83 protein-coding genes, 1 tRNA gene, 3 pseudogenes and 1 CRISPR repeat array (1 of these 88 running past the window's edge) are annotated in these 99,086 nt (G+C 42.8%); of the genes and pseudogenes, 47 read left to right on the plus strand and 40 right to left on the minus strand.

Annotated features, from left to right (window positions below; genetic code table 11):
- From CDG76_RS10320 to CDG76_RS10360, 9 genes are all read left to right on the plus strand, one after another.
- Positions 1-1,818: the 3' portion of an anthranilate synthase gene (locus tag CDG76_RS10320; RefSeq protein WP_094348948.1), read on the plus strand. It extends 393 nt beyond the left edge of the window; only the last 1,818 of its 2,211 coding nucleotides appear in the window; its start codon lies off the left edge, out of view; its stop codon occupies positions 1,816-1,818.
- A 337-nt stretch (positions 1,819-2,155) separates the two neighbouring features.
- Positions 2,156-2,983 (plus strand): indole-3-glycerol phosphate synthase TrpC, encoded by an 828-nt coding sequence (gene trpC / locus CDG76_RS10325; RefSeq protein ID WP_094348949.1) that lies wholly within the window; start codon positions 2,156-2,158, stop codon positions 2,981-2,983.
- A gap of 38 nt (positions 2,984-3,021) precedes the next feature.
- On the plus strand, positions 3,022-3,261 hold the full coding sequence (locus CDG76_RS10330) for a hypothetical protein (protein WP_094348950.1): 240 nt from the start codon (positions 3,022-3,024) through the stop codon (positions 3,259-3,261).
- Positions 3,262-3,293: 32 nt separating this feature from the next.
- On the plus strand, positions 3,294-4,127 hold the full coding sequence (gene trpA / locus CDG76_RS10335; RefSeq protein WP_094348951.1) for a tryptophan synthase subunit alpha: 834 nt from the start codon (positions 3,294-3,296) through the stop codon (positions 4,125-4,127).
- 203 nt (positions 4,128-4,330) lie between these two features.
- Positions 4,331-5,560 (plus strand): tyrosinase family protein, encoded by a 1,230-nt coding sequence (locus tag CDG76_RS10340; RefSeq protein ID WP_094348952.1) that lies wholly within the window; start codon positions 4,331-4,333, stop codon positions 5,558-5,560.
- 50 nt (positions 5,561-5,610) lie between these two features.
- Positions 5,611-6,840 carry a tryptophan synthase subunit beta gene (gene trpB / locus CDG76_RS10345; RefSeq protein WP_094348953.1) on the plus strand — a complete coding sequence of 410 codons (1,230 nt, stop codon included), beginning with the start codon at positions 5,611-5,613 and terminating at the stop codon, positions 6,838-6,840.
- A 57-nt stretch (positions 6,841-6,897) separates the two neighbouring features.
- Complete coding sequence (gene trpD, locus CDG76_RS10350) at positions 6,898-8,046, plus strand: anthranilate phosphoribosyltransferase (protein ID WP_094348954.1); 1,149 nt, start codon at positions 6,898-6,900, stop codon at positions 8,044-8,046.
- Positions 8,047-8,325: 279 nt separating this feature from the next.
- A complete protein-coding gene (gene aroF / locus CDG76_RS10355) occupies positions 8,326-9,402 on the plus strand; it encodes a 3-deoxy-7-phosphoheptulonate synthase (protein WP_094348955.1) in 1,077 nt (358 codons plus the stop codon).
- 553 nt (positions 9,403-9,955) lie between these two features.
- Positions 9,956-11,281: an alkaline phosphatase PhoX gene (locus CDG76_RS10360; protein WP_094348956.1), complete on the plus strand. Its 1,326-nt coding sequence runs from the start codon at positions 9,956-9,958 to the stop codon at positions 11,279-11,281.
- Between the two features lie 255 nt (positions 11,282-11,536).
- Here the strand turns inward: CDG76_RS10360 and CDG76_RS10365 are convergent, their stop codons facing one another.
- Positions 11,537-12,349 carry an SDR family NAD(P)-dependent oxidoreductase gene (locus CDG76_RS10365; protein ID WP_094348957.1) on the minus strand — a complete coding sequence of 271 codons (813 nt, stop codon included), beginning with the start codon at positions 12,347-12,349 and terminating at the stop codon, positions 11,537-11,539.
- A 452-nt stretch (positions 12,350-12,801) separates the two neighbouring features.
- On the opposite strand from CDG76_RS10365, the gene CDG76_RS10370 reads away from it, so the two are divergent.
- From CDG76_RS10370 to CDG76_RS10380, 3 genes and pseudogenes are all read left to right on the plus strand, one after another.
- The gene (locus tag CDG76_RS10370) at positions 12,802-13,779 is read left to right on the plus strand and encodes a threo-3-hydroxy-L-aspartate ammonia-lyase (protein WP_094348958.1); all 978 of its coding nucleotides are present in this window, start codon (positions 12,802-12,804) and stop codon (positions 13,777-13,779) included.
- 149 nt (positions 13,780-13,928) lie between these two features.
- Positions 13,929-14,153, plus strand: coding sequence for a hypothetical protein (locus CDG76_RS10375; protein ID WP_094348959.1), 225 nt, complete (start codon positions 13,929-13,931; stop codon positions 14,151-14,153).
- Positions 14,154-14,172: 19 nt separating this feature from the next.
- Positions 14,173-14,406 (plus strand): annotated as a pseudogene (locus CDG76_RS10380) (type II toxin-antitoxin system RelE family toxin); the annotation flags it as partial.
- 121 nt (positions 14,407-14,527) lie between these two features.
- Here CDG76_RS10380 and CDG76_RS10385 read toward each other — a convergent pair.
- Positions 14,528-14,746, minus strand: coding sequence for a toxin-antitoxin system HicB family antitoxin (locus CDG76_RS10385; RefSeq protein WP_094348960.1), 219 nt, complete (start codon positions 14,744-14,746; stop codon positions 14,528-14,530).
- A gap of 336 nt (positions 14,747-15,082) precedes the next feature.
- Between CDG76_RS10385 and CDG76_RS10390 the strand changes: the two genes are divergently transcribed.
- The 4 genes from CDG76_RS10390 to CDG76_RS10405 all read left to right on the plus strand — a co-directional run bounded on the left by CDG76_RS10390 (position 15,083) and on the right by CDG76_RS10405 (position 20,565).
- Complete coding sequence (locus tag CDG76_RS10390; protein ID WP_094348961.1) at positions 15,083-16,399, plus strand: amino acid permease; 1,317 nt, start codon at positions 15,083-15,085, stop codon at positions 16,397-16,399.
- A gap of 194 nt (positions 16,400-16,593) precedes the next feature.
- Complete coding sequence (locus tag CDG76_RS10395; RefSeq protein WP_094348962.1) at positions 16,594-17,139, plus strand: RNA 2'-phosphotransferase; 546 nt, start codon at positions 16,594-16,596, stop codon at positions 17,137-17,139.
- A gap of 334 nt (positions 17,140-17,473) precedes the next feature.
- Positions 17,474-18,691 (plus strand): lipid-A-disaccharide synthase-related protein, encoded by a 1,218-nt coding sequence (locus CDG76_RS10400; RefSeq protein WP_094348963.1) that lies wholly within the window; start codon positions 17,474-17,476, stop codon positions 18,689-18,691.
- Between the two features lie 137 nt (positions 18,692-18,828).
- Positions 18,829-20,565 (plus strand): ABC transporter ATP-binding protein, encoded by a 1,737-nt coding sequence (locus CDG76_RS10405; RefSeq protein WP_094348964.1) that lies wholly within the window; start codon positions 18,829-18,831, stop codon positions 20,563-20,565.
- A 131-nt stretch (positions 20,566-20,696) separates the two neighbouring features.
- Here the strand turns inward: CDG76_RS10405 and CDG76_RS10410 are convergent, their stop codons facing one another.
- The gene (locus CDG76_RS10410) at positions 20,697-21,905 is read right to left on the minus strand and encodes a NupC/NupG family nucleoside CNT transporter (RefSeq protein WP_094348965.1); all 1,209 of its coding nucleotides are present in this window, start codon (positions 21,903-21,905) and stop codon (positions 20,697-20,699) included.
- Positions 21,906-22,159: 254 nt separating this feature from the next.
- On the opposite strand from CDG76_RS10410, the gene CDG76_RS10415 reads away from it, so the two are divergent.
- Positions 22,160-25,783 carry a protein kinase domain-containing protein gene (locus tag CDG76_RS10415; protein ID WP_094348966.1) on the plus strand — a complete coding sequence of 1,208 codons (3,624 nt, stop codon included), beginning with the start codon at positions 22,160-22,162 and terminating at the stop codon, positions 25,781-25,783.
- Positions 25,784-25,785: 2 nt separating this feature from the next.
- Here CDG76_RS10415 and CDG76_RS10420 read toward each other — a convergent pair whose 3' ends face one another.
- The 5 genes from CDG76_RS10420 to CDG76_RS10440 all read right to left on the minus strand — a co-directional run bounded on the left by CDG76_RS10420 (position 25,786) and on the right by CDG76_RS10440 (position 29,527).
- Complete coding sequence (locus CDG76_RS10420; RefSeq protein WP_143854068.1) at positions 25,786-26,640, minus strand: hypothetical protein; 855 nt, start codon at positions 26,638-26,640, stop codon at positions 25,786-25,788.
- A 100-nt stretch (positions 26,641-26,740) separates the two neighbouring features.
- A complete protein-coding gene (locus tag CDG76_RS10425; protein ID WP_094348968.1) occupies positions 26,741-27,088 on the minus strand; it encodes a type II toxin-antitoxin system RelE/ParE family toxin in 348 nt (115 codons plus the stop codon).
- Positions 27,085-27,339, minus strand: a complete 255-nt coding sequence (locus CDG76_RS10430) for a hypothetical protein (protein WP_094348969.1) — start codon at positions 27,337-27,339, stop codon at positions 27,085-27,087. The genes CDG76_RS10425 and CDG76_RS10430 overlap by 4 nt, the downstream gene beginning before the upstream one ends.
- A gap of 39 nt (positions 27,340-27,378) precedes the next feature.
- A complete protein-coding gene (locus CDG76_RS10435) occupies positions 27,379-27,987 on the minus strand; it encodes a hypothetical protein (RefSeq protein ID WP_094348970.1) in 609 nt (202 codons plus the stop codon).
- Between the two features lie 142 nt (positions 27,988-28,129).
- Complete coding sequence (locus CDG76_RS10440; protein ID WP_094349390.1) at positions 28,130-29,527, minus strand: amidohydrolase; 1,398 nt, start codon at positions 29,525-29,527, stop codon at positions 28,130-28,132.
- An 84-nt stretch (positions 29,528-29,611) separates the two neighbouring features.
- On the opposite strand from CDG76_RS10440, the gene CDG76_RS10445 reads away from it, so the two are divergent.
- The gene (locus tag CDG76_RS10445) at positions 29,612-30,391 is read left to right on the plus strand and encodes a cysteine hydrolase family protein (RefSeq protein ID WP_094348971.1); all 780 of its coding nucleotides are present in this window, start codon (positions 29,612-29,614) and stop codon (positions 30,389-30,391) included.
- 316 nt (positions 30,392-30,707) lie between these two features.
- Positions 30,708-31,163: a cupin domain-containing protein gene (locus CDG76_RS10450; RefSeq protein WP_094348972.1), complete on the plus strand. Its 456-nt coding sequence runs from the start codon at positions 30,708-30,710 to the stop codon at positions 31,161-31,163.
- Positions 31,164-31,254: 91 nt separating this feature from the next.
- On the opposite strand, the gene CDG76_RS10455 is transcribed toward CDG76_RS10450, so the two are convergent.
- From CDG76_RS10455 to CDG76_RS10475, 4 genes are all read right to left on the minus strand, one after another.
- Positions 31,255-32,349, minus strand: coding sequence for a 2-aminoethylphosphonate aminotransferase (locus CDG76_RS10455; protein ID WP_223265200.1), 1,095 nt, complete (start codon positions 32,347-32,349; stop codon positions 31,255-31,257).
- A 155-nt stretch (positions 32,350-32,504) separates the two neighbouring features.
- Entirely contained in the window at positions 32,505-33,716 is a 1,212-nt protein-coding gene (gene aepY / locus CDG76_RS10460; RefSeq protein ID WP_223265201.1) for a phosphonopyruvate decarboxylase, read from the minus strand.
- Positions 33,717-34,049: 333 nt separating this feature from the next.
- Positions 34,050-35,705: a phosphoenolpyruvate mutase gene (gene aepX, locus CDG76_RS10470; RefSeq protein ID WP_094348974.1), complete on the minus strand. Its 1,656-nt coding sequence runs from the start codon at positions 35,703-35,705 to the stop codon at positions 34,050-34,052.
- A gap of 304 nt (positions 35,706-36,009) precedes the next feature.
- Entirely contained in the window at positions 36,010-36,765 is a 756-nt protein-coding gene (locus tag CDG76_RS10475) for a phosphocholine cytidylyltransferase family protein (protein WP_094348975.1), read from the minus strand.
- A gap of 108 nt (positions 36,766-36,873) precedes the next feature.
- Here CDG76_RS10475 and CDG76_RS10480 point away from each other — a divergent pair, with 108 nt between their 5' ends.
- Entirely contained in the window at positions 36,874-37,218 is a 345-nt protein-coding gene (locus CDG76_RS10480) for a hypothetical protein (protein ID WP_094348976.1), read from the plus strand.
- A 20-nt stretch (positions 37,219-37,238) separates the two neighbouring features.
- On the opposite strand, the gene CDG76_RS10485 is transcribed toward CDG76_RS10480, so the two are convergent.
- The 5 genes from CDG76_RS10485 to CDG76_RS10505 form a co-directional block, all read right to left on the minus strand.
- On the minus strand, positions 37,239-37,952 hold the full coding sequence (locus CDG76_RS10485) for a 2OG-Fe(II) oxygenase (protein ID WP_094348977.1): 714 nt from the start codon (positions 37,950-37,952) through the stop codon (positions 37,239-37,241).
- Between the two features lie 103 nt (positions 37,953-38,055).
- Entirely contained in the window at positions 38,056-38,661 is a 606-nt protein-coding gene (locus tag CDG76_RS10490; RefSeq protein ID WP_094348978.1) for a CDP-alcohol phosphatidyltransferase family protein, read from the minus strand.
- Between the two features lie 79 nt (positions 38,662-38,740).
- Positions 38,741-39,595, minus strand: a complete 855-nt coding sequence (locus tag CDG76_RS10495) for an MBL fold metallo-hydrolase (protein WP_094348979.1) — start codon at positions 39,593-39,595, stop codon at positions 38,741-38,743.
- Positions 39,596-39,964: 369 nt separating this feature from the next.
- The gene (locus CDG76_RS10500; protein WP_094349392.1) at positions 39,965-40,768 is read right to left on the minus strand and encodes an SDR family NAD(P)-dependent oxidoreductase; all 804 of its coding nucleotides are present in this window, start codon (positions 40,766-40,768) and stop codon (positions 39,965-39,967) included.
- A 232-nt stretch (positions 40,769-41,000) separates the two neighbouring features.
- The gene (locus CDG76_RS10505; RefSeq protein WP_190240816.1) at positions 41,001-42,656 is read right to left on the minus strand and encodes a B12-binding domain-containing radical SAM protein; all 1,656 of its coding nucleotides are present in this window, start codon (positions 42,654-42,656) and stop codon (positions 41,001-41,003) included.
- A gap of 337 nt (positions 42,657-42,993) precedes the next feature.
- Here CDG76_RS10505 and CDG76_RS10510 point away from each other — a divergent pair, with 337 nt between their 5' ends.
- From CDG76_RS10510 to CDG76_RS10520, 3 genes are all read left to right on the plus strand, one after another.
- Positions 42,994-44,613, plus strand: coding sequence for a cyclic peptide export ABC transporter (locus tag CDG76_RS10510; RefSeq protein ID WP_094348980.1), 1,620 nt, complete (start codon positions 42,994-42,996; stop codon positions 44,611-44,613).
- A 59-nt stretch (positions 44,614-44,672) separates the two neighbouring features.
- On the plus strand, positions 44,673-44,903 hold the full coding sequence (locus tag CDG76_RS10515; protein WP_094348981.1) for a DUF6737 family protein: 231 nt from the start codon (positions 44,673-44,675) through the stop codon (positions 44,901-44,903).
- Between the two features lie 982 nt (positions 44,904-45,885).
- Positions 45,886-47,028: a sensor domain-containing diguanylate cyclase gene (locus tag CDG76_RS10520; protein ID WP_223265202.1), complete on the plus strand. Its 1,143-nt coding sequence runs from the start codon at positions 45,886-45,888 to the stop codon at positions 47,026-47,028.
- A 53-nt stretch (positions 47,029-47,081) separates the two neighbouring features.
- On the opposite strand, the gene CDG76_RS10525 is transcribed toward CDG76_RS10520, so the two are convergent.
- Positions 47,082-47,672, minus strand: a complete 591-nt coding sequence (locus CDG76_RS10525) for a thioredoxin family protein (protein ID WP_094348983.1) — start codon at positions 47,670-47,672, stop codon at positions 47,082-47,084.
- Between the two features lie 222 nt (positions 47,673-47,894).
- Complete coding sequence (locus CDG76_RS10530; RefSeq protein WP_094348984.1) at positions 47,895-49,814, minus strand: ATP-binding protein; 1,920 nt, start codon at positions 49,812-49,814, stop codon at positions 47,895-47,897.
- 329 nt (positions 49,815-50,143) lie between these two features.
- On the opposite strand from CDG76_RS10530, the gene CDG76_RS10535 reads away from it, so the two are divergent.
- On the plus strand, positions 50,144-50,347 hold the full coding sequence (locus tag CDG76_RS10535; RefSeq protein WP_094348985.1) for a hypothetical protein: 204 nt from the start codon (positions 50,144-50,146) through the stop codon (positions 50,345-50,347).
- A 423-nt stretch (positions 50,348-50,770) separates the two neighbouring features.
- On the plus strand, positions 50,771-51,625 hold the full coding sequence (locus tag CDG76_RS10540; RefSeq protein ID WP_094348986.1) for a cyanophycinase: 855 nt from the start codon (positions 50,771-50,773) through the stop codon (positions 51,623-51,625).
- Between the two features lie 443 nt (positions 51,626-52,068).
- On the opposite strand, the gene CDG76_RS10545 is transcribed toward CDG76_RS10540, so the two are convergent.
- Both CDG76_RS10545 and CDG76_RS10550 read right to left on the minus strand, forming a co-directional pair.
- Complete coding sequence (locus CDG76_RS10545; RefSeq protein WP_094348987.1) at positions 52,069-52,986, minus strand: M23 family metallopeptidase; 918 nt, start codon at positions 52,984-52,986, stop codon at positions 52,069-52,071.
- Positions 52,987-53,132: 146 nt separating this feature from the next.
- Entirely contained in the window at positions 53,133-53,423 is a 291-nt protein-coding gene (locus CDG76_RS10550; RefSeq protein ID WP_223265203.1) for a hypothetical protein, read from the minus strand.
- 400 nt (positions 53,424-53,823) lie between these two features.
- Here CDG76_RS10550 and CDG76_RS10555 point away from each other — a divergent pair, with 400 nt between their 5' ends.
- Positions 53,824-54,489 (plus strand): glutathione S-transferase family protein, encoded by a 666-nt coding sequence (locus CDG76_RS10555; RefSeq protein WP_223265204.1) that lies wholly within the window; start codon positions 53,824-53,826, stop codon positions 54,487-54,489.
- 229 nt (positions 54,490-54,718) lie between these two features.
- On the opposite strand, the gene CDG76_RS39040 is transcribed toward CDG76_RS10555, so the two are convergent.
- The 5 genes from CDG76_RS39040 to CDG76_RS10575 form a co-directional block, all read right to left on the minus strand.
- Entirely contained in the window at positions 54,719-54,850 is a 132-nt protein-coding gene (locus tag CDG76_RS39040) for a hypothetical protein (RefSeq protein WP_262984318.1), read from the minus strand.
- Between the two features lie 479 nt (positions 54,851-55,329).
- Positions 55,330-55,635: a CpeR family transcriptional regulator gene (locus CDG76_RS10560; RefSeq protein WP_442946372.1), complete on the minus strand. Its 306-nt coding sequence runs from the start codon at positions 55,633-55,635 to the stop codon at positions 55,330-55,332.
- 26 nt (positions 55,636-55,661) lie between these two features.
- Positions 55,662-56,291 (minus strand): chromophore lyase CpcT/CpeT, encoded by a 630-nt coding sequence (locus CDG76_RS10565; RefSeq protein ID WP_094348989.1) that lies wholly within the window; start codon positions 56,289-56,291, stop codon positions 55,662-55,664.
- A 121-nt stretch (positions 56,292-56,412) separates the two neighbouring features.
- Positions 56,413-56,949, minus strand: coding sequence for a phycobiliprotein lyase (locus CDG76_RS10570; RefSeq protein WP_094348990.1), 537 nt, complete (start codon positions 56,947-56,949; stop codon positions 56,413-56,415).
- A gap of 540 nt (positions 56,950-57,489) precedes the next feature.
- Complete coding sequence (locus CDG76_RS10575; protein ID WP_094349395.1) at positions 57,490-58,095, minus strand: phycobilisome protein; 606 nt, start codon at positions 58,093-58,095, stop codon at positions 57,490-57,492.
- A 155-nt stretch (positions 58,096-58,250) separates the two neighbouring features.
- On the opposite strand from CDG76_RS10575, the gene CDG76_RS10580 reads away from it, so the two are divergent.
- On the plus strand, positions 58,251-58,754 hold the full coding sequence (locus CDG76_RS10580; RefSeq protein WP_094348991.1) for a HEAT repeat domain-containing protein: 504 nt from the start codon (positions 58,251-58,253) through the stop codon (positions 58,752-58,754).
- On the opposite strand, the gene CDG76_RS10585 is transcribed toward CDG76_RS10580, so the two are convergent.
- Positions 58,707-59,021, minus strand: a complete 315-nt coding sequence (locus CDG76_RS10585; protein WP_223265205.1) for a pentapeptide repeat-containing protein — start codon at positions 59,019-59,021, stop codon at positions 58,707-58,709. The genes CDG76_RS10580 and CDG76_RS10585 overlap by 48 nt on opposite strands.
- A gap of 86 nt (positions 59,022-59,107) precedes the next feature.
- Between CDG76_RS10585 and CDG76_RS10590 the strand changes: the two genes are divergently transcribed.
- Both CDG76_RS10590 and CDG76_RS10595 read left to right on the plus strand, forming a co-directional pair.
- Complete coding sequence (locus CDG76_RS10590; RefSeq protein ID WP_094348992.1) at positions 59,108-59,842, plus strand: 15,16-dihydrobiliverdin:ferredoxin oxidoreductase; 735 nt, start codon at positions 59,108-59,110, stop codon at positions 59,840-59,842.
- 432 nt (positions 59,843-60,274) lie between these two features.
- Entirely contained in the window at positions 60,275-61,516 is a 1,242-nt protein-coding gene (locus CDG76_RS10595; RefSeq protein ID WP_094348993.1) for a M20 family metallopeptidase, read from the plus strand.
- A 116-nt stretch (positions 61,517-61,632) separates the two neighbouring features.
- Here the strand turns inward: CDG76_RS10595 and CDG76_RS10600 are convergent, their stop codons facing one another.
- The 5 genes from CDG76_RS10600 to CDG76_RS10615 form a co-directional block, all read right to left on the minus strand.
- The gene (locus CDG76_RS10600; protein WP_094348994.1) at positions 61,633-63,135 is read right to left on the minus strand and encodes a sensor histidine kinase; all 1,503 of its coding nucleotides are present in this window, start codon (positions 63,133-63,135) and stop codon (positions 61,633-61,635) included.
- Between the two features lie 198 nt (positions 63,136-63,333).
- Complete coding sequence (locus CDG76_RS10605) at positions 63,334-65,049, minus strand: HAMP domain-containing sensor histidine kinase (RefSeq protein ID WP_094348995.1); 1,716 nt, start codon at positions 65,047-65,049, stop codon at positions 63,334-63,336.
- A gap of 160 nt (positions 65,050-65,209) precedes the next feature.
- On the minus strand, positions 65,210-66,199 hold the full coding sequence (locus CDG76_RS10610; RefSeq protein WP_223265206.1) for a calcium-binding protein: 990 nt from the start codon (positions 66,197-66,199) through the stop codon (positions 65,210-65,212).
- Positions 66,186-66,467 carry an integrin alpha gene (locus CDG76_RS38245; RefSeq protein WP_223265207.1) on the minus strand — a complete coding sequence of 94 codons (282 nt, stop codon included), beginning with the start codon at positions 66,465-66,467 and terminating at the stop codon, positions 66,186-66,188. Before CDG76_RS38245 ends, CDG76_RS10610 begins: the two co-directional genes overlap by 14 nt.
- Positions 66,464-66,754, minus strand: a complete 291-nt coding sequence (locus CDG76_RS10615) for a DUF4915 domain-containing protein (RefSeq protein WP_223265208.1) — start codon at positions 66,752-66,754, stop codon at positions 66,464-66,466. Before CDG76_RS10615 ends, CDG76_RS38245 begins: the two co-directional genes overlap by 4 nt.
- Positions 66,755-67,064: 310 nt before the next feature.
- On the opposite strand from CDG76_RS10615, the gene CDG76_RS10620 reads away from it, so the two are divergent.
- From CDG76_RS10620 to CDG76_RS37235, 4 genes are all read left to right on the plus strand, one after another.
- Entirely contained in the window at positions 67,065-67,880 is an 816-nt protein-coding gene (locus CDG76_RS10620) for an SDR family oxidoreductase (protein WP_094348996.1), read from the plus strand.
- Between the two features lie 485 nt (positions 67,881-68,365).
- Positions 68,366-70,294: a molecular chaperone DnaK gene (dnaK, locus tag CDG76_RS10625; RefSeq protein WP_094348997.1), complete on the plus strand. Its 1,929-nt coding sequence runs from the start codon at positions 68,366-68,368 to the stop codon at positions 70,292-70,294.
- A gap of 199 nt (positions 70,295-70,493) precedes the next feature.
- On the plus strand, positions 70,494-71,195 hold the full coding sequence (locus CDG76_RS10630) for an acetoacetate decarboxylase family protein (RefSeq protein WP_094348998.1): 702 nt from the start codon (positions 70,494-70,496) through the stop codon (positions 71,193-71,195).
- Positions 71,196-71,315: 120 nt separating this feature from the next.
- A complete protein-coding gene (locus CDG76_RS37235; RefSeq protein ID WP_190240818.1) occupies positions 71,316-71,489 on the plus strand; it encodes a hypothetical protein in 174 nt (57 codons plus the stop codon).
- On the opposite strand, the gene CDG76_RS10635 is transcribed toward CDG76_RS37235, so the two are convergent.
- The gene (locus tag CDG76_RS10635) at positions 71,486-73,366 is read right to left on the minus strand and encodes an ABC transporter ATP-binding protein (protein ID WP_094348999.1); all 1,881 of its coding nucleotides are present in this window, start codon (positions 73,364-73,366) and stop codon (positions 71,486-71,488) included. The two genes, CDG76_RS37235 and CDG76_RS10635, sit on opposite strands and share 4 nt — an antisense overlap.
- 623 nt (positions 73,367-73,989) lie before the next feature.
- Here CDG76_RS10635 and CDG76_RS10640 point away from each other — a divergent pair.
- Both CDG76_RS10640 and CDG76_RS10645 read left to right on the plus strand, forming a co-directional pair.
- A complete protein-coding gene (locus CDG76_RS10640) occupies positions 73,990-75,012 on the plus strand; it encodes a tetratricopeptide repeat protein (protein ID WP_094349000.1) in 1,023 nt (340 codons plus the stop codon).
- A gap of 176 nt (positions 75,013-75,188) precedes the next feature.
- A complete protein-coding gene (locus CDG76_RS10645) occupies positions 75,189-76,202 on the plus strand; it encodes a zinc-dependent alcohol dehydrogenase family protein (RefSeq protein WP_094349001.1) in 1,014 nt (337 codons plus the stop codon).
- A gap of 175 nt (positions 76,203-76,377) precedes the next feature.
- Here the strand turns inward: CDG76_RS10645 and CDG76_RS10650 are convergent, their stop codons facing one another.
- Positions 76,378-77,049, minus strand: a complete 672-nt coding sequence (locus CDG76_RS10650; protein ID WP_094349002.1) for a glutathione S-transferase family protein — start codon at positions 77,047-77,049, stop codon at positions 76,378-76,380.
- A gap of 295 nt (positions 77,050-77,344) precedes the next feature.
- On the opposite strand from CDG76_RS10650, the gene CDG76_RS37240 reads away from it, so the two are divergent.
- Complete coding sequence (locus CDG76_RS37240) at positions 77,345-77,488, plus strand: hypothetical protein (RefSeq protein ID WP_190240819.1); 144 nt, start codon at positions 77,345-77,347, stop codon at positions 77,486-77,488.
- A gap of 3 nt (positions 77,489-77,491) precedes the next feature.
- Here the strand turns inward: CDG76_RS37240 and CDG76_RS10655 are convergent.
- A pseudogene (locus CDG76_RS10655) lies at positions 77,492-78,301 on the minus strand (aldo/keto reductase); the annotation flags it as partial.
- Here CDG76_RS10655 and CDG76_RS39595 point away from each other — a divergent pair.
- The 5 genes and pseudogenes from CDG76_RS39595 to CDG76_RS10685 form a co-directional block, all read left to right on the plus strand.
- Positions 78,288-78,697 (plus strand): annotated as a pseudogene (locus CDG76_RS39595) (Crp/Fnr family transcriptional regulator); the annotation flags it as partial. The pseudogenes CDG76_RS10655 and CDG76_RS39595 overlap by 14 nt on opposite strands.
- Positions 78,698-78,885: 188 nt before the next feature.
- Complete coding sequence (locus CDG76_RS10670) at positions 78,886-79,632, plus strand: Crp/Fnr family transcriptional regulator (RefSeq protein ID WP_094349003.1); 747 nt, start codon at positions 78,886-78,888, stop codon at positions 79,630-79,632.
- A gap of 75 nt (positions 79,633-79,707) precedes the next feature.
- Complete coding sequence (locus CDG76_RS10675; protein ID WP_094349004.1) at positions 79,708-80,424, plus strand: Crp/Fnr family transcriptional regulator; 717 nt, start codon at positions 79,708-79,710, stop codon at positions 80,422-80,424.
- A gap of 194 nt (positions 80,425-80,618) precedes the next feature.
- The gene (locus tag CDG76_RS10680; RefSeq protein WP_094349005.1) at positions 80,619-81,029 is read left to right on the plus strand and encodes a response regulator; all 411 of its coding nucleotides are present in this window, start codon (positions 80,619-80,621) and stop codon (positions 81,027-81,029) included.
- Between the two features lie 269 nt (positions 81,030-81,298).
- Positions 81,299-81,889 carry a peptidoglycan-binding protein gene (locus tag CDG76_RS10685; RefSeq protein ID WP_094349006.1) on the plus strand — a complete coding sequence of 197 codons (591 nt, stop codon included), beginning with the start codon at positions 81,299-81,301 and terminating at the stop codon, positions 81,887-81,889.
- Positions 81,890-82,010: 121 nt separating this feature from the next.
- On the opposite strand, the gene wecB is transcribed toward CDG76_RS10685, so the two are convergent.
- Both wecB and CDG76_RS10695 read right to left on the minus strand, forming a co-directional pair.
- Positions 82,011-83,123, minus strand: a complete 1,113-nt coding sequence (wecB, locus tag CDG76_RS10690) for a non-hydrolyzing UDP-N-acetylglucosamine 2-epimerase (RefSeq protein WP_094349007.1) — start codon at positions 83,121-83,123, stop codon at positions 82,011-82,013.
- Positions 83,124-83,376: 253 nt separating this feature from the next.
- Positions 83,377-83,748 (minus strand): hypothetical protein, encoded by a 372-nt coding sequence (locus tag CDG76_RS10695; RefSeq protein ID WP_094349008.1) that lies wholly within the window; start codon positions 83,746-83,748, stop codon positions 83,377-83,379.
- A 733-nt stretch (positions 83,749-84,481) separates the two neighbouring features.
- Here CDG76_RS10695 and CDG76_RS10700 point away from each other — a divergent pair.
- On the plus strand, positions 84,482-85,765 hold the full coding sequence (locus CDG76_RS10700) for a type IV pilus twitching motility protein PilT (protein WP_094349009.1): 1,284 nt from the start codon (positions 84,482-84,484) through the stop codon (positions 85,763-85,765).
- A 177-nt stretch (positions 85,766-85,942) separates the two neighbouring features.
- Positions 85,943-86,710: a circadian clock KaiB family protein gene (locus tag CDG76_RS10705; protein ID WP_094349010.1), complete on the plus strand. Its 768-nt coding sequence runs from the start codon at positions 85,943-85,945 to the stop codon at positions 86,708-86,710.
- 252 nt (positions 86,711-86,962) lie between these two features.
- Positions 86,963-89,430: a CRISPR direct-repeat array (repeat unit 37 nt; unit sequence ATCGCAATCAACTAAAATCCCTATTAGGGATTGAAAC).
- Between the two features lie 106 nt (positions 89,431-89,536).
- Here CDG76_RS10705 and CDG76_RS10710 read toward each other — a convergent pair.
- Positions 89,537-89,610, minus strand: a tRNA-Pro gene (locus CDG76_RS10710).
- A gap of 136 nt (positions 89,611-89,746) precedes the next feature.
- Between CDG76_RS10710 and lipA the strand changes: the two genes are divergently transcribed.
- From lipA to CDG76_RS10730, 4 genes are all read left to right on the plus strand, one after another.
- Entirely contained in the window at positions 89,747-90,631 is an 885-nt protein-coding gene (gene lipA, locus CDG76_RS10715) for a lipoyl synthase (protein WP_094349011.1), read from the plus strand.
- A gap of 24 nt (positions 90,632-90,655) precedes the next feature.
- Positions 90,656-91,591 (plus strand): NAD(P)H-dependent glycerol-3-phosphate dehydrogenase, encoded by a 936-nt coding sequence (locus CDG76_RS10720; protein WP_094349396.1) that lies wholly within the window; start codon positions 90,656-90,658, stop codon positions 91,589-91,591.
- A gap of 704 nt (positions 91,592-92,295) precedes the next feature.
- Complete coding sequence (sigC, locus tag CDG76_RS10725; protein WP_094349012.1) at positions 92,296-93,546, plus strand: RNA polymerase sigma factor SigC; 1,251 nt, start codon at positions 92,296-92,298, stop codon at positions 93,544-93,546.
- Between the two features lie 443 nt (positions 93,547-93,989).
- Positions 93,990-94,445 carry a Fur family transcriptional regulator gene (locus CDG76_RS10730; RefSeq protein WP_012407750.1) on the plus strand — a complete coding sequence of 152 codons (456 nt, stop codon included), beginning with the start codon at positions 93,990-93,992 and terminating at the stop codon, positions 94,443-94,445.
- A gap of 131 nt (positions 94,446-94,576) precedes the next feature.
- Here CDG76_RS10730 and CDG76_RS10735 read toward each other — a convergent pair whose 3' ends face one another.
- Both CDG76_RS10735 and cobN read right to left on the minus strand, forming a co-directional pair.
- A complete protein-coding gene (locus CDG76_RS10735) occupies positions 94,577-95,707 on the minus strand; it encodes a peptidoglycan-binding domain-containing protein (RefSeq protein ID WP_094349013.1) in 1,131 nt (376 codons plus the stop codon).
- Positions 95,708-95,716: 9 nt separating this feature from the next.
- A partial coding sequence (gene cobN / locus CDG76_RS10740) for a cobaltochelatase subunit CobN (RefSeq protein WP_094349014.1) occupies positions 95,717-99,086 on the minus strand: 3,370 nt, incomplete at its 5' end.

Raw genomic sequence — 99,086 nt, forward strand, 5'->3', positions numbered from 1 at the left:
TCATCATTTACAGTTGTCCGCGAAATTTTATATACTTTCTCTAGTCAAGAAGACGAGCATTTAGGCTTGTATGGTGCGTTTGGTTATGACTTAGTTTTTCAGTTTGAACCAATTAGCCAACATTTGGAGCGTCCTACAGATCAGCGCGATTTGGTGTTGTATCTACCAGATGAATTGATTGTTGTTGACTATTATCAGCAACGTGCATTTCGTCTACAATATGATTTTAAAACAGCGCACGGCAACACCAAGAATCTTCCTAGAACAGGTGAGTCTGTAGATTATCGTGGCAAACATCTTTTACCGAATCAAACTGCTGACCATAAAGTAGGCGAATATGCGAAAAAAGTTGAGGTTGCACTCGATTATTTCCGCAGAGGTGATTTATTTGAAGTTGTTCCTAGTCAAAACTTTTTTGAAGGCTATGAAGACGAACCGAGTAAGCTATTTGAAACTTTAAAAGATATAAATCCTAGTCCTTATGGGTTTATTTTTAATTTAGGTGACGAATATCTGATTGGTGCATCTCCAGAAATGTTTGTGCGGGTTGAAGGTAGGCGGGTAGAAACTTGTCCCATTAGTGGCACTATTAGCCGGGGACAAGATGCTCTTGACGATGCGGTGCAAATTCGTCAGTTACTCAACTCTCACAAAGATGAAGCTGAGTTGACCATGTGTACTGATGTCGATCGCAATGACAAATCCCGAATCTGCGAACCTGGTTCAGTACGAGTCATTGGTCGTCGCCAAATAGAATTATACAGCCACCTGATACATACAGTAGATCATGTTGAAGGGACACTGCGATCGCAATTTGATGCTTTAGATGCCTTTCTTTCGCATACATGGGCAGTTACAGTCACCGGCGCACCGAAAAGGGCAGCAATAAATTTTATTGAACAGCACGAAAAGAGCGCCCGACGTTGGTATGGTGGAGCAGTTGGCTATTTAAATTTCAACGGGAATTTAAATACTGGCTTAATTCTGCGGACAATTCGATTAAAAGATTGCATCGCTGAAGTGCGAGTCGGGGCTACTGTCCTTTATGACTCCATACCCCAAGCAGAAGAACAAGAAACAATTACCAAGGCCGCCGCGTTATTTGAAACGATTCGGCGTGTAAAGCAAACGAGTCAGAAAATTGATGAGTCCAGTTCTCTAAAATTAACGAAACTCCTGCCAAGTGCGGCAGCTGGCAAACGTATCTTATTAATAGACTACGAAGACTCATTTGTTCATACCCTAGCCAATTACATTCGCCAAACTGGTGCAAGCGTTACTACACTGCGTCATGGTTTCTCAGAATCGCTATTCGATACAGAACGCCCTGACTTAGTTGTATTATCTCCTGGCCCTGGTAGACCAAGTGATTTTGGGGTTTCTGAGACTGTCGGCGCCCTTCTACATCGCCAAATTCCGATTTTCGGAGTTTGTCTGGGATTGCAAGGCATCGTTGAAGCTTTTGATGGCGAATTGGGAGTTCTCAACTATCCTCAACATGGTAAATCTTCACGGATTTTCGTCACCGATTCCAATTCTGTCACCTTCAAAAACTTACCGGAATCTTTTGCAGTCGGTAGATATCACTCATTGTTTGCCCTACCGCAACGTTTGCCAAAAGAACTCAAAGTAACAGCGATTTCTGATGACGACGTAATTATGGCCATTGAACATCAAACACTTCCCATCGCCGCCGTTCAGTTTCATCCAGAATCAATCATGACTTTAGGCGGAGAAGTCGGTTTGGAAATTATTAAAAACGTGGTGCGTACATATACACAAACTGTAGAATCATTGGTTATTGGGCATAAGGCATGATATCATTCCGCCAAATTAAGAACCCCAAAATCACTTGGTCTACCAGGGCCAGGAGATAATACAACTAAGTCAGGGCGTTCTGTATCGAATAGCGATTCTGAGAAACCATGACGCAGTGTAGTAACGCTTGCACCNTGTAGAATCATTGGTTATTGGGCATAAGGCATGATATCATTCCGCCAAATTAAGAACCCCACCCCCAACCCCTCCCCGCAGGCGGGGAGGGGAGCTAAAGCGCAGCTTTGGCGGGGTGGGGTTCCGGGCCGGGTATTATGCTTAATTGCCCGGACATCGTATGAGTTATTTTCCTTGTCTCCCCATTTCCCCCTAACAGTTTATGACTAATCAAGTTGCCACTTCCCGCCATATTCTTGAAGAAATTGTGTCGCATAAAAGGCAAGAAGTTGCACAAATGCAGCAAAAACTGCCTTTAGGCTCCTTGCGACAACAGTTAAATTCAGCCCCAACTGTGCGAAATTTCTTGACTGCTTTACAAGAAAATCCCAACCAACCGAGTTTGATTGCTGAAGTAAAAAAGGCATCACCTAGCTGTGGGATTATCCGCGCAGATTTTGACCCAGTAGCTGTTGCTCAAGCTTATGAACGAGGTGGTGCAGCTTGTTTATCAGTCCTCACCGATTGTAAGTTCTTTCAGGGCAGTTTTGATAATCTGCGGAATGTGCGATCGCAAGTTGCATTACCTTTACTGTGCAAGGAGTTCATCATTGACCGCTATCAAATTTATTTAGCACGGACAGCAGGCGCAGATGCAGTATTGTTGATTGCGGCTATTTTATCAGATCGAGAACTCCAAGATTTTTTGCGAGTAATTCATGATTTGAGGATGATTGCACTGGTAGAAGTCCATACCTTGGCTGAACTGGATCGAGTGCTAAAACTTGATAACCTAAGTTTAGTAGGAATCAACAATCGCAATTTAGAAGATTTTACCCTTGATTTAGGAACAACACAGCAACTTTTAGCAGAGCGTCAACAACAATTACAAAGCTTAGATATCACCGTCGTCAGCGAATCTGGACTGTATACACCTGCTGATTTATCTCTTGTCGCTGAGGCTGGCGCGCGTGCAGTTTTGATTGGCGAGTCTTTAGTTAAACAAAGCGATGTAGAACAAGCTGCGCGTGAGATTTTGAGCCTTTGTTAAATCTGTTACCTAATTACTAAAATCTGCAATCTAAAAAAATGAAGCTTCGATACTCATTAAAGGAGTTCAAAGACTCATTAAAGGAGTTCAAAGACTCATTAAAGGAGTTCAAAGACTCATTAAAGGAGCTAAAAGACTCATTAAAGGAGTTCAAAGACTCATTAATGGAGTTCAAAGACTCATTAATGGAGTTCAAAGACTCATTAATGGAGTTCAAAGACTCATTAACAAAAAATTTAGCATGGGCATCGCTAATTGCTAAGTGTAAATTATTCTAAAACTATTAAACAATCATTAAGTATTTTTCAGCATGACCTCTATCTCCGATTCCTTTCAAACTTTACGCGATCGCCAACAGTGTGCTTTAATCCCTTTTATCACAGCAGGCGATCCTAACTTAGAAACCACTGCCGAAGCCTTACGCATCTTAGATCGCAACGGTGCTGACTTCATCGAGTTAGGCATTCCCTACTCCGATCCTCTCGCAGATGGGCCTGTGATTCAAGCAGCAGCAACCCGCGCTTTGCAAAAAGGCACGAAATTAGAGCAAGTGCTAGAGATGTTACACGTAGTGATTCCTAGCCTGAAAGCGCCGATAATTTTATTTACTTACTACAATCCCATTTTGCACCGGGGTATTAAGTCGTTTTTGGCGCAAATTGCCGTTGCTGGAGTACAAGGGTTGGTAGTACCAGACTTACCCTTAGAAGAAGCAGAAGAATTAATCCAAACTGCTGCCTCTTTCGGAATTGAGGTAATTCTACTCGTAGCTCCTACCAGTTCTCAAGATAGAATTGTTGCGATCGCTCGTCAATCTCAGGGTTTTATCTATCTAGTTAGTGTTACAGGCGTTACAGGTATCCGCACTCAAATCCAAAACCGCGTAGAGCATTTAATTACCGAGTTGCGAAGCGTCACTGATAAACCCATCGGCGTTGGTTTTGGCATCTCCGCACCAGAACAGGCACATCAAGTCATGGAATGGGGTGCAGATGCAGTGATTGTTGGCAGCGCCTTTGTCAAACGTTTAGCTGAAGGTAGCCCAACAGAAGGATTGCAAGCCGTGGAAGAATTTTGTCGAGAACTTAAAACAGCCATTACAGAAAGTCAGCGCGAAAGTCCATCTCTTCAAGAGGTGCGATAAATTCATCCGCAGACTTAGGGTGTATACAAGTCAAATTACCCCCCTTAATCCCCCCTTATAAAGGGGGGAAATAAAAAATCTAGTTCCCTCCCCAATACATACGGGGAGGGTTAGGGTGGGGTAAAACCAGGTGAGTAAACTATTTCAGACTTGTGTCACTGTAGCCCCCCTCTGCCCCCTGCCCCCCTGCTTCCATTAAGATAATGAAATCCCTGCTGAAATCTTTCAAAATATTAATTTATAGCGTACTTTTAGTTATCACCTCTGCGCTTACAGTCTTTGCCCACGATCGCATTGACCACAGACAATACAAATACCATTGGAATCACAATCTTCCAGGACAATACGCTCACCTAGCTGTAAGAAAGAACGTAACTGACCTGACACCAGCAGAGAAAACAGCCTTCGTTAAGGCTATCAAAACCTTAAAAACTGTCATACCCCCAGCTAGCAAGGTCAGTATTTACGACCAATTCGTTGCCATACACATAGGGGCAACACGCTTGATTCATAACCATAAAGGACATTCCGATGGTTCCATCCAAGAACTTGCTCATGAAAATGCCGCATTTTTCCCTTGGCATCGAGAATATATCCGCAGATTTGAACAAGCTTTGCAAGCAGTAGACCCAACTGTTACTCTGCCATACTGGGATTGGACAGATGCCAAAGCACTTGATGTAATTTTTAATGATGACTTTCTTGGTTCTAACGGTCAAGGAGTAACAATCAAAATTCCAAATCAGGGAAACTTTACAGGCGGCGCTGTGCCTGGGGCTTTTTCAGCTGCAAATGGCTGGGTTATGAATCCAGCATTAAATATTGACCCAGACACTCAAATCTCATTAGGTACATCACTTGTCCGTTTTCTCAGACTACCTCCGGCCAGTGATTATCCAGTGCCCAAAAAAGATGTTGAGCGTGCCCTCCGTCTGAATAACTATTCTCTATTTCGCCCAGCTTTGGAAGGATTTATCTCTGTAGATGAGCAGGGTAAAGTCACCCCCGGAGGATTTATACACAATTACATTCATGGCTTAGTCGGTGGGGTAAAAATAGACGCAAGCGCAAAACCCATAAAGTTTAAAGGTCTGGGTACTATGGGCAATATCCCAAGTTCACCTTATGACCCAGTGTTTTGGTTGCATCATGCCAACGTAGATCGCCTCTGGGCTGAATGGCAAGAAAACGGTCATCAAGGTAGCGATTTTTATCCTGCCAATGGTCAACCTTACGGGCACAATCTTAAAGACCTAATGTGGCCTTGGGATGGCGCTATGTCTACCCCCAAAGCTACGGCGTTAGGAGATTTATTATCCCTATTACCAAATTTTGACTCTAGCGATTTGGTGCGCCCCATAGACGTTTTGAATCACAGGGAACTGGGCTATACCTACAAAACCTCTGAAAAGAAACTGTGGCATAAGTTCTAAAAAATTAGAACGCGAGTAAAAAATACTTAAACATAAAAGGATTTTAACCAATGGTAAGTCTACAAGACATCAAGACTGCAACTCAACAACCAGATTCATTGGGCAGGTTTGGCAAGTTCGGCGGTAAATACGTCCCAGAAACCTTAATGCCTGCATTAAGTGAATTAGAAGCAGCATTTCACCAATATCGCAATGAGCCGAGTTTCCAAGCAGAATTGCAAAACTTACTGCGTGACTATGTAGGACGACCCAGCCCATTATATTTTGCGGAACGCCTGACAACAAACTACGCTAGACCAGATGGCACAGGGCCGCAAATATATTTAAAGCGCGAAGATTTAAATCATACAGGCGCTCACAAAATTAATAATGCTTTAGCTCAAGTGTTACTCGCTAAACGCATGGGTAAGCAAAGGGTGATTGCAGAGACAGGTGCAGGACAACACGGCGTAGCAACTGCAACCGTGTGTGCGCGGTTTGGTTTGAAATGTGTGATTTACATGGGCGTTCAGGATATGGAACGCCAATCCCTGAACGTGTTTCGGATGAAATTAATGGGGGCAGAAGTTAGTCCAGTAGAGGCAGGTACAGGAACTCTCAAGGATGCAACTTCTGAAGCAATTCGAGATTGGGTGACGAATGTAGAAACAACCCATTACATCCTGGGTTCCGTTGCCGGGCCTCATCCCTACCCGATGATTGTCCGTGACTTTCACGCGGTTATTGGTGTAGAAACTCGCGCTCAATCCCAAGAAAAATGGGGAGGATTACCAGATATTCTACTGGCTTGCGTGGGTGGAGGTTCCAACGCGATCGGTTTATTCAATGAGTTTATGCATGAATCTTCGGTGCGTTTAATTGGAGTGGAAGCTGCGGGTGAAGGTGTAGATACAGAAAAACACGCCGCTACCTTGACAAAAGGAAAAATAGGTGTATTGCACGGTGCAATGAGCTATTTACTGCAAGATGATGATGGTCAAGTCATCGAAGCTCATTCAATTAGTGCCGGATTAGATTATCCCGGCGTTGGCCCTGAGCATAGTTATTTAAAGGATCTTGGTCGCGCTGAATATTACAGTGTCACCGATAAACAGGCATTAGACGCATTTCAAAGGCTTTCGCAACTAGAAGGAATTATTCCAGCCTTAGAAACTGCTCATGCGATCGCATATTTAGAAACCCTTTGTCCTCAATTAGAAGGCAACCCCCGCATCGTCATCAATTGTTCTGGCAGAGGTGACAAAGATGTACAAACCGTCGCCAAAGTCCTAATTCCTTAATTTTCTCTTCTTGTCGTCCTTTGTCATTTGTCCTTCGTGCCTGAATGACCAATAAATATGATCGCTGTAACCCAAACTCCACCCGATAAAATCTCCATCCCTCCTGAGTTCTACAACTGGCCAGCTTTATTGCAACAGTTGTTAAATCGGCAATCATTGACAGTTTCCCAAGCTGCGGATTTGATGCAAGGTTGGCTCACAGATGCCATTCCCGATGTCCTCTCAGGAGCAATTTTAGCCGCAATTCAAGCCAAAGGCGTATCCGCCCAAGAATTAGTCGGCATGGCCACCGTCTTACAATCCCAATCCCCAGTACCCAGCGATGCACTGAGCTTGTCGTTGGCGCAGCCTCTCGTAGAGAAGTGTACCCAGTACCCAGTCCCTCTAATTGACACTTGTGGAACTGGTGGAGATGGTGCTTCAACCTTTAATATTTCCACTGCTGTGGCCTTTGTCGCCGCTGCTGCTGGGGTAAAGGTTGCCAAACATGGCAATCGTTCAGCATCTAGTAAGACTGGTTCGGCTGATGTGCTGGAAGCTTTGGGTATAAATCTCAACGCTACTCCTGAAAAAGTACAAGCCGCAGTGGGTGAAATCGGAATCACCTTTTTGTTTGCTCCCGGTTGGCATCCTGCACTAAAGGCGATCGCAACTTTGCGAAAAACTTTGAAGGTGCGGACTGTTTTTAATTTGCTCGGCCCGCTAGTAAATCCCATGCGACCGACAGGGCAAATTATTGGTGTGAACGACCCGCTTTTACTGGAAGAGATTGTTCAAGCTTTATCCCAACTGGGATGTCAGCAAGCGATCGCCCTACACGGACGGGAACGTTTAGATGAAGCTGGTTTAGCAGATGTCACTGATTTGGCTGTACTCCAAGATAAAAAAGTCCGTTCTCTAACGCTCAATCCTCAAGAACTTGGTTTAAGTTTTGCACCCACTGCGGCGTTGCACGGTGGAGATGTCCAAGAAAATGCCGAAATCTTGAAGGCAGTTTTGCAAGGTAAAGGCACTCAAGCGCAACAAGATGTAGTCGCTTTAAATACAGCCTTAGCTCTCCAAGTTGGTGAAGCCATTCATGGGGAAACTGATGTTTTAGCAGGTTGTGTTAAAGGTATTGCCCTTGCCAAAGGAATTCTGCAAAGCGGCGCGGCTTGGACAAAACTAGAACAACTTGCGGAATTTTTGCACGATTCGCCAAGGTAAGGGCACAGCATTGCTCATTGGTGTCAACTTAAGCTGAAAGCTATATCGGGTATAGTATTTTACACATCACCTCACGCCCTCATCCCCTAACCCCTTCTCCCAAGGGAGAAGGGGAATTAAATCTCAGGCTCCCCTCTCCCTGGGGAGAGGGGCTGGGGGTGAGGGTAAAACGTTATCACCAAGCGGGTTTCACGTTAAATTTACACCAATGAGCATTGCTGTGCCCGTAAGAACAGACTGTATTACACCCAAAAACTAACTATACGGAAGGAAAAACAGATGATTATCATACTTAAGAGCGGTACGCCTGTTGAGGAAATTACTCGCATTAGCCAAGAACTGAGCGACACTTGGGGAGTCACGGTAGAAAAAAGTGTTGGCACTCATAAAGTTGTGCTGGGGCTAATTGGTGATACCACTAGCATTGATAAATTACAGGTTCAGGAGTTCAGCCCTTGGATTGAGCAAGTATTACGAGTGCAACAACCTTTCAAGCGCGTAAGTCGAGAATTCCGACATGGAGAAGCTAGCGAGGTTGTTGTACCTACACCTAACGGTGATGTCTATTTTGGCGAACATCACCCGATTGTAGTGGTAGCTGGGCCTTGTTCTGTTGAAAATGAAGCGATGATTGTCGAAACGGCAAAACGGGTGAAGGCCGCTGGGGCGCAGTTTCTGCGTGGTGGAGCCTACAAACCCCGTACTTCACCCTATGCGTTTCAAGGTTATGGTGAAAGCGCTTTAGATTTGTTAGCAGCAGCGCGGGAAGCTACTGGTTTGGGTATTGTCACAGAACTCATGGATGCTGCCGATTTATCAGCAGTGGCGAAAATAGCTGACATAATCCAAATCGGAGCGCGAAATATGCATAACTTTTCGTTGCTGAAAAAGGTAGGCGCTCAAGATAAACCAGTGTTACTCAAGCGGGGGATGTCTGCCACAATTGACGAGTGGTTGATGGCGGCAGAATATATTTTGGCATCTGGAAATCCCAATGTGATTCTTTGTGAACGGGGAATTAGAACCTTTGATGGTAAATATGCCCGCAATACTTTAGATTTATCAGTGCTGCCGGTGTTGCGATCGCTGACCCATTTACCGATTATGATCGATCCCAGTCATGGTACTGGTAGGTCTGAATATGTGCCATCGATGGCAATGGCTGCGATCGCAGCTGGTACAGATTCCTTAATGATTGAAGTTCACCCCAATCCCGCAAAAGCTTTATCCGATGGCCCCCAATCTCTCACCCCTGAGAAATTTGACCGTTTAGTTCAAGAAATGTCAGTCCTGGGCAAACTGGTCGATCGCTGGTCTACACCTGCACCTGCATTTGATCGTATTGGTGGACGTTGAATTCAGAATCAAGATGCTCTGGTGCGATCGCTTAACCCGGATTTCTCACGCATAGTGTAGGCTTCAGGGGAAGAGGNAGTGTGGGGAGTGTGGGGAGTGTGGGGAGTGTGGGGGGTAAGACTTCTTCCCCATCCTCCCACATCTCCCACACCTCCCACACCTCCCACACCCCTTGGATTTCTCACTTGTGAGAAATCCAGGTTAAGGGTACGCGGACTCGCAATCAGTGAAGGATACCCTGCGGAGTCTTGCTACAAACCCGCCAATTAACCCCCCATCCAATCATGATTGGGTGGGGGTTTTAAACCTTGTTGTTCATTCGCTTTTTCGTACAAAATTCATTCTGTTAGCGGATAGCTAAGGTTTAGCCCATTCTGACTCCTGAATTCTGTTTGGACAAAACTTACATTCATAAATTTGGCTGATTTTGGAAAGCTTTTATATAAATTTATTTTTTATTAACTAACCTAAATTAAATAAAGCATTACCGAAACTTAATCACAATCAAATATATTTTTTCTTCAGCATTATCTTAAGTAACCAAATCATCCCCATGACACTCTCAAGACGTAAATTCTTTGCAGTAGCAGGTACTACTGCTGTCGGCACTTTGATGGTGTCTCCTTTGGAAGGTCTTCTTGCCAGAAAAGCCTTTGGTAAAAAACTTGGTAAAGGATATGGGCCACTTTTACCAGATCCCAATCGCTTGTTAGATTTACCAAGCGGATTTGAGTATCAAGTTATCTCTCGCACAGGAACCCTGATGAGCGATGGCAATCTAGAGCCTAGTAATCATGATGGAATGGCAGCCTTCCCTGGTCCCCAAAACACAACCATTCTGGTTCGCAATCACGAACTTAGCATCAATTCTGGTACACGAGTACAAGTACCAAATCCCTACGATCCCATTTGCAGAGGTGGCACTACGACTCTGGTTGTTGGACGCGATCGCCAGTTGATAAAACAGTTTAGCTCTCTCGGCGGAACCATTCGTAACTGTGCTGGTGGTTTAACTCCTTGGGGTTCATGGATTAGCTGTGAAGAAGATACAACTATACCAAGTGCAACTAATGGAGTCACAAAGTTACACGGTTACAACTTTGAGGTTCCAGCTAGCGCCACTTCTCCTGTAGCTCCAGTGCCTCTAGTTGCGATGGGACGCTTTAATCATGAGGCTATAGCTGTAGATCCCAAAACTGGATATGTCTATCAAACTGAAGATAAAGGAGATAGCCTCTTCTACCGTTTTATCCCGAAAGTTCGTGGCCAGTTAAAAGAAGGAGGCATTCTTCAAGCTCTGAGGATTATAGGTAGACCAGGAGTCAACACCAAGACCGGTTTCGTAGTGGGACAGAAGTTGTCTGTAGATTGGGTGAATATTCCTGACCCCAACCCAACAACTACAGATAATGTCAGAGTGCAAGGTCGCAACTTAGGTGCAGCCCAGTTTAGCCGTGGGGAAGGCATCTATTATGAAGACAACAAGGATAAGAAGGATAAAAAAGGCAACAATGGCAAAGGAGAATTTTACTTCACTGCTACAGATGGTGGCCCTGTAGGCGGTGGTCAGGTCTGGCGCTACATTCCAGGTGAAGAGACAATTGAATTGTTTGTCGAGTCTCAATCTAAAGATGAACTCGATATGCCCGATAACTTAGTTGTGGCACCTTTTGGCGATCTTATCCTCTGTGAGGACGGAGACGGTGACAATTTCTTAATCGGTATTACTCCTAGTGGTGAAATCTACAAATTTGCACGTAATGCCCTCCAAACAGGTGAGTTTGCTGGAGCTTGCTTCTCACCTGATGGTCGTACTTTGTTCGTCAACATTCAAAGCCCTGGTATTACTTTAGCTATCTGGGGCCCTTGGAACAAGTAATAGAGGCTAACACGAAATCTCTTCCGTAATAGAAAACAGGTTTCTTATACACCGTGAAAAGTCAGTAAAACAGTTAGAGACTTCCAAATAAAAAGTCTCTAACTGTGCTTTTGCGGCGTCGATAATTTATTAGTTGGAAGTTCCCAAAGCGAAACATTAGCTGATTCTTTGCAAATGGTTAAACCCGATCAATAAGTTCTTTCGTCTAAAAAACCCATTGATCGAGTCTTCTTGAAAAAAGTATAAAATCTCGAACTACCTCTTTTTTTGAAGTTCGTGCATACTTCTAACAACCTTTGTGACTAAATTTCTGGGCGTAAATCTGACACTTTCAGTTAATATCTTATTTCTCATCCCAGGAACAACAACAGTTTTGTTTTTCATTAAGCCCCGATAACCAATCCTAGCGACGGTTTCGGTATCCATCATTCTGTTAACGTTAGCAATTTTTGAATCTTCCATTGCAGCATTTTGTTGGAATTCCGATGCTGTTGGCCCTGGACAAAGAACAGTCACGTTGACACCTGTGCCCTCTAATTCATTCGCGATCGCTTCTGAAAATGATAATACATAGGCTTTAGTAGCAAAATAAACTGCCATTAAAGGCCCCGGTTGAAAAGCAGCGGCTGAGGCCACATTTAATATTTTTCCATAGTTTTGCTCGACCATATCTTTGAGGAACAACTTCGTTAAATGAGTCAGGCTAACCATATTTACCTGAAGCATTTTCAATTCAGTGCTGAGGTCTGTTTCGCTAAATGCTCCATAAGTACCAAAGCCAGCATTGTTAACTAGCACATCAATCTTGACGGATGCTTGCTGTAATTCTGTGAAAATTTCTTCTGGGGATGTGGGGATAGATAAATCCTTAACAAAAATTTTGACAAAAATGCCAAACTTTTGTGGGAATTCATCTACAATTTCAGTAAGTTTTTGTTCATTCTTATCTACTAACACAAGATTATAATTATGACGAGCAAAAATCTGGGTTAATTGATAACCTATACCACTAGCCGCTCCTGTAATTAGAGCAGTTCTTTTTTGCCGATTTTCGGATGCTTGATTCATGTTAAAAAAATGGCGAATTTGAGTTAATTAATTTAACAAAAACAATTCAGAAGTCAGCAACCAGAATTTAATTAAAATTGGTTTAAATCCCCCACTAATTTATCCTGAATTCTGTTAGCGTCGCGGAGCGTAGCCCATTCTGACTTCTGGATTCTTATTTGACTTTTATAAATTTAGCTACAGCAATATATAATGTTTGCCGTAGCTATTTTTATAATGAAAAAATGATGCTATCCACCTGAAATGAGTATGCTTCAATCCAGGATATTAAACGCAAATATAAAAATCTGTATCTATATAAACAAGAGCAAGAATATTTAATCTCATCGTCAGAATTCAGCACCCAAGAGTCAGAATTTAGAAAGAATCTAGTATATTTAGTATATTTGTTGTCAAATATTCTGCTGATTTTTGAACTACTCTTATTCCTGAATTCTTACATATCGTCATCAATGACACAACCTAATTCCGTTGCTATAAGTGACGTGCAAGCAGCACAAAAGCGAATTTTAGGGATTGCCCACCGCACGCCTGTACTAACATCTAGAATCGTTAACGATCGCACCAATAGCCAAGTGTTTTTTAAGTGCGAAAACTTTCAACGCACGGGGGCATTTAAATTTAGAGGCGCATACAACGCCCTAGCCCAACTATCGGTAGCAGAAAAACAAACAGGCGTTCTCACCTATTCGTCGGGAAATCATGCCCAAGCGATCGCTTTGGCTGGACAATTACTCAATATTCCCACCACCATTGTCATGCCTGATGATGCTCCCGCTGTCAAACAAACTGCTACTCGTAGTTATGGTGCAGAGATAATTTTGTACAATCGCCAAGAAACAAACCGAGAAGAATTAGCCCAAAATTTAGCAGATGAGCGCTCTTTAACACTCATTCCTCCTTACGATCATCCCCATGTAGTCGCCGGTCAGGGGACAACTGCTTTAGAATTAATCCAAGAAGTTGGTGAATTGGACTTACTATTAGTTTGTTGTGGCGGTGGCGGATTACTTTCAGGGTGTGCGATCGCAGCCAAGTCACTTTTATCCAATTGTAAAGTAATCGGGGTAGAACCAGCCCTTGCCGATGATGCTACCCGCTCCTATCACACCAAAACCTTACAAACAGTCAAAAATCCTAATACCATCGCTGATGGCGCGCGGACTCCTAGCCTTGGTAAAATTACTTTCCCCTTGGTGCTGCATTACGTCGATGATATGGTGACGGTATCGGAAGAAGCGATTCTTCGCACCATGTTTTTCTTGTGGGAACGTCTGAAAATTGTAGTTGAACCAACTGGGGTATTAGCTGCTGCTGCTTTACTCGAAGGTGTGGTGACAGCACCAGAGGCGAGAATTGGTGTCATCATCAGCGGTGGAAATGTAGATTTGGCGCAAGTTGGTAAATTATTTTCTGTGGGATTGAATTGAAAAGTTAAATTCCCAGCAAAGTTTCTACACAAATTGGGCATTTATTCAGTTAAACGGCTATCGGATCGGCTGATACAGTAAAATTATAGTGATAGGCTATAGTAACTTTATTGAAGCTAAACTCACTATATGTTGGAATTGAGGTAAAAATGGAAACTACAACGAGAAAACAAGCTTTAATCAAAGCTATTTATGAGCGATTAGAACAAGCTTATGAAGATACTTTAGAGGATGTCATAGAACTTTTAGACATTCGTAAAGCAGAAGACCAAGAGGATATTAAAGCTTTACATGAAGGGCGGGAAGATATTAAGAAAAATGGCACTATTCCTTGGGAGCAAGTTAAACGAGAATTAGCCAGTGAATCAATATAAAATTTAATTTTCTAATGCTGCATTTAAACAACTTAAAAAATTACCTATAAAAGTACGGATAAGGATACAAACAAAAATTGACGATCTAGCTGATAATCCTCGCCCTAACGGGGTTGTTAAGCTAGAAGATTCGGACAATGCTTATCGAATCCGAGTCGGCAGTTACCGAGTTATATACGATATTTTTGATGATGTATTAATAGTTAGTGTTGTGAAAGTAGGGCATCGTAAAGAGGTTTACCGCGACGAGTAAGACAGCAACACCAATAGCAGGATAAAAGCTTTATATTCATACTCTCATATCGCACTTTTGCTAATGGGGCTGATGTGAGCGATCGCCTCCGGTTAGTGTTTTCATAATCGCCCTAAAAGCTCTATTCTGTCAGAGCATCAAGTTTAGCCAGTATTCTTAAGCCTGCTTCTGGGTTGCCAGTTGCAGCCATTGCTTTAAATCTTGTATGGGCATCAAATTCTGCTAGAGCTATGGTAGAAAGTTCTTCAATCAATTTATTGACACTGATGCCTTTGGCTTGAGCAAGTTCTTTCAATCTATTATGCTTGTCGTCTGGTAAACGAATAGTTAAAGTTGCCATTTTTGTTCAACTCCTAATAAGTTCTTCAGGTTTTAATATTGATAAGTTAGGAAATAATAATAAGGATACCGCCGCATCATCTCCCCAATCTCCACTGCTTCACCTTCGAGTGTGTACACATCTTCTTCTGTTGTAAGGACAATGTTCACTACTACGTGGTCTATTTAATTAATAAAGTGCTATAAGTGACATTTATACTTTAAAAATTGTGTTGATAATGAAGTAGCGATCGCTTATTAACCAGAAAAATCTGCTTGAAAAACCAAGAAAATCAGGGCTTTTACGAACAGAATTTACATATGTTAATATTGTTTGGTTTAGGTACGGATATTCAGTATGGTTCTCATAAAGACCGTTCTAAAAAATTCAGAGCAAGTCACTCAGTTGTTTTCCCATCTCGAATTTGATGGCAAAAAACTCAATCATCAACCGGGTAGTGTATTGGGGAGTACTGCATTGATTGCAGGAACCACTGTTGGGGCTGGGATTCTCGCTCTACCAGCCGTTACCCTGCCATCGGGTATTGTGCCATCCACGTCTGGGCTAATTGCTGTTTGGCTCTACGCTTTAGTGTCAGGGTTATTGGTTGCAGAAGTTACCTTAAACACGATGCGAACAGAAGGGCTTTCAAGTATAGGTTTTTTAGGAGTTGTTGAGAAAATCCTTGGTAAGGTGGGAGCGCGAATTGCTGGCGGTGCATATTTATTCATGCATTATGCTCTGTTGGTGGCATACATCACCGAAGGCGGAGAGATTTTAGGAGTGGCGGCAGCAAAAATCTGGGGTATGCAGATATTGCCTACGTGGGTGGGCACAATGGCTTTCACGCTCTTATTTGGTGGCATTATGTATCTTGGGCGAGAAAAGTTTATTGAGAAATTAAACAGCGCCTTTGTCGGAATTGTCATCGTTTCCTTCTTAGGACTATTATTTCTGGGAGGAAGGCATATTCAGAGTGCCCAACTATTATTTCAAAACTGGAGCGCCCTTGGTAGTGCCATTTCAGTCATGTCTGTGGCGCTGTTTTTCCAAAACGTTGTGCCATTGGTTGTGACACAACTCGAAGGGGATGCCCGCAAAATTCGTCAGTCTATCTTTATTGGTTCTGTGATTCCTCTAATTATGTTCTTGGCGTGGAATGCCGTAATTTTAGGAAGCGTCAGTCCCGATATGCTACATAGTACATCTGATGGTACAAGTGTTTTTGATCCACTACAAATTCTCCGAGGTGGTGGTGCGGGGCAATGGTTAGGAGTGCTAGTATCCATTTTTTCAGAGTTTGCGATCGCCACATCATTTATTGGATTTGTGTACGGATTACTGGATTTGTTCAAAGATATTTTCCTCTCTTCACAGGGGAAACTTTCTAGCCGCCTACCCCTCTATTCACTGGTTCTTTTCCCGCCGATGACTCTCGGAACGCTTAACCCCAGCATCTTTTTTACTGCCCTAGATTACACTGGAACATTTAGTATTTCAGTTCTCGGTGGAATTATTCCGGCGTTAATGAGTTGGAAGCAACGTCAAGAACAAGAAAACTCAGATAGCACAAATCAACCACTCGTTCCTGGTGGAAAGGTGACACTCATTGCGATCTTTGGAGTGGCATTAGCCATGATGGGAAGACAAATTCTGTCAATTTACACAAAATAAAACCCATCAATAAAAATTATGTGATACAAAAAACTATAATTGTAGTATTAAGATGCTAACCACAATCAAACTGCAACACGAGAGTCAAATAACCAATACTTCTCTACGAGAGGCTGCACTTCGACTACGCTCAGTGACTACGCCAACGACTACGCTCAGTACAAGTGACTAATGACAAATGACTACTTAATCAAATGAGTGATTCTCGACTCGTCAAAATCAGCAAATATCTCAGCAAATATCTGCGACATACACCGGATGCTATTGGCATTAAACTTGCTCCTGGTGGTTGGGTTGCTGTTGATGACTTACTTGCCGCTTGTGCTGAAAATAAGTTTCCGATTACCCGCGAGGAATTACAGGTGGTAGTTGAATTGAACGAGAAGCAACGCTTTTCTTTTGATTCTACAGGTAATCTTATTCGTGCAAACCAAGGACATAGTGTAAAAGTCGATTTACAATTAGAAGCTGTTGTTCCTCCAGATCGGCTTTATCACGGCACGGGACGCAAATCTATAGAGTTAATTCTGCAAACAGGACTTTGCAAAATGTCGCGACATCATGTCCATTTATCAAAGGATATAGAAACAGCACAAACTGTTGGTGCAAGGCATGGAAAACCAGTGGTTTTTGCTGTAAATACTGCGGCAATGCATCAGGAAGGTTACATCTTCTATTGTTCTGCTAATGGTGTTTGGTTAGTCGATTGTGTGCCACCTGAGTATCTACAAAGAATTTGAATTTTAATAAAATAGAATATTGAACCGATATTTGCAAATAAGTTACATAATGCAGAAGTTGCAACAATTACTGCATATTTGAATTGAACTCAGTATCGATGTACCCATAGCGCTTGTACTCCTAATACTGTATTCTCTGATAGATTAGCGTTTGCAAAACCAGGGATTAGCAGTAATTCCATTCCGGTTTACAGCAAAAAAAGTAACTTTGTAGATTTGTCTATAAAATTACAAACTCTCAATAGTAAAAATACTATCAATCTCTTAGCCTACTCACCCAATGTAGGTTAAAAATCTCACCAAACAAGCATTTTAGATTTATCCAAACCCCAAGATGCCTTCTAAGCGAATCTTGTTTATCAGTAACGGTCATGGAGAGGACAACCACACCTCTCATGTTATTCAGACTCTGCGCCAATTGTGTCCTTCGATTGAGATGGCGGCAATGCCGATTGTGGGGGAAGGAAAAGCTTACCGCAGCTTGGACATTCCCATTATTGGGCCCACACAAACAATGCCCTCTGGGGGATTCTTTTACATGAAGCGTCTCTATTTGCTCAAAGATTTTCAATCGGGATTGATTGGGTTAACGTGGCGACAATTACAAGCGGTGTTGCAGTATGCTCCTAACTGCGATTTGATTATGGCTACTGGGGATTTTGTCTCCCAGACATTTGCTTACTTAACAAAGCGTCCCTTCGTCTCGTTTATCTCCTGTCTTTCTGCTCTGTATGAAGGGCGATTGCGTCTCAATCCAGTGCTGTGGCACGACCTTAATTCTTCCAGATGTCTAGCAGTTTTCACCAAGGATTCCCATACGGCTTATGACCTCCAACGGCAAGGTTTAACTAAAACTCAGTTAGCTGGCATTCCGGCTTTAGATTGGCTCGTCCCTACTGGCAAAGACTTGCACCTGAAACCGGACGATAGAGCGATCGCAATCTTACCAGGATCGCGGATGCCGGAAGCCGCGCGAAATTTTTGTTTGCTGTTGCAACTAGTAGTAGAAATCGCCAAGGTGATGCCTGAGTCAGGATTACAGTTTCGTGCAGCCTTGATACCGAGTTTAATGCAGCAACTAGACGACATTGCCAAAAGTCAAGGTTGGCAGCTGACTCAAGGCATACTCACTTATTCTCCTCCAGGAAATTCTGCTGACGAATCACCGATTGTGGAAGTGAGATGTTATTCAGATGCCTTCAGTGACATCCTATGTTACTCTACTCTCGTGATTGGTATGGCAGGGTTGGCAGTGGAGCAAGCTGTAGCAATCGGGAAACCTATTATCCAGATTCCCGGAGAGGGCCCTCAATTTACCTATCAATTTGCAGAAGCGCAAACGCGGCTGTTGGGCATTTCTGCCCAAACCATCGGCACTAAGCCAGCAACCCCTGAGATTCTCAAGCAAGCAGCTAAACGAGTAGTTGAAACTTTACAAGATTCAGACTACCTCGCTAAGTGCAAAGAAAATGGCCCTGAGCGATTTGGCCCACCCGGCGCATCTGAGAGAATTGCCCGCTTTCTACTAAACTCTCTAGGAGAAACTGAGTAGAAATTGCGTCAGAATTCAGGAGTCGGCACGGTTGGGTAACATGGTGTGGTAGGCTAACGCCTTAATACACCTCAATTCTGAATTCTGAATTCTGAATTCTGACTCCTGACTCCTGACTCCTGAATTCTTACTTACCTATGAAAGTCCGCTCTAGTTACTGGCAACTGTTGCCTTATCTCTGGCCCCAATGGCCGCTGTTAATCCGGGGATTGGCTTGTATCTTAGGATTTGTGTTATTCACCCTAGCAGTGCCCTATTTAGCAGGTCAGGTCGCTTTTTATCTTGGCCAGGGAAATGTAAACCGGATTGCCTACTGGCTCGGACTAGCCACTTTGGTATTTTTTGTTCGAGGGCTTTGTCAATACGGGCAGAATGTCTTTATGATCGCTGCTACTCTGAACATGGTTTTAAACTTGCGTAAGCGGGTTTATGCTCACCTGCACAAACTTGGATTAGATTACTTTGAAACCACACAGACAGGAGACTTGACTTATCGCCTAACTGAAGATATCGATCGCGTCGGCGAAATTGTGGACAAGTTATCGCATCAGTTTCTTTCCAATTTGTTGCAGTTAATTGCAATTCCCATTTACATGCTCTACCTGAATTGGCCGCTCACTCTTGCGGGTTTGATTTTGGCTCCTTTAATGGCTTGGTTAATCGGGGAATTTGGTCAGCGATTACTGGTGCTATCTCGCCAGAGCCAAAATCAAGTTTCCAATTTGTCGGCGATGCTAACTGAAGTATTTAGCGGGATTCGTGTTGTTCAGGCTTTTGCAGCCCAAGAATATGAAGTGAAGCGATTCAATAAAGAAGCAGAAATCAATCGCCAAGCTAAGTATCGCACTCTACAACTCAAATCTATTCAGTTTCCCGTTGTCGGTTTTTTAGAAGCAGTTAGTATTATACTGCTGTTTTTATTGGGAGGATGGCAAATTTCTCAGGGACAACTGACCACTCAAGGGTTTATCAGTTTCTTAGCTGCTGTGGCTTTACTGATTCAGCCAATCGATATGCTGATTAGCAATTACAACGAGTACAAACAGACCGAAGCTTCTGTTGAACGCATCTTTGAACTGATGGCGAAGGAACCTAGTATCAGCGAAAAATCGAATGCTCAGGCAATGCCACGAGTTATGGGCAAGGTAGAGTATCGTCATGTCGATTTCGCCTACAATCCCGATCAGCCAGTTCTTAAGGATCTCTGCTTGAATGCTTCTCCTGGTGATGTCATTGCCTTGGTTGGTTCTTCTGGAGCAGGCAAATCGACGTTAATTAATCTTTTACTTCGCTTTTATGACCCTCAGAGGGGTCAAATTCTGGTTGACGATCTTGATATCCGTGATGTCACACTTACCAGCTTGCGCCATCAAATTGGCATTGTTCCCCAAGATGTTACTCTTTTTTCGGGAACGATCGCTGAAAATATCGGTTACGGTCAAGAAGAATTAGATTTAGCAGCGATTCAGGAAGCAGCCAAGATTGCCAACGCTCACTCCTTTATCACCCAGTTTACTCAGGGTTATCAGACTTGGGTGGGAGAACGTGGAGTTAACCTATCGGGAGGACAACGCCAAAGATTAGCTATTGCTAGAGCAGTTGCCAACGATCCTCGAATTCTCATCTTGGATGAGGCCACCTCTGCCCTAGATTCTGAATCAGAAGCACTAGTTCAAGAAGCACTAGAACGAGTGATGCAAAATCGTACCGTGTTTATTATCGCCCATCGCTTGAGCAGCGTTCGTCGGGCTGACTGCATTCTCGTCATCGAACAAGGAGAGGTGGTTGAAGCTGGTACTCACACCTCCCTCCTGTCTCAAGAAGGACGGTATGCCCGTTTTTACGCCCAACAGTTCTACTCTACAGATGAGTAGTAGTCTGTCAATAAATTAATGAGTAATGAGTAATGAGTAATGAGTAATACCCATTACTTATTACTTATTACTCATTACTTCAAAATTAAAGACAGTTGGAGTCGGCGATTTATCGCGTCTCTCTAACTTTTTCAAATCAACACCCCAGCAATACAAGCGGTGATAAAACCCGCTAACAATCCGCCAATCATTGATCTTACACCCATACGAGCTAAGTCATGTTGGCGATTAGGTGCTATTCCGGCAATGCCGCCAATGGTAATACCAATTGAACCGATATTGGCAAAGTTACATAATGCGTAAGTTGTAATAATTACTGCCCGTTGAGAAATTTTTCCACCTTCAATTAGTGCCTTCAAATCCAAAAAAGCAATAAACTCATTTAAAATTGTTTTTGTACCCAACAAAGCCCCAACTTGCCGACAATCAGCCCAAGGTATGCCCATTAGCCACGCCACGGGAGCCATGAGAAAAGACAAAATCCACTGTAATGAGAGTTGTTGTAAGCCCACAAATGCCCCTAACCATCCCAAAAGTGCATTCAGGGCAGCTAATAACCCTAAAAAGGCGATAATCATCACCCCAACATTAACTGCTAGCTTCACGCCGTCAATTGCTCCGGTGGTAGCAGCATCAATTACATTTACATAATTGGTTTCTATATATGCTTTTGCTTTGCCAGCCGTCTCTGATACTTCTGTTTCTGGGTAAAGTAATTTTGATACCACCAACGAAGTGGGAGCAGTCATAAAGAAAGCAGCAATCAGGTGTTCTGCTGGGATGCCAAAAGAAAGATATGCTCCTAGTACTCCCGCCGCAATTGTGGCAAAACCACCCGTCATTAAGGCATGGAGTTCCGATTGCGTCATATTCGCTATATAAGGTTTAACCATCAGCGCCGACTCTGTTGGCCCCAAAAAGATATTACCTGCACAAGATAAAGATTCAGAACCCGATGTTTTCATCGTTTTCATCATTACCCACGCCATCACATTTACGACTCGCTGTAAGATGCCGTAGTAATACAAGACGCTGATGAAGGCAGAGAAAAAGATAATTGTCGGCAGCACTTGGAAGGCAAAGAAATGATCTTTAAAATTTTCTCCAAAGACAAATTTTGCACCAACATCAGAAAATGCTAGAAATTGGCCGACAATATCCCCCAGAGATTTAAACACAGTTAAACCCCAAGGAGTTTTAAGAATCACTAGTGCAAACACAAACTCCAATCCCAAACCCCACGCCACTATTCGCCAACGCACCGCACGACGATTAACAGAAAAGGCGTAGGATATACCGATAAAAACTAAAATTCCCAACGCAGAGATGGCGCGTTCCATGATTACTCCTGAAAAGGTATTGTTAAGGCACTTAGTCACAGAGCATACACAAAATCTGCCTTTTTTTGGGGTTTTGTAGTCAATTACTAGAGTTTTGATGCCGTAAATAAGAATTTAGCGATGTCTACGACGGGCTACGCCTACGCACATTCATATCTTGTTACAAAATTGTCTTCCCAAACCTTAAGCACATTTGTATTAATGGGAACAATCAATCTAAACAGGAAAAAATTAACCTTGTAGGGAAAAAAACTATGGTGGCACTAACCGGTTATCAAATACATGAGCTAATTTATTCCGGCTCTAAAACCCTAGTGTATCGCGGCATTAGAGAATCAGATAAAAAGCCAGTAGTGATTAAACTGTTGCGGCGTGAGTATCCCACATTTTACGAACTCGTGCGGTTCCGTAATCAGTACACCATTGCGAAAAACCTAGATATTGATGGCATTATCAAAACCTATAGCCTGGAGAACTATCAAAACAGCTATGCCTTAGTCATGGAAGACTTGGCTCTGATTTCTCTCCAAGAAGATATGGCGAGGTGGGGAGTGAGGGGGATGGGGGAAACTGCTGATGGGTTGCAGGCATTTTTTCACATTGCTTTGCAAATAGTCTCCATTCTGGATGGACTGTATCACAACCGAGTGATTCACAAAGACATCAAACCCGCCAACATTTTGATTAACTCCAGCACAAAAGATATCAGACTGATCGATTTTAGTATTGCCTCCTTACTTTCTAGAGAAACGCAAACTCTGACTAATCCAAATATTCTGGAAGGGACGTTAGCATACCTTTCTCCCGAACAAACCGGACGAATGAACCGGGGAATTGACTACCGCAGCGACTTTTATTCTTTGGGTGTTACCTTTTTTGAACTCCTCAGTGGACAGTTACCTTTTAGCACAGATGAACCGATGGAGTTGGTGTATTGTCACTTGGCAAAGGTTCCCCCACAGGTACATAGTCTGAATCCTGAGATTCCGCCAATTCTGTCTGAGATTATCGGCAAACTGATGGCGAAAAACGCTGAAGACCGCTATCAGAGCGCATTTGGGTTGAAGTATGACTTAGAAATTTGCTGGCGTCAGTGGCGAGAAACTGGCAGTATTGATGTCTTTGAGTTAGGAGTGCGAGATATTTGCGATCGCTTCATCATCCCAGAAAAACTAGCAGCTATGAATATATTGACAAATATAGCTGCTGCTGCTTATTTAGCTAACCCAGAAATTTATCTCCTAATATTGTTCAAACAGGTTAATTTATCGCTCAAGTATGGAAATAGTGCTAATTCTCTCTACGGGTATTCATGTTATGGGCTGATTCTCTGTGGTGTTGTTGGAGATGTTGAATCTGGTTATAAATTCGGTCAACTAACTCTCAGATTATTAGATAAATTGAATGCTAAAGAATTCATAGCTAGGACATACGCCGTTGTTTATGGCTGTTTGAATTCTTGGAAGAAGCATGTTAGAAAAATTTTGCATCCTCTACGATTAGGCTATTCTAGCGGCCTAGAAATAGGAGACTTAGAATTTGCAGGTTACTGTGCATGTTTTTATTCCTTAAGCTCATATTTGGCTGGTAAAGAATTATCTTCTCTAGCACAAGAAATAGCAAATTATAGTCAAGGACTCGCACAACTTCGTCAAGAACCATCCCTACATAAAAATGAACTCTATCATCAGGTAGTGTTGAACTTACTCTCAAAAAATCAAAATCCTTGCCGTTTAATCGGTGATGCTTACAATGAAGAAACCATGTTGCCGCTTCATCACCAAGGTAATGATCAAACCATAATTTGTTCATTGTATTTTAATAAATTGATTCTGTGTTATTTATTTGCTGAATATACTCAGGCGGTTGAAAATGCTGAATTAGCACAGAAGTATTTAGAAAGTCTTGTTGGAAGTCTTACTATTCCTCTATTTCATTTCTATGATTCTCTAAGCCAATTAGCTGTATATTCAGATACTTCTGAAGACGGGCAAGCATTCATCCTCAAACGGGTTACAGCCAATCAGGAAAAAATGCAGAACTGGGCGCATCATGCGCCGATGAATCATTTACATAAGTTTCACTTAGTAGAGGCTGAACGCTATCAGATTCTCGGTGAATATATTCAAGCAATGGAAATGTACGATCGCGCCATTCAAGGAGCCAAAGAAAACGAATATATCCAAGAAGAAGCTCTCGCTCACGAACTCGCTGCTAAATTTTATCTAGGATGGGATAAAGAGAAAATTGCTCAAACTTATCTGACAAATGCTTACTACTGCTATGTTCGTTGGGGCGCTAAAGCCAAAGTCTATGACTTAGAAAAACGTTATCCTAAATTGCTCGCCCCGATTCTCCAATGGGAAACAATTCGCCTCAATTCTACGGAAATAGCATCTACGTTTAATAATATATCTCTGCCTACTTTTACTACTGGTATGACAATTTCATCCAGTAGCACTAGTATTTCAGAAGCTTTAGATTTAGCAAGTGTTCTCAAAGCCTCTCAAGCACTATCTAGCGAAATTCATTTAGACAAGTTGCTCTCTACATTAATGCAAGTGGTGATGGAGAATACCGGAGCGAAAAAATGTGCTTTAATTTTACTCAAGGATAATATTTGGGTGATCGAAGCGATGTCTACGACGGGCGTAGCTGCCGCAACATTCCAGAAAATGCCAACTATTCTGCAATCTATTCCCATTGAGTTGAGTCAAGATATTCCTTTAACTCCAATTAACTATGTCAAACGAACCTTAGAAACATTGGTAATTGATGATGCAACTGTGAAAAATTTCTTCACCTCTGACTCATACATTATTCAACAACAACCCAAGAGTTTGCTGTGTACCCCAATTATCCATCAAGGGAAATTAATCGGCATCCTTTACTTAGAAAATAATCTAATTGCTGGAGTATTTACACATGATAGACTCCAACTAATAAACCTACTGTGTTCACAAGCTGCCATCTCCTTAGAAAATGCTTCTCTTTATCAGCGATCGCAAGAAAATGCTCAACATTTAGAACACTCTCTCACAGATTTACAGCAGATGCAATTACAACTGGTACAAAGTGAGAAAATGTCAGCATTGGGTAACTTAGTTGCAGGTGTAGCCCACGAAATCAACAACCCTGTAGGCTTCATTGCAGGTAATATCCAACCTGCTGTTGATTCTGTTGAAGATTTGTTTCACCTTATCGACCTATATCAGCAAAAGTTTCCAAATCCGGGTGCAGAAATTGAAGAAGAAATCGCAGCGATTGACTTAGAATATCTCCGAGAAGATTTGCCAAAACTGATTTCTTCGATGAAATTAGGTGTTGATCGCATTCGGAGTATTAGCAAGAGTTTGCGAACATTTTCGAGGGCAGATACAGAATACAAAATTGCTTTTAATATTCACGAAGGTATCGACAGCGCAATTTTGATTCTTAAGCATCGCTTAAAAGCATCGGAACTGCATCCAGAGATTCAAGTAGTAAAAAACTATGGAAATATCCCTTTGATAGAATGCTTTCCTGGGCAACTAAATCAGGTATTTATGAATTTATTAGCAAATGCCATTGATGCTTTAGAGGAGTCTGATATTGGACGTAACTTTCATGAGATTAATAATAAAATTGAGATTCAGACTTACGTGAATGAAGATAAACATCAAGTTTTAATTCAAATTGCTGATAATGGTCTGGGAATGTCTCACGAAGTCAAACAAAAGATTTTTGACCATTTATTTACAACTAAATCTGTAGGCAAAGGTACAGGATTAGGATTAGCGATCGCTCGGCAAATTATTGTAGAAAAACATGGCGGTACTCTGGAAGTTAATTCTGTACAGGGAGAGGGTACAGAATTTGTGATTCAAATCCCGATTTAAAATTACCTTTCTTGGCGCGGGTAGCCAAAGCTAAGATGGCTGCCGATGAGTGTGTAGAAGTCATTTGGCGCGTGTGCAGCACCCCCTGCACAACCCGGAATCTTGCACTTATCGCTAACAGTTTGGGCGACTTTAGAAAGCTCACTGGTGTGTGGTGTCATGTCCCATCCTTCGCCACCATAGCTTGTGGTTTTTTCAATATTATGCAAAACGATCGCTTCCAGCCGCCAACCATTGATTTTGCACTCGCCCAAACGATAAATTTTAGACAATGCTGGATTTGATAAAGCTATACGTAACTCTCTTTCTATTTGTATGAAGTCAGGCTTTTCTGGCTGCATCTGCAAGTAAGCAAGCAGTTCTGCGGCTGATGTGCCAGTTCTAAAAAACACCGATGCATAACCGTCTCCCCCAGAAACGACTCTCCAATCAACTAAGGTGAGTTCTGGTGACTGCGCCAGCGCTATAATCAGTGAGGTGTCAGCTTGGTTATCTGTGCCAGTTATCCCACCATAACCAGACTCAATGCTAAAGTTGCGATCGCAAACACCAATGATTTGCCAGATACAATGTGCAACAGTAACTATAGGTTCATTTCTTTGTATACCCGACATAACTTCAGCATAGTTGCTCTGGTCAACATACAAATCATAAGAACCTGGAGTATTGGAGTTTCCACATGGCGCATTGATTAATTTGCCAACAAAGTGGCAGCGTTCAAAACCAGACAGTGGATGCTGGCGCACCAAAGTAGCAAGGCGTTCAGCATCAGACGGAGCAAAAGTGGCACTGAAGTAGTAGTGAGGCCCTTGCCCACACTCTTTGATTTCCCAGAACCAATCCTGAAATGTACTCATCTGTAAAGGTACACACAACGAAATAAGACCAAGATAACTGGTGGCAGATAACATTGAACACCCAGGATATAACCTCTAGGCGATCGGGTGCAGTGATTTGTTAGGTGGCGTTGGGTTCTTCAGGATCTTCACCCAGGATTTGCTGTGCAGTGTGTCGGATGTGCAGAATACGCACCATAGATACTTCTTGATCCTCCAAAATAGTGAAAAGGATGCGGTATGAGTTGCGTCCTCGACCATAAAGTAGCTGTCGAATTTCTTGGCTGAAATACTCGTTCTCTGGCGCTAAAGGACAGCGCTTCGGCATTTGAGACAAAGAATCAATCGCTTGCAGCAATTCGGCATACCATTGACTAGCCCTTAAAGGGGATGTGATTTGGGACAACCGGAGGAAGGCACTGTCTGCTTCAAACTCCGCCACACTGGAAATTTCGATGCGATATTTCATGAATCAGCTGGCAGATTATACTTGCGACGCTGTTCTTGGGCAAACTCATGAAAAGACCGGAACCGTCCTGTCTCAAAATCATCTAATCCTTGTTGAATCCCCTTTATTGCCTCCTCTGATTCTTGTACTTCCCACTCTAGGACACTGGTAAGCAACTCAGACGCTACAAGACTAACATCTTGACCTTGCCGAGCAGCTTTGTCACGTAATAATGCTTCTAATTCTGGGCTAAGGGTAATGACAATTGGCATAGAGCTACTTCCTTTGGCATTGAGCCTCTGCGCGATATTCTAACAAACACGGCCGTTTTTGTTAATGCAAGAAGAATTTGTTTTTGGGCAAATACAAGTTTTAGGGAACTCGACTGAAGAATCAGCTAACACTTCTTTGTAGATGCAAAGTAAATTTTCTAGATGATCTCCGCTTAATTGCTTAAAGGGTTCAGGAAATTCTTCTACAGGTATAATATCTCTCTCTTTTACATTCAATCCTAAAGCGCGAAATCCAATCGTAACACCTGCATGAAGATATACTTCCTGAAGTTCAAAACCTAGATATTTAGTAATACGAAGCGCTACATCATAATTGGCTAATTCGCCAAAGCCTTCTACTTTATTTCTAACATCCTGAACAAATTGATAAATACTATTAAAGTTGTCAAAATCAATAACACACTGAGTATCTAAATGTTTTAAAGCAATATCAGCCGCTAAAGCTAGACGCTGACGACCAACACGCCTTTGATGAGGATGAACTTTTCCCTGCTCGTCTTCGCTAAGAAAAGCTTTTCTGATAGCATCTTTTAAATTATCAGCTTGTTTATACCAAGAATATTCTTTCTCTGCATAGAGATAAACATTCTTATGATATTCCTCGTATATATCTGTGTAGGATTTCATATCTAAAAACTCATCACCCAAATCATACTGTAATGTTTGAGACTATATTCGTCAATATTACCAAGTATATTTTCTCATTATCTAAGTGTATATTAAATACCAAAGCACAAATTTTTGCCGCAGTTCTGTATTTATTTGTCTTTTACAACCCCATAACTGTGCGATAATGAGCCTCAATTTGCACGACTGTTTCAGACTTGCGTTTTGTCTCCCATTGACTGCGGTTAAATAATTCTTGCCGCAATTCATCAACGTTAATTGTGGTAACTTTGCCATCAGCAACAATTTGCTTACCATTTACCCAAGCACTATCAACAACATTGGTGGGACGACCTAAGACTAATAAGCCAATGGGATCTGTACGGGGTAATAATGATAAATTAGTGAGATCATAAAGTACCAAATCGGCTTGTTTATCCACAGTTAAAGAACCAAGTTTGTCTGCTATATTCAGTCCCTTTGCGCCTCCCAAAGATGCCATTTCTACTGCTTGTCTGGGCGTAATCCAGTGTTGATAATCTGAGTCTGTAACGTTGTGCAAGATAGAACCCATTTTGATAGCTTCTAACAAATCTTGAGAATCATTACTCGAAGCACCATCACAACCAAAAGTTACATTTACTCCAGCTTGGCGATATTTTAAAATAGGGGCGATGCCACTACCTAAACGTAAATTACTTAAGGGATTATGAACAACTGTAGATTGAGTTTCGGCGAGGATGGCTATATCAGCATCATTTAACCAAACGCAATGAGCAAGAGAAGTTTTATTGCTCAAATATCCGATTCTTTTCAAATGTTCTACAGCAGTACAACCATACTTTTCTTCGGCGAGTTTTTCCTGTGCCCTGGTTTCGAGTAAATGGGAGTGACGACAAAGATTGTAGCGATCGCTTAACTCAGTACACCCCTGAAATAAAGCATCAGTACACAATTGTATCCCCGTTGGTGCAACTAAAATATTTACACCCTCATCTGGGCGATGAAATTGTCTCACTGCCTCTTCGATGATTTCCAATGTTGCCGCAGCTGAACGAAAATAAGGCTCATGAGTTTGGGCTGATTCCCCAGATGGCATACCTGCGGTGAGAGATTCATCTTGAATTAAGGGGGCGATAAAGGCGCGAATTCCCACTTCTCTGTACGCGCGAGTGGCAATGGCGATCGTTTCTAACTCAAGTCCGGGAATTAATACCAGGTGATCTACTACACTCGTCCCCCCGGAAAGTAGGGTTTCCACCGCAGTACCCAAAGCACTCAGATAAACCTGTTCGGGATCGAGGGGGGCAAAATCATACAGTTCCGCCAACCATAATTCTAAAGGGAACATTGACATGATTCCTCGCTGCCACATCTCTGATGAGTGGGTGTGGGCGTTGAAAAAGCCAGGTAGCAGCAGCTTATTTTTGCCATCAATGGCAGTGCCAATTACTTGTAAATTGGGGGAAATGGCTGCGATCGCCCCATCTACAATCTGTACATCTACCGTTGCATAATCATCACTGACGGCAATCAAAACATTCTGAATAGTGAAATTCACCATATTTAACCTTGATTAAGTAATTGTATTCTCAACTGAATTTCAAGTTACAAAATAGAAAATGGTGTTGGGTATTGGAATTTTATGAATTTACCATTACGGACATTGGGAGTTGCACCAAATGCGTGGACAGTGAATGATGCGATCGCAGATATCACTCGTCCTCAAAAGACCCCACAACCCGTTATTTTATCAACAGAAACTAAAACCCTGCGCCTAGACTTGGCAAAGACTGCTATCCTCGTCATTGATATGCAAAACGACTTCTGTCACCCTGATGGTTGGTTAGCGCATATCGGCGTGGACGTAACTCCGGCGCGCCAGCCTATTGAACCTTTGAACAACTTACTTCCAGAACTGCGTGAGGTTGGTGTTCCAGTCATTTGGGTAAATTGGGGAAATCGTCCCGACTTGCTCAATATTAGTGCTAGTTCGCGCCACGTCTATAATCCCACAGGGGAAGGTGTAGGATTGGGCGATCCACTACCAAGCAATGGTGCTAGAGTACTTATGGCAGGTAGTTGGGCCGCGGCAATCGTAGACGAGCTAGAACAGATACCCGAAGATATTCGTGTGGATAAATACCGCATGAGTGGGTTTTGGGATACACCATTAGATAGTATCTTGCGGAATTTGGGAAGGACAACATTATTTTTTGCTGGTGTTAATGCCGATCAATGTGTACTAACCACCTTATGTGATGCCAACTTCTTAGGATATGACTGCGTGTTGGTTAAAGATTGCACCGCTACCACTTCTCCTGAATATTGTTGGCTGGCGACATTGTATAATGTCAAACAATGCTTCGGTTTTGTCACTGACTCGCAAGGAATTTTAACAGCGCTGCAAAATGGTGAGGAGTGAATCAATTTTGGATTTTGGACTTCGGCTACGCTCAGTCGAACGACTTGAGATTTTAGATTGATTCCATGCATTAATGCTCTTTATTCGATCAAGAATTTTAGATTTTAGATTTGTTCTCGCGTTTAAATTCCCTTGCTTTCAGACTTTTTTAAATTTTGGACTTTCCTGCCGAACGCTACGCGTAGCTTGCTTCCCCAGAGGGGTACGGTGTGAGCGTTTAATCCAAAATCTAAAATTTAAAATCTAAAACTCTGTGATTCAGGACTCAGATTTTAGGAATTTTCATACCCATCGATAACTCAGAGGGGATAAATAAATGTACGCTACTCGTTGTGTAATTCCGGTGATCAAATCTAGCAAAGATTACCAAGTATATCGCATCAGTCCCGATGCCTCTAATCGATTAGCAATTATCTTCGATTCCACAAATGCTAATACTTCTTTGACTTGCTGCATAGAAATTTTTGATGTTGGTGGACAAACACCCCCAAATCGCCATCAGTGGGCGGTGGAAATGTTTTTTGTCCTCAAAGGAGAAGCGATCGCTATATGTGACGGCAAGAGTGCCACGATCAAAGCTGGAGATAGTTTATTAGTGCCTCCCACTGGTACTCATTTGATTAAAAATACTGGTTCTACTCGCTTGTACACGTTGACTGTGATGATTCCCAATGAAGACTTTTCGGAATTGATTCGCAGTGGGATTCCGGCGGAGTTAGATGAAGAAGATATGGCAGTACTAGGGAGATTTGATGCTTTGATGCCTTGTTAAATTGAAGGAGGCAGGAGGCAGGAGGAGCAAATAATCATCCAGAGATTCGTTCTTCGTTCCCATACATACTATTTATGGGAACGAGAGAATATTACGAATTACCAATAATTTGTTTAACAACGCCAACAAAGCGTTCCATGTCGGCTTGGGTGATGGCTCCCATTGTCGAGACTCGAAAGATTGATTGAGCTAAATTTCCCTGTCCAGAATAAATTATATAGTCTTGTGCTTTCAGTTGATCGTGAAATTCTTCATAGCTGAAACCATCTGGTAAGTAATAGGCATTCAAGACAACGGATGAACTGCCAAGAGGAAGTAAGGGTTTAATTCCGATTGAGGCTAACCCATCTCTGACTAAGCTGGCAAGTTGGTTGTAATGTTTGTGTCTGGCACGCCAACCTCCTGCTTCTGTCATTTCTTGCAAAGCTTCTGTTAAAGCATAAAATGTCTGTATTGATTGCGTAAAAGGTGTGCCACCTCGTTCTTGTTGCTGGTAATAGGTTGCTAAATCTAAATATAAGGTGCGGGGGATGGTGTCTACTGACGGCAGTGCATCCCGTTGCAGGATGACAAAGGATACTCCAGGGACACCATGCAGACATTTATTCGCTGTCGCAGCGCAAGCGGTGATTCCCCAATCTGCAAAATTTAATTCCTCAGCACCAAAGCTGCTGACTGCATCTACTAATAGTTTGATGCGGCGTTCTTGGCAAATTGGCGCAAGTTCCGCCAAATTATTTAAGCGGCCGGTAGTAGTTTCATGATGGACGACAGCAAGGTGGGTGATGTCGGTGTTTTCATCCAGGAGTTTGACTAAAGCTTTGATATCTATTTCGGCATTCCAGGGATGGGAAAGTGTGATGTAATCAATGCCGTGAATTTTGACGATTTTGGATAGTCGTTCACCATATACACCGTTTTCAATTACTAGTAATTTCCCGTTTGTGGGTACTAGACTGCTGATCATCGCTTCCATCGCGGCGGTACCAGAACCGGTGAGGAGAACTGCTGCCCAGCCATCGCTTCCAAGACCATAAACTTGAAGTAATTGTTCGCGGATTCTGCTTTGAAGTTGGGAAAATTCCACCTCACGGTGACACAAATCAGGACGCAACAGGGCATTTCTGACGCGATCGCTCAAATTGACAGGGCCGGGATTTAGTAAAATCATTTTGTCATTTGTCATTTGTCATTTGTCATTTGTCATTTTGTCATTTGTCATTTGTCATTTGTCATTTGTCATTTGTCATTTGTCATTTGTCATTTGTCATTGGGCATTGGGCATTGGGCATTAATAAATTAAGAGTTTGTACTTGGAATTTATTAATTACGAATTACGAATTACGAATTACCAATGTGTTTCATAAAGCGTTGTAAAACTGCTTCCGGGGTGAGATTGGGTCTGGGTAGCTTTTCTAAAGTTCCGGGACGGATTTTTAAATGAGCGAATTTAGGTCTAGTGTTAGCATCTGCGGTAAATAAGGTATCTAAAAGGGCGGGGTCATCTCCGGCTAATGTCACGCCGTAACCGCACGCTTCGGCAATTTTGGCAAAGGAGATACCCGCAGAGACGGTGGCTTGTGCGCCTGTGGAATCGTGGACTTCATTATCTAAAAGAATATGGGTAAAGTTAGCACCGCCATAAGTGCCAATAGTGGCAAAATTACCCATCCGCATTAATGCTGCTCCATCGCCATCAATTACTACTACCTTGAGGTCTGGACGGGCTAAGGATAATCCCAATCCCATTGAGGAAGCGCAGCCCATCGAGCCGACCATGTAAAGATGATTAACGCTGTCTTTACTAGCGAAAAGTTCGCGTCCCGTGTATCCGGTGGTGGCAATTACTACAGTGTTTTCTGGCTCGGTAAGTTCCACAATCCGAGCCAATGCTTCGCTGCGAGAAATGCGTTGTTCTTTGCGATCCCGAAAAAAGCTTTGCTGAATATGAGCGCTATTGCTATCTTCTCGTTCGGGGATAGAAGAACGGGTGAGCGCATGGGGGGCGATCGCTCCTTTACGCATAATTAGAGCATAAGGACGGCGCTCTTGTTGCATATAAGCTATGGATCTTTGCAGAACGGGTTCTATTTCTGCTGCATCTGTGGGAAAAAATTCCCAAGGTATAGTCATTGTTTGCAGCAATTTTTCTGTGATTTGCCCCATTAATTCATGTTGCGGTTCGTCTTGTAAATTGTGTAGGGGTAGCCCGTCATAGACATCGCCTCGCAAGGTACAAATCAGCAGCAATGGAATCCGAAAAATATAAGTGAGGGAGGTTAGCGGGTTAACTGCATTCCCCAAACCAGAGTTTTGCATCATCACTACTGCGGGTTTACCAGCAATTGCGGCTCCAGCTGCGATCGCTACAGCATCTCCCTCATTGGCTGCGGAGATATATTTAAGTTGAACGTCATTGATGACGTAGTTAATAAAAGGCGTGAGAAAAGAACAAGGTACGCCAGTGTACCACCCAAAGCCAAAATTACGCGCAGCTTCTACAAATTCTTCTGCCTGGAAATGACAGAAGCAGGAGGTTGGCGTGCCAGACACAAACATTACAACCAACTTGCCAGCTTAGTCAGAGATGGGTTAGCCTCAATCGGAATTAAACCCTTACTTCCTCTTGGCAGTTCATCCGTTGNGCTGAAGTTCCGAGTTCTGAGGCTGAAGTTCCGAGTTCTGAGGCTGAAGTTCCGAGTTCTGAGGCTGAAGTTCCGAGTTCTGAGGCTGAAGTTCCGAGTTCTGAGGCTGAAGTTCCGAGTTCTGAGGTCGAAGTTCCGAGTTCTGAGGTCGAAGTTCCGAGTTCTGAGGCTGAAGTTGCGAGTTCTGAGGCTGAAGTTCCAAGTTCTGAGGCTGAAGTAATAATTTTTCTTCTCAACTCCCCTATTGTTTTAATTGAAAAGCAAGGTCAAGATCGTCTAAAGAATTAACATCTAACCAGTTACCGCGAATATAAAGCACCTTGATCGGTTTGCCTTGCTCGATTAAATAATTGCATAATTCTGGCAAACCCAAACTGTTGAATTCCGGTCGTTTTTGTAATTCATTGAGTGCTTCACTAACCCACTGTCTACCTTGACTCCGCAAGCGCAACATCCCAATCCAGCGTCCGCTAGACTTTCCTAATTGCGTTTGTGTTGTTTTAGAAATGTTCAACAGGTTGACATCCTGTCCAAACAGAGAAAGATCGTCTGGAATTGAGCAATAGGCGTAATCAGGTGAACCGCTAACAGATTTGCTGTTGACTACAGAATCAACCACAGCCACAATTTCTCCGGGACATTCTAATAAATCCCGTAGGATGTAGCTTCTAAATAGTAAATCGCCGTAAAGCACCAGCATTTCTTCGCCAAAACTGGCTTGAGCGCAAGCTAAGGATGCTAATTCTCCCGTTGTTTCATAATCTGGGTTACGGATGACTTTCGTCCCCACAACATCTATAGTTTCTGCTTTGTAACCGGCGACAACGGTAATATCATTGATGGCAAGTTTTTTGAATTTGTCCACCAACAACCTGAGCAGTGGTTTACCTCCAAGAGGTAACATCACTTTTGGTTTATCTTGCGTCAACCCTCCTAATTCTTGGCCTCTGCTAGCAGCCAGAACGATCGCTTGGGTATGTTGTCGTCCGTTGTTAAAGTAGCGTTTTTCAGCTTCTTGCAGTTCATCCGCCCCTTGTAGTCGGAAGATTTCTTTTACGGGAGCAATATCATCTTCAATGTTGATTAAAGTTTCGCTGGCTTTCACTTCACGTGCGATCGCTTGCATACTAGCAACAGCAGATCGAATCAGATGGTTTGCCCAGATGACCAAATTAACTTCAGCTTTGCGAAAAACATCAGTAGGCGTGCTGTAATATTTAGTCGGTATAAACACTAACGGGGAACGACCCGCCCATTCTTTAGCAAAGGCTAGCACTTGATCGGGGCGCGATGATTTACTGTGAATCAAGATCGCGGTTGCTCCGGCGGCGTGGTAAGCTTCAGCTCGGCGCAGTGCCTCCGAAAGATCCCAGCCGGCGATCAAAGCTTCGAGTCGGGCGACGATGCAAAAATCTGGATCTGTCTGACTATCCTTACCCGCCTTAATTTTGCCGCAGAATTCATCAATTTCAGCCAAAGGTTGGCGACTACCGTTGATAAAGCTATTGGTTTTGGGAAAAAGCTTATCTTCAATACAGACTCCAGCAATACCTCGCTGTTCTAACTTTTTGACCAAGCGACGCATATTATTAAAGTTGCCATAGCCAGTATCCCCGTCTAATAAAATCGGGATGCTGGTGACATCAGACATAAACTCTAGCATTTCTACAACTTGAGTCCAACTGGCTTCATTATTATCTCGAACGCCATATTGAGCCGAAAGGGCTAATCCACTCGCCCAAATTCCTTTAAATCCAGCCTCTTCCACAATGCGGGCGCTAATCCCATTGTGAGCTTCCATGATGAAGTCGAGTTGAGGCGATTCTAGTAATAACCGCAATTGGGCACACTTATTTAATTTTGCAGAGGTATCATTGGGTGCAAATATTTGATGCATTTATTCTACTCTTTTCAACCTATATAATATTGCGGTTCTCAATTGCATAGAATACAGACCTCACCTAACCCTCTCCTCTGAGGCTACGGTGTACACACAAGTCTGAAATAGCTGATTAACCAGGGTTTTACCCCACCCTAACCCTCCCCGTATGTATTGGGGAGGGAACTAGATTTTATTGTTTCCCCCCTTCACAAGGGGGGATTAAGGGGGGTAATTCGACTTCTGTGTACACGGTAGCCTTTTAGGAGAGAGGTCAAACTGTAATGTATCCAAACCAAAACTACTATAAATAAAGATATTTTCAGACATTTTTTGCGACTTCTATCTGAGGTAAAATCTCGTTTTGAGCGCGTTGAATATCTTGGGGAAAATCGATTTCAAGCCAAGGTAATCCAGTGATGTCTTCGTAGCCAAATGTTTCTGGAGTTTCTAAGAGCAGATCCCGAATTACTTCTTCATAAGGTTCATTATCGCGTCCATCTGCAACATATTGTTCTGTGCGAGTAGCAAGACGGCCAGCAACAGCACTTCCAAAACGAAAGAATCCCACTGACTCACCGGCAAAATCGTAAGCTAAACCAGGAGCTACTTGTTTACGAAACTCCACTAGATAATTATCTCTAACACAAAGCTTCACGGGTTCATCTCCCGGTTCAAAATCCCGATCTAGTAAAAAGCTGTTGGGGATATTTGTCTTTACCAATCGTTCGATGATGCGGCGATCGCACAACACATCTGCATCCATTAATAATATGTCATCGCCAGCAGCGAGATGCTGACGTACAGTCCAAAGGCTGATTACACTGCCTTTAGTATAATCAGGATTATAAATTGTACTGACCCAATTTTCGGCTCCTAATGCTTTGATTTCATCCTGAATTCTTTCTGCTTGATAACCCACAGCAATCACTACTTCATCAATTTGGTAATGACGGAGATAGTTAAAATGGCGCTCTAATAGAGATTTACCGTTAAATTTCAGCAAGCATTTGGGTTGGATTTCTCCGTCTTTACCTAAGCGTCGTCCAACCCCAGCAGCTAATATAATTGCCTTCATCGTCAAGTCACCAACAATAGCTTAGACACCAGGAAATCTATAAATTTTCCCAGAATTTTATAATGACTGTTTTTTGCTCAAGACAATATTTGTTAATTAATTCTTAACATGGAAGAAACAATAACTCTGTATCGCCCCACTGGCCCAAAAGAGCTAGAACTGGTTAAACAAAGCGACTACACCAAATGGCCGCCGAGACTACCAGGACAGCCAATTTTTTATCCCGTTACAAACGAGCAGTATGCCCAGGAAATTGCGACTAAATGGAATATTCGGGACAGTGGCGTGGGTTATGTGACACGGTTTGAGGTTAAGAAAATTTTTATGGATAAGTATGAAGTTCATCAAGTCGGGGCTTCATATCATACAGAATGGTGGATTCCAGCTGAAGAACTGGAAGAGTTAAACAGCAACATTGTGGGTAAAATCGAGGTGATTGGAGAATATAGGTAGAAAGCCGGGTACTAGTTACCTTAAGAGCGAAACACTTGGCGAAACCCGAAATAAGCGATCGCGTCTTTCATATTTGAGACAAAACGTTTTAGCATACCCATACGGATATCGGTGACGTACTCCAAAGTCAAGACAATGCGCTGTTCATTTTCACCTAAAGGAGTAACTCTGTGGTAAAGTTTGTCACCATTAAATAATACTATAGTACCAGGAATTAAGGAGAGCGATCGCGTTTGTGTCTCCCGTTCTGGAATATCCTTGTAGAGTTGATATTCCAGCTTACTGGATGAATTATCAACTAAACCCAGCAACACTGTATAGCGTTTGCCGTGATAGTAAGAGGTATCGTAATGATACTGGATATGATCTCCAGGCTCAGTGTAATAGTACAGCGCGTAAGTATGGGGATCTGAATCAGGACAGGGAAGGAGTTTTTCTGCCGTAATTTGGCTGAGGAAATCGAAAAAGGCACTGAGTTGATAAAACTCTCCGAAAATCGGAGCAAGGCTGTCTAAGCTATAGCGGCTGATACTACCGCCCTTTTTATGATTGGGAATATAGTTGCGGTTGATAGCAGGTTGCAAAGATGGCAACAATGCCAAGAACTGCTCAATGATGGAGTTAGGGAGAAAGTTCTCAACCACCAACAATTCATTCTGTGCTTGAAACTCAGCTTGAAGTTTCTGGTAATTAACAACTGCTATAGCTTTATCAATTTCAGTTTGAAGCTCCATTGATAATTTGATACTAATACAGGATTGCAAAAATAAACATACCATTCAATAAGCTAAAAAGCCTGTTTTGTTAGCTTTCTACCCAATGCCTAATGCCCCGTTACTAGTTTGATTCAGGCTGCGGGAGTGTCCAAAATTGCCAAATTACCCATATAGCAAAGGTTGGCGCTCCAATTGTCGCTGCCATTAATAACGGCTCTAGTCCATTCAGCAAGGGAACTATGGGAAACAAATACAGCACGTCTTCAATGTCAAAGCCGGCGAAATTTGGTTGACGGCTGGCGTCTTTACCCAAACGTTGTTCCATTTGGTTTCGCAAATGAAAGATGCAAGCAACAGACACGCCAGATACTATCCCCATCACCAACGCCCACCAACCAAATTTTCCTTCCCTAAGACCATATCCAATACACACAAACAATACAATGTGGATAATAGCGTCACTAGCAAGGTCATACTGATGTCCCCATTTGCTGGTTTTCCCACTCAAACGAGCTAATTCACCGTCTGTGTGATCGAGAAAGTTGGATAAAGCAAATAGCCATGCCCCAATGTTAACCCAAATGGCATCGCCAACTGCAAGCGCGAGGGCAGCTACCAACCCAGTTACAAGTCGTACTGTGGTGAGATGATTAGGGTTTACCCAACTGTCTTTTAGAGGTCGAACTAGCCAGTAAGCAAGTTGAGCATCCCAAGGCTTTGTAGTCATAGATGAACTTGAATTTGATGTGGTCTCTGTATATCTCTAACACTGCAAATTACCACATCGATCTAAAGTTCATAGATTTTTATTGATGAACTTTCTCGTTTTGAACGCTAGATTGGTCAGCGAATGCTTTGAACTCGACAGCATCATGACTACAGAACAGGCGTACACCCTTATTGCGATCGCTTGATAATGCGCGTAGCCGATCTTGATTGAGCAATCGAGCCTGACGATCCACTTCCATCATCCATTGGTAGGCGCGTAAACCTGGCGTGCAGCTTTTTTTGGCTGAGTCCATCTCGTGCCGATAAAAGTAGGCGTCACCTGCATGGAGAAGCCAACCCTCTGGTGTATCAATGGCGATACCAGCATGACCTCGTGTGTGACCAACAAGGGGAATGAGGAGAATTTCTGGCGGTAGCCCATCGAGGTTACGTACTGCTTCAAAACCGAACCAAGGTTCGCCTCCCGCCGAATAGTACTTCCAGTGCTTAACTTCATCCCACTGTTCTGGACGATAGCGGCGTCTTGTGATGAAGCCGCGCCGATCCTGGGCGGTTTCCATCTCAGTCTGCATTACGTGTACGGTTGCTTCCGGGAAATCTTCCAGACCACCGGCATGATCGAAATCGAGGTGGGTAAGCACTATATGACGCACATCTCGCGCGGAAAATCCCAAGTTTTCAATTTGATCGACTGCCGTGTATTTTTTATCAAACTGGATGCCATTGAAATGAATGAAAAACGGGCTGAGGCGGGAGTAAGGCGAGTTGATATCGCGCAGTCCGAAGCCGGTATCAATCAGAACAAGTCCCTGCTCTGTCTCGATCAGCAGACAGTGGCAGACGAGGTGAGCTTTCGGGCCGCGACTGAAGCCATCGAAGAGGGCCCCGCCAATCGGGCACATGCAGCCGCAATTGAGATGATGAATTTGCATGAATCCTCCGTTACGACTTTGACTGTCAAAATGAGTAGGGGCGCACAGATAGGGATTGGTGTCAAATTAAGCTGACTGTATGAGTTTTGCCCTCACCCCCAGCCCCTGTCCCAATATTGGGACAGGGGAGCAAATTTTCAAATTCCCCTTCTCCCAAAATTGGGAGAAGGGGTTAGGGGATGAGGGCAACCCGATAACGCAACCTCTTGCTAATTTCTATCTGAAGTTGACACCAATCACAGCTATGCGCCCCTACAGATGTACAAATAATTTGAGATAATTTATTTTTTGGAAGTTCGTTAGCCCAAGCGATCGCACCCCGCTTAAAATGAGTGCTAACTGAGCATATTCGCTTGATTAGGTAGCAAATTAGTTGTTGCCTGACCCCGGCTCACTGAGCTTGCGGTGCTGTTCAGCACTCACTGTATCAGGTAAAACCTTACTAACATTCGCCAGAAGCTTCGTTTTGAGCGAACCGGCGATAATGTCATCTTTGCCTGCCATCAAAGCTTCAAAACCCTGCTTGGCGACCTCAGCTGGATCGTCCTTTTGATCCGTGCCCACTTTTGTGTCGTCCATACCCGCACGGTGGAAGAAGTTGGTATCGGTGGGCCCCGGCATGAGGGCGGTAACGGTAACGCCTGTGTCCTTCAATTCGTTGCGTAGTCCCTCCGAAAAGGAATGCACAAACGCCTTGGAGGCGGCGTAGACTGTCTCGAACGGGCCGGGCATCAGGGCGGCAATCGACGATGTGAAAAGGATTCGACCCTTGCCAAGCTCAACCATATCCTTTACCACCCGTTTAGCAAGATGTACAGAAGATATGACATTTAGATTGATCAGATTGAGTTCGTCCTTTAGGTCGGTTTCACGGGCGAAATCACCACCGACACCAACACCTGCGTTGATGGCGATCGCATCTACTGGTCGCCCAGTCGCCTTAATCTGGTTGTAGAGTGTCTCAACACCGTCATAGCTAGCGAGATCGGCCTGCACCGTCTCAACTTTAGCACCCAGCCCCTCGAAGGCAATAGCCGCTTCGTCAATGCTCGATCCGGTGGCTGTAACTAGGAGATCGAAGCCGTTTTGAGCAAACTGTTTTGCGAGTTCATAACCGATGCCGTTAGAGGCACCTGTCACGACAGCCAAGGGTCGGGTCAATGAACTGTTCATAACCATCTAAAATTCCTATGTAACTGCTCCACACTCGCTGGCGATGGTTTTATCGCTACCAAATAATTGCGTGGATTGTGGGCTTTCAACCCTTACAATCTTAGGCAGGTAGCAGTTTGATTGCGTCTTTCCAAGGAAGTATCGCGAGTGTATCTTCAAGGTTACTTTTTTACAGTTCTGTATATACCTCTAACAGACTTTCAGGCTCTCAAAACTGATTTTAATTGTTACCTTAGCTACGAACTTTCGTAACGATTTTTTGGGAATAAAACGAAGCCGATTCTTCATTTTTGGCACAATCTTGGGCAAACTTAATCAAATGGTGTCCCACAAGTCCAACGTGAACCAAATTTTCAATATTACCTGCTTTTAGTGCTGGCTTGGCCATTTTCCAGAAAGTCTGGCGATAGTTACTAAATAAGCCTATGCGCACCAAAATATTAGTTAAATAAGTTAAACCCTTGCGAATATTAGCCGCAGAAGTGCGAGAAGGGCTGTTAGGTACTTCGATCCGATTTGGATAGGTGTGTTCCATGTTATAGGCAAATCGCTGATATAAAAATTCCGGCTCATAAGCAGTTGTGATGCAGCGCCGCCACATCTCAATTACTTGCTCATAAGGCATCAAAAACTCAACATTTGATTCGCGGCTTTCATCAAAGAGAAGTCGTCCTTCTGCTTCTAATCTCCGCCATAATGGAGTTCTCGGTAATGCATGAAGCAGGTTAATTGTCAACATTGGAATTTGCGATGCCCGAATAAATTCGATAATTCGGTCTGCTGTTTCTGGTGTATCTGTATCTAACCCGATGATGATTCCTGAAACTACTTCCATGCCATAGCTATTTAAAACCTGAATTGCTTTTAAGATTGGCATACTCAGATTTTGGTCTTTGGAAATAGCATGAAGGGCATTTGGTTCTGGTGTTTCTATACCACAAAAGATTGTGCAGAAATAAGCTTCGCGCATCATTTCCAGCAGCTTTGGACTTTGAGCTAGGTTGAGCGTTGCTTCACAGGCAAACTGGATGGGGTAGCCATTGCGTTTTTGCCAGTCAATCAGATGAGGAAGTAACTTCATGGCGGCGCGGCGATCGCCAACAAAGTTATCATCGACAAAATACACTGCCCCTAAATTGCCTGATTGTCGCATTGCGTCTAACTCCGCGACTACTTGCTCTGGTGTTTTCATCCGGGGACTGTTGCCATAGAGTTCGGGAATATCGCAAAACTCGCAGTGATAAGGGCAGCCACTAGAAAATTGTACATTTGCCAAGAAATAATCATTGATATTCAGCAAATGATAAGCTGGGGTGGGAAACTCTGTTAAGGGTAAACGTTCCTTGGTTTCAAAGCGAATTTGTTGTTGGGGACGTTGAGAGTTTTGGTCTAGATATTCGATCATGCGATCGCTAGCATCTCCCAATTCGCCCAAATGTAAAATATCAAAATCAGGATAATATTCTGGACACCCAGATACCGAGGGGCCGCCCACAACGGTAATTTTCCCCGCTCGATGGGCAAGTTCGTTAATTTGATTAATCTGTGGTTTTTGGATATGCATTCCACTCACAATCACCACATCAGCCCATTGATAATCAGCCCTGGTTGCTGATTTGACATTCTCATCAATAAAGCGCACTTCCCATTGTTTAGGTAAGTAGGCAGCCACAATTAAAATACCTTGGGGTGGCATAAAAGCCCGGACATTACCCATCAGTGGGTAAGCGTGATGAAAAGTACCAAAGGAGCGGCTGTACTTGGGAAAAATACACAGAATGCGTCGATGGTGCGAAGGAACGTAGCGGGTTCCTTGAGTCACAGAAGCGGTTTGAGAATTGCCCGCTACATTAATTTGGTTCTCTAAAGACTTTAAATTCACAGTCATCGCAAATTTCACCCTGGAAAACTGAGCAGGTAATTTGACAGTTTATTAACATAATTCGCTGTAATTCCAACTAGCTTACCAAAGAAAGGCAGAAGGCAGAAGGGATTATAAATGTATTTTTGCTCAAAACAAAGTCTTAAAGATTATAAATCACCCAATGTTGCCTTCTGCCTGATTCATCGTGATATTTGAATGGGTGTTTAACTGGTAAAATATAAAATCTACCCTAGCAGTACAAATTTAATTGGTTGGCAAACAACTATTATGGAAATCGCGCATGGGACATAAAAAGAGAGATTTTCATTTGGGAGTATCCAACTGGGTATAGGCATTTGTCATGAATTTGATTTACTTTCTTTTGCGTTCTTCGTGGGGGATGGTAGCGATCGCGATCGCTACCGGATTTTTGAGTGGCGGTAGTAGTGCTGGCTTGATTGCCTTAATTAGCCATGCTGCAAGTAGCGGTAGTTCTTCCCGCCTCACATCGATAATTTGGGGTTTTGCGGGGCTGGCTATAGTTGCACTAATTACCAGTATCATTTCTCAAGTGATGCTGATTCGTCTTTCTCAAAATGCAGTCTTGCAATTACGGATGCGTTTGAGTCGCCAGATTCTCGCTTCCGAGTTGAGTCATCTAGAACGCTTAGGGAATCCTCGATTATTGGCAACTTTAACAGAAGATATTCAGGCGGTGGCTAATGCTGTTTATCAGATGCCTTTTATCTTTATTAATTTAGCGATCGTCTTGGGTTGTATAACCTATATAACCTGGCTTTCTTGGTTAGTATTGTTGATGGTTTGTGGAATTTCAGTAGTTGCGATCGCTAGTTGTCAGTGGCTACTCAACAGAGGCGGGCAATTGCTAGCTCTAGCTCGTGAAGATGAAGATCATCTATTTAAACATTTTCGCACTATTACCGAAGGAGTCAAGGAACTTAAACTAAACTACAAGCGGCGTGAAGACTTTTTAGAAGATAAACTACAATCAACTGCTAACGAGTTCCGTCATCACAACGTTAATGGTCTAAGCCTTTTTGCCATAACTTCAAGCTGGGGTCAACTGATATTCTTTTTTGCTCTCGGTTTTGTACTGTTTGTCCTGCCTAATCTGCTTACTATCAATCCCGAAACTCTCTCTGGCTACATTTTGACCTTCACTTACTTGGTGTTACCAATGGATAACATCATCAGTAAACTTCCTCTATTAAGCAAAGCTAGCATTGCCTTACAAAAAATCGAATCATTAGGTTTATCTCTAGCTAGTCGAACGGAAATATCCACTGCTCCACCTGCTCTGAAATCTGACTGGCACAACTTAAAATTTAAAAGTGTTACCCACACTTACTACACAGAGCAAGAAGACAATAGCTTTATTTTTGGCCCCATAGATTTGACACTCTATCCTCAAGAATTGGTCTTCATTGTCGGTGGTAATGGTAGTGGTAAATCTACATTAGCAAAACTAATTACTGGGCTTTATATCCCAGAAAACGGCGAAATTTGGTTTGATGACGAGTTAATTAGCGAACAGAATCGAGAATGGTATCGCCAGAATTTTTCTGTGGTATTTTCCGACTTTTACTTATTTGAAGAACTTTTAGGATTAAAAAATTCTCATTTGGACGCTCAAGCCACAAAATATTTAAAACAACTGCAACTAGACCATAAGGTGAAAGTTGAAAATGGACAACTTTCTACCACTTCTCTTTCTCAAGGACAACGAAAACGGCTAGCTTTACTCACAGCCTATTTGGAAGATCGACCAATTTATTTATTTGATGAGTGGGCAGCCGATCAAGATCCAGTATTCAAGGAAATATTCTACACTCAACTTCTCCCAGAACTGCGATCGCGGGGTAAAACAGTGCTGGTGATTAGCCATGACGATCGCTATTTTCATTTAGCAGACCGAATTATCAAACTTGACTATGGAAAAATAGAGTACGATAAAACTTAATCTGGCAAAACAATTCATAATTATTAAAAGAATATTTGGAGTTTGACTAAATAAAAGCAATGTCTGAACAAAAGCCCATAAATCCTTGGAATTACAAACCTTGGTGGTGTCAACCCTGGTCTATAGTTCTCACAGGTGTAACACTGATTAGTGGTAGCTGGTTACTATTTAAAACTATCTGGCTAACAGTTCTCGTTTCCATCCCGATAGGAACGTGGATGGCTTTTTTTGTGTTGTTTTGGCCACAACTAATGATTCGCAGTGGAATTTTGGAGTCGTATAAAGAGTAGTTTAAGCTTAATGTAATGCTATAAATTAGTCCAGGTAAAGAAAATTATTCCATCGCGTTCAGAATTTAGCATCTCATTACCCCCCTTAATCCCCCCTTATAAAGGGCTACGGTGTACACACAAGTCCAAAAAAGTTTGATTTTCCATTGTTATCTCATCTATCTCGAACACAAGCTCTGCATGGGAATGCCCCTCCTTGAGGCAGAGCCTCAAGGAGGGGCATTGAGTCATATCATGTTCGCATAATTAGTTATGATTTCCACAGTCATTGCACCCCACCCCTTAATCCCCTCCCCGCTTGCGGGGAGGGGAGACGAAGCGTAGCTTTGGCGGGGTGGGGTTCTTCGGGTTTAATAAGTAATCAAGCGAACATGATATCAGAGACACAATGAATGCATTCCCAGTCGGAGACTGGGAACGAGGAAAAACGAGGAAAGTCTTATCAAGCTAGGTTTTTAGGACTTGTGTGTACACTGTAGCCGATGCTTTGGGGAGGGTTAGGGTGGGGTAAAACCCTAGTTAATCAGCTATTTCAGACTTGTGTGTACACCGTAGCCGATGCTTTGGGGAGGGGTGCAATGACTGTGGAAATCATAACTAATTACCCGGACTTGATATAGTATTATCTCTGCATAGACGCGCAGAGATGAGCAAAACTGTGCTGCAAAGTTAAGCGATCGCTCAAGCAAATTGTGAGAAGAAGTTCCCCGAACCGATTTCTAACCCTCGGAACTTATGTAAGTATAAACAAATTAGTGGTATCAAAAACATTAATCCATGATGAAAAACTCTGACAATATAATAAGTTTTGATAATTTTTTGCTATTATTTATATTTTCAAGCTTTTTTTGGGCAAAAGACCTTGTAAGTATCTAAATACTTAGGGAATTTGCACAGGGAAAGTTAGGGTGACATGAACAACAGAGCAAACCAAAGGCATGAAACGCATCATATAATACAATATTTCTGTATATTCAACCGAATGTTGATTTTTGTTGCAGAGATATTAATGTCACGCAGCCTTGTTGCTGGAGAGGTAATGCTGCGGTTGTTCCAAAATTTACAACGTCCCAGACTTTACTGGCTAAGGCTTAGACGCTCATCTGTGAAAACTCAAGCTGCTCCTCTACCTGACAATGAAGCAGAAAGGCTCAAAGCCCTGGCGAACTACAATATTCTAGATACCCTACCGGAACAAGCTTTTGATGACCTAACTGCTATTGCTGCCTACATTTGTAAGACTCCAATTGCTTTAATTAGCTTAGTTGATAGCGATCGCCAATGGTTTAAATCTAAGCTTGGACTAAAAAATAGCGAAATACCCAGAGATGGGTCTTTTTGCTCCCATGCCATTCTTCAACCAAATGATATATTAGTGGTTCCCAACGCCATTAAAGACGATCGCTTTAATAACAATCCCTTAGTCAAAGGTAATCCCAAAATTCGTTTTTATGCTGGTATCCCTCTAATTACGCCCGATGGTCTTCCAATCGGCACATTGTGTGTTTTAGATACGATTCCTCATCACCTAACTTACCAGCAGTTAGATGCACTGCGCCGCCTAAGTCGTCAGGCGATCGCTCAAATAGAACTCATTCAGGAAGTTCGCAACCGCAAACAAGCAGAGATCGAAGGAAGACAGTTATTGCTGACCGATGAACTAACAGGTTTGCATAACCGACGTGCTTTCTTCCTAATGGCTGCACAGCAGTTGAAAATTGCTCACCGCATGAAAGTGTTTTGCTGGGTTATATTCATTGATTTAGATGGGCTAAAACAGATTAACGACACCCTTGGTCATGACATGGGAGATGCCTTGATTATTGATGCTGGTCGATTACTTAAGCAAACTTTTCGGAACTCAGATATTGTTGCCCGTTTGGGTGGGGATGAGTTCATTGTTTTCATCTCTAGCTACTTCAAGGACGCTGATAGTATCCAAACGCGTCTACAAACAAATATCGCCAACTTTAATCAACAGCAAAACTGTAGCTATAAACTTTCGATGAGTATCGGCATAGAGCGTTACTCACCAGAGAGCAATATGTCACTAGAACAACTAATCGCTAGGTCTGACGAATTAATGTATGCTCAAAAGCGGCTCAAGCGGCAATCTCTTACATAGAATATCCCATTACATAACAGTCTTTAACTACGAATTACGAATTACGAATTATTTTAATTTACCACCTGGCTCCCATGACTGCGGGGATCATCTTGATTCGCCGTTGGTGCTACCGGGGCTGAAAACTTGGAAACTTTGCCGCTAGCTTGAGCGTAAGGGAGAGAGGAACCAGTAACCAAAGCTTCTAAGTTACTAGCCATAATCGTCCGGGGTTGATCGCCGATGGCTTGGGCGATGGTTTCTCCCTGCTGACTCAAAAATACAAAATGGGGAATCCCATCTACCCGATATCTCAGCATTTCCGGCAGCCACTTGGTATTATCTACATTCAGCATGACAAAATTCATCTTGTCAGCATACTCTGTTTCTAGTTGAGTGATATCTGGGGCCATTTTCTGGCAGACAGTACACCAATCAGCATAAAACTCTACTAGAGATGGTTTGCCGTTGCTGATTGCTACTTCTAACGGTGTGGAAGTCTCGCTTAACTTGGCTAGAGTTGCCGAGGTTGTCTCAGTTCGCAATCCCAAGACGAGGGAAACGCTAAGTGCGATCGCGACCATTACAATTAAGAAGTTTCTCAAACGCTTCCCGAATGTGGATTCAGGTTTTTCGGGAGAATTAACAGGTGAATCAGTACTCATAACAGAATTATTAAAACTTATTAAGCAATTTCTTCTTTAGTTTAGCTGACTCCAGGTATTCTATAATTTTTCCACTTCTGGATGCTTGAACTGGGGATTGGGGATTGGGGATGGAGAAAAGACAAGGTGGACAAGGAAGAGGGGGGAGACAAGGGAGAGACTTGTTCAAGAATTCCCCCTTGTCCCCTTGTCTCCCCTGCTCCCCAATCCCAAAGCGCCTATTTACCTAACTTCCAAAATCGCTCCAGTTTCCTTCAAATAAACCCGCGTAAATGGTTCATCTTCACCCAAAGTATAATCTTCAATCAACCCTTTGCGACGAACAGAAATATCGTTGCCTTTTCTAATCACCACAGTCGAACCATCGAAAACATCTCGCGCCAAAATCATCTCAGTTTCGGTGGGATTATCCAAAACTACGATATTACTATGCTGGTAAAATATGCCCTGTTCTTCGAGGATGTCTTCAGGGTACTCAGCAATTAGCAAATCAAGTTTGGGATGACGCAGCAAAGTTTGAACATTACTGTTGTAATCTTTGCTTAATACTTTTTTCGAGCGATTCACAAAAACACCATCATGACAAACAGCACCTATTGTCCAGTTGGGATGTTGCAAAAGGATATGGTCAATCGTTGCTTGCAGTTCTTCAACTGAGATTTTGTTAAAGGTAATAATTGGTATCCTGGCATCCGTACCCGACTCAAAAAAGGTTTCTAAAATATGAGAAGGTACATCAACACTTTCACCAACAGAAGGTTTAAGATGCATTAAAACGCCTGGTGCAGCATTGATTTCCAAGATAGCAAAGTTACTGGATTTCCAAGATTCTGCAAGACTTTTAGTAATGACATCAATTCCCAGACAAGTTAGCTGGAAATGTTGGGCAATATCTTGCGCCAAGATAATATTGTCATCATGAACTGTCGGGGTTGCATCGATGCTCATACCTCCGGCTGAAAGATTGGCAACTTTACGCAGGTAGACAGTGCGTCCTTTCTCAATCACACTGTCTAATGATAAGCGTTGTTCGTCTAGGTAGAGTTCCATCGCTTCATCGATCTGAATTTTACTCATCGGCGAAGTTGGCGTGTCTAAACGTGCAGGTTTGCGGTTCTCTTGGCGAATTAACTCTGCAAGCGTTAAATACCCATCACCCACAACCGATGCTGGACGCCGTTCTGTGGCGGCGACGAATCGACCATTGACACACAACAAACGAAAATCCGATCCTGTGATACTTTTCTCAACAATTATTCGGGTTTGCTGATTTTCGGGAATCGCTGCCAGTGAACGATTATAAGCAGATATCAGTTCTTTTGAGTCTTGCACATCAGCCGTAACGCCAATTCCTTTGTGACCTACCACTGGCTTAACTGCCACTGGGTAGCCAATTTCTCTTGCTGCTGCCAAGGCTTCTTTCTCGGAAAAGACAATACTACCTTCAGGCACTGGGAAACCCAAGGTTTTCAAAAATGCCTTACAATCATCCTTGCGGGTAGTAAACTCCGAATCTAGATGGCTATCACAGTTAAATGTTGTTGCTACCCCCCGGACATGGTTTTTTCCTAAGCCGTATTGCATCAATCCTTCTTCCCACAGATAAAAGGCGGGAATACCTTTTTCATAAGCTGTTCGCAATAGGGCGTAAACTGTGGGACCACCGTAGACAGATGCGCGAAATCTATCTTGTAACTTCACCAGCTGCTCATCAAAGGCAAAGTCTTCGTCTTGGGTAATGGCTTCAAACCAGTCCCAAACAAAGTAAACTACCTCTCTAGTTGTGCGTTCATGTAGTGATTGGATGCTAATCCGTGTGAGATTTGGATATGGCTTCGCACTCCAGCGGTTAAGGTGTAAATCCATGTCCAGTTTTCCGGCTTCGGACACAACTTGCGCAAAGAGATGGGCATAAGATTCGTAGGTTTGATCGCGAAATTTTGGATAGCGATCGCCAATGCTGGCAATATAATCTTCAAGGGGCAAAGGCTCTCTAGAGTCAATTAGAGCAAAATCAAATACTAGCGCCCCTACATCTAAATAAGGGTTGGGGCCAAGGTAATGCTTGAAGTTGAAAATATCGAAGACATCCGTTCTTCTAGCATTAATGCGGACTAATTCACTGCTTTTTTGTAGAACCATTGATTACGAACCTTCGGCTAAACACCCTGAAATTTTAATGCTGAGTTGTAGTTACTCAGACTTATTGATTGTAGATTGACTCAGGTTAATTTTGGAGAGTAATGGCTTTGCCACTGAGCCAATCAGAACCCACGCTAACTCTATATACTAAGCATTTTTAACTATCTTAAGGCATAATTAAATCTCCAATCTTCTGCCAGGAAGCAAGAACAGTCAATTCATCCTCATGAATAATCAAAGATATAACCTTTGAAAGGTGCAACACTCATCCAAAAATTGTACAAATAGATGTGGGTTATTAAAAAGACAGTATAAAAAGACAGCAAAGTATGAATAGCACACAAGCTGCTCTAAGAGATGAAATTCGAGAACTAGCTGACGAAGCTTTTCACCAAAAGCTGATCTCTGGACATGGAGATGGGGCAGACATGAATGAGTATCAAATTGTCTACCAAGGTAAGCCCAGGCATCTCCCACTCGAACAAGCACGTTTTTTCTTAACTAACTTGCTTTACAGAAGTCGGGTTCATTAGGACTTGCCATCAGATATCTATTTGCATCTAGCTAGGGTCAATAGCAATTACTGACATCGCCCGATAAATCTCCAATCGACAATTAGCAATATAGCCAAAAATGCCTCTAGAAAATACTTCTAGAGGCAGTTGACGTTGTAGATTTTATTTAGTGATTGGAAAATTAGATAATTTTTCAGAAAAGTATTGTGGTCTAATTGCGATGTCTAACGACAAGCCGCTTCTCTACGTTCCCTGCGGGACGCTTACGCGAACGCGCAGCGTGTCGCAGACAGACGCTTGGCGTAGCAAGATCCCCGTAGGGGTATGCGTCTACGCAAATGTTAACCCTAGTTTTATCAAGGAATCTATCAAAGGGATGATTTGATACATGGAATTGTCATGTTTTAGTGAAATTTATTAACTCAAATCCCAGGGGACATCATGGTGGAAAGTAATATTAAAAGGCAGTTAGTAATTATTGGGGGAGCCGAAGATAAAGAGGGAGATTCCGTAATTTTACGGGACTTTGTACGACGCGCCGGAGGTACGAAGGCGTACATTGTAATTTTGACAGCAGCCACAGAACTACCAAGAGAAGTGGGAGAAAATTACATCAGAGTGTTTGGGCGGCTGGGAGCCGAAACTGTTCGCATTATTGATACAGAAACTCGTGAAGATGCATCTTCATCTACCGCATTGGAAGCTATTAAGAAAGCAACTGGGGTCTTTTTTACAGGGGGAGACCAAGCTCGTATTACCAGCATCCTCAAGGACACCGAAATCGATGCGGCAATTCACCAGCGCTTTTCTGAAGGCGTAGTGATAGCAGGCACAAGTGCCGGAGCTGCTGTGATGCCAGATAAAATGATTGTGGAAGGTGATTCGCAGACACATCCTCGGATTGAAACTGTTGAAATGGGCCCAGGTATGGGATTTTTACCAGGGGTAGTAATTGACCAGCATTTTTCTCAGCGTGGACGCTTGGGACGCTTAATTTCAGCTTTAATACTAGAACCTGCTGTCTTAGGATTTGGGATTGACGAAAATACCGCTATGGTAGTGACAGATAACCAAATTGAAGTGATTGGTGCAGGTGCGGTTACGATTGTTGATGAATCAGAGGCTACATATAACAATATGGGCGAAATTTTGAAGGATGAGTCTTTGGCGATTTGTGGAGCAAAGCTTCATATTTTGCCACATGGCTTTAAATTTGACCTGAAAACCCGTCAGCCTATCCTAAATAATGTCTCTGTGCCAAATGGCTCTCAACCACTTGCTTCAGTTAACACTTAACTTTTAGCAAGTGTATTTAAACTGAAAGTTTTATTGAACAGAATTCAGGAGTCAGGAGGTCACTGAGCGTAGTCGTTGGCGCAGCCTCTCGTAGAGAAGTGAGTCAAAATTCAGTTGGGTATTCTGTACAACTGACAAATAGTGCAGCGTAAAGCCTTCTCTTTTCCCAAAGGGAAACGCGGCGCGTAGAAAGCATCTTGATTCTGAATTCTGAGTTCTGCATTCTTCTTCAACTAATCGCTGTAATATCATGTCCGGGTAATTAGTTGTGATTCCCACAGTCATTGCACCCCACCCCCAGCCCCTCCCCGCCGGCGGGGAGGGGAGACAAAGCATAGCTTTGGCGGGGTGGGGTTCTTGGGGTTTAGTAAGTAATCAAGCGGACATGATATAACACCCCTGCCTCAACCATTGGTTGAGGCAGGGGGATATCAAGAAGAATATTAAGGCGATTTCGTTAAACTATAAAAACTGTCAGAACGAATTTGACTGCCATTTCGCCAAACTTCCACTCTTTGTGGAGTGACTAAATAATAAAAACTACCATTATCTGCTCGATATCTGTCTTTACCAATATTCAAAGCTACTATCTTTATAGGCTTGCTTGGCGCTTGCTTCAGTTGCCCAATATAAAATAATTGACCATTTTCTTCACAGACTTTTACACGAGAGCTTGTAGTCTCACCTTCAATAAGACTAACTCCATTGCATTTAGTATCAGTGTTTACAGGTGCAAAATCTGTTGGAATTGGCTGCTGTGAGGGTGAAACTTGATTTGCTAATGGGGGTGGCGAGACTGGGCGGTTTGGGTTATCCACTTGCTGAACTTTAGAACCGGAGCCAACACTTGCAGTTACGGATGTCAACAAACGAAGGGGGTCAACTGCTATTCGACCATTTGGATGAACTTCAAAGTGCAGATGAGGTGCTGTACTATTGCCTGTAGATCCCATCTCAGCAATCATTTGACCTTGAATAACCTGTTGATCCTTGCTCACCAACAAACGGCGATTGTGGCCATAAACAGTAATGCTGCCGTCGAGATGTTTAATAGTTATGGCATTTCCTAATCCCCAATTATCCCAACCTGCTTTAACAACAGTACCGGATGCCGCAGCAATAACAGGAGTTCCAGATGCCCCTGCAATATCAATTCCTTCATGTTGATATTTGCGGAAGCCTTGAGAAATAAACCCTTTAGTTGGCCAGATTAAGTTAGAAGTAGGGATAGGAATTTGCCCAATTGGGGAATCGCTTGCCAATTGTGTTGAGGCAGATGTCGCTGTACTTAATACAGCGGTTAAAGATATTAACCCAACTACTGCATAAGTACGGTATCGATAAACTATAGATTTTTTCATAAGTTGCAAGTCTACTAGAACAATAATTCAGACACTTTCTGATTATTTGTTGTTTCAAGCTTACTCGCAAAATATCAGGAAATCTTTAGTGACTGGAGTTTAGACTAAAGCATGACAAAATGACCCAGCAGTAGTAAGTTTACAAGTTACACATCTGGAAGTAGAAAAACTAAAAGGTCAAGCAGATTGTGGTTGTTCTTTTTTCGGCTTATTAGTACTCTTTTTGACTGTCGGAAAACGAATTCTACACAGACGTGCTTTGCCAGCAGACCAGCCAGGAAACTTTCCACGGGGTTTAGGTGGACGTGACGGTGGGTGTACCAATCGCGGCGAAAACTTCTCCCATTGCTTGAGCTACCCGTCCAGGGGACAACTTGGACTTTTTCTTCTGCCTTGGCGCTAGCCTCTCCCTTTGGGAGAAGGTAAAGGATTGTCATGTACTATCGGATGTGCGAGCCAAAGTTGCCAAGTCATGAGTGGTAAAAGGTCGCTCCACCTCTGGCACTGTTCTGGGGTACTGAGTTGAGGCAAAGTCCAATGCAAGCGCCCTTTAGCGAAACGATACCAGTGGTCAATCGCTTTCTCGACGGTAGTAAAGCTGCCAGAATGAGGATAAAACAGGCGTAGACAGTCCCACCCACGCAAATACTGCTCGGATAAGCAGGGGAGGCAGGGGAGGCAGGGGAAGCAAAACTCTTCCCCTGCCTCCATTTCTCCCCCTGCTCCCCCTGCTTGTCTCAAGCAAGAAATTCCTTAACCGAGCAGTATTGCCACCCACGCTAACCATAACAGAACGCACACCCAAAGCAGAAAATTGGACTGAAAGGAGAAATCACCATGACCCTGACAATGACACCCACTATTACCGCCTTTGAACGGTCGCCTGATGGCGGCAAGGGACTGGCGCGTGACATGCGCGTTCGCTGGGCACTCGAAGAAGTGGGTCAACCTTACAACGTTCGTCTTGTTTCGTTCAGTGAGATGAAGCAACCCGCGCACCGTGCGCTTCATCCTTTCGGGCAAATTCCAACCTATGAGTCAGGTGATCTCACCCTGTTCGAGTCGGGGGCGATCGTGTTGCATATCGCGGAGCGCCATACAGGGCTGTTGCCAGACGATGCGAATAGTCGAGCGCGAGCGATCGCATGGATGTTTGCCGCACTTAACACAATGGAGCCGCCAATCGTTGATCGGGAAATCGCCACGTACTTAGAGCGTGATGAGGCCTGGTACGAGCAGCGCCTGCGTGTCCTCGAAGGTCGCATCCGTAACCGACTGGGAGAACTTTCCAGTCACCTTGGAGATGCCGACTGGCTCGATGGCGCATTCAGCGCAGGCGACCTTATGATGGTGGAAGTGCTGCTCAGGTTGAAAGACTTGGGTATGCTGGACGACTATCCGAATCTCTCTACCTATGTCGCCCGTGGCGAAGCGCGACCCGCCTTCAAGCGTGCTTTCGCCGCTCAATTAGCGGTTTTCACTGGCAAGCAACCGACTGGCTGACTAGCGCAAAAGATAGATATAACACTATTGCCCATAGTGTTACATCGAAAGCTTGTCCGTTTAATTACTTATTAAATCTGAAGAACCCCACCCTGCTAAAGCTACGCTTTGTCTGCCTTTCGTGCAAGCGGCTTCTCGAATCGGGGTTAAAGAGTTTATTTGTTTGTAGTGAAAAAATGGGTGAGTTAAACTTGCCTAACCCACCCAATAAAACTAAACACTAGAGAAATTAGCCATTAAAAACGCGACTGCGCCACTTATTCAACCGGGCTTCCCCAATTGTCGGAGACCGCCGGGAATCAGCAATTTGCTCTTGCAAAGCTGCAATCTGTTTTTCTTGGGCGTCAGCTTGCTGTTGCAAAGATGTATATTCACCTGTGCTAGTCGAATTTGTAAAGTAAAAATAAAATTTATGTAGGGAGCTAGTGCTTTGCTTTGGTTTCTAAAGTTGTGGCAACTGGTGAATCAGCGCACTCAAGAGGATATTGTGTTAAATACATATTTCAAGATGATTTGTCACTAAAATACAAATCAAAGCATCTAACGCACCACTAGATAAAATGGTGCGTTAGGTTAAAGCCATAACACACCCTACTTAATATTTATTAATTACTGGTTATTGATATTAACTTCTCAAGTTTCGGGGAGTTTTTTAGTTACATTTTCTAACAAACTTAGACGGCTAACTGTTAATAACTAATAGCTAATCACAATCGAAAATTAGCAACTAGAGATTAACAATTAGCCGTCAACCCCCTTGGGGAGTATTTAAAATTCAAAACTTAATTTTGAATTGGAGTATAGATGTCTGTCAGAATAATTTCCGCAGAATAGTAACTCTCAAGCACGCTCATCAAATCTAGTGTATGAACCACCGTATTTTATCCAGTATTGTTTCAAAGTATGATGAGGTGTATGTAAACTAGCTTTTGCCTGATATAAAATAACTTGGCGATGATCGCCCATCCAGATTTTATGAATGGGGTCAACGGATATTACTGTTCCTCCTAAAGAAGCAGCACATTCAGAAAATCTCTCAATCGTTGTATATTCTAATGTCTCGAATATAAAAAAGTTACCCGAACAAATCAAATGGCGGCTGCGAATCCAGCAACGCATTTTTCTTTCAGCCTGTGGAGGTAACATTTTGGTTTTAACAGATTCAAACTGAATCAACATAATGCGCTCACCGCAGGTAATTCATCAGCAAAACTTTCCCGTTTTTCAAATTGCAATGGGCCAGCGGTAGATCCCCATATTTGCTTGTGGGTTTCAATATCCATACCTTTATCTAGACTTATCCAAGTACGCTCGGTTATTTCTACTTCGCTGACAAGATATGTCTGGCATCCGTTGCGTTGAATCAGACATTGATTGCCGGGTTCCACACTGCCTCGAAACATTTCACCTTCTCGTTGGAAAACCATTGAACAGTGATAACGCCGTTCGATACTTTCTGGGGTGATGGTTTTGAGGATATCTAATTCACGAGCTGCACCTGCATAAAGCATCTGGTCTTTCAAGCTGTAATTTTCGATATAAATGCGATCGCCCAAATCGACTAGTCGATGTACTCCTTGACGATAGGGTGTCCATAAATCGTGGTCATAAGCTTGTTCAGAATAGAAACCGATACCAGAAAAAAATTCAATCGGTAAAGGACGAAAATAAATGTGAATGTGGGCGTAAAGTTGCGGATTTGCAAAAGATTGCTTGTAGTTGCTAAAATCTCCTGCCATCCAACAGGCTAAGGTGAGCAAATCGCTAGCGTTAGTGCTAGATTCGCTGGGCGCTATCGTCACGTCGCTTCGCTCCAAATTCAAAATTCAAAATTCACGGCATAAAATCCCCATACTTCGACAAGCTCAGTAACCATAAATAAATTTAGGAGCTTGTATTTTTTTATGTTTTAACCTGATATTGCTAACTTGTTGAACTTGACAAAGAGCGAATTTCTGAAGAAAAGGAAGCTGTTGTCACGCCTTTACCATCACTGGTTTTAATCGTCGCTACCCGAAATCGGAGATTTGGGTTAGCAAACCAAATTCGCTCCTCAGCCGCAGCGAGTTCATACTCTGTGAGCAGGGTAAAAATACCATCGTCACTCAGATGATATTTAGCCACTGCTGGAATTGTTTCGGCGTATCCCTTGTCCCGCAAGAGTTTGCCTCTAGAAGGATTTTGGACATCGGGAATTGGTACTAGTACAGTACTGCCAGAGATTGGTTTATCGTCCCAGTCTGACTCACCTTCCCAAGTCATCCGAAAGGGGTGAGTGATACTAGCGGGTTCGGTGTTATACAATTGACAGATTGCTACCACTGCTGGATCGTTGGTGGATAGAGACTGAATTTCAATGTTAGACAATACTTCTTCAAAGTGGGCGAATGCTAAATGATGAGCGCTACGCTGCGATCGCCATCCTCCAATTGAAAGTTCAAAAAAGTCAGTAATTTCCATTAGAAAAGTGATCTTAAAAAAGTAGCTTAAAATTCAAGAGATATCTTAGCTAAAAAGTTATTCTCCTAGTCTATATGTTAGCCTTGTTGACCATTCAAACTATCTCCCAGTTAACAACTAAATTTTATGAGAAGGATATTCAGCAGATGTTAAAAAACTTTACATCATGGTGACAAAGGAGAGGACATATAGACTTTAAATCCTTATTAGTCGTGATGATTTTAAGTTTTTGCATCGTTCACCTTTACATATTCTGATACGATGCCGAAACCATATTTATTAAAATTTGTTAAGTTAAATAATAGTTTAAAAAAATCTCAGCTTTTTTTTAGTATTTGATTTCCGATTGGGATACAAGTGATGGTATTGTGTCATTCCCTTGAGCAAAAGTATTAATCGTGCTGAGTCACGCAAGTTGATCTCAATAAGTGGGCATGAATAAATTCAACTATATTACGCAATGTAAAATTAAGTAAGATTGTCTTTTAGTAAGAGCTTCAGTCCTGACTAGCAACCTTTAATTATTCATGCCCACTTAAGTTATCGAATTTGGAAAGTAGCCAGTTGGCTGATTAAATGGTCAAAATAAGGAGCAATTTGCTGCTGATTGGCTTGGCAGCGTTTCAAACTAGCAGCCTTGATGCTTTTTAAACCTAAAACCATTGCATCCAATGGAACTTGTAATTCCTGATAGAGCAAATTCATATAGTGCAGTCCTGTGGGATTTGTATATTCAGCGTGGCCACCTGCGATGCCATAAGTAATACAGCGGAGAAAATGCCAAAAATCTCGCCAGCAAGCTTGGGCGCGTTCAGCTGGATAAAGACCGCCTCCAGGCTGGATTATTTCGGGATAATTTGCCAAAACTTCTTCCCTAGATTCATCAACGATTTCGGCTGCGCGATCGCGTAACAATTGAGCAACAGGAATCAACTCAGAATTATCGGGTGACAAGGTTTTAATCTGCAAAAAATCTTCATTGCTCAGGTAGCGAAAAGCATCATCCGCAGCTTGAAATATGGCGTAGACGCGCAGCGGCTTGTCGTCAGACATCGCTGCTTGTGGATGGGACTGTTCCCACTCAGCAAAGCTGACAATTCTAGCTTTGGCGATTAATTCTTTAACGGTTTTGCTTAATTGAGTCACGTCGCTTTGCTCCAAATTAAAAATTAAAAATTCAAAATGAAATAACTCTTGCTTCCTCTTTCCCAATGCCTCATACCCGTGATTCAATCTTCTTAGAATGCGATCGCCATTTAGTGACATCTGTAAAATAAAGAATAGCTGTACCAAATGCACTTATGGAAATCCATAAAATCCAAGCTGAACTGAAGAACCCAGATTTTCACTATCGTCTAAAGGCGATCGCTGCTCTCAATAGTTATGAATCAGAAGTTGCAGTTCCTCTGCTCACCAGTAAACTTCGTGACTCAGAATTTCTAGTGCGTTCTTTTGTGGCTAGGGGTTTGGGTAATCAACAATCAGCGGAATCTTTTGCGGCTTTGATGCAAATTATGAAATTTGATGATACCCCCAACTTGCGGGCGGAGGCGGCAAATTCTTTATCGCAATTTGGTAGAGTCGCAGTTTCTCATCTAGTTCTGGCATATTATCAGGATGACCACTGGCTAGTTAGGCGGTGCATTTTGGCTGCGATCGCTGAAATGGATTGCCCTGAAGAACTATTTGATATCTGCGTTCAGGGTTTAAGAGATGAAGATTTCACAGTTCAGGAATCTTCTGTTGATGCACTTGGCTTACTGGCTAATTCTAGCCAACGCTCCACGCAGATTAGCACCTTGTAAATCTGCATTTCGTAAAGAAGCTGTATTCAGAAAAGCACCATTGAGATTAGCACCCGGCCCTACCGCTCCCGAAGCTTTGTAGTTATATTCTTCCGGCCATTTCGTTTGTGAATCATAACGCGCTACTTGGAGTTTGGCTCCCTCCAAATTTGCACCACTCAGATTTGCTTGTTGGAGATCGGCACGGTTTAAATAGGCTCCCTGCAAATTAGCCCCACTCAAATCGGCTCCTTGCAGATTAGCGCCTCGCAAATCAGCCCCACTCAAATCGACATTACTCTTTGTTTCTCATAAATGAGACGTGCATGATTGCCATAACTTATTTTCATGCAAGGGTTAACAAATCATGCTCCATGTATAAGCCTTTCCTGGAATTTTTAGAAAAAGAGCTATTTCAGCGGTTTGATTTACAAAGTAGGGTCATTCCTCCTGGTTTGGAATTCAAAGTTAGCGATCGCGGCAGAAACCCAGCAATTATTCGCAGTTGGTGTTACCAATGTCAAGAGTTGCGGAAAATTCGTTATACCTACATTGATGCTGGGGAAAGCGCTCAAATTTTTAACAGCGTGATTTATCCCAGTCATCACTACGATTTACCTCTGTTAGGGATTGATTTTTTATCCTTTGGGAAAGTCAAAAACCTGATTTTGCTTGATTTTCAGCCTTTATTTCAGGATGAAAATTATCAAAAAAAATATATAGTTCCGCTGAAATCTCTGCATGATAAATACCCGGATTTGGCACAAAACTTAGAAATGAAGTTTTACGATGCCAACCAGTATTTTTCTAAATACCTATTGTTTGCCAAAACCGACCCTGAAACAGTGTCAACGCGGGTTTTTGAAGCTTTTCAGGATTATTTAAACTTGTATTGGCAAATGTTAGCAGATGCCAAACCGCTCCAAGACCCTGAAGATATCCAGCGGATTGTCAAAGCCCAAAAAGACTATGACCAATATAGTGCAGACCGCGATCCAGCATCTGGTTTGTTTAGCAGTTACTTTGGTCATCAATGGGCAGAACGCTTTCTCCATGAGTTCTTATTTGAAGATGCTGTTCCGCTAGCAGTCGGTGCCGGCAAAAGATGAAGGCAGAAGTTCTTTAATTATTAATTTTGAATTTTGAATTTTGAATTTTGAATTCGGAGCGAAGCGACGTGACACTCTATCAGCCATTTCTTGATTATGCGATCGCGTTTGGATTTACAGCTTTATCCTATCCCCAGTGGGTTTGAGTCCAAGAGTGCTGTTGTTGTGGGCAAGGGATGTTTAAACGCTTCTATGGTGCGGAATGGACTGAAGAGTATATCCACGGATTTTTATTTGATCTAGAGAGAAAACTAACAGCCATCAACTAGAGGCTCTTTAAACACACATTCAGCGCTGAGTACCTCGTTAATAAAGACTCATCCAAGTAACGTTAAACTGGGAAAATAATCTAAGTTATACCAATTCAAAAAAATTTTGCGACATGATGTTTCAAATTGGTATTAGCTGTAATCAACCTAGTTTGTCTTTATAATGGTTTCCACCTTTCCCAATCCCGCTTCTGTTGATCTATCTCGCATCCGACTTTCGATCCGCTCATTGCAACCGCAATTAGTAGAGTGGCGGCGGCGATTGCATCAACAACCAGAGTTGGGTTTTCAAGAAAAACTGACTGCTGAGTTTGTATCACAAAAGCTGCAAGAATGGGGAATCGAGCATCAAACTGGCATTGCCCACACTGGCATTGTTGCCACCATCCAAGGCAACAAACTTCCTGACTCGCGACTTCCGACTCCCCAAGTTTTAGCGATTCGCGCGGATATGGATGCTTTGCCAATCCAAGAACTCAACGAAGTACCATACAAATCGCAGCATGATGGAGTGATGCACGCTTGTGGACATGATGGACATACAGCGATCGCTTTAGGTACAGCTTATTATCTCCAGCAGCATCGCCAAGACTTCTCTGGTGTTGTAAAAATTATCTTTCAGCCAGCAGAAGAATCACCAGGAGGCGCAAAGCCGATGATTGAAGCTGGAGTTTTGAGAAACCCAGATGTTGATGCGATTATTGGTTTGCACTTGTGGAATAATTTGCCTTTAGGAACAGTGGGTGTGCGTGCTGGCGCATTGATGGCAGCTGTGGAATGCTTTAACTGCACAATTTTGGGCAAAGGTGGACACGGCGCACTACCCCATCAAACTGTTGACTCCGTTGTTGTTGCTGCCCAAATCGTCAATGCTTTGCAAACTATTGTCGCTCGGAATGTTAATCCCATTGATTCAGCAGTAGTGACAGTGGGAGAACTTCACGCTGGAACCAAACGTAATGTAATTGCTGATACAGCGAGAATGAGTGCTACTGTCAGGTATTTTAATCCTAGTTTGAAAGGCTTTTTTAACCAGCGTGTCGAGCAGATTATTGCTGGAATTTGTCAGAGTCATGGTGCCAATTATGACTTAGAATATTGGTCACTTTATCCACCAGTAATTAATGATATTAAAATAGCAGAACTAGTGCGATCTGTCGCAGAAGAAGTCGTAGAAACTCCTCTGGGTATTGTGCCAGAATGCCAAACTATGGCTGCTGAAGATATGTCATTTTTCTTAGAAGAAGTTCCTGGTTGTTATTTCTTTCTCGGTTCTGCTAATCCCGCGAAAGACTTAGCATATCCCCATCATCATCCCCGGTTTGATTTTGACGAAACTGCTTTAGCAATGGGTGTGGAAATATTTATTAGATGCGTGGAAAAGCACTTTGTTTCATGTCATTAGTCATTAGTCATTAGTCATTAGTCATTTGTCATTAGTCCGTTGTAGTCACAAATGACAAATGACCAAGGACGACCATAACAAAAATTTTCACAATCTCATTTAGGATTGCTATATCTCTAATTCGTGACTATCGGTTTCTCTTTATTGCTAACTTCTAAAGGCAGGAAAATCGTCATCACTTCCCCATAGTGTGGGCGTTGACGCACAATTAGTTTGCCACCGATCGCCTGAAACAAATGCTTGGTTGCAGCGATATTCAAACTAATCGTACCTGTTTCTGGTTGGAACATTAGCAGTTGACCTAGAGCCTTGCGAATTGGTGGTGTTGCAGATCTAGTGGCTTTATTTGAATCTTTGCACCGGAATTCAGGCGATAATTGTAACTTCAGTTGATCTCCAGCGGGGATAACTTGTACTTGAATATGGCTGCCAGCGGGTAAGCTGCGAGTAAAATTTTCCATCAAACCAGTGAGAACCTGATCCAACATGATAGGATTGCTTACCACTGTCGGTAGTTGCTGGGGTAAAACAACATTTAAAGTTAAGTTCCGCCGATGCGCAGCTTGTTCCCACCGGGGAATACTCTGCTGCAACACTTGATCTAAAGACATCGGTGTGAGTTGAGTCTTTGACGATTTTGCTGAGGCAGTAGTTTCTAGTTCTGCGGCCTTAAACAGCAATTCCATGCGGTCAATTTGCTCGGTACACTCGTGATCGATAACTTTTAAGCGATTGATCACACTAGCATCTAAGTCTCGCCGCTTCAACAGCAGACGAGTCATGGTGCGAATAGTTGTTAAAGGTGTGCGAACTTCGTGAGCAAAGGCTTGGAGCAATTCTACATCAGGATTTGGGGATTGGGGATTGGGGAAAACTCTTCTCCCCTGCTCCACTGCTCCTCTGCTCCCCTGCTCCCCTACTTCTTCCCCAGTCCCTAGTGAAGATTCTCTAGTCTCTTCTGGTTCTGTTAATTCTTGAAGCAACAACTGGCTAAAGTGAATCATCATGCGGTAGTCTGGTGCTACCGGAGAATACTGTTCTACTAATGCGTCCAAGCGGGCGAAAAATTCTGGATTAGCCAGCATTACGCGTGCCCCTAGCGATCGCCAAGCCTGCTGCACTATCTCTGGCTCAAAAGAAAATGAAAAGGTTTTTTTACCGTTTTTGTGGGTTGCTAAAACCAGCACTAATCTAAATTTATCTGTAAAAACTAAGCAAAACTGTTCTGCACCTAGAGGATCGGCAGGTAGTAAAGGAAGTACCGAATCATGGGGAGCAATGTCTTCATTTACAAATGCGTTGGCGTAGTCTGCCGCAGGTATCGCACCTGGCATCTGAAATGGCATCAGCGCCAAAGGGTTAAATGGTTTTGCTGTAAAAGTTACTGTTTGTAAACTTTGAGTCAATTTTGGTTGACTAAACAAGGGTGCTGGTGCAGCTAAAACTAATCCTTGGGTTGTGTTAACTGAAGCGTCTGCTAAAGTATTTAATAGCAAATGTTCTGTCGCTGCGAGGCTGATACGCCACTGCTGCTCTGCTTTAGCAGGTGAACATTCTGCCACACTTGATTGATTTTCAGCCAAGATTTCGCTCAGGCTTGGCAATATCCATTGGTACACAGGCTTTCACCCCTTAATTCAAGAGTGACTAACAGCGTCTAGGTTAGACATTTCACTACTATCTAAGAGGTTATAGCTATTTGTATACTGGTGACAGTGGTAGAACCGAACAATTCAGGAGCAATTCCCCTCTAACTGCGATGTCTACGACGGGCTACGCCTAGGCACTTAGGGGCTGAAAAACATTGGCACTGACTTTTACCGATAGGCGTGGCGATCGCCGACTGATAATTGTGCTGGTTTCGCTACTCGAGTTGGGATTCTAATTACAAACTCTGCACCTTGTCCCGGTGATGAAATACATTGCAAAGATCCACCATGCTTGTCAGTAATTATCTGGTAACTTATTGATAGACCCATGCCAGTCCCCTTCCCAACTGCTTTCGTGGTGAAAAAAGGGTCAAATAAACGCGACTGAATTTCTTGGGGAATTCCTACTCCATTATCAGCAATCCGAATAATTACATTTTCATTTACCTGTTCAGAAGAAATGCGAATCAAGGGATTTGGACAAATTTCTTTTTGGAAACAATCTTCTAAAGCATCGATTGCATTTGCCAAGAGATTCATAAATACCTGATTCAGTTGCCCTGCAAAACACTGAATTTGAGGTATTTCACCGTATTCTTTAACCACTTTAATTTCAGGGCGATTATTTTGTAATTTCAGACGGTGTTGCAAAATTAACAGAGTACTTTCGATTCCTTCATGGAGATCAACCGTTTTAAACTCAGCTTCATCCAAACGAGAGAAAATTCGGAGACTGAGAACAATTTCCCGAATGCGTTTAGCCCCCATCTTCATTGAGGTTAACATCTTAGGTAAATCTTCTATTAGGTACTCAATATCTGCTTCTTCGTGAGCATTTTTAATTTCTGGCTCTGGGTTGGGATAATAATTTTGATAAAGCTTAATTAACAACAGCAGCTGTTGAGTATAATCATCAGTGTACTGGATGTTACCGTAGATAAAATTAACTGGATTGTTGATTTCATGGGCAATTCCCGCCACTAGTTGACCCAGACTCGACATTTTTTCAGATTGAATTAATTGAATTTGGGTTTTTTGCAGGTCTTTCAGAGCTTGCTGAAGTTCTGCTTCTGCCTGGTGACGCTCAACAATTTCATCTCGTAATTGTTCGTTAGCATTGACCAACTCATCTCTGGAATGTTGCAGATCGTCTGCCATTTTATTGAAGGAGGTAGCTAACTCGCCAATCTCATCCTGGGAGCGAATATTAACTCTGGTATCCAGCTTACCTTCAGTCAGATTTACCACCCCTTCTTGGAGTTGTTTAATCGGTTTTGAAATGCTTCTAGAAATCAAATAGCCTAATAATAGTGCCAGTATGCCACATACCAAACTGATAACCGACGTGGCAACAATATTTTTATGGGCTGTTGCTAGGGCTGCTTCATAAAGCGGTGTATATTCTAGAATTACTGCACCAATTGTTTCACCTTTGCCAGTCTTAAAAGGAACAGCAATTAATCGAATCCCATTTGGGTACGAAGGACTGAACTCAATGTATGTTCTTGGTATATCATCTTGAATAGTTTTACTAACTTCATTATTGGGATCGTGATCTAATCTCGTACCAATGTCTTCTGGAACTACATCTGCCAGAATGATTTTATTGCGGTCTACAATCTCCAAATCGCGCTGACGTTTCTTGTGTAGCGAGATAACATGCTCTTGCAATTCAGTTAGCATCTTATCTCGCGATTCCATTCCGTGGTATTCATCATGTTCATGACTTACGAAATATCCCACTAGTCCAGCAACTTCTTCAGCCTCTTGTTGAGCAATATATTTAGCTATCTTCAATTGTTGATGAGCATTAATCGCACCAGTAATTACTGAGAGAGTAGCTATTCCTAAAATTCCCGAAATTAATTTCTGACTAATTTTCATTCCTTGCTCAAAACCTTAAGTGCTGACTACTGTGCTAATTCAGTTTTCGGGAGTTTGCCCTTTTCCTAAAATTCCCACTTATCAGCCTGAAAGCTACAGAATCAACAGCCATTAGCCAAATCTTTAATCTGGTTCTTTTTGGAACTCCGTTTTGGACAAACTATGCTTGCAACACAAAATCTGATGCCCTGAGAGTTGGCGCACCAGTTAAAGTTGCAAATAAACCACCACTACCAAAACCAGCCGCGCTGCCATTTTGGTTGTAGAATAACTGCCCAATCACGGGATCGTAGACAATTTTTGCCGTGCTAGTCCCCGCTAAATTAGTGATTTGAAAATCATTGAGATTACTAAAACCTGTTCCCGCAGCAGAAGCGATGCCTACGGCAACCCGTTCGCGTAGCGTCTCCGACAGGAGAAGCGGGAACGCACCAAAGGTAGTCTTATCCAATACAATCTTGTCACCTTCAGAACTGTTGAAATCAGCGATCGCATCAACACCAACAACAGTGCTAGTCAACTCAACATTGCTGTTGTAAACGAAAAAGTCAGCACCTACACCACCGATAAGAACATCATCGCCTCTGCCACCGATGAGAATATCATCGCCTTCTCCGCCCCGCAATAGGTCATCACCACTATTACCATTAATGATGTCGTTACCACTTTGACCATTAATTACATCGTTAGAGTTGTCAAAACCCGCGACGTTATTGTTAAGGTCATTGAGGAAGGTAACAGTGTTCTTGTTAAAAAGATTAGTTTGAGTGGAGTTGGCATTGTAGACATCAAAACTGTCAGTTACACTGGTCTGTCCATCAAACAAGATATTACCAATTGCTGGTCGTGAACCATTTTTTGGTAGGTTATCCAGGTTTTCTAATTGCAAGTTTTGCAGGGTAACTTTCGTAGAAGCCGCATCTAAAAAGGTGAGTTCTAAATTATTACCATTTTGAGTAAGTTGCAATTTATCGGCAGTCAAACCACTACCAATAAATTGCAACGTATCCAGTTGGTCGATCGCTGTTGCTGATGGATTTGAGCCAATACCAGTACCAGCAAAATCGGTGATAGTGTCATCACCATCGCCAAGGCGGAAGACAAAAGTATCATTGCCCTTGCCACCGGAGATGGTATCATTGGCTGCCAAACACTACGTAGCTCTCCTCTGCATTACCCTGACCATTGGGGTCGGCACCTATTGCCCCGATAATCAGGTCGTCGAAGCCGTCGCCGTTAATGTCCCCCGCATTGCTGACAGAACTGCCTGAGAAGTCACCCAAATCAATGCCGTTAATCACAAAGCCGTTGCTGCCATTAAGCTCGGATAGATTTAAAACTGCATTAACCATTGTTGTTGATTCTCCTTCGTTGTGTTGTTTGTCGGCTGTAAAGACTTGAAATTCCACGTCTCTCATCCCATCGTTACCATCCGTCGAATTTCATCACTCTTAAAGCCGATCGCCATTGGACGACGCACCCCTGGTAGCGCCACCACGTCGTATAATTCCAGTACCACTCCCTCCATTCGCAGGGAATGCACAATATCACCGCTTTTCAGGTCAATTACCAGTAGCCCACAGCGAGGTTCAGCATTTTTTTGAAATAATTTTTCGTCTAGAGGCAAACCACTAAAAGTCTTGTTATGCCTGGGCTGAGAAACTCCAACGATCGCAAAGTCGCCATGAAATGCACAACCACGCATAGTATTTCATTCGTCTATTGAAAACTTGATACGTTGTCAAATTTTGCCTGTCTTTTGACAAAAACCTAATTTTCTCTTGTGCCAGTAATAATTTTGTGATATAAAATTGTGCTAAAACATACATAAACTATTTTTATATATAATTTGAGAACATCTTTGCACAAGCAATAATCACGTTCATCCAAGCTTTATATCCGTTAGCGAGTTAGACGCTTTTGCGTCGCTAACGCTGCGCTATCGAGCGTCACAGCTTGTCGTAGACATCGTATTTTTTAGGTAGATTAGCAATAGACTATCTCAAGGGCACTTTATGACTTCTTTTGATTCAGCTAAAGATTTGGTACTAGTTGCTGGTGCTACAGGTGGAGTCGGGCAATTAGTGGTAGGCAAGTTACTCGAAAAGGGTTTAAAAGTTCGCGTTCTGACACGCAATGCTGCAAAAGCTGAAGAGATGTTTAACCAAAAAGTGGAAATTGTCGTTGGCGATATCCGCCAGCCAGCTACATTGCCAGCTGCAATGCCAGGTGTTACCCACATCATCAATTGTACTGGAACTACTGCCTTTCCCTCTGCGCGATGGGAGTTTGACCAATCCCCGAACTTGATTGAATGGGGAATTATTTTCCTTAATCCCAAATCTAGTGAAGCAAAAGCAAAAAATAGTCCGGCAAAAATCGATGCTGAAGGTGTCAGCAATCTAGTAGCAGCAGCACCCCAGAATTTGAAGCGATTCGTTTTCGTCTCTTCTTGTGGAATTCTCCGTAAAAATCAGTTTCCTTTTAGTATTCTTAATGGTTTTGGCGTGTTGGATGCCAAACAAAAAGGTGAAGAGTCCATTATTAATTCAGGATTGCCCTACACCATTATCCGCCCAGGACGCCTCATTGACGGCCCCTATACCTCATACGACCTCAACACCCTCCTTAAGGCAAAAACTGGGGGTAAATACGGTGTGGTTATAGGCACTGGGGATACACTTTCGGGAGATGCCAGCCGGATTGACGTAGCAAACGCTTGTGTAGAATGCCTTTTTCAGCCAAGTAGTTCTAGGAAAATTTTTGAAATAGTCAACCAAGGACAAAGACCACCTGTAATTGACTGGGAAACTCTTTTTTCTGGGATTTAGTAACTCCTGAGTGCTGAGTGCTGAGTGCTGAGTTTTGAGTGCTGAGTGCTGAGTGCTGAGTTTTGAGTGCTGAGTTATTATTCTCTCCCCATACCCTATGCCCCATGCCCAATCCTCACTGCTTCTGTAGTTTATTGCCTCAAAAGACGGCAAACACCACTCGGACGTTACGGTTCACCCTAATTACTGAAAGTATTAATTCTTCTACATTAGACAGAGTGAAGACAAATTAATCCATGAACCAACTAAAAACACAATTTAGTTAGTTTAACCGTCCCAAGCAAGGTTCGGGAAACCACCCTTCATGGACTGGCTACCACTAAGGTTCAGTATATATATCAGCATAGTCTGGAGTTTTAACCCCAGGAAAGCCAAAACAAAGGTGTTCATGCTGAACTGGCTGATTTCTTGACCCTGTTGGTTCAAAATTTAGTGCTTTATATTCTCATTCATTCATTTGTAGTTATACGGAGCCAGCACCTAAAATGGCAAAAGTAGTTGGAATTGACTTAGGAACAACGAACTCCTGCGTGGCAGTGATGGAAGGTGGTAAACCCACAGTAATTGCTAATGCTGAAGGTTTTCGGACAACGCCATCAGTAGTCGCATTTGCGAAAAATGGCGACAACTTGGTTGGACAAATCGCCAAACGCCAAGCGGTGATGAACCCCGAAAATACGTTTTACTCAGTCAAACGCTTTATCGGTCGCCGCTACGATGAAGTTAGTAATGAAGCTACGGAAGTTTCTTACAAAGTTCTCAGCAGCAACGGCAATGTCAAATTAGATTGTCCAATCGCTGGTAAACCGTTTGCTCCTGAAGAAATTTCTGCAAAAGTTCTTCGCAAACTAGTTGAAGATGCCAGCAAATACTTGGGTGAAACCGTAACCCAAGCTGTAATCACCGTTCCCGCATACTTCAACGATTCCCAGCGACAAGCGACAAAAGACGCTGGGAAAATTGCCGGGATTGAAGTTCTGCGGATTATCAACGAGCCTACCGCTGCTTCTCTGGCTTATGGATTTGACAAGAAGAGTAACGAAACCATCCTAGTCTTTGACCTTGGTGGTGGTACTTTCGACGTATCCGTGCTGGAAGTAGGAGACGGAGTTTTTGAAGTACTAGCCACATCTGGTGATACCCACCTTGGTGGTGACGACTTTGATAAAAAAATAGTTGACTTCTTAGCTGAGAAGTTCAAGAAAGCCGAAGGTATTGACCTGCGGAAAGACAAACAAGCTTTACAACGTCTGACGGAAGCCGCAGAAAAAGCCAAAATTGAGCTTTCTAGCGTCACCCAAGCAGAAATTAACCTACCATTTATTACCGCAACCCAGGACGGGCCCAAGCACCTGGATACAACCCTGACTCGCGCTCAGTTTGAAGAACTTTGCTCTGACTTAATCGACCGTTGTCGTATTCCTGTGGAAAACGCCCTCCGCGATGCCAAGTTAACCAAAGGCGATATTGACGAAGTGGTGTTAGTTGGTGGTTCTACCCGGATTCCCGCAGTCCACCAGATTGTGAAGCAGGTATTGGGTAAAGACCCCAACCAAAGTGTTAACCCTGATGAAGTTGTAGCAGTTGGTGCAGCTATTCAAGCCGGCGTACTGGCTGGTGATGTAACTGGCATCTTGCTGTTAGATGTAACACCTCTATCTTTGGGTGTGGAAACATTGGGCGGCGTGATGACCAAAATTATCCCCCGCAACACCACAATTCCTACCAAGAAATCGGAAGTCTTCTCCACCGCTGTGGATGGACAAACTAACGTAGAAATTCACGTTCTTCAAGGTGAACGCGAATTCTCTAACGATAACAAGAGCTTGGGAACTTTCCGCCTCGATGGTATTCCTCCTGCACCACGTGGCGTTCCTCAAATTGAAGTGGTCTTCGACATTGACGCTAACGGTATCCTTAACGTCACCGCTAAGGACAAAGGTACTGGTAAAGAACAGTCCATCAGCATAACCGGCGCTTCCACTCTGGATAAAAATGACGTTGACCGGATGGTAAGAGAAGCTGAACAGAACGCTTCATCTGATAAAGAGCGGCGTGAAAAGATTGAACGCAAGAACCAAGCCGATTCTTTGGCATACCAAGCTGAAAAGCAGTTACAAGAATTGGGCGATAAAGTTCCCGATGCTGACAAGACTAAAGTCGAAGGTTTAGTGAAAGAAGTGCGGGAAGCAGTTGCTAAAGAAGACGATGAGCAAATCAAGAAGCTCACACCAGAATTGCAACAAGCGTTATTCGCTGTTGGTAGCAACATCTATCAACAAGCTGGTGCTAGTGCTAGTGCCGGTGCGGGTGCTGGTGCTACATCTGGTGGTGAACCTCAAGATAGTAGCAGTTCCTCTAGTTCTAGTAACGGCGACGATGTGATTGACGCTGATTTTACAGAGAGCAAATAATTCCTCTACTTCTTTTGGGAAGATTGTTTTGTTCGACCTCATATTACCCATTCAGGCAAATGCCTGGGTGGGGATTTTTTTTAGGAGTTAGGGGTTAGGGGTTAGGAGTTAGGAGTTAGACTAGAACTAATATTGGTAACTCTTGATCTTAATTCTTAACTTTATTCCTAACTCCTCACTCTCAACTCCTAACTCCCTTATGTCATATCCACAAGCACCTTGGATACTCCAAGGTTATGCCATCCAAACTCTGCATTTGGTAAATGTTGACCAAGTGCGCCGTTTGATTCCCTTAGAGTTAGAAATTATTTCTGTATGGCCTGGTAAAACTCTCGGTAGCGTGTATTTATCTAATTACGGGTCAGGCTCGGTACTGGAGTACAGCGAGTTAATTGTTGTCCCAGCTTTGGTTAATTACCAGAGCAAAATCGGCGCTTGGATTTCTCACATTTATGTAGATAATGCTGATTCGGTGGCTGGTGGTCGAGAAATTTGGGGACTACCAAAGGAACTAGCTAAGTTTACCTGGGAACAAGGAAAGTATGTTACTGTGCATCAGGAAAACCGGAAATTGTGTAGTCTTAATTATAATCAACAAAGCTTTGCATGGAGACAGTGGTTAAGTGCCTCTAGTTTCAGCGTCAAGGGTGCCGATTTGCTGATGTTCCCTGCTGAAGTGGAGTCTGTATTAGGTTTGATTGGTTCTAAGTTAGAAATCCCCGCCGAAAGTCCTTTTTCTGGAATAGGTTTAGGTCAGCCTTGGTTAACTGTGCGCTATGAGCAGATGAGTTTGCGGGTTGATGGGCCAAAAGTGGTAGGTCAGATGGGTATGAATACTTCTCGGTTAGGCATTTTTAATTCGGAATCGGGTTTTGGGAAAAGGGAAAAGGGTAAGGGTTAAAGGTTTTTTCTTTCCCCTTTTCTCTTAGCCTTTTACACTTAACCGAAATGGATTCTTAATAAAATTTAGTAATAGCAATGACCTAATTATACCAATTCAATTAATGATTGCAACACATCCTTGGCTAAAGACGCGATGCATCGCGTCTCTACAAATGGTCTATTTGTTGCATTCTTTTTTCAAATTGGTATTATTTTATGCGATCGCACTTTCAAGAACAGCATCATTTTAGGCAATGGCTGCGGCGAATGTAGCGATCGCTATTTTCCACCTTGGGATTATAAAATATACTAACTTCCCAACATCTGCAAGTTATGTAAAGTGGCATAAAGCCCTCCTTGTTGCAGTAGTTGCTCGTGACTTCCCTGTTCGATTAATTCGCCACGCTTGAGAACAAAAATCCGGTCTACATTGCGAATTGTAGACAAGCGGTGAGCGATAATAATGGCGGTACGTCTGAGCAAAAGCTGATTTAATGCCTCTTGAACTGAAGCTTCTGTGCCAACATCTAAACTAGCGGTAGCCTCATCTAGTACCAAAATTTGCGGATTGCGAATGGCAGCCCGCGCAAAGGCTAAAAGTTGCTTTTGACCACTAGAAATATTTGTGCCCCGTTCTCGAAGTTGAGTATCATAACCTTGGGGTAATTCTTCTATAAACTGGGCAATGTTGGTTTCTTCGGCTGCTTGTTGAATCTGTTCAATGGTGTAGCCATCTCCTAAAGAAATGTTGCTTTTAACATCGCCAGCAAACAAAAAGCCTTCTTGTAAAATTACTGCCATGTAACGCCGCAGTTCTGCTTGTGGTACTTCCCGAATATCAACGCCATCTATGAGAATGCGTCCTTGGGTGGGTTCGTAGAGGCGGCACAAAAGACGGATAATGGAAGTTTTACCCGCGCCGGTGGGGCCGACTAATGCCACTTTTTCACCAGGGTGAATGGTGAAATCTAAGTCTTTAATTACATAATCATCATTTTTGTAAGCAAACCAGACATGATCGAAGCGAATCTCTCCCAGTTCTGGGGGAGAAGTGAGGTCTGGGGATTCTAGATTTGCTAGGATTTCGTCTATGTAGCCAAATTTCGCATCAAATATTGAGAAGCGAACATTGGCGCGATCGCGAATTTCTATCGGTTCGTCTAATATATCGCCTACGCGTTCAATGGCAGTGAAACCAGCTTGAATTACTGTAAATTTTTCGGCAAAAGCCCTTAAAGGGTCAAATAATCGCTGGGCATACAATATAAATGTCGATAAAGTCCCGAAAGTCAAGTTTTTTTCAAACAGCAACCAACCACCCACGCATAAAACACCTGCGATCGCAATCAGTCCAATCCATTCTAAGGTTGCGGAAACAAATGAATCATAAAAGATGGTTTTATCCATTTGCTGAGTGTAGTGGCTGTTTGTCGCACGAAACAATTCGGCATTAAATTTTTCTCTACGGAACAACTGTACGACGTTAATACCAAGCACATTTTCTTGTAGCTGTGAATTCAGGGTCGAAAGTTCTTCTCGCCCTTTGTAATTGGCTTTGCGGTACTGTTTTTGAATGTAAACAATTACCCAGCTAGTTGGTAACAGCATCAATACCAGCAAGCAAGAAAGTTGCCACTGGATAGAAAACATTAAACCCAAAGTCACCAGCATTAAAAACAAATCGGATATAATGCCAACCGCCCCAGTCGAAAAGACATCGCCTAACACTTCCACATCGCTGGTGATTCTGGTAATTAATTTACCTACGGGTGTGCGGTCAAAAAAGCGCACTGCTAGAGATGTTACATGCTGAAATAAGTCTTGGCGAATTGCTGCGGTGATTTGTTGTCCTAGCTTTTGGACTATATAACCTTGAAAACCTGTCAACATCAATTGGATGGCGATCGCAATTACCAGTAATCCCTCTAGGATATTCAGCCCTTGCGAGAAGGGACGATTCCTGAAAAATTCGTAAGTGCTTGGTTCGTTACGAATCAAGGAGATTACTTGGCCAATCAAGAAAGGTTGTACGGCATTAGCTAGTGCGATCGGTACGAGTAGACACATCGACAGCGCCAGTAGCCGTCCGTTACGACGGGCATAAGGCACCAAACGCAAAAATAACCGCCAGTCATTCTCACGGCGACGATCTGGTGTATAAGATTTTTTGAGAGATTGGTAGATGCTCATAGTAAGAGCATTATATTAATGTTTGGAAAAAAACACGCTTGTTTAAAGTAGCGTTTATTTTTCTACTCTGATACCATGCCTGAGATAGAGACTGCAAGATTACTACTAAGACCCGATATTCCTCAAGATTTGGATGATTTCCTTTACATTTTGCAATCTTAAAACTATCAGTCCCCTACCCAGAAATGTTGCCACTGTTTAATTTAATTTGGCGGCTCAAAACGATTCACAACCGCAGCCCACAGAATCATTGACGAACCAAATCAGACAGGCGTTTTGCAAATCCTTCACACCCTCATCCCCTAACCCCTTCTCCCTTGGGAGAAGGGGAATTGAATGTTTAGCTCCCCTCTCACGGATGGGAGAGGGGCTGGGGGTGAGGGCAAAACGTTGTCACCAAGCGGGTTTAGCGTTAAGTTGACACCAATGACTGCTATGCGCCCCTACAGTATTTGTATTAATTGCTTCATAAATATTCCTGTAAGTATGAAACAATAGCATACTTATCTGTTTACGTCTTATATCTAAAGATAGAAGATCGAGGTGAAAATTTGGGAAACCTAAGAGGGGTTCATGCCCAAGAGATGTCTTGCCTACTTATCGCAGAATGCAACTGAGGTCAGATGATACAACCTTTAAATCAAGTCAAAGAGTGGGAACAACGTCGTGATGAAGCAAACCGCTACTACCAGCGAGGGAAATTTCAGGAATCTCTCGACCTTGCAACCAAAAATTTACACTTGGCTAGAGCAATTCCAGACCGAGCTAGAGAAGGTTATACATTAAACGACCTCGGTTTAGCTCACCTCAGTTGCTGGCAACCTCAAAAAGCATTAGAGCGCTTTTATCAGGCGCTTTCGGTTGCTGTTGAAATTGGCAACACGCCAGCAGAGGCCACTGCACTTAGCAATCTGGGTTCTACCTACAGCCGTCTTGGACGCTTTTCGCAAGCGTTGGAATATTTTGACAAAGCACTGCCAATCTTTAGGCGATCGCAAGATACCCAAAGTGAAGTTTCTACTCTTAATGATGTCGCGCTAATTTATACGCGGTTAGGAGAACCAAAACGGGCACTGTTGCTACAACACCAAATTTTGAGGATGCGCCGATTGTTAGGTGACTTTTCTGGTGAGGCAACAACGCTCAATGGCATTGGGTTTGCCTACAATGTCTTAGGCAAGTTTGAGCAAGCGCTAGAATTTTTTCAAGCAGCACTGCCAATTCAACGAGCTGTGAAGAGTTTGCTTGGAGAAGCAACGACCTTAAACAATATTGCTTCTGTATATCATGATTTAGGACAACCAAAACAAGCCCTGTTGCTCTACTATCAAGTTCTTTTGACACGTCGAGCAATTAGCGATCGCGCAGGTGTTGCAACAACCCTTCACAACATTGGTTTTACCTACACCACCCTGGCAGAACATCGCCAAGCAATGAAGTTCTACAAGCAAGCCATTGTGATTTATCAAGAACTCGGCGATAATCTCGGAGAAATTTCAACCTTGCTAAATATGGGAAGCGTTTACGCCACTACAAAACGCAAAAAAATGGCGCGATCGTGCTACCAAAATGCCCAAGAGTTAGCAGAGCAAATTGAATATCAGCCACTTTTAGAAAAAGTACAGCAGTTCATAGATTCTCTATAGCTTCCAGTTCCCTTCTCCCATGTTGGGAGAAGGGGTTAGGGGATGAGGGCAACTCTACTAGTGAAATTAAATATGCGTTATGCAAAACCCTTGTAGAGACGTAGCAAGTGCTACGTCTCTAGATTCTTTTTTACCCTAGCTACAATACCAAAGTTGTAGCTAGAAGAAAAACATCTATGAAAGCTTACGAAATTCAAAGCAACGCCGGAATTGATGCCCTGGCATTAGTCGATCGCCCCCAAGCAAAACCCGCACCTGGACAAGTTCTGATCCAAGTGAAGGCAACATCCTTAAATTATCGCGATCTGCTGGTTATTGAAGGAGCTTACGGTGCTGGACAGAAATATCCGTTAATTCCCATGTCTGACGGTGCGGGAGAAGTTGTGGCAGTGGGGGAAGGTGTGACACGGGTAAAAATAGGCGATCGCGTCGCTGGTATTTTCTTCCAAGACTGGATTTATGGCTCTTTAACCAAAGAGAAAATGAAATCCGATCTCGGAGGCGGTATCGATGGAATGCTAGCTGAGTATGTCGTATTACACCAAGATGGTTTAGTAATATTACCTGATTACCTATCCTACATTGAAGGCGCAACTTTACCCTGTGCAGCAGTCACAGCTTGGCATGGACTAGTAACAAAAGGCAATATTGGTGCAGGTGATAGTGTTTTATTACTCGGTACTGGAGGAGTTTCAATTTTTGCTCTCCAGTTTGCTAAGATACATGGTGCGAGAGCGATTATTACTTCTAGCAGTGATGAAAAGTTGGCGCGAGCCAAACAGCTTGGTGCTGACGAGACAATTAACTACAAAGCAACACCAGATTGGGAAAAGCAAGTTTATCAATTAACCAATCGCACGGGTGTAGATCATGTAGTTGAGGTAGGCGGTGCAGGTACTCTGCCAAAATCGTTACAAGCAGCCCGCATTGGAGGACGTATTAGTTTGATTGGCGTATTATCTGGCAGAGGAAATGAGATTGACCCTATGCCAATACTTTTTAAGAGTTTAACAGTTCAGGGGATTTATGTTGGTAGTCGAGAAATGTTTGAGGCGATGAATCAGGCGATGCAACAGCATCAAATCAAACCGATTATCGATCGAGTTTTTCCCTTCACTGAAGCACGAGAGGCTTATCATTACCTCAAAAGCGCGGCTCACTTCGGTAAAGTCGTAATTCGCAATTCGTAATTTTAAAGAGTTTAATTCTATGTTTCAAGTGGGGTTTGAATTCCCAGTTGAAACATAGTTATACCAATTGGAGAAAAGAATGCGACAGATAGACCATTTGTAGAGACGCGATTCATCGCGTCTTTACCCAAGGATGTATTGCAATCATTAATTGAATTGGTATTATGAATTACATTTAAACAGCAGCGAGAGTAGGCGCAGCGAATTTAGCATATCGCTCGATGTAGAATTCTTTAGAGTGAGCGATCGCTTTCACAGACTCACGCTCTTTCAAAGCATGTTTCCACTGGCGTAGACGGGTAAATTGCTCTGGTATTCCAAAGCCGCGATACTGCTTCAGTGCAGCCCAGCGCTCAAACCAAGGGAAGTAGGTGAAATCGACCAAACTGATAGATTCACCAAACCAGTAAGGGCCTTCTCCAGAAAGCTTTGCTAAACCTTCGTTTTCAATGAATTCCAGGTGTTTATATAGTTCCTGTTTAGCTTCTTCTTGTTTTTCGGGATCTGAACTCCGCAGCAGGGTAGAAAAAGCGGGAACGAATCTGGTGTTAGCAAAATCGATCCAGATGCGAGCTTGTGCCCTATCAATGGGGTTACTAGGTAACAGTGGTGGATTGGGAAATACCTCATCAAGATATTCGTTAATTACTGCTGACTCCCAAACTCGGTTATCGTCATGAGTTATTGCAGGCACTTTACCATAGGGGGAAACTTTGGTAAACCCTTCAGGCTTATTCTGCAAATCAATCTCAATCAAATCGAAGTCGATGCCTTTCTCTTGGAGTACCAAGCGGGTACGGTGAGCATAAGGACAAACAACTGCACTGTATACTTTAATATCAGCCATGTTTAAGTTCCTTGGTAAATAGGACTTGTTAATCAGCATTGGGAATTGAATTTTCATCCAAAATCCCAAATCTTAAATTGTTAGTGTCGCAAACTCTTGTTGAAGCGAATGTAGCGTGAAAAATTATCGACACTAACCAAACTTTTAATAATCAAAGGTTCGTAGTAAGGACTTTAGTGCTTAGAAAATAAGGACTAAAGTCCTTACTACAAACTTGCCTTGACTCGTTTCTGAACAATTCACACTCACTACTCAGCACTCAGCACTCACTACTCATAACCTGGATTTCTCACTAGTGAGAAATCCAAGGGGTGTGGGAGGTGTGGGAGGTGTGGGAGGTGTGGGAGGATGGGGAAGAAGTCTTACCCCCCACACTCCCCACACTCCCCACACTCCTCTTCCCCCTCTGCCTACACTATGCGTGAGAAATCCGGGATAACTCTTATGGTGCTGGGTTTGGCGACTGAGCATCAACTATATCCAACTCTTCCAAAATGTCTTTGTCGAGAACTACATTCACACTTTCTAAATTCTCTTTCAGTTGTTCCAATGTGGTAGCACCGATAATTGTGCTAGGCACAAACCAACGACTCCGCACAAATGCTAAGGCTAGATGCGCTGGACTTAGTTGATGGCGCTTGGCAATTTCTATATAAGCTGACACAGCTTGACTGACTTTCGGTTTCAGATAGCGCTGACCAAAATTTTCAAATAAAGTGACTCTGGCTTTCTCTGGTTTGCCGTTGAGATATTTGCCAGTTAAGAAGCCAAATGCTAAAGGACTATAAGCTAGTAACCCAATTTCTTCGTGATAAACTGCTTCTGCTAAGGCTCCATCAAATACTCTATTCAACAAGTTGTAAGCATTTTGAATCGAAACAACTTTGGGCAATCCTAATTGTTTAGCAGCGTTACTAAACTGGGCAACTCCCCAAGGGGTTTCGTTACTCAAACCGATATAGCGAATTTTCCCAGCCTTAATTACATCGTCAAAAACTGCTAGCTGTTCAGCAATGGGAACCGTTTCTCCCACCTGAGTCGGATCGAACACCGTTTGTCCAAACCGTGGCACGTAGCGATCTGGCCAGTGGATTTGATACAGATCGATATAATCTGTCTGTAATCTTTTTAAACTATCATCTACAGCTTGTTTGATATTATCACGATCGATTGCTTTGGCTCCTCCACGTACCCATTTAAAGCCTCGACCAGGGCCAGCAATTTTAGTAGCTATAATAGCCTGCAACCGTCTTCATAAACTAGAGGAGCGGTTGGCTCGCTGGTTACTGACAGTTTCCGATCGTCTCGAATCAGAGGAATTTCTACTTACACAAGAATTTATTGCCCAAATGTTAGGTGTACGTCGCCCTGGTGTCACTAAAGCAGCTAAGCTAAAACACATTTAATTTGCATATTAAAATTTTCTCAATGTCTTGTGGGGTGGGCATCTTGCCCGCCCTAATTATGCAACTTTAATGCTGATTAGCTTAGCACTCTGAGCCAAGCCGGAATGATTACCTACAAGCGTGGTCAGATTAACATCCTGCATCGAGAAGCTTTAGAAAAAACCTCCTGCGAATGTTATCAGATTATAGAAAACGAATTTGTTCGTTTATTGGGCAATAAGCCCCATAAAAGGCAAAAATAATTTCTTTTAAGCTTCTAATACGAAACTGCACAGACTCGAAAAAGTGTGTTCATTTAAGCTTTTTTAGATTGTCCCCGTGTTTCTTTAGAGAATACACCTTTTGACATTAGGATCTGATTCTTAAATTTTCTCCTTGTGCCTTGAGTTAGCTTTTCTAAAGTCACCTACCTTAAGGAGAGTGACTTCAGATGTCATTAGATAAAAACCTCTTTCAGCAACCAGCAAATAAGCTGCTGGCAGCTTTACCAGCCAGTGATTATGAACGTCTTGTTCCCCATCTAAAGCTAGTTTCGCTCCCAGTTAAGCAAATCCTTTATAAAGCAGCAGAACCCATCACACAGGTCTATTTTCCTGATAAATCAATGGTTTCTATAGTCACCACTATGGAAGATGGCTCAACGGCGGAAGTTCGGATAGTCAGCCATGAAGGCATGGTGGGTATCCCAATAATTTTAGGAGACAACACCACAACCACAACGGCGTTTGTGCAGATTGCGGGCGCTGGTATGCAGATGGATGCAGATGTACTTAAAGCCGAGTGCAATCGGGGCGGAGCTATTCAAACGCTGCTGCTGCGCTACGTACAAGCTGTATACTCTGAACTGGCGCAAGGAACTGCCTGCAACCGTCTCCATATACTGGAGGAACGGCTGGCTCGTTGGCTACTGACAGTCTCTGACCGTCTGGAGTCAGAAGATTTTCTACTCACGCAAGAGTTTATTGCCCAGATGCTTGGTGTACGTCGTTCCGGTGTGACAGTAGCGGCTAGCACCCTCAGCCGAGCCGGAATGATCAGCTACCAACGTGGTCATATTAGCATCCTGAACCGAGAGAATTTGGAAGCAACTTCCTGCGAATGTTATCAAGTCATACAAAAGGAATTTGCTCGGTTACTGGGCAAAAAGCCCAGTAACCGAGCCAGAAAATTTTTTTGAGTTATGTGTGCGATATCGGACAGACTTGCAAAAGTAACTTGATTTAAAGTATTTTGAGCAAATTTCTCTTTTAATATTTCAGTGAGCCAAAACACTCTTAAGCCGCAAGTAAACAGGTTACTTGCGGCTTTGCCAACCAGTGATTATCAGCGTCTTGTTCCGCACCTGAAGTTGGTTTCACTTCCGACTCGGAAAGTTATTTACGAACCCGGAGAACCCATCACACACGTCTATTTTCCCCAACACGCAATGGTTTCTATAGTCACTATTATGAAAGATGGATCGACGGTAGAAGTTGGGATAGTGAGCAATGAAGGCATGGTGGGTATCCCAGTAATTTTAGGAGGCAACACAACAACCACAAAAGCGTTTGTGCAAGTTTCGGGTGCTGGAATGCAGATGGATGCAGATGTATTTAGAACCGAATTCAATCGCGGCGGAGCTATTCAAAAGCTGTTGCTGCGCTATGTACGAGCTATATATACCGAACTTACACAATCATGTGCCTGCAACCGTCTTCATACATTGGAGGAACGGCTGGCTCGTTGGCTGCTCACAGTATCTGACCGTTTGGAATCAGAAGAATTTCTGTTGACGCAAGAATTTATCGCCCAGATGCTGGGTGTAAGGCGCTCCGGTGTGACAGTAGCGGCTAGCACCCTCAGCCGAGCCGGAATGATTCGCTATCAGCGTGGTCAAATTAACATCCTGAACCGAGAGAATTTGGAAGCAACTTGCTGCGAGTGTTATCAAGTTATACAAAAAGAATTTGCTCGGTTGCTGGGGAATTAGTCAAGGCGCGTAGGCGTAGCCCGTCGTAGACATCGCCAATGATTATTTTAAATTACTATGTCCGAAACCGGACAGACGCTTGCTAATTAGTTCCTTTAAGATTTAGTAAAGTATGCATCAAATAATGTTGACAACTACGTGTCTTTTAATGTAATTGCTACTTCAAGTGTTTGATCTACAGGACGGTGAGAATAATGTCTAGTCAATCGATGTCTTTTCAAGGTCTGAGATTGCTCGTTGTTGATGACGACGCTGATACGAGAACATTACTTACCTTCCTCTTTGAATTAGAGGGAGCAGAGGTGATTGCAGCGGCTTCAGCAGACGAGGCTCTAAAAATAATGTCATCTTTTAAACCAGACATCCTAATTAGTGACATTTGCTTACCCGATGAAGATGGCTACTCACTGCTCTTGAAAATCAGAAATTTGGAAGCAAAGCGGGGTAGAAGGATTCCAGCGATCGCTCTGACGGCATCGACTTTCGAGGACGATCGTAAACGTGCATTATCAGTAGGTTATGATGTACACCAACGCAAGCCGATAGACTTAGACGAGTTAACTTCTATGGTTGCTACTTTAACTAGAACCGAACAATACGTTTGACATATTTAGATGCAATAAAGGACAAGCCACTAAGCAACAATGCTTTAACTAAATTTTATTTATTTTCAAAATGCGATGTCTACGACGGGTTAGCTCGTCTTAGACATCGCATTTTTCAGGAATTTTTTGACTAATTTTATTTTTTATTAATTTCGCTAGTAGTAAAAACCTATTCAAAGGTAGTGATATAAAATATACTAAGAATAAATACAGAGAACGACCAAGTAATTCTCTGCGATTACTCATTTTTTCATATCAAGGAGTGCATTATGGAATATCTTGCTTATTCCCAGATGTTTATTGCTCAAGAAGAGGCATCTGGAAACACTAAGTATAATCTTCCTCAACCTCAATTCAATTGGAAAAAACTGCTTAAATCTTCGGCTTGGTTAGCTTTAGCTGGTGTCGGTGTATTATTTGCTGCTGTAACCCAAATTCAAGTGAGTTCGGCTGCCTATGTAAAGACTAACGGCAGTTGTTTACGTGTCCGTTCCGGCCCAAGCAGCAACTACTCTTATGTGGACTGTGTACCAAATGGCGCAACACTTCCAGCAATTGAACGATATGAAAACGGTTTTGCCAGACTTTCTACTGGTAGATACGTTTTTGCCCGATGGATTGGTGATAGACCTAGCAATCGTCCTGTGACTAGACCCGGTGGTGTTGGCGGTACAGTGATTCTTACCCCTGGTTCAAAAGGTCTGCTCGTCAGAGACTTGCAAATAGCTTTAGGTAATCTCAGAGTTGATGGAATTTACGGTCAAGAAACTGTTAGCCGAGTCCGAAGCTTTCAGCAAAGCAAAGGTCTACTTGTAGATGGTGTTGTAGGCCCCGAAACTCGATCAGCTTTGGGTATTTAGCCAGAAGCCACCCTTAAAAAACCTCGTGGTTTGGTAAATATTGTCAAACTAGTTTTGAGGGTTTGTAGTAAGGACTTTAGTGCTTGAGAAATAAGGACTAAAGTCCTTACTACGAACTTTTTTACCCATGAATGTAATTTTGGACAATCTGCAAAATGCGCTCTGCTGCATGACCATCCCCAAAGGGATTAATTGCGTTTGCCATCGCTTCATAAGCATCTGAGTCACTGAGTAACTCAGCAGCAGCTGCAACAATGTTCTCAGTCGTAGTGCCAACAAGTTTAGCTGTACCAGCTACCACAGCCTCTGGTCTTTCGGTAGTGTCTCTCAAAACTAGTACTGGTTTTCCCAAGCTAGGGGCTTCTTCTTGCAAGCCACCAGAGTCAGTGAGTAAAAGATGCGATCGCCCAATTGCTGCTACCAATTCCCCATAATCTAGAGGATCTGTCAAGAAAATTCGGGGATGATTCCCTAAAAGTTCCTGCAACGGGACTCGCACAGTCGGATTGCGGTGCAATGGTAAGAGCAAAGCTGTATCAGGAAACTTGTCTAAAATTTGTAAAAAGCCTTGAGCGATCGCTAACAGAGGTTCTCCCCAATTCTCCCGACGATGAACTGTTGCTAACAAAACCCGATATGAATCCCAGTCTAAGCCTGGTACATTGCAAACTACTTGGGTTGCAGCGACATTTAACAATGCATCAATTACAGTGTTACCTGTCATGTGGATTTCACCCAAAACACCAGAACGATGCAAATTTTCCACAGCCCAAGGAGTCGGTGCAAAGTGCAACTGAGTAATTTGAGAAATCAATCGGCGATTAGCTTCTTCTGGGTAAGGATTAAAGATATCATCAGTTCTTAACCCTGCTTCAACATGACCAATAGGAATTTTTTGATAGAAAGCTGCCAAAGCTGCGGCAAAAGCAGTGGTAGTATCTCCCTGCACGATTACCAAATCTGGCTTTTCTGCCTTAAATAATGCTTCTAACCCTTGTAAACTACGGCAAGTAATATCATTTAGAGATTGCTGAACCTGCATAATTTCCAAGTTATAATCTGCCTTGATATTAAACAGTTGCATAACTTGCTCAACCATCTCCCGATGCTGTCCAGTTAGAATTACTTGCAACTGAAATTCTGAAGACTTTTGGAAAACCTGAATCACTGGAGCGAGTTTAATCGCTTCCGGGCGAGTACCTAAGATAATGCAAACGCGTTTTTGATTAGTCATTAGTCATCTGTAATTTACCATCTATAGTCAATCGTCTATAGTCAATGGTCAATAGTCGGCAGTCAATCCTCACATAAACCATAAATATTAATGGATAAATCACACAAGATATAAAAAAACCCGCTTAACCGGGCAAATGCATTGTTTGTTTAATTAACCTGTAATGACTATTTAAAAGTTCACATTATAAAAACCATGAAAAAACCCGGCTTAACCGGGCAGACGCACTGTTTGTCTAATTAACCTGTAATAACTATTTAATCTCACAAGTTAGAGGGCAAGCAGCGTAAACAGTAGCCTGCATTTGGTCTGCCTCTCCATGCAGCCAGCTTAACCATTTAACTTCACTAGGATGAACTCCCTTAACAGTTAGCACACCCGCAGCCAATACAACTGCCATGACATTAAACATTATTAGAGCGCCTGCTACAAGCAAAACTGCACTAACAGGCATCACAGATTGCAAAATAATCGACAACAGACATCCGACCGTAGCCATCAAGACAACTAGTGGAAAACCCACAACCAACAAACAAACTGCTAATGTAAAAGTCCATATTAAAAAGCTTTTAATCATCAACAAGGAGTAGGTCTTTCCTTGATTAGAGCTTTGAGCAGAAACCATGACTTTTCCTCCCAAAATACACAACAGATTTTTAATTTTCAGTCATATCTCGCTTTTCGCGAGTAAACTGAATTGTTCTTCAGTGAAATTCAGTATATAAAAACTAATTGGGAAAATGAGCATTTGTTTACTAAACTTTACAGTTAATTTTTCGTAATTATGAATATAAAGTCAACTTTCTATCTATTAAAAAAACTTGTTTACTGCATCTACCTTCAGGTATAGAACCTAAAAGCTATGAGCTTTTAACCTTGATCCCCACGATATCACTCCTATTTAACTTAACATTTCTTATAAAAATTAGTAGTCTTTCTCATAATTCCTAGACGGGCTGAATAAATGAACTGCTAGTATTTGTACTGTTAATTGCTGGCAATTCGTGCCCATGCCTGGGATAAATTTCTCATCTAAGTCATGAGAATATTTACTTTAAAACAAAAGCATTAAAAAATACTTTTAAAGCTATGTGTATTCACTGAGGTCTTTTAAGTCCTTGCGTGTGTTAAACCAGTTTAGATAGGTTAAATAATCTATCTAAATATTCTGAGTAATGAAATTTTAGGAAATAAAAGATACCAACTGAGGTGGATGAAATAGATTGACCGTGGTTCTAGAGTTTCAATCGCCTTTTATCACCGCTAAGGCTTGCAGACAAGCATTCTCCAAAAGTCATCAAAGCAAGTGACTTTACTTCTCGTTAATTCAACTTTTTAACTGCCAAATGTGAAGATATATGACAGAATCACAGTCTCCATTAAATTCTAACTCTGCTGCTGGACGTAATTTGCCACCAATGCCGCCGCCACCACCGCCAACTCCAACCTTTAGTACGCAGCGGCAGATGACACAAACACTCGATATGTCAATGGATAGGGGCACTAATCCGCCTGTTGCAGGTCATCGTCCGGGTAGTCCACCGCCAATACCTAATTCAGTTCGCCCTCAAAACAGCAGTGCAGGGCCCACTTTAGAGAAGTTAATCAGGGAAGCTTACGACCAGGGATATTCTGACTTGCACTTGGGTGTAGGTGAAGTACCCCGCTTCCGCAGTCGAGGAGAAATTCAATCAATGGATTATCCAGAAACAGATAAAGAAGCTTTTATGAGTTGGTTGCGAGAGGTGATGAGTGAGGGGGAAATTCAGCGCTTTGAAGAACATTTAGAATTTGACGGAGCAACTCAATATGACTTTGCTCGCGTGCGGATTAATGTTTTTGGCACCCTTAGAGGGCCTGCAATGGTCTTGCGGTTGATTCCGTTGAAAATCTTAACTATGGAACAGTTGAATTTACCCCCAATTTTTCGGGATATTTGTCATCACCACAAAGGTTTAATTTTGGTGACTGGGCCCACTGGTTCTGGTAAGTCCACCACAATGGCAGCGATGGTTGACTACATCAATAAGGAGATGGCAAAGCACATCATCACCATTGAAGATCCGATAGAATTTATCCATCAAAGCCGCAAATCTTTAGTCAAACAACGGGAAGTGGGAATGCATACCCGGAAATTTGACAACGCTTTGAAAGCAGCTTTGCGGGAAGACCCAGATTTGATTCTGGTGGGGGAAATGCGGGACAAGGAAACAGTTAACACCGCCCTAAAAGCCGCTCAGACTGGTCACTTAGTCATGGGAACCCTGCACACCAATAGCGCGGTCAAAACCATTGAGCGGATTCTCAACCTCTATTCTGGTGATGAACAGGATGCAATGCGGGTGGCGATTTCTGAGTCTTTAGTGGCAGTAATTGCTCAAGGTTTGTGTCGCACAACTGACGGTAAGCGGGCTGCTTTTCATGATGTGCTGATCAATACTGAGGCGATTAAGGAATGGATCAAAGACGGTAAGTATGATGAAATTGGCGAGCTGATGAAACAAGCTGGCTTTGATGGCATGATTACGATGAATCAGTCATTGCTAAATCTCTATCAAGACGGACGCATCACTGAAGAAACTGCTTTGGAAATGTCACCAACTCCTAACGAAATGGCACAGTTTCTCCGAGGTCGAGTTTAGGATTGGGGATTGGGGAAGAGGCAGAGGGGCAGGGTGCGGGGGGCAGAGGAGAAAACTCTTCTCCCTGCTCCCTGCTCTCCCAGTACCCAATTCCAAATATCTTTGCGATCCTGGTTGAGGTTATAGCTAAGGTAAAAGGTAAAAGAGAGAATTTTTACTTTTAGTTCCCTAACCTCTATGAATAACTTGACGACAAATAAACTATCTACACCCCAGCTGTTTAAAGGCATTGCGCTATTTACACCTGGAGGAGATTTAATTTACTGCATCGACCCTAGCAAGCAAGGTCGATGGCATTTGCATTTGTGCTCGGCTTTGCAAGAAATCCTAGATTTACCAGAGCCGCCACACTTTTTAGTGCCTTGTTATACTGCAACTATTGACAATTGGTTAGATCCGCGCACTCAACAAGTGCGAACTTTTGCTGAAGCTTATCCGGCTGTAATTAGACATCAAGCTTTGCTTAATGCTGTTTTTGGCACGGGAGAATTAGTATGGCAAGCAGCTCCTTGGCAAGAAGGATTGTGCGATCGCATGGTGTTAACAACCTATCGTTCTTCATTTGGGCAGCTTTGGGAGGATCACGATTTAATTGTTCGCTTAGACCTTTCTGAACCTGTACCAAAATATCACCAACCAGTAATAATACAAAAAAAAGAAGCCATTACCCAAGGCTATGTTCTCCGCTTGTTTGTTGCCGGACATAGCAGTTCTACTGAACGCATTCTGCAAAATTTACACGAATTGTTAGAGCGATCGCTCGGACACCCTTATACTTTGAAGGTGATTGATGTTTTAAGTCATCCAGAACAAGCAGAACTGAATCAGGTTTCTGCAACTCCTACCCTTGTCAAGGTTTGGCCTCACCCAATTCGGCGCATCGTTGGAGAGTTGGATCATGTAGAAAAGATTTTACAGATGTTGGCTGCTAAGGAAAAATTTTAAGTAATCAAACTAGTTTTTTGCCAAGTGCGCGAATGGGTAGGTGTTGGTGAAGGGGGAACTACAAAAATGGCTAGATTGCCTTATCTGCAAGAATTTGAGAGCTTTAGCATCTTGAAACCATCCGCGCACCTGATATAAACTGACTTCCAGCTATTTACAGCTATCACAATTGCCAGTCCTTATGTTATGATTTTCGCATTCGCGCTATTGAACCTTGAAAACCAAATAACACAAGCCTTTCAGACGCCTGCGATCGCAATCAACTAAAATCCCTATTAGGGATTGAAACGAAACATTGATGCCCAATACTACAAAGTTAGAGAATCGCAATCAACTAAAATCCCTATTAGGGATTGAAACACAACAGGAACAACCTTTAGTATTAACGATAATAAGATCGCAATCAACTAAAATCCCTATTAGGGATTGAAACACTTATATATATAAGACGACAATACCACTACTGAATCGCAATCAACTAAAATCCCTATTAGGGATTGAAACACAAGGGTACAAAGGCAAGGAGTACTGGGAATACATCGCAATCAACTAAAATCCCTATTAGGGATTGAAACGTTCACGTACCTGAGACAACGCCCTTTCCTCCATCATCGCAATCAACTAAAATCCCTATTAGGGATTGAAACTTATTGTAATATTCCAGATATTAACATCAAGAAAATCGCAATCAACTAAAATCCCTATTAGGGATTGAAACTCGCCAGAGGAAGTAAAAAGAGCAATTAATTCTATAAAATCGCAATCAACTAAAATCCCTATTAGGGATTGAAACGATCCAGTGAAAGACAAATCTGCAACCGGGAATAGATCGCAATCAACTAAAATCCCTATTAGGGATTGAAACTTGCCCGTGGTGTGGTGATCCTAGTTGCCCTGCCAAATCGCAATCAACTAAAATCCCTATTAGGGATTGAAACAGTACCTTGCCTAGCATTATCTAAAAGCACATCATCGCAATCAACTAAAATCCCTATTAGGGATTGAAACTTGTTGCTCCACACAGCAAGGTGCTTGTTGGTTGCATCGCAATCAACTAAAATCCCTATTAGGGATTGAAACTTTTCGCGGTAGCTCAGAATGAATTCGTTAGGCATCGCAATCAACTAAAATCCCTATTAGGGATTGAAACTTTTAGGGAATTATTTATTAGCAGATACAAATGGATCGCAATCAACTAAAATCCCTATTAGGGATTGAAACAAGCTAACAACCACATTAAAATCATCAGCATTTAGATCGCAATCAACTAAAATCCCTATTAGGGATTGAAACAAGCTATTCTCTTCTTCTTTCTGTTTGGCAAGATCGCAATCAACTAAAATCCCTATTAGGGATTGAAACTTAATTGCCGATAAGCAAACCGCATATTCTCAGGTATCGCAATCAACTAAAATCCCTATTAGGGATTGAAACTCACTGGAACTGTGAGTGCGATCGCCGCCTTTAATCGCAATCAACTAAAATCCCTATTAGGGATTGAAACATATTTGGGGTGTTGGATTGCCTGACATGACAAGATCGCAATCAACTAAAATCCCTATTAGGGATTGAAACTTCTATCAAGAACCGATGGAGCATGGCGGAACTATCGCAATCAACTAAAATCCCTATTAGGGATTGAAACTTGGCATTGGCATTTGGCAAGATGCGATCGCAATCATCGCAATCAACTAAAATCCCTATTAGGGATTGAAACCGTATTCTAAAAGTTTCTGCTGATACGCCGGATCATCGCAATCAACTAAAATCCCTATTAGGGATTGAAACAGTTTTTGTCACTTGCGACTCAAAAACCTTGCAAATCGCAATCAACTAAAATCCCTATTAGGGATTGAAACTCTCCTGAACTACTAAATCACCTTGATACTGAAATCGCAATCAACTAAAATCCCTATTAGGGATTGAAACTGAGGCGGCGCTTTCTCGGCAGGCGATCTTTGCCGCATCGCAATCAACTAAAATCCCTATTAGGGATTGAAACCCCGCAATGAAGCAACCGCACCTTCAGAATCAAATCGCAATCAACTAAAATCCCTATTAGGGATTGAAACTCAGTATCTAAAATTACCCAGTTATCCTCTTGAATAAAATCGCAATCAACTAAAATCCCTATTAGGGATTGAAACGGGCTTTACCGTACCACCAGCCGCATAACAGATCGCAATCAACTAAAATCCCTATTAGGGATTGAAACAGGAGAACGCGATCAGGTGTTAAATGAAGCTCTCAATCGCAATCAACTAAAATCCCTATTAGGGATTGAAACCCCAAAGCCAACTGAAAACACTAATTCCTTCCTCTTATCGCAATCAACTAAAATCCCTATTAGGGATTGAAACTAATTACACTGACGACTTTGGGACAATTTATGCACTCTAATCGCAATCAACTAAAATCCCTATTAGGGATTGAAACTTGCCCTTCGTCGTCAGTTAGGTAATGTTCGTGGATCGCAATCAACTAAAATCCCTATTAGGGATTGAAACACAAAGAATTTAAAAACTCTTCCCCATTCCTAAAATCGCAATCAACTAAAATCCCTATTAGGGATTGAAACAAAACTATACCATAACTTCCACCAACGCGATCCATCGCAATCAACTAAAATCCCTATTAGGGATTGAAACGGCTGATTCAGTGATAGCAAGTAACGCTTGTTTACATCGCAATCAACTAAAATCCCTATTAGGGATTGAAACCTTTAAGTACACGACTTCGAGCGGTACTGCTTAAATCCAAAGAAAGCCAGCTATATTTAAGTTCATAGGAGAGCATTTGACAAATAATTTGTCGCTCCACAACTAATCGGGATGACTGGATTCGAACCAGCGGCCCCTTCGTCCCGAACGAAGTGCGCTACCAAGCTGCGCCACATCCCGCCATAAAAATGGCATTGTAAATCAAGAATATCATAATCTGTGCCAAATAGCAGAATTACATCTATATGCGATCGCTTCACCAAAGACTTTGCTTGCTAGGATTAAATTTGTATAACTCTAGTGGTAAAAGCGGATTGTGACTGTAAAACCAGACTGGTTGCGGGTGAAAGCACCTCAGCTTGAGCGCATCGGTAACGTTAAAGATATTTTGCGGGATTTAGCCCTCAATACAGTTTGCGAGGAAGCGTCCTGTCCGAATATTGGTGAATGCTTCAATGCTGGGACTGCTACGTTTTTGATTATGGGCCCGGCTTGTACACGCGCTTGTCCCTACTGTGATATTGATTTTGAGAAAAAACCCAAACCACTAGACCCCACGGAACCTACACGATTGGCGGAAGCTGTTCGTCGCCTGAACCTTAATCATGTAGTCATCACTTCTGTAAACCGAGATGACTTGCTTGATGGTGGTGCATCTCAGTTCATGGCGTGTATTGATGCAGTTAACTCTGTTTCACCCAACACCACAATTGAGGTGCTAATTCCTGACTTATGCGGTAATTGGAATGCTCTAGAGTTGATTCTACAGGCTGCGCCAGAGGTATTAAACCACAATACCGAAACTGTTCCACGCCTATATCGCCGGGTGCGTCCCCAAGGAAACTACGATCGCACATTAGAATTATTGCAGCGCACTCGCCAACTTTCTCCTAGCACATACACTAAATCTGGGATTATGGTTGGACTCGGTGAAACTGACGCCGAAATTCGCCAAGTCATGCAAGACTTGCGAACTGTCGATTGCGACATTTTGACCATTGGGCAATATCTCCAACCCAGTCAAAAACATTTGCAGGTAAACGAATTTGTCAATCCAGAACAATTTGCTGACTGGAAGGCATTCGGGGAAGAAATTGGATTTTTACAAGTTGTTTCTTCACCATTGACAAGAAGCTCTTATCATGCTGAACAAGTCAGGGAATTGATGGAACGTTACCCACGCTCAAAAGTTAGGAGTTAAGAATTAGGAATTATGAGTGAGCAGATGTACTCCAACACAAAACTTTCCGTTGCAATTCTGGGTGCAGGTGCTTGGGGTGCATCTCTAGCAAATCTCGCCGCTGCAAATGGTCATCAGGTGCGCGTGTGGTCACGTCAAGGTTCCCAAAGTTTTCAAGTAGTTTTAAAAGATGTCCAAATAATCCTGTCTGCTATCTCAATGATTGGGGTGAGAGAAGTTGCTTCCCAAGTTGAGTCTTTCCCCCTTTCTCCAGAAACAATTTTTGTGACGGTGACGAAAGGCTTAGACCCCCAAACCACCTGCACGCCTTCACAAATTTGGCAAACAATATTCCCTAACCATGCAGTGGTTGTTTTATCTGGGCCTAATTTATCAAAAGAAATTCAAATGGAATTACCAGCAGCCACGGTGGTAGCCAGTAACATTCCCACGGCTGCGGAAGTAGTACAGTTAGTATTTTCTTCTCATCGTTTCCGGGTATATACCAATCCCGACCCCTTGGGCGTGGAATTGGGGGGAACACTAAAAAATGTGATTGCGATCGCAGCTGGTGTGTGCGATGGTTTACAACTGGGAACCAATGCCAAAGCTGCTTTAGTAACCCGTGGACTTACCGAAATGGTTCGCATCGGCAACAACTGGGGTGCAAAGACAGAAACATTTTATGGTTTATCGGGTCTAGGAGATTTGTTAGCAACGTGTAACAGTCCCTTAAGTCGCAATTACCAAGTCGGCTATCAGCTAGCTGGTGGTAAGTCACTTACAGAAACTCTCGCAAATTTACAAGGAACTGCTGAAGGAGTAAACACTTGCCGAGTTTTGATGCAACGAGCCAAGCAACAAAACATTGCAGTCCCAATTACCGAGCAAGTTTATCGGTTACTTCAAGGCGAAATCACACCCGGACAAGCACTTGATGAACTGATGTTGCGAGATATCAAGCCAGAGTACAACTACTAGTTAGTAGTCTGTCAAATCAACTTGCTGGCTAAATAAGTTCGTAGTAAGGACTTTAGTCCTTATATTAAGCACTTCAGTGCTTACTACATACCAGGCTTTCCTTAGCTTGATGGACTACTAGTTAGTAGTCTGTCAAGTTGAAATTGGCACTTTAAGACTGACATGCAAGACGACGCAGGAACAACGGAGAGGGTGTTTGATAACTTATCCACATCTTCTATCTCCGTGTCGAGAGAATTTTTGCCGTTAATGCTAATCACTTCTGCAATATCTATTAGTTCTACTTATACCTGAATAATCCTGAGAAAAAATTGGTAAATCGTCAGGATATTACTTTTGCAGCCATGTAAATGTGACTATGCCAATTATAAAGATGACATTCACTGAAGGATGTTTATACTGTGTTACAAAAGTTACTATCACAAAACCATCAAGGTTGAAATATTAACTAAGTAGTTGAAATATTGCAAACCTAGCTGTGGATTTAAATAGCTATTGGTTTAATCAAAAGTTTAGCAGCCGATTCAGTTCAGTAATCCTGTATCTAATAAAACCCTTACAGTTAATTTCTAAAAAAATTGTAATGGAACGTTCAACCATGTTAGTTCATCGTTAATCGCGGGAACAATAGCAACAGTTGAATAGCTGACCGTAATCTAAGCTGACCGAAATCTATTGTTACCTGGAGCCATTGAGACGATCTTATGCCAGCAACATCTTTTTATGCAGACGCCCCCTACAACACCAAAAAGTCTAGCCAGGCTTTGGACTCGGATCTCACGGTTGATGACAGTGAGTTATCGGTAGATGACCTACAGGAGCTAGAACTGACTTCTGTTGACAATGCTAACTTTGCTGCTAGCACCAACCGTCGGAGTACAGACCTAGTACGTCTATATCTTCAAGAAATTGGTCGGGTTCGCTTGTTGGGGCGCGATGAAGAGGTTTCAGAAGCTCAAAAAGTCCAGCGTTACTTGCGGATGCGGATAGTACTTGCTAACGCCGCAAAGCTTGGGGATGAAGTGATTACACCCTATCTAAGGTTAGTTGAAGTTCAAGAACGTCTAACTTCGGAACTAGGACATCGCCCTTCTTTGGAAAGATGGGCTGCCACTGCTGACATAATCTTATCCGATCTCAGACCGACTTTGGCAAATGGGAAACGTCGCTGGGCTGAAATCGCCAAGTTGACTGTAGAAGAGTTGGAGCAAGTTCAAACCCAAGGACTCCAAGCAAAAGAACACATGATTAAGGCGAATCTTCGCTTAGTTGTGTCTGTTGCTAAGAAGTATCAAAATCGTGGTTTGGAATTGTTGGATTTAGTCCAAGAAGGTACATTAGGTTTGGAGCGGGCTGTAGAAAAATTTGACCCAACTAAGGGTTATCGCTTCAGTACATACGCTTACTGGTGGATTCGTCAGGGTATTACACGGGCGATCGCTACTTCTAGTCGCACGATTCGCCTACCGGTTCACATCACCGAAAAGTTAAACAAAATCAAAAAGGCTCAACGCAAAATTGCTCAAGAAAAAGGTCGCACTCCGACTCTAGAAGATTTAGCAACTGAGTTAGAGATGACACCGACCCAAGTCCGAGAAGTTTTGTTGCGGGTTCCTCGCTCCGTTTCTTTGGAAACCAAGGTAGGAAAAGATAAAGACACTGAGTTAGGCGAATTACTCGAAACTGACAGTGTAACTCCAGAAGAGATGTTAATGCGAGAATCTTTACAAAGAGATTTGCATCATCTTCTGTCAGATTTGACTAGCCGGGAGCGCGATGTAATTCTGATGCGGTTTGGTTTGGCAGATGGTCATCCTTATTCTTTAGCAGAAATTGGCCGCGCTCTTGACTTGTCGCGCGAACGAGTCCGCCAAATTGAATCCAAGGCTTTGCAAAAGCTACGTCAACCCAAGCGCCGCAACCTCATCCGCGACTATTTGGAGTCTCTGAGTTAGTCATTTGTCACTTGTACTGAGCGGAGCCGAAGTATTAGTCATTTGTCATTAGAAAACTACACTTGACAAATGACTAGGGACAAAGGGCTGATTTGATCCCTAAGTTAAAAGCCTTTTATAGGCTTACAGCAAATAATTAGCATTAAACTGTATAAGAGTTGCCCCAAATCTTTGCTCAAATATCTTGAAGGTGGGGAGCAACTAAGCAATTCAAATTTAACTTAGGCAAAATTCAACGTCAAGGGATGCAATCGTTATAAGTATCCTAACTATTAGCTGTATGCAAATTAAATGCACTACAGCTTATTACTTGAATTTTGCTCAAGATTTGATGAATTGTTCTTAAATATTTAGTAAGAATTCTCAATAGGCAATGATTGTTGCAAATTGCTCCCAATATTTGTTATATTCTCAACTAACAAGCTTTGTTGAGAACTATTAGTATGACTGTCTACACAACTACTTCACTCAAGGCAGAACTGAACGAACGAGGCTGGCGATTAACTCCCCAGCGCGAAACAATTTTACACATTTTTCAAGAACTTCCGCAAGGAGAACATCTGAGTGCGGAGGATCTTTATCATCGGCTCGAAACTGATGGTGAAGGGATCAGTCTGTCAACTATTTATCGGACTTTGAAGTTGATGGCAAGGATGGGAATTTTACGGGAATTAGAATTGGGCGAGGGACATAAGCATTATGAGATCAACCAGCCCTATCCTCATCATCACCATCACTTAATTTGTGTTCGATGCAACTCAACTATTGAGTTTAAAAATGATTCAATTTTAAAAATTGGGTCAAAAACCGCTCAAAAAGAAGGTTTTCACCTCTTAGATTGTCAAATGACCATCCATGCAGTGTGCCCCAAGTGCCAACGGGCGCTGATGCCGCTTTAGCACTTGGGTGGATAAATAAGACGAAACTACTCAAATTAACCAAATAAATGGAATCTGAGCAGTTCGTAATTTGCTGTTACTGGAGGCAAGCAACCAGTTGGGAAGTGATACTAAAAACACCAAAGCGGATGTTAAAAGCGTCCGCTCTTAAGATCCTTAAGGCTAATTCCGTAGAATTCTTGGGCTTGTTTAATCGCTTTTTTGGTGTCATCTGCCATCACACCATTTAGCTTGCCTTTATAAAAACCTCGCTCTCGTAGTCGGGTTTGAATTTCTAAGGTATTAAATTCGCTTTTGCTAGCAGTATTGACTGAGCTATATAACTTAGCTCTAGTAGTTGGGCCAGCAACACCACTTGCTGTTAAGAAATTAGCTGCCTGAAATCTCTTTACAGCATCGGCAGTATAAGGGCCATAGTAGCCATTTGGCTCTCCCTCTAAATATCCAGCCTGAATCAATTGTTCTTGAACAATTCTAACGGACTCACCGCGATCGCCTACACGAAGTTTGTCTCGATTGACTACCTTTTTGGGAGCCTCTTCTCCATCCCCGATGCCAGTTCCTGGCAATTTACCTAATGTTGCTGGGCCTGCAATTCCATCAACGCTTAATTTGTAAGAATCTTGGAACCGCTTGACAGCTTCTTCGGTAATTGGGCCAAATATGCCTGTGGCGTTTCCGTAATAAAAGCCTGCGACTCTTAACTGTTCTTGCAAAGCTCTGACATCTTCACCTTCATCCCCTTTAGCAAGGTAGTTAGAATTGCGGCGTTTGCTGGTGGCTGAACTATCAGTGCTGGACTTTTTGGCTTGTGCGCCTATAGCAGCGGTTCTTTGAGCTTGTGTAGCCCTAGTTGTGACCTTTTTGGTCTGCCAACTTTCTAATTTTTGCAGTGTGCTTGCTCCAACAATGCCGTCCACTGGTAAGCCAGCGGCCTTTTGGAAGCGCCGTACAGCTTCTTGTGTGGATACGTCATATACTTGAGTAACAGAAGCTTGGTAAAAACCTGCTGTTTTCAACTTTTGTTGTAGATTTCTGACAGAAGGGCCTCGATCGCCATTTTCCAGTGCCATGACGCTGCTGACAGCGCCAAGAATAGATAAAGACAGAGCAAGGGGCAACATATACTTCCAAGCCCTACCAGAAAGCCGTTTCCAGTCTGGTGCAGCTGCTTTGTTAAACAAAGAACTGAGGGAGACCAATTCACTGGGTGTGCTGTCTTCGTAGGCGAAAGCTAGGTGCAAATACGCAAGATTTTCCATATTTGTTTCCTACACCATTGATTTTTCTTCGATAACTGCTTCAGCTTGATGTACTAGGTTCCTCAAAGCTTCTAATGTTCCTATGTTTACATCCTCCCACAAATTGCGCTTGTGTGCTTCTAATAATTTTTCAGCAATATCACGCAGTGCGTAAGGGTTCTTTTGCTGAATAAATTCTACAACAACTGGATCAAGTAAATAAGCATCTACTATGCCTTGATACATGTAATCTTCCGCACATTTTGCGGTTGCATCGTAGGCGAATAGATAATCTACCGTCGCCGCCATTTCAAAGGCTCCCTTGTATCCGTGGCGCATTACTCCTGCAATCCATTTGGGATTAACTACGCGAGAACGATACACTCGTGCAATTTCTTCTTTCAGTTGGCGGACTCGTGGTTGGGTGGGTATAGAATTATCTCCAAAATAAGTTTGGGGATTTTTTCCCTGTAGAGAACGCACCGCCGCTGTTAAGCCACCCTGAAATTGGTAATAATCATCAGAATCGAGTAGATCGTGTTCGCGGTTGTCTTGATTGTGCAGGACAATTTGCATTTGAGACAAGCGTTGCTCGAAGGCTTCGGTATTGGGCATTGGGGACTGGGGACTGGGGACTGGGGATTTGGGTGTTACCTCCCCTGCTTCCCCTGCTTCCCCTGCTTCCCCTGCTCCTGCTCCCGAAGAATAGGCGTAAGAACTCCAGTTAATGTAGGCGCTGGCTAAATCTTCGTCATCTGTCCAGTTTTGGGATTCGATTAAACCTTGGAGTCCGGCGCCGTAAGCACCTGGACGAGAACCAAAGATGCGATAGCGCGATCGCACCACGGCTGCTTCTAAAGTTAATCCTTGGCTTGTCCACAAATCAGTTTCTTGGCGAACTGCATCGGCGAGGGGATTTTGTTCTGGCGGTTCATTCAAGTCTGCTACTGCTGATACTGCTTGATCGAATAAATCAATTAAGTTGGGAAAAGCATCGCGGAAGAATCCCGAAATTCGCAAGGTGACATCTACACGGGGACGCCCTAAAATCGCTAAGGGTAAAATTTCAAAATCCACTACTCGCCGTGCTGCACCATCCCATACAGGCTGGACTCCAAGTAAAGCTAAGGCTTCGGCTATATCATCACCGCCTGTTCGCATGGTGGCTGTTCCCCACAATGATAAGCCTAGTGTTTTGGGATACTCACCATGTTCTTGCGTGTAATATTCTACGAGGGTTTCAGCGGCTTTTCTGCCGATATCCCAAGCTGTCTCTGTGGGAATGGCGCGAATATCTACGGAATAAAAGTTTCTCCCTGTTGGTAGAACTTCCGGGCGGCCGCGTGTGGGTGCGCCAGATGGAGCGCTGGGGACGTAACCGCCATCTAGTCCGTGTAATAAATGGGTGATTTCTTCGGGGGTTTTTTGTAAGGCTGGGAGGAGGCGATCGCGTATCCACGTGGAGACGCGATTCATTGCGTCTCCATCCCCAACACAGACGCGATGAATCGCGTCTCTACAAGATTCCTGATTTCTGAATTCTGAGTCCTGATTTATTAGTTGTTCTACTAAGAGGGCGGCGTGTTCTTCTAGGACTTCGACGATATCACCGAGGGTACGGCATTGTGTGCCATTGACTATTGAGTATTCACCACTAGGCATTGACAAATCGGCTGTGAGGGGATCGAAATCTAGTCCCCAATCTTGAGCGATCGCACGGGTAATGCCTGGAGAATGGCGATTGGGGATGCGAGCGATCGCTACTATTAAATCTCGTAGCTGCCTTCCTTGGGGGCATTGCCCAAAAATGTGCAAGCCATCGCGGATTTGGGCTTCTTTCAATTCACAAAGATAACCACCGATGGAATTCAAAACCAGAGATTCAGATTTAAAAATTTCTGTTTCATTTTGGATTCCTAAATCTAGATGGAGATTTTCTTTGATTACCAGTTCGTGGATGCGATCGCGAATTACTGGTAAACGTGAAGGATCTAAACTATCGGCTTCATAATACTCATCAATCAAATTTTCTAACTGTTGCAAAGAACCGTAGAGTTCCGCACGAGTCATCGGTGGCGTGAGGTGATCTATAATCACCGCTTGAGCGCGACGTTTGGCTTGGGAACCTTCACCAGGATCGTTGACAATAAACGGGTACAGGTGGGGAAGTGCGCCAAAAGCTACTTCTGGATAACAATTACTCGATAAAGCCACACTTTTACCCGGTAGCCATTCTAGATTTCCGTGTTTCCCTACATGAACTACAGCATCAGCACCAAAAGTTTCTCTAACCCAATAGTAGAAAGCTAAATAAGCATGGGTTGGTTCTAAATCCGGCGCATGATAATTCAAACTGGGGTCATTATCATAACCCCTTGCTGGCTGAATTCCCACGAAGATGTTGCCGAGTTGAATTCCGGGAACGGGGATGGGGATTGGGTATTGGGTATTGGGTATTGGGTATTGGGTATTCCTCTCGTATATCCCGTTTTCCTTTTCCCCAGTCCCCAGTCCCCAGTCCCCAGTCCCTAGTCCCCACCTTTCCCTAATACCTTGCTGAACTGCTGGCGGTAATGAAGCGAAATATTTTTGATATTCTTCCCAAGAAACACTTTGGTGTACTGGAAGCGATTCTCTACCTTCTGGATCGTTGGTTACACCATCTGTCAGGCGTTGAATCAACTCGTCTCCTTGAGCAGGTGGATTTTCTACTTCATACCCAGCCTGATGTAAAGCTTGCAGGATTTCTACACAACTAGCTGGGGTGTCGAGTCCCACACCATTGGCGAGGCGGCCATTACGGTTGGGGTAGTTTGCCAGAATTAGGGCAATTCGACGTTCTTGGGGGGGTTTGGAACGTAGACGCGCCCAATTTGCTGCTAGTTTAGCAACGAACTCGATGCGATCGCTCACTGGTTCATAAATTACCACATCTGTTTCTAAATGGGGATTACGAGTTTGCAATGCTTTAAAAGACACAGCACGAGTAATAATCCGCCCATCTACTTCTGGTAGCGCCACATTCATCCCAATATCGCGGGGAGAAAGCCCTTGAAACTGTGACTCCCACTGCTCAATCGATCCGCCACTGAGGATTACCTGCAACACAGGCACATCTAATTTTTGCCACAGTTCGGTTTGGGGTGTTTCGCTTTCCAAGCGTGCTAGAGAAAAACTGGTGGTATTTAGCAGCACAGCGATTGATTCGGCTTCTTTGGGTTGAAAAAATTCACTCAACTCAACTTGCACATCTGGTTCACGCAATGAAGAAACAAATACTGGCACTGGTTGTAAATTTTTCTGTACCAAAGCTTCGCATAAAGCATCAATTACTTTAGTATTCCCCGCTAAATAATGAGCGCGGTAGAAAAGGATGCCGATTTTGGGGATTGGGGATTGG

This window comes from Nostoc sp. 'Peltigera membranacea cyanobiont' 210A (assembly GCF_002246015.1).
Taxonomy (GTDB): Bacteria; Cyanobacteriota; Cyanobacteriia; order Cyanobacteriales; family Nostocaceae; genus Nostoc.

Excerpts from the sequence above, each read along its gene's own strand:
- trpC (WP_094348949.1), top strand. The coding sequence starts at position 2,156 with ATGACTAATCAAGTTGCCACTTCCCGCCATATTCTTGAAGAAATTGTG.
- CDG76_RS10330 (WP_094348950.1), top strand. The coding sequence starts at position 3,022 with ATGAAGCTTCGATACTCATTAAAGGAGTTCAAAGACTCATTAAAGGAG.
- trpA (WP_094348951.1), top strand. The coding sequence starts at position 3,294 with ATGACCTCTATCTCCGATTCCTTTCAAACTTTACGCGATCGCCAACAG.
- CDG76_RS10340 (WP_094348952.1), top strand. The coding sequence starts at position 4,331 with ATGAAATCCCTGCTGAAATCTTTCAAAATATTAATTTATAGCGTACTT.
- trpB (WP_094348953.1), top strand. The coding sequence starts at position 5,611 with ATGGTAAGTCTACAAGACATCAAGACTGCAACTCAACAACCAGATTCA.
- trpD (WP_094348954.1), top strand. The coding sequence starts at position 6,898 with ATGATCGCTGTAACCCAAACTCCACCCGATAAAATCTCCATCCCTCCT.
- aroF (WP_094348955.1), top strand. The coding sequence starts at position 8,326 with ATGATTATCATACTTAAGAGCGGTACGCCTGTTGAGGAAATTACTCGC.
- CDG76_RS10360 (WP_094348956.1), top strand. The coding sequence starts at position 9,956 with ATGACACTCTCAAGACGTAAATTCTTTGCAGTAGCAGGTACTACTGCT.
- CDG76_RS10365 (WP_094348957.1), bottom strand. The coding sequence starts at position 12,349 with ATGAATCAAGCATCCGAAAATCGGCAAAAAAGAACTGCTCTAATTACA.
- CDG76_RS10370 (WP_094348958.1), top strand. The coding sequence starts at position 12,802 with ATGACACAACCTAATTCCGTTGCTATAAGTGACGTGCAAGCAGCACAA.
- CDG76_RS10375 (WP_094348959.1), top strand. The coding sequence starts at position 13,929 with ATGGAAACTACAACGAGAAAACAAGCTTTAATCAAAGCTATTTATGAG.
- CDG76_RS10385 (WP_094348960.1), bottom strand. The coding sequence starts at position 14,746 with ATGGCAACTTTAACTATTCGTTTACCAGACGACAAGCATAATAGATTG.
- CDG76_RS10390 (WP_094348961.1), top strand. The coding sequence starts at position 15,083 with ATGGTTCTCATAAAGACCGTTCTAAAAAATTCAGAGCAAGTCACTCAG.
- CDG76_RS10395 (WP_094348962.1), top strand. The coding sequence starts at position 16,594 with ATGAGTGATTCTCGACTCGTCAAAATCAGCAAATATCTCAGCAAATAT.
- CDG76_RS10400 (WP_094348963.1), top strand. The coding sequence starts at position 17,474 with ATGCCTTCTAAGCGAATCTTGTTTATCAGTAACGGTCATGGAGAGGAC.
- CDG76_RS10405 (WP_094348964.1), top strand. The coding sequence starts at position 18,829 with ATGAAAGTCCGCTCTAGTTACTGGCAACTGTTGCCTTATCTCTGGCCC.
- CDG76_RS10410 (WP_094348965.1), bottom strand. The coding sequence starts at position 21,905 with ATGGAACGCGCCATCTCTGCGTTGGGAATTTTAGTTTTTATCGGTATA.
- CDG76_RS10415 (WP_094348966.1), top strand. The coding sequence starts at position 22,160 with ATGGTGGCACTAACCGGTTATCAAATACATGAGCTAATTTATTCCGGC.
- CDG76_RS10420 (WP_143854068.1), bottom strand. The coding sequence starts at position 26,640 with ATGAGTACATTTCAGGATTGGTTCTGGGAAATCAAAGAGTGTGGGCAA.
- CDG76_RS10425 (WP_094348968.1), bottom strand. The coding sequence starts at position 27,088 with ATGAAATATCGCATCGAAATTTCCAGTGTGGCGGAGTTTGAAGCAGAC.
- CDG76_RS10430 (WP_094348969.1), bottom strand. The coding sequence starts at position 27,339 with ATGCCAATTGTCATTACCCTTAGCCCAGAATTAGAAGCATTATTACGT.
- CDG76_RS10435 (WP_094348970.1), bottom strand. The coding sequence starts at position 27,987 with ATGAAATCCTACACAGATATATACGAGGAATATCATAAGAATGTTTAT.
- CDG76_RS10445 (WP_094348971.1), top strand. The coding sequence starts at position 29,612 with ATGAATTTACCATTACGGACATTGGGAGTTGCACCAAATGCGTGGACA.
- CDG76_RS10450 (WP_094348972.1), top strand. The coding sequence starts at position 30,708 with ATGTACGCTACTCGTTGTGTAATTCCGGTGATCAAATCTAGCAAAGAT.
- CDG76_RS10455 (WP_223265200.1), bottom strand. The coding sequence starts at position 32,349 with ATGACAAATGACAAAATGATTTTACTAAATCCCGGCCCTGTCAATTTG.
- aepX (WP_094348974.1), bottom strand. The coding sequence starts at position 35,705 with ATGCATCAAATATTTGCACCCAATGATACCTCTGCAAAATTAAATAAG.
- CDG76_RS10475 (WP_094348975.1), bottom strand. The coding sequence starts at position 36,765 with ATGAAGGCAATTATATTAGCTGCTGGGGTTGGACGACGCTTAGGTAAA.
- CDG76_RS10480 (WP_094348976.1), top strand. The coding sequence starts at position 36,874 with ATGGAAGAAACAATAACTCTGTATCGCCCCACTGGCCCAAAAGAGCTA.
- CDG76_RS10485 (WP_094348977.1), bottom strand. The coding sequence starts at position 37,952 with ATGGAGCTTCAAACTGAAATTGATAAAGCTATAGCAGTTGTTAATTAC.
- CDG76_RS10490 (WP_094348978.1), bottom strand. The coding sequence starts at position 38,661 with ATGACTACAAAGCCTTGGGATGCTCAACTTGCTTACTGGCTAGTTCGA.
- CDG76_RS10495 (WP_094348979.1), bottom strand. The coding sequence starts at position 39,595 with ATGCAAATTCATCATCTCAATTGCGGCTGCATGTGCCCGATTGGCGGG.
- CDG76_RS10500 (WP_094349392.1), bottom strand. The coding sequence starts at position 40,768 with ATGAACAGTTCATTGACCCGACCCTTGGCTGTCGTGACAGGTGCCTCT.
- CDG76_RS10505 (WP_190240816.1), bottom strand. The coding sequence starts at position 42,656 with ATGACTGTGAATTTAAAGTCTTTAGAGAACCAAATTAATGTAGCGGGC.
- CDG76_RS10510 (WP_094348980.1), top strand. The coding sequence starts at position 42,994 with ATGAATTTGATTTACTTTCTTTTGCGTTCTTCGTGGGGGATGGTAGCG.
- CDG76_RS10515 (WP_094348981.1), top strand. The coding sequence starts at position 44,673 with ATGTCTGAACAAAAGCCCATAAATCCTTGGAATTACAAACCTTGGTGG.
- CDG76_RS10520 (WP_223265202.1), top strand. The coding sequence starts at position 45,886 with ATGTTGATTTTTGTTGCAGAGATATTAATGTCACGCAGCCTTGTTGCT.
- CDG76_RS10525 (WP_094348983.1), bottom strand. The coding sequence starts at position 47,672 with ATGAGTACTGATTCACCTGTTAATTCTCCCGAAAAACCTGAATCCACA.
- CDG76_RS10530 (WP_094348984.1), bottom strand. The coding sequence starts at position 49,814 with ATGGTTCTACAAAAAAGCAGTGAATTAGTCCGCATTAATGCTAGAAGA.
- CDG76_RS10535 (WP_094348985.1), top strand. The coding sequence starts at position 50,144 with ATGAATAGCACACAAGCTGCTCTAAGAGATGAAATTCGAGAACTAGCT.
- CDG76_RS10540 (WP_094348986.1), top strand. The coding sequence starts at position 50,771 with ATGGTGGAAAGTAATATTAAAAGGCAGTTAGTAATTATTGGGGGAGCC.
- CDG76_RS10545 (WP_094348987.1), bottom strand. The coding sequence starts at position 52,986 with ATGAAAAAATCTATAGTTTATCGATACCGTACTTATGCAGTAGTTGGG.
- CDG76_RS10550 (WP_223265203.1), bottom strand. The coding sequence starts at position 53,423 with ATGACAATCCTTTACCTTCTCCCAAAGGGAGAGGCTAGCGCCAAGGCA.
- CDG76_RS10555 (WP_223265204.1), top strand. The coding sequence starts at position 53,824 with ATGACCCTGACAATGACACCCACTATTACCGCCTTTGAACGGTCGCCT.
- CDG76_RS10560 (WP_442946372.1), bottom strand. The coding sequence starts at position 55,635 with ATGTTACCTCCACAGGCTGAAAGAAAAATGCGTTGCTGGATTCGCAGC.
- CDG76_RS10570 (WP_094348990.1), bottom strand. The coding sequence starts at position 56,949 with ATGGAAATTACTGACTTTTTTGAACTTTCAATTGGAGGATGGCGATCG.
- CDG76_RS10580 (WP_094348991.1), top strand. The coding sequence starts at position 58,251 with ATGGAAATCCATAAAATCCAAGCTGAACTGAAGAACCCAGATTTTCAC.
- CDG76_RS10590 (WP_094348992.1), top strand. The coding sequence starts at position 59,108 with ATGTATAAGCCTTTCCTGGAATTTTTAGAAAAAGAGCTATTTCAGCGG.
- CDG76_RS10595 (WP_094348993.1), top strand. The coding sequence starts at position 60,275 with ATGGTTTCCACCTTTCCCAATCCCGCTTCTGTTGATCTATCTCGCATC.
- CDG76_RS10605 (WP_094348995.1), bottom strand. The coding sequence starts at position 65,049 with ATGAAAATTAGTCAGAAATTAATTTCGGGAATTTTAGGAATAGCTACT.
- CDG76_RS38245 (WP_223265207.1), bottom strand. The coding sequence starts at position 66,467 with ATGAGAGACGTGGAATTTCAAGTCTTTACAGCCGACAAACAACACAAC.
- CDG76_RS10615 (WP_223265208.1), bottom strand. The coding sequence starts at position 66,754 with ATGCGTGGTTGTGCATTTCATGGCGACTTTGCGATCGTTGGAGTTTCT.
- CDG76_RS10620 (WP_094348996.1), top strand. The coding sequence starts at position 67,065 with ATGACTTCTTTTGATTCAGCTAAAGATTTGGTACTAGTTGCTGGTGCT.
- dnaK (WP_094348997.1), top strand. The coding sequence starts at position 68,366 with ATGGCAAAAGTAGTTGGAATTGACTTAGGAACAACGAACTCCTGCGTG.
- CDG76_RS10630 (WP_094348998.1), top strand. The coding sequence starts at position 70,494 with ATGTCATATCCACAAGCACCTTGGATACTCCAAGGTTATGCCATCCAA.
- CDG76_RS10635 (WP_094348999.1), bottom strand. The coding sequence starts at position 73,366 with ATGAGCATCTACCAATCTCTCAAAAAATCTTATACACCAGATCGTCGC.
- CDG76_RS10640 (WP_094349000.1), top strand. The coding sequence starts at position 73,990 with ATGATACAACCTTTAAATCAAGTCAAAGAGTGGGAACAACGTCGTGAT.
- CDG76_RS10645 (WP_094349001.1), top strand. The coding sequence starts at position 75,189 with ATGAAAGCTTACGAAATTCAAAGCAACGCCGGAATTGATGCCCTGGCA.
- CDG76_RS10650 (WP_094349002.1), bottom strand. The coding sequence starts at position 77,049 with ATGGCTGATATTAAAGTATACAGTGCAGTTGTTTGTCCTTATGCTCAC.
- CDG76_RS10670 (WP_094349003.1), top strand. The coding sequence starts at position 78,886 with ATGTCATTAGATAAAAACCTCTTTCAGCAACCAGCAAATAAGCTGCTG.
- CDG76_RS10680 (WP_094349005.1), top strand. The coding sequence starts at position 80,619 with ATGTCTAGTCAATCGATGTCTTTTCAAGGTCTGAGATTGCTCGTTGTT.
- CDG76_RS10685 (WP_094349006.1), top strand. The coding sequence starts at position 81,299 with ATGGAATATCTTGCTTATTCCCAGATGTTTATTGCTCAAGAAGAGGCA.
- wecB (WP_094349007.1), bottom strand. The coding sequence starts at position 83,123 with ATGACTAATCAAAAACGCGTTTGCATTATCTTAGGTACTCGCCCGGAA.
- CDG76_RS10695 (WP_094349008.1), bottom strand. The coding sequence starts at position 83,748 with ATGGTTTCTGCTCAAAGCTCTAATCAAGGAAAGACCTACTCCTTGTTG.
- CDG76_RS10700 (WP_094349009.1), top strand. The coding sequence starts at position 84,482 with ATGACAGAATCACAGTCTCCATTAAATTCTAACTCTGCTGCTGGACGT.
- CDG76_RS10705 (WP_094349010.1), top strand. The coding sequence starts at position 85,943 with ATGAATAACTTGACGACAAATAAACTATCTACACCCCAGCTGTTTAAA.
- CDG76_RS10720 (WP_094349396.1), top strand. The coding sequence starts at position 90,656 with ATGTACTCCAACACAAAACTTTCCGTTGCAATTCTGGGTGCAGGTGCT.
- sigC (WP_094349012.1), top strand. The coding sequence starts at position 92,296 with ATGCCAGCAACATCTTTTTATGCAGACGCCCCCTACAACACCAAAAAG.
- CDG76_RS10730 (WP_012407750.1), top strand. The coding sequence starts at position 93,990 with ATGACTGTCTACACAACTACTTCACTCAAGGCAGAACTGAACGAACGA.
- CDG76_RS10735 (WP_094349013.1), bottom strand. The coding sequence starts at position 95,707 with ATGGAAAATCTTGCGTATTTGCACCTAGCTTTCGCCTACGAAGACAGC.